The following is a 114518-nucleotide window of genomic DNA, read 5'->3' as shown; positions in this document are numbered from 1 at the left end:
CGCCGCACGACGTGCAGGTCGGCGAGCGTGGTGAGGCAGTCCGCGGCCATGGTCAGGTCGGCCTCGGCGAGCATCGACCGGACGACGTGCTCGACACCCTCCTGGCCGCCGATCGACAGGCCGTAGACGTACGGGCGCCCGATACCGGCCAGGGTCGCGCCGAGGCCGACGGCGCGCAGGACGTCGACGCCGTCACGGATGCCGCTGTCGAAGGTGGTCGGCAGCCCGGTCTCGAGCACGCCCTCGAGGTGGCCGATCGCGGGCAGCCCGCCGTTCGCCTGCCGGCCGCCGTGGTTGGAGCAGGCGATCGCGTCGACGCCCTCGGCGGCCGCCCGGCGGGCGTCCTCGGCGTGGCAGATGCCCTTGAGGATGATCGGCAGGTCGGTGGTCCTGCGGATCCGGGCCACGTCGTCCCAGGAGAAGGTGGGCTTGCTGAACAGCGACGACCACACGATCCCGGCGTGCAGCGGCGGCGGGTTCTCCACCCCGCAGAGCTCGATGAACCGGGGGTCGCTGAGGTAGTTGGCGAGGCACCGTCCGCGCAGGAACGGGATGTAGCCGTTGCGGAGATCGCGGGGGCGCCAGCCGAGGCTGCCGGTGTCCAGGGTGATGGTCAGCGCGTCGAACCCGGCCTTGTCGGCGCGGCGCACCAGGCTGTCGGTGAGCTGATCGTCCTTGGTCGGGTACAGCTGGAACGCCGCGAAGGAGTCGCCGCGCGCGTCCGCGACCTCCTCGAGCGTCGCCTCGGCGAGGGTGGAGTACATCGCGGCCACGCCGAGGGCGTCGGCGGCGCGAGCCACGGCGAGATCGCCGCCCTCGTGCACCAGTCCGTTCACGCCGACGGGGCAGAGCACGACGGGGGCCTCGAGCTCTGCGCCGAGGAAGGTCGTCGAGAGGTCGCGCACGCTGCGGTCGCGGAGCATCCGCGGGACGAAGCCGTAGCGCCGCAACTCGGTGACGTTGACGTCCTGCGTGGTCTCGTCACCGGCGCCGCCGCGCACGTAGTCGAAGGTGGCGGGGTCGAGGACCTGCTGCGCGCGGGCCTCGAGGTCGTCGAAGGTGTAGGGGAAGCGGCGGTGCTTCGCGAGCAGCCCCTCCGCGTAGATGCCGTCCTGGAAGCTGCCGAAGTCCGCCATGGAGGGACCGTAGCAGTGCCGGTCAGGGCGCGGTCAGGAAGTCCAGGGCGTCGACGGTGGCCTTCGGCTCCTGCACGTGGTAGCCGTGCCGCATGCCCGGGTAGACGCGCAGCCGCGCACCGTCGATCCCGTCCCGCAGGATCGTTGCGTTCTCGGCCAGGCACATCCGGTCCTCGGCGCCGTGCAGGATCAGCGTGGGCGCCTCGATCCACGGGAGGGCCTTCGCGGCGTCGTGGTCGGTGCTGGCCGCGAAGTGGGCGCGCTGCGCGGGCAGCGACCGGGGCCGGGCGAGGATCGCCTCGGCGGCCTCGGGATGTCCGTCGAGCCAGTCGGGGGTGAAGAACAGCTCGAGCAGGGCGCGCCGGTCGGAGCGGACCAGGATGCGGAGCACCTCGCTGGGACGCGCCACCCCGTGGGCGTCGCCGACGGTGGTGGCGCCGAGGATCAGCCGGCGCACCCGGTCGGGGTGGTCCGCGGCGAGCCACTGCCCCGCCCGGCCGCCCATGGAGAAGCCGTAGACGTCCACCCGGTCGCCGATCGCGCCGGCGGCCCGGGCCGCGTCGAGCACCGCGAGAGCGTCCTCCGCGCAGTCCCGGGTACTCCAGCGGCGCGGGAACGCGTCGTCGCTGTCGCCGATGCCACGGTGGTCGAAGGTGACGACCGGCCCGGCGGCCCGGAACTCGTCGACCACCGGATCCCACGACGATCCCGCGAGCGCCTGACCCGCGAACAGGAGCACTCCGGGCCCCGTCGCGCCCGGCGCCGCGGGGCGGACGGTGTAGGCGAGCCGGGCACCGTCGGACAGGGTGGCGTGAGGCATGCGGCCAAGACTAGGACGTCACATCGCAGCGACGCCGCTCACGGTGCCGCCCCGCGATCGCCTAGAATCACATCCCATGTCTGTTCACATCTTCTACGGTTCCTCGACCGGCACCGCCGAGGGCGCCGCGAACGCCATGTTCGACGTGTTCGCCAAGGCCGGCTCCGTCGAGCTGCACGACATGATGGACGGCGAGATCGACGCGCTGGATCCCGCGGACTTCCACGTGTTCTCGTGCGCCACCTACGGCGAGGGCGAGCTGCCCGCCGGTTCGACCGAGTTCTTCGAGGAGCTGCTCGAGGCCGCTCCCGACCTCACGGGCCTGCGCTTCGCCGTGTTCGGCCTGGGCGACACGATCTACGTCGACACCTACAACGCCGGTGGCAAGACCATCGTCAAGCACCTGACCGGCCTGGGCGCCACCCAGGTGGGCGACCGCTTCGAGCACGACAACTCCGGCACCGACGACGTGGACGAGAAGGCCGTCGAGTGGGCCGAGGAGATCGTCGGCCAGATCTGAGCCACCCCTGACAGTCGAACGCCGCCGCGGAGAAATCCGCGGCGGCGTTCTTTCGTCGGTCCCTGCTACCGGGGCACGGTCAGGGTCGGCGGGGTCGTGTTCACGCCGGCGCACGCCTCACAGACGGACGCCGGGATCACACCCCGCCGCTGCAGCCACCCGAACACGATGCAGCCCAGGCACAGACCGAGCGCCGACTCGAGCAGCGCGGCGACGACCAGCAGGCCGAGCACGATCTGCGCCGCGAGGTGGTTCCCGGTGAGGAAGAGCACCAGCGCCACCGTCGAGAAGACGAGGCCGATGGTCTGCGCGAACCGCTTCGGCGGGCCGGGCACGAGCTTGGCCGGGCCGAGGCGCGGGGCGATGACGTGCACGGAGAGCCGGCCGAACGGCGAGTACCGGGGTCCGCCCGCGACGCGCAGCGCGAAGCCGACGGCCAGCGCGGCGTACAGCCACCACTGTCCGGCGACGATCGTGACCACCGCGAGGACGACGACGAGGGCCGCGGTCGCACGGGCCGCGTACTCGTTGACGGGGTTCGGGAAGGAGAAGAGACCACTCACGCCGCCGAGATTATCGCCGGACCGGGGCGCCGCCCAGAGTTGCGCTCGCGATGATTCTCATCCGCCGGCCAGCCGCAGGAGCAGCGGGATGGAGCCGCGCAGCTGTGCGGCCTCGTCCGCGGTGAGGTGCTTGCCGCCGGTGTCCACGAGCCACGCGTCCTGCACGGCGTCACGGGCGTGGAGCACGGCGCGCCCGCGATCGGTGAGGGCGACGGGCCGCCGTCGGCCGTCGGAACCGTCGGCGTCGCCCTGCAGGAAGCCCCGCCGCCGCAGGTCCGTGATCGCGGCGGACACGTTCGAGCGCTTCATGTCCAGGCGGTCGCCGATCGCCGTCGGGAAGGCCTCGGGCCCCAGCGCCTCGACGGTGGCGAGGACGAACAGCTCGGAGCCGCGCAGCCCCGCGGCGGGCAGCCGCCGGAGTCGTTCCTCCAGCAGGCCCACCGCGAGGCGCAGGGCCTCGGCGTCGCCGGGCTTCACGGCGCGCTACTCGTCGTCGACGGTGCCCGCCACCGACTCGGCCGGTTCGACCGGTGCCGGCGCCGCGCCGTCGAGCAGCTTCGAGAGGTCGATCCCCTGCGCGCGCAGGGCCGCGACGATCGACGCGATGGACTGCGCGGAGAGGCCGAGCAGTCCCCCGGTGGCGTCGCTGCTCCCGCCGCCGATGATGTTGATGCTGTCGATCGCGGCCGTGGCCTCCGACTGGGCGCGGACGGAGCCCTCGATCGTGGCCAGGACCTGCGGCACGAGCAGCAGTCGGGCGGCGTCCGCGTTGTACTGGTTGAACGCCTCGGCCTGGGCCTGCTTGCCCGCGGCGTCGGCGCGCAGCTCGGCCTCGAGCGCTTCGGCCGCGGACTTGCGGGCCGTCGCCTTCGACTCGCCCTCGAGCCGGATCGACTCGGCGTGCACCTCGGCCTGCGCGAGCTTGCCGGCCGCGTCGGCGCGCAGCTCGGCCTCGACGGCGGCCGCGGCCGACTTGCGGGCGTCGGCGGCGGACTCGCCGTCGAGCCGGGTCGAGTTGGCGCGGGCCTCGGCGGTGAGGATCGCGGACTGGCGCTCGCCCTCGGCCCGGGTGATCGCGGCCTGGCGCTGCGCCTCGGCGGGCGCGATGACATCGGCCTCGAGCGCGGCCTCGGCCTGCGCGCGACGCTTGCGCTCCACCTCGGTGCGGGCCTCGATGCGGGCCGCCTCGGCCTCCTCGAGCGCGATGCCGACGTTCTTCTCCGCCTTGGCCTTCGCGAGCGGACCGGCCTGGTCGGCCTCGGCGTTCTGCGCCTCGGTCTGGGCGCGCAGCTGGGCGATGCGCACGTCCCGGCTCTGCTGGGCCTCCGCGATCGCGGTCTCCGCCTCGGTCTGCGCGATCTCCCCGGCCCGGCGGGCGTCGGCGGAGCGGATCAGCGAGTCGCGCTCGGCCTCGGCCTTGCCGATGTCGGCGTCGCGCTTGACCTCGGCGATCCGCTTCTGGCCGAGCGACTCGAGGTAACCGTTGCGGTCCTCGATGCCGGCGATCTTGAGGATGTCGACCTCCATGCCGATGCGGGCGAGGTCGCCGCCGGCCTCCTCCACCACGCCGCGCGCCAGGGCCTCACGGTTGCTGTTGAGGTGCTCGACGGTCATCGTGGCCGCGATGCCACGCAGGCTGCCGGCCAGGATCTCGTTGATCTGGTTCTCCAGCTCCGCCATGTTCGCGGTGAGGAAGCGCTGCGCGGCGGTGCGCGTCATCTCATCGGTGGTGCCGATGCGGACGAGGCCCACGGCCTGCAGTTCGACGGGCACACCGTCGATGCTCCGGGCGTTGCTGAGCGCGATGCGCACCTCGAACGGGCGCAGGGGCATGTAGTCCACGCGCTCGAGTCCGGGCATCTTGAACCGCGCCCCGCCGCGGACGACCTTCATCTCCCCGCGGCCGGTGAAGATGGCCACCTGGTCCGGCGGGGACTTGATGTAGTTGTGGAAGAAGATCCACATCGCCAGCAGGATCACTATCACCGCGGCACCGGCCGCGATCAGAGCCATGATCATGACGTTCCCTCCCTGTTTCGTTCTACGTTCGTTCGTGCGACGTGCCGGCGAGCGGCGACGCGTCAGTCCTGCGTGTTGAGCGGCTGCACCACGAGCCGGTCACCGTCGACATCGACGATGAGCACCGATTCGCCCGGCCGCGCGGACGCCCCCGGGTCGACGAGAACCGCGTTCGTGACGGCGCGCACGGACTCCGAGTCCAGGTAGCGCACCTGTCCCCAGCCGCCCGCGGGGATCTCCATGCTGAGCTCGCCGATGGTGCCGATCGCCGCGCGGAGCCCGGCCACGGTGCCGGTCTGGGAGCGGCGCATGGCCCGGAGCACGAGCATCAGCACACCGTAGGCGACGATGCCCGAGGCTGCGGCGACGATCACCACGGCGGCCAACGGCACCGAGGTTCCGGCGGACAACGGCCAACCGACGACGCCGAACACCCCGACGGCCGCCGCGAGGGCGGGAGCGCTGAGCCACGGCAGGCCGGCATCGGCGTGCGGGCCCCCGATATCGGCACCGCCGATGTCGATGTGCCCCAGGACGATCGACGCGACGAGGACGAGCACGCCCACCACGGCACAGACTGCGAAAACGGTAACCACGGGCGCCTCCTCTGCGCTCGGATCTCCTGATTGCAGTATAGCGAACAATGCGTACAAGGTGTGCGCCACGGAAATCTGTTTCCATCTTATTAGTTGTGGTCATACAATCCTTGTATGCCTACAAGCATTCCGCACCTCGGGCCGCGGCGACGAGCACTGATCCTCGTCGCGTGCAGCCTCAGCCTGCTCATCTCGTCGATGGACGCGACCATCGTCAACGTCGCGCTCCCCGCGATCGGCCGCGACATGACCGCGTCCGTCACCCACCTGCAATGGGTGGTCGACATCTACACGCTCACGCTCGCGAGCCTGCTGGTCCTGTCCGGTGCCACGGCGGACCGGTTCGGTCGCCGACGGATCTTCCGCCTCGGGCTCACGGTGTTCGCCGTGGGATCGCTGCTGTGCAGCCTCGCGCCCACCGTCGAGATCCTGATCGCGGCCCGCGGGATCCAGGCGGTCGGCGGCTCGATGCTGTCGCCGGTCGCCCTCTCGATCGTCACGGCCGTCTTCACCGAGCCCGGCGAGCGCGCCCGCGCGATCGGCCTGTGGGGCGCGGTCGTCGGTGTCTCGACGGCGGTCGGGCCACTGGTGGGCGGCGTGCTCATCGACGCACTCGGATGGCAGTCGGTGTTCTGGGTGAACCTCCCGATCTGCGCCGTGGCGATCGCCCTCACCTACGCGGTGGTGCCCGAGTCCAAGGCCGCGACGCCGCGCAGCATCGATCCACTCGGTCAGCTGCTGGCCATCGCGGTCATGTTCACCGCGGTGTTCGGGCTCATCGAACGCGAGCCGCTGGTCCTGCTCCTGACCGCCGTCGCGCTCGCCGGCTTCATCGCCCACGAACGGCGGCATCCGTCGCCGTTCATCGACCTGCGCTTCTTCCGCAGCATCCCGTTCTCGGCGGCCACGCTCACCGCGGTCTGCGCGTTCGCGGGCTTCGGCGCGTTCCTCTTCACGATGTCGCTGTACCTGCAGAACACCCGCCACTTCTCCGCCGTGCAGACCGGGCTGATGTTCCTGCCCATGGCACTGTGCGTGTTCGTCGCCTCCCCCGTGTCCGGGCGCCTCGTCGCCCGGTTCGGCCCGCGCCCCTCGCTGCTCGGTGCGGGCGTATTGATGACCTGCGCGACGGTCGCGCTGACCGCGGTCGGGCCGACGACCTCCCTGCTGTACCTGGGCATCGTCTTCGCCGTCTTCGGCACGGGCTTCGGGCTCGTCAACGCGCCGATCACCAACTCCGCCGTGAGCGGCATGCCGCTCGATCGCGCCGGAGCCGCGGCCGCCGTGGCCAGCACCAGCCGCCAGCTCGGCGTCAGCCTCGGGGTGGCGATGTCGGGGCTGCTCGCAGGGGCGTCGCTGTGGTGGGCGGCCGCGGGATTCGCGGCGATCGTGGTGATCCTCGCACTGGTGTCCACCGGCGCCCGCGCCGAGCGCTCCCGCGAGCGGATCGCTCCCCTGCTCGCGCCGAAGGAGGCCGCGGATGTCCACTGAGAGCCCCGACGAGGTCTGGAGCCTCCTCGTCCACGCCGTCATCGACAGCCGCTCGGACTGGCGGCGCGCCGTCACGGAGCGCACCGGTCTGCCCTTCAGTCGGCTGCGGGTGCTCAAGCGGCTGCACCGCTACGGGCCGCTCACCCTCAAGGAACTCGCCGCGCTCGCCGACATGGACGCCCCGGCAGCCACCGTCGCCGTCAACGATCTCCAGGCGCGCGGGCACGTCGAGCGGACCGTCTCCGCCGAGGACCGGCGCGCGAAGGTCGTCACCATCACCGACACCGGGCGCGCCGTCGTCGATCAGATGTCGGCGGTCGAGGACCCGGCTCCGCCCGCGATCCGGTCGCTAGCTCCCGGGGAGCTCGCGCGGCTGGCCGAGCTCGCGCGGGCGCTGGCCGGATAGCTCGTCGACGACCTCGTGCGCCACGTCGAGGGGCTCCTCGGCTCGCGCCACGGGATCGCCCACGCGCGCGTCGACCGTCACGACGGGACCCGCGGCACCGTCGGCCGACGGTGCCACCGCGCTCTGCTCGACGGTCCCGACGGTGACCTTCCGGGTGCGCCGCATCGAGAAGGTCACCTCCTCGACCTCCTCGTAGGACTGCTGGACCGTCCGCGTCTGCTGCGCCCCGGGCAGCACGCGGGCCACGAAGGGCGGCACGAGCGGGCGCACGAACCCGGCGATGGTGCGCGCGGCATCGTCGAGCACCGGCGGCACGAACGGGTTCGGCGTGCGCGCGACCTCCCGCTGGGGGACCGCGGGCGCGGCCGCCTCCGTGGCGGGGGCGGGCACGGGCAGGTTCGTCTCGTCGGGCACGGTCGCCTCCTGGGCGGGCTCGGGATCGTCAGTGGCGCTGGTGATCACGGGGATCGGGCCGGTGGGCGTCTCGTCCGCGACGGGCTGGTCCGGCAGGAGCGCGGCGAGGCTCGCCGCCTCCGCGGCGGCGGCGATCGGGAGGAAGTCGTCCTCCGGTGCGCGGCTCGTCGTCACGGGGCCCGACGGTGCCTCCCGCACGTACCGGCGGGCCGTCACGGCCACGGGCTCGAAGCCCGCCGCCTCCAGCGCCGCAGCGTTGTGTGCGACTCCGCCGGGGACCCCGAGAGCCGGCAGCACCTGCGTCGGCTGATCCTGTGCCAGCGCGAGTTCGACCCGCCGCTCCTGGTGGCCGCGGTCGATCGCGAGTTGCGCCGCGGCGGCGAGGCGCTCGCTCTCGAGTTCCTGCCGGTGCCGGATGTCGCGGGTGGTGTCGCCGCGCCACAGCCGCAGGAGCAGCGGTACCAGTGCCAGCACGGCGCACACGAGGTCGATCGCGATCCGCAGGGCCGCCGCGGACAGCGAGTGGGTCGTCACGCCGTTCAGCGCGACCCACCGGGCACCGATCCCGTCGTCTTCGTCGGCGACCGCGGCGTCCCGCGCGGACTGCGCGTCGGACCGCGCGCGCTCGACCCGCGCGTCGAGGGCCGGCGACCGGGCCGCACGGGCGGCGGTCGCCCGGTCGAGATCGGTCTGCGCGGCTGCGAGCCGCTGGTTGGCGGTGCGGGTCTCGGGCCCCTGTCCGGGCACGCCGGTGATCGACGTCTGCGGGCAGGCGGGCCCCGGCCGGTACTCGCAGCGGGCCACGACGAGCGCCTGGTCGCGCCGGGTGGACGCCTCCGTGACGGCGGTGTCGAGCGCGGCCCGATCGGCGCGCGCGGCGTCGAGGTCGGCCTGCGCAGCACGGACGGCGGGCTCGGCGGATGCTGCGGACACGGCGTCGGCCCGCAACCGGTCCTCGATCGCACCGTTCAGTGCGAGCATCGAGACCGTCTCGCCCATGACCAGCCCGATCAGGACCGCCACGAGGAACCGGCTGGGCAGCGCGGCGCGGCGGCCGGGGGCGGCCAGCACGAGGCAGATCGCGCCGCCGACCAGCGCCGCGAGAACCGCGAGGACCAGGACCGTCGACATGCCGCCTCCTTCGCCGCGATAGAACTCCGCCGATCTTCTCTCAGAAACCATCGCAGCCCGGAGCCGCTCACGCCCAATCGTGTGGCCGCTTTCACAGCGCGAAGTACCTGGACGATCCGAGTACTTCTACGCATCCGCGGACGCGCGGCGCGCGGCAGGCTGATGTCCATGACCAGTACAGCAACGGCCCCGAAGCCCACCGCCGCCTTCTTCATCCAGTCCGCCATCGCCTTCGGCGTCTCGGCGGGTTCCCTGCTCGTGGGCGCCTTCTACCTGCCCGTGGACCCGTGGCAGCGCGGCTTCCTGATCGTGGGCGCCCTCTTCCTCATCACCAGCACGTTCAACCTCGCCAAGGTCATCCGCGATCAGCAGGAGGCGAACAGCATCCGCGTGCGGGTGGACGAGGCCCGGCTCGACAAGCTCATGGCGGAGCACGATCCGCTGCGCAGCGTGGGCTGAACATTCCCTTTCTAGACCGCATGGTCTATGTTTAGACCATGCGGTCTAGAGATACGTTCACGTCCGAGCAGCGCCGTGCCCAACTCGTCGACGCGGCGATCGCCGTCATCGCCGAGCACGGTTACCCGGCGGCGTCCGTCGCCAAGATCGCCGACCGTGTCGGGATCGCGAAATCCGTGGCGCTGTACCACTTCCGAACGAAGGACGAGTTGGTCGCGGCCGTCACCGTCGTGGTCTTCGCGGCGGCCGCGGAATACATCGTCCCCGCCCTCGCCGCGGCGGAGACCGCCGCCGGCAAGCTCGCCGCGTACATCCGCAGCAACGCCGCCTTCCTCGCCGAGCACCGCGCCGAGACCGTCGCCCTCCGCGAGATCGCCACCGGCTACCGGTCCGCCGAGGGCCGCCGGTTCGACGAGGCCGTCACTGAGGACACGGCGGCGAACCCGCCGGAGGGCGATCTCGCGCTGCTCGACCCCGCCGCGATCTTCGCCCTCGGCATCGAGACCGGGGAGTTCCGTGCCGACCTCGACCCCGTCCGCGCCGGCTCCGCCCTACGGGGCGCCCTCGACGGTGCCGCGACCGACCTGGCCCGGCTCACCGCGATCGGCGTCACGTACGACCCGATCGCGTACGGCGAGACGCTCGTCGAGATCTTCACCCGCGGAGTGCTCGCATGAGGACCGCGATCCTGGCCTTCGGCACCCGCGGGGACGTCGTTCCGCTCACGGGCCTCGCCCGGCGCCTGCAGTCCGACGGGGCCGAGGTCGTCCTCGCCGCGCAGGCACCGTATCGCGACGAGGTCGTCGGCGCGGGCGTCGCCTACGCGCCGCTACCCAAGGACACCCGGGCCGAGACCCTCGCCTCCCCCGCCGCCCAGGCCCTCGTCGACGGCGCGCGGCCACGGCCGTCGAAGGAGGCGCTCGAGGACATGCGCGAGGGACTGCGCGGTGTCGGCCAGGCGATGGCCGCAGCCGCCGACGGTGCCGACCTACTCCTGCTCGAGGGCCCCGTCGGGGCTCTGCTCGGCCGGCACGTCGCCGCGGCGCTGGGTGTTCCGAGTGCCGGCGTGATATTCCAGCCCGCCTCCCCCACCGGCGATTTCAGCCCGCCGGCGCTCGGCGTGCGCTCGTACGGGCGGCTCGGGAACCGGTTCGTCTGGTGGGCGGGCGGTTTCGCGGAGCGCGTCTACGCGCCGGCTGCCCGCGAAACCCGCACGCGCCGAACGCGCCCGGGCCTGGCCCGTGGTGTACCCCTTCAGCGAGCACGTCCTTCCCCGGCCCGCCGACTGGGCCCCGCACCTGCGCGTCACCGGCTACCTTCGCCCGGAACCCGTGGGAACGCTCGGGCCGGACCTCGAGGACTTCCTGTCCGACGGTCCGCCGCCCGCCGCCGTGACGCTCGGCAGCACCGCGACGGCGAACGGCGCCGCCCTGTCGTCGATCATCGCTGAGGCGACCGCGGCAGCCGACGTGCGGGCCGTCGTGCAGCGCGGCTGGGCCGGGCTCGAGCCGGAGGGCGAGCACGTCTTCGTCGTCGACGAGGTGCCGCACGCCCTGCTGTTCCCGCGGTGCGCGGCCGTCGTCCACCACTGCGGCGCCGGTACCACCGCCGCGGCGCTGCACGCAGGGGCACCGTCGGTTCCCGTGCCCGGGATCATGGACCAGCCCTTCTGGGCGCGGCGCCTGCACCTGTTAGGGGCGGCCACCGCACCGCTCCCCCGGCACGCGCTCACCGTCGACGATCTGACCGCCGCGCTGCGCACCGTCGGCGAGCACCGGGTCGCGGCCGCGGGCCTCGGCGAGAAGCTCCGCGCCGAGGACGGTGCCGGGCGCGCCGCCGCGGCGATCACCGACCTGTTCCACCGAAGGCCCAGTCCCGCCTCCTCACCCCCTTCTTCATCACCGTGAGCCTCGTGGAGGCCGCCTACTTCATCAACCTCGCGTTCATGGCGCTGTTCGTCTTCGCGACGCCCGCCTACACCGGCTGACCGTCCAGACGCCGGACCGATCTCCTGCGGGCAAGGACGAACCGTGCGACGTTCGACGCATGAGTGACGACATGATCCACGACGAGATCGTCGGGGACGGGATCGATCGGCCGGAAGACTTCGCGGCGGCCTTGCAGAATGGGGAACGGGGTGAATGCGCATGACAGGGACGATCCTCGTGACCGGAGCCACCGGCACGGTCGGGCGACGGGTCGTCGAGCAGCTAATTCGCGCGGGTGCACAGGTGCGGGCGACCAGCCGCAGCACCTCGAATCCGTTGCCCGGCACCGGGACGATCCTCGCTGCGGCACCTGCGGACGACCTGCTCGCCGGATGCATCGCGGCCTTCGTGGTGACCCCCGCCCTCGGGCCGGCGCCCGCCGAGCGGCTCCGGGAACTCGTCGGCGCGGCGAACGAGGGCACCGTCGAGCGGGTGGTGCTCCTCTCGACCGCATCAGCGAGCGATCCGCTGAGTCCCACCGGAGCGCATCACCGCGTCCTCGAGGAGACCGCGGCGGAGTTCGCGGGAGCCTTGCATCTTCTGCGGCCGGTACCTTTCGCGCTCAACACGATCCACTGGTGGAGTCCCACGATCCGCGCCGCCGGGTTCGCCGAGGGACCGTACATCGACGTCCCGATGACGCCGATCGATGAGGTCGATGTCGCCGACGTCGCGGCGCGGCTCCTGCTGTCCCGCGACGAGCCGTCCGGGATCGTCGACCTCACGGGCCCGCAGACGCTGAGTTCGCGTGCCCAGATCGGCGTCCTCGCACGGCTCCTCGGCACGCCCATCGCCGTACGCGAGATCACGCCCGAGGACGTGCACAGCCGCCTCAGCGCGGTCGGGATTCCGTCTGCGGCGGTGGAATCACTGCTCCGCTCGTTCAGCCTGGCCGCGGAGCGGCCGGTCAGGGTCTCAGGGGCGGTCGAGCGGATCACCGGCAGGCCGGCGCACACCTACGAACAGTGGGCGGAACGCAACCTCGATGCGTTCCGATGGCCGATGATGGAGGAATGACCGCCACCATGCGCGCACAGCGCTTCCATGCCGATAGCCGGACGATCACCGTCGAGGACGTACCCGTTCCCGAGCCCGGTCCCGGCGAGGTGCTGGTGAAGGTCGCGTTCTGCGGCATCTGCCATTCCGACCTCAGCCTCATCAACGGCACGTTCCCGGCGATGCTCCCGGAGGTCACTCAGGGCCACGAGGCGTCGGGGACCATCGCGAAGCTGGGGCCCGGGGTGACCGGTTGGTCCGAGGGCGACCGCGTGATCGTCGCCGCAGGCCGGCCGTGCACGACCTGCCCGAACTGCCGGCGCGGGAACTTCGCCGACTGCACACAGGTCAAGATCATGGCGTTCGCCTACGACGGTGCCTGGGCGGAGTACACCGTCGCCCAGGCGGCGGGCCTGACGCGGGTCCCGGACAACGTCCCCCTCGAACAGGCGGCGATCCTCGCCGACGCAGTGTCCACTCCCTACGGCGCCGTCGTCCGGACCGGGAAGGTCGGTATCGGCGAGTCCGTCGGCGTGTGGGGTCTGGGCGGGGTCGGTACGCACGTCGTGCAGCTGGCGCGCCTCGTCGGGGCGGCACCGATTGTCGCTGTGGACATCAACCCCGAGGTGCTCGAGCGCGCCCTCGAGCTCGGCGCCGACCACGCCTTCGACTCGCGCGACGAGCAGCTCGGCGCGAAGATCGCCGAGGTCACCGGCGGCCGGGGCCTCGACGTCGCGTTCGACGCCGTGGGCCTCAAGGCGACCTTCGAACAGGCGCTGAGCCACCTCACCGTCGGCGGGCGCCTGATCTCCGTCGGGATGAGCGACCAGGAGCCGACCGTCGGGTCGACGACGATGCTGGGGCTGACCAAGAAGCAGGTGCTCGGTCACCTCGGCTACAAGAACGTCGACATCGAGACCCTCGCGACGCTCGTCTCGCTCGGCCGGCTCGACCTGTCCCGGTCGATCAGCGGGATCGTGCCGCTGGAGGACATCGCGAAGGGCATTGATCAGCTCGAACGCCACGAGGGCAACCCGATCAGGCTGCTCGTGCAGCCGTGACGCCGCTCCCCGCGCGCGGCTACAGCGCCGCCGCGAGGTCCGCGCGGAGCGCATCCAGCGCGGGAGTGGCGCGCGGCGTCATGGCCCGCCAGGCGTCGAGGATGCGCAGGCTCTGCTCGGCGTGCCGGACGAAGTGGTTGCCGGCGAATTTGGGGAGGTCGAAGGGCACCGTCCGGTCCAGCTGCCGGAGCACGGCCCGCACCACGATCGGCGGCGGCGCGAACATCGGCAGCCCGATGTCGGCGCGCATCGCCTCGGCCATCGCGCGACCCGGACGCCGCAGCCGGCGCACGAACGTGGGCCAGTCGCCGCCGACGACCGCCAGCTCGGCCGCGTAGGGCACCATCAGCACGCCGACGGCGTCGGCGGCCTTCGCCGGCGTCCGGCCGACCACCTTCGGATAGTCCGCGGCGAGCCGACGCGGCAGGTCCGGCGCACCGTCGACCGCGACGGCGGCGAATGCCGGGGCGAGCGGCGGCACCCAGTACTCCGCCCGCGTCTCGGTGCCGCGGCTGGTCGCGAACGAGAGCAGCCCGGGCGCGAGCGTCGCCACCTCGGCGCCGGGGAACATCCGCTGCGCGATCGCGGCATCGCCGATCACCGGGCTGGTCACCGCCACCGTGCGCGGCTCCGCGGCCACCAACGCAGCCACGACGTCCGGCGAAAGCTCGCCCGGCGCGGCGGTCAGCAGAAGCAGGTCGACGGTGCCGGGCTCCACCTGCGCGTACAGCAGCACCGGCACGTGGGTGACGGCACCGTCCGGCGCGACGGCCGTGAGGATCACCCCATCGCGCCGCGAGGCCGCCCGGACCTCGGCGCCGGTCCCGGCGAGCAGGGCGCCACCGGCGGCGGCGACCGCCCCGGCACCCTGGATGAGCACGCGCCTGCGTTCGGTCATGCCCCACCCTCGCCCCGGAGGCCGCTCGCGCGCAACACCTGTCGCTGCACGCCGGCGCGGAGCGCGTCCTCCCCGCCGAGCAGCCGGACCTTGCGCCGGGCGCGGGTGATGGCGGTGTAGAGCAGCTCGCGGGTGAGCAACCGCGAATCGGCCGGCGGGATCACCACGGACACCGCGTCGTACTGGCTGCCCTGGCTGCGGTGGATCGTCATGGCGTAGACCGTGCGGACCGCGACCAGTTGGTTCGGGTACAGCAGCGCCACGTCGGAGCCGCGCGCGAACGCGGCCCGCAGGTCCGCCGGGTCGCCGTCGTGGGCGATCACCACGCCGACGTCGCCGTTGTAGACCTTGGTGTCGTAGTCGTTCGCGGTCACGAGCAGAGGTTGTCCGGCGTACCAGCCGGCCCCTCCGCTGCGCGCGCCCGCCCACTCCTCGGCCAGCTGCGCCCACCGCGTGACGCCGGACGGACCCTCCGAGTGCGCGCAGAGGACCCGGTGCTGCTGCACCCCGGTGGCCGCGTCCGCCGCGAGCCCCTGCTGTGCGGCGGCGACGGTGGCGGCGCTCGCCGCCCGCACGTCGGCGCGCAAGCCCTCGACGTCGTCCGGCTCGCACCACTCGATCGCGCCGTCGCCACCGTCGCGAGCCAGCTCGATCACCCGGTCGGCGTCGCCGCGCCGGACCGCGTCGGCGAGTTCGCCGAGCGCGCCGGTGAACCGGCGGCCGCGGCGGAGCCGGACCACGCCCCGGCGCGCCTCGCGCAGCTCAGCCTCGTCGAGGCCCTCCTCGTCGCCGCCCGTACGCGCCCGCTCGTCGGCCAGCAGCGCCTCCAGCTCCGGCGACGGTGCCGTGGTCACCCCGCGCGCCACCAGGTCGCCGAGGACGGCGCCGGCGTCGACCGACGCCAGCTGGTCGGGGTCGCCCACCAGGATGAGCCTGGCCTCGGGCCGCAGCGCCTCCAGCAATCGACACATGATGGTCAGCGAGACCATCGAGGTCTCGTCGACGACCACCACGTCGTAGGGCAGGTGATTGCTCGCGTCGTGCCGGAACCGGCTGGCGTTGCCCGGTTTGAAGCCGAGCATGCGATGGATCGTCTGCGCCGGGATCTCCCGCGGCAGGCCCAGCGCGGCGCCCTGGGTGCGGACCTCGCCGGCGAGCTGCGCGGCCGCCCGCCCCGTGGGTGCGGCGAGCCCGACCCGCAGGTCCGGGCCGTGCTGGTCGAAGAGCAGCGCGAGGATCCGCGCCACCGTGTAGGTCTTGCCCGTGCCGGGCCCGCCGGCGAGCACCGTCGTCTGACCGAGCACCGACGCGGCGGCCGCGAGCCGCTGCCGATCCGGGCCCGGCTCGGGGAACCGCTCTCGCAGTCCCTCGCGCAGACGCGCGACGTCCACGCCCGGCGCGGCACCGCCGCGGGCATCGAGGACCGCGCGCACCGTCTCCTCCTGGCGGTGGTACCGGTCCAGGTAGAGGAGCTCGTCGCGCACCAGCCGCAGCGGCCGCAGCGGGCCGGCCGCGCCGCCCACCACGAGTGGGCTGCGGCGCAGCGCATCGCGGACAGCTGCGGACTCCGGCCACGGCAGGGCGTCCACGTCGACCTCGCCGTCACCGTCGACCGCGACGTCCCGCAGGCGGGAGAGCTCGAGGCACACCGAACCGAGCCGCACGGCGCGCGTGGCGAGCGCGGCGGCCAGCAGCACCGACTCGTCCGTCTCGCCGCCGAGGCGGCCGAGCGCGGCGGCGACGTGCACGTCGGCCGGGCCCAGGACGCCCGCGTCGGCGAAGGTCCGCAGCAGGCTCTTCTCGACGGTGGTCATGAGGCGCCTCCCGCCAGTGCGTCGGAGACCGCGGCGACGAGCGCCGCGGGCGGGTGCCACTCGAAGACACCCGCGCCGGGCGGGGTATCGGGACCGATCATCGCGCGCACGAAGTGGTACTGCACGACCCCGAGGTGCGTCTGCGGCCGGTACCCGGGGACCCGCCACTGCAGGAACCGATGCAGCGCAACGGAGTACAGCAGGGCTTGCAGCACGTAGTGCGACGAGATCATCTCGCGGGCCATCGCCTCGGGGGTGTAGTCGGCGGTGGTGAGATCGCCCCGCGCGAGCCGGTTGGTCTTGTAGTCGACCACCGTGTACCGGACGGCGCCGTCGCGGCCCGTGACCCGCAGCACCGAGTCGATGCTGCCGGTGAGATAGCCGCGCAGCGCGGCGCCCGGCACCTCGCGCAGCCGCTCCGCGTAGGGCGCCAGCGGATCGTCGGGGGGCACGTGCTCGTCGAGGAGATCCGCTATCTGCCCCAGCGTGGCCGCCGCGCCGCCGTCCGCGCCCAGCGGGAGCTCGAAGTCGAGCTCGGCGAGGTGGTCCGCCGGCGCGACCCCGGCGAGGGTCAGCCCCGCCAAGTCTCCGGATCCCAGCGGCGTGCGCAGCACCGCGACCAGCGCCGTCGCCAGCTCCGCGGGATCGTCGGGCACCGCGCCGAACTCGGCCGCCTCGCGGCACCGCGTGAGCACCTCGGCCTCCAGATCGGGGGCGCCCGTGTCGACGTGCTCGAGGATCTCGTGCACGAGGGTGCCGAACACGGCACCGCCCGACAGCCCGTTCATCAACGACGACGGTGCGGCGCCCGCGCCGGCCGCCACGGCGGCCTCGGTCATGGGCTCGTCCAGGGGCTCGTCGGCGATGCCGGGCTCGTCCGGCTCGCTGCCGGTGTCCGGGGCGGCCTCCGCGGGGCCGTGCGCGGCATCCGCGGTGAGCGCCGAGTAGCTCGTGCGCCGCCAGGTCGGGTCGATCCGGCGCTCGGCACGGCCGAGCACCAGCTCCGGGAAGCCGGCGAAGGGCGGCCGCCACTGCGGGGGCTTGGGGGCGGACAGGTCCACGGCCTCGATCGACACCGCCGCCTCGACGGGCGCCGCCCATTCCCGCAACCGCGCGCCGGTCTCGTCGTCGTTCGGGATGGGCGCCTGCTCCGCCGGCACTCGGCCCCCACCCACCTCGGAGAACAGCAGCCGGTGCAGCGGTGAGCCCTTCGTGGTGGTGCTCGGTGCCCACCAGAGGACCAACCTCGACTGCGCCCGCGTGGCGCCCACGTACAGCAGGCGCAGCTCCTCGGCCGCCTCCTCCTCGCGCGAGACCCCGAGCCGCTGGCCGTAGCCCGGCGCGTCCTTGCCGCCCACATCGACCAGCCGCTCCCCCGCGTCGTGGAAGGTGAAGGTGTCACGATCGCCGAAGCCGCCGAAGGAGTCCCACGCGAAGGGCAGGTACACCACGGGGAACTGCAGGCCCTTGCTGGCGTGGACCGTCATGAGCTGCACGGCCTCGGTGTCGGTCGCGAGGCGACGCGCGGGATCGGCGGTGCCGCCGCGGCCCGGGTCGGCGATCCGCTCTGCCAGCCAGCGGGTCGCGGCGCCCAGTCCGAGGCCCTGGGTGACGGTGGCGTGCTGCACCAGCTCCGCGACGTGCCGCAGGTCGGTGAGCGTGCGCTCGCCGCCGATCCGGCCGAGCATCCGCTCGTCGAACCGCGAGCGCGTGGCGAGCGCGTCGAACATCGCCGCGAAGCCCGAGCGGGCGAAGATCCCCGCGAGCGTCCGCAGGCGGCCGCTGATCTCGGAGACCAGCTCGTCGCCGCGCTCGTCGAGGTCGCGGGCCGTGAACTCGAACAGGGGCGTGAGCGCGGCCAGGCGGGCCCGGTCGCCGCGGCCGGGGTTCTCCAGGGCCTGCAGTAGCCGCAGCCAGTCGACGGCGGCCGCGGTGGTGAACACGCTGGCGCCGCCCGCGGCGACCGCCGCGACGCCGAGGCCCTGCAGCAGCACCTGCAGCTCGGCGATGTGCTCGTTCTTGCGCACCAGCACGGCGATGTCGCGCGGCTGCAGCACCCGGGGCCCGGCGTCGTCACCGTCGTCGTAGCGCTCCTCGGCGACCAGGGTCCGGACGATGTCGGCGGCGACATCGCGCAGTACCGCCGCGCGGACGCCGGGCACGCGCGGGATCCCGTACTGGGTCTTGGGTCCCACCCCGGTCGACCCGAGGTACCGGAGCCGCAGCGGCGGACCGTCGAGCCGGGACTCCGGGTGGTGCGCGCTGACCCGGCCCACCACGATCTGCGAATCCCCCAGCGCGACATCGCCGTACAGGTGCTGCAGCGCGTCGACGAGCGGGCCGTCGGAACGGCGGTTCACATCCAGCGCCTGATGCGTGGTGGCGGCCTTCGACGCCTCGAGGTAGCTGTAGACCTCCGCACCGCGGAAGGCGTAGATGGCCTGCTTCGGGTCACCCACGAGCACGAGCGTGCGGCTGCCGTGGAAGGCGGCGTGCAGGATGTCCCACTGGACGGGGTCGGTGTCCTGGAACTCGTCGACGAGCACCACCGAGTACGCCTCCCGCAGCCGCGCGCACGCCCGCTCCCCGTGATTCGGGTCGGTCAGCGCGTCGCGGAGCAGTCCTTGCAGGTCGTCGAAGTCGCGGAGCCTGCCGGCCCGTTTACGGCGCTCGACCTCCTGTCGTACCGCGGCGGCGTACTGGACGCGCAACGCGACATCGGAGCCCTCGGCGGCGTCGCGCGGCGTGATCGCCGCGCGGGGGTTCGCGACGACGGTGCGCGCGAACTGGAGCGCGATCGGCAGCGGAAAGGGCGGCCGCGGCCGCCCCGCGAACATCGCCAGATAGGCGTCCTCCGCGACCTCCTGGACGAGATCGCCGATGTCCTCGACGAACGTGACCCCGGGCTCCAGGTCGCCCGCGAGGCCGAGCGCGTCGAGCATCCGCTGGCAGAAGCCGTGGGTGGTGGTGATGGTGGCCGCGTCGAAGTCGGACAGGGCCGCGACCAGCCTGCGGTGCCGCAGCGCGACCTCGTCCGGGTCCCCGGCGGCGAGGTGCCGGATCAGCTCGTCGTCGGCGGTGCGGGCGGACTCCGGGGCGCGCAGGGCGCGTTCGGCGGAGAGCAGCCGCGCACGGGCGCGTTCCCGCAGTTCCTGGGTGGCGGCCCGGGAGAAGGTGATGAGCAGCATCTCCCCCAGCTCGGCGACGCCCTCGGCGACGTACCGAGTGAGCAGCCCGACGATCGCGTAGGTCTTGCCGGTGCCGGCGCTCGCCTCGAGCACGGTGGTGGCGCCGCCGGTGGGCAGCGGTCCGGTGAGCTCGAACGGGGTCACCCCGAGCACCGATTCACGGGCTGTCATGACAGCTCCTCGTGCGTCAGCATCGGCACCCACAGCCGCGCGGCGAGCGCGCCGAACCGCGTTCCCGCACGGGAGAACTCCGCCTCGGTGCCCTCCGGCGGGCCGAGCGCGTCGTCGAAGGCGGACTCGCCCAGCGCGTACCGGATGGATCGATCCGTCCCGTCGCCGAACTTCCCGTCGAACTCGGCGCGGGCGGCCTCCAGCGAGATCTTCGTGCTCTTGCCGCCGAGCGCGGTCGCGATGTACGCCGGCGAGGACTTCGGGAACAGCGGCAGTGGCTCGGCGAGCCCGCGGTCCCGGAGGTCGACCAACGCACGCAGCTCCGCGATCGGATCCGAGGGGGCCTTGAGCCGCGACGCCGACACGCCCCGGTACCCGCGCCCCAGGATCAGGGCCGAGCGCTCCTCGTACCCCCCGGCGGCGAGCGCGAGCAACGACACCCACGCCGAGACCCGGTGCTTCGCCGCGAGTTTGCTGAACGAGGCGCGCACCACCCCGTCGGGCCGCACGGCCGGGACGGATCCGACCAGCCTGCGCCCGTCCCCCAGGTCCACACCGATGTCGATGGTCGCGGCGGCGCCCACGAGGTGCGGGCCGGCGACGCGGGCGAGGTCGGCGACGTCGGCCGCGACCCGATCGAGGACGGCCGAGCCGAGGGCGAAGGGCGGCAGCGTGCCGCGCCGCATCTCGGCCGCCGCGAACCGCTCGGGCGGCGTGCCCGCCAGTGCGGAGGTGAGCATGCGTTCGCCGATCTCCCACTGCTGCAGGCCGTCCGGCGCGATCGTCAGCGCCTCGGCCAGCTCGTCGTCCTGATCGGGCACGGTGAAGCCGAGCCGCTGCCGCAGGAAGGCCTTGACGGGGTGCTCGCAGAACCGCACCAGCGCATCGAGATCGACGTCCTCAACGGCGGACGCGGCCAGCGGCGCGGCGAGGAAGGGCGGCACCGGCTCCGGTGTCGATGCCGCAGCCCTGGCCCCCGCGTAGGCCGAGGGGTCGTACGAGAAGGGCGCGCCCAGTCCGAACCGGGCCGGGTCGAAGTTGCCGGGATCGAAGGGCTGCAACGGATGCCGGAACTCCAGCCCCGGGATCTCCGCGTCCTCGCCGTCCGCGGCCCCCGCGTCGGCGAGGAGGGCCCGCGCCGCATCGCGGAGCTCGGCGACGGGGACCGCCGGCGGGCGCCGCGTGCCCTTGACCGGATCCGCACCCGTGTAGAAGACCAGCAGCCGATCGGTGGCGCTGGTGACCGCGTCGAGGAAGAGCTCCCGGTCCTCCGCGCGCGGATCCCGCTCGCCGACGCACGGCGTGCGCCCCAGGACGTCATCGCCGGAGTACCGCGTGGACCGCGGGAACACCTCGTCGTCCAGGCCCAGCAGCACCACCACGCGGTGCGGCACCGACCGCATCGGCACCAGTGTGCAGACCGTGAGCTCACCCGTGCGGAAGTTGGCGCGCGTGGGCTTGGCGCCCAGGCGCGAGCCCAGCATGGCGCGCACCTCGGTGAGCGTGAGGTCACGGTCCGAGCCGTCGCGCAGGGCCGCCGTCAGCTCGCGGCCGGCCTGGGTGACCTGCCACGCGTCCGCGGCGGGTACCGCCCCGATCTCGCCGACCAGCCGCTGCAGCGACTCCGCCCAGTCCCGGGCCGGCCGGCGGCCGCGGCTCTCCGCGGTCGCGCGGGTGAGCACGTCGAGGTACTCGGCGAACCGGCCGACGAGGTCGATGTCGGTGGAGTCCACATCGTCCAGCGGCAGGCCCAGGCCCAGCCATTGGCCGTCGGTCTCGTCCGCGACGACGCCCAGCACGATCCGGTCCAGCGCGGTGGCGAGCGTGTTCTGCGGGAAGCCGCGCAGCCCGTAGCGCTCGCGCGCCGCCTCGTCGAGGCCCCAGCGTGCGCCGGACGGACCGGCCCACTCGCGGAGACGCTCGATGTCCGAGTCGCTGAACCGGAATCGGCGCCGCACCGGCTCGGTGGCGGCCAGGTCGAGCACCTCGGCGACGGTCGCGCGACCGTCGGCGAGCTCGAGGACCGTGACCAGCGCGTCGAGCAGAGGGTTGGTGAACCGCAGCGCCCGGTCCGCCAGGCGCACCCGGAGCCGCTGAGCCGGGTGCATCGCCTCCCCCGCCGGGCCGGGACCGCCGGAGTCCACCACGGCCTGGCCGAATGCGGAGCGGATGAGCGGCGCGTAGGTCTCGATGTCCGGGCAGGTGACGAGGACCTCGCGCGGCTGCAGTGTCGGATCGTCCTCGAACAGCCGGACCAGCCGCTCCCGGAGCACCTCGATCATCCGTGCCGGACCGTGGCACGCGTGGAACTCGATCGAGCCGTCCGCGGTGAGTCCCGCGGCGAGCGGTGCATCGTCGGCGATACCCGACTGCACGCTGCCGAGGAGGGTGGCGGGACGGGCCGGCGTCGGATGGTGCACATCGGCGCCCGCGAGGGGCGCGACGCGCGCCTGCAGCTCCCGCGCCTCCCGCCCGAGGGACGCGAGCAGCGGATTCGTCGCGGTCGGGCCGCCGACGGTACGGGGCACGGGCCCGGCGGGCGGGGCGGCATCCTCGGACAGCTCCGCCCAGAGCGCCGGGCTCGGGTGCGGGAGCCACAGGTGCACCTCGCGTCCCGCGGCGAGCGCCGCGAGGACGGCCGCCTGGTCGGCGGGGAGGCGAGTGGGGCCGTAGACCGACAACCGCTCCGGCAGGTCGACGATGTCGGGCTCCGCCCGCAGCCGCGCGCACGCGACGTCGAGCCGCTCGGCGGGGCTGGGGACCCCGGCGAGACCGCGGACGCGGCGGACGAGCTCGGCCTGCCAGCGCAGATCCTCGGGCAACGCCCCGCCGACGCCGTCGGTGTCGCGGCCGGCCGCCCAGTCCACCAGCATGCCGGGCCGGTTCGCGCCGTAGGAGCGCAGCAGACCCGCGAGCAGCTCCGCGGTGGGGTACCGCCGCCGGGGACGGTGCCCGGGCTGCGCGGCCCAGCCCCCGGGACGGACCACCCCGAGGTGCCGGGCCAGGACCGACCCGGCCGGCTCGAAGGCCATCTCGTCGATCGCCGCGAGCACGAGCCACACGAGCCGCTCCCCGCGCCACGGGTCGTCGTCGGGCGCGATGCCCGAGGCCGCGGCCACCGACTCGGCGACCAGCGCGGCGGGCGTGGGGAACTCGATGTTCGCGGCGATGCCCAGCCGGGACGCGATGCCCTGGACTATCCAGCGCTCCACGCCGCGCGCCGGGACGGCGATCAGTTCCGGGCGGAACGGGTCGGCTGCGGGCACCGCGAGCACGTCCGCCAGCGCGTCCACGAGGACGTCGCCACGTTCGGAACGGTGCACGGTGAGCATGTGCGCAGTTCTAACACGAGCGTCCGACAAGTCGGACGACCGGCTGCGATCGGGGCATCTGACGCATGGCGCGCCGCTACTGCGCCGGCTGCCACTTCGCGATCAGTGCCTCCGCGTCCACCGACTCGGCCGGGCTGCGACGCAGGACCGCATCGAGCACGAGACCGTCCAGCGAGGCTGCCACACAGGCAGCGTCGTCGCGGGCCATTCCACGGCTCACGAGGACACTCACCAGCCGATCTCGAGCGCCGACAAGCTCGCGCGCCAGTTCCTCGTCATGGAACGAAGCGACGATCAGCTCGTACCTGGCTCTGGTCCACCCTGATTCGACACCCAGCCACCGCGTGATCTGCTGGTGTGGAGTCTCGTTCTCTGCGGGCTGATCGACGCTCAGGAGGTGGCGCACCATCGCGAAGATGAGGCCGCGCTGATTCGAGAAGTGGTGCCTCGCGGTCCCGTGGGGCACGCCGGCGGCATCCTCGACCCTGCGCATCGACCACCCTGTGAACCCACACTCGCCGAGCAGGTCCAGACCGGCGATCAACAACACCTCGCGCGACGAGTTCTCCACATGGAGAGGCTATCGTGCTACCTTCCTCTCCATGTGGAGAGTGACGGTGAATCGACGATGGTGATCTTCTTCGACGTCTTGTTCGGCCTCTGCGTCGTGGCCACACTGTGGTTCGCCGGCTACGCCGTGTACCGCGTCCTCAAGGACGACTCACCACGGAAGTAGACGCCGCAAACGCCTTCGACGCTTCGGTAACCGTCCTCGACGCCCGCGCGAACTCTCGGGATCAGACCGCCCGGGTCAACGCCGCAGGTAGCTCGGCCAGGGACCGAATCGCGGGCGGCTCGCCGCCGACGCCTGTGCCGGTCCTGTCGAGCCACAGCGCCCGCAGCCCCGCGTCCCGCGCGGCGGCCACGTCGTTCGCGTAGCTGTCACCCACGGCGATGCAGTCCTCGGGCGCCGCACCCGCGAGCTCGCACGCGTGCAGGAACACCGCGGGGTCGGGTTTGCCGATCCCCAGGGTGTCGGTGGTGACGACGTGCGGGAATCGATCGGATACGCCCAGTACCTGGAGCTTCATCCGGGTGGCGGCCGTCGACGAGTTCGTGAGGAGCACCACGGTGATCCCCCACCGCTCCGCGGCCTGCACCGCCGGCATCGCGTCCGGGAAGAGCCGCTGCGCCGCCGCGAACGCCGGATCGAAACCGCTGCAGTACCGGCGGTAGCGCCGTGGCTCCCACAGCAGCCCGAGGTCCTGCGCCGCGGCCTCGATCCGGGCCTTGCGCATCTCGTGGAACCGCAGTTCCCCGGCGGTGTACCGGTCGAAGATGCCGCGCGGGTCGCTGAGGAAATGCTCCGCGAAGGCCTCTCGCGCCGCGGCGCCCGACTCGGGCCACACCTCCAGCGCGGCGGCACGGGCAGCCGCACGCATCGCCGCGGACGTGTCGACCAGCGTGTCGTCGACGTCGAGGATCAGGGCGTCGCACGGGCGCGGACCGTCCATGCCCGCACGCTGCCGCAGCCGGGCGAGCGTGTCGGAACCCCAGCTCAGGCCGCCGCGGACTGCGGCACCGACCAGGTCCGTGAGCTCCACGCGCTCGTCCTCTCCGTCGCCCTCGCTCCGCCTACTACTCGGCGAACATCCGCTGGAACCGCTGCAGCGATTCCTCGATGTCTCCCTTGAGTGCCCGCGCCACCGTCGCCCCGATCGGCCCGAACAGGGGCGCGCCGCCGAGGTCGGCGCGCAGGGCCACCGTCGACCCAGCGCCGGACGGCGCGATGCTCACGGTGAGCTTGTACTTCGTACCCGCCACGCCCTTGCCGTCGAGCACCAGCCGCCGCGGCGGGTCGTACTCGGTGATGACCCACTCGACGCGGTTGCGGAAGTTCTTCGCCTTGAGCACGCAGGCGATGCGCGCCCCCTGCGCGAGCTCGGGCAGCGGGCCGCGCCAGCCGTCGTGCAGGGTCACCCACTGCGGGAGCGTCTCGAGGTCCGCAGCCTTCTCCCACGCCGTGTCCGGGGGAAGCGGAATCTCGATCCGGCTCTCGACCTTCGCCACACTCACTCCTTCAGCCGCAGATGTTGAATCCGAACTTAGCGCGTGTGCGGTCGCACCCCACGACGAGCGTAGATTTCACGCGTGTCCGCCACCGCCGCCTCGATCCTGCTCGCCCTCGTCGCCGCCTTCCTGTTCGCGTGCGGATCCGCCGCCCAGCAGGTCGAGGCGGCCGGGGTCCACGAGGACGCATCGCTCATCGCGGAGCTGATCCGCCGGCCCCGCTGGTGGCTGGGCCTCGTGGGCGACCTCGGCGGCTACGCCTTCCAGGCCTGGGCGCTGGCGCTGGGCCCGGTGCTGGTGGTGCAGCCGCTCATCGTGGCGGCGCTGCTGTTCGCGCTGCCGATCTCGGCGCTGCTCAACCACACCCGGGTCACGGTCCGGGAATGGACGTGGGCCGCAGTCCTCGCGGTGGCGCTGGCGGCGTTCCTCGTCGCGGGCCGCCCCACCGACGGCGTCCCCGACGCCCCGGGCGCCACGTGGCTGCCCGCGCTCGTCGTGGTGGGAGTCGTCGCGGTGGCCACGACGGGGGTCGGGCTGGTCCGAACGCTGCCCGGGTCGGCGCGGGCTCTGTCCTTCGGCGTCGCCGCCGGCGCGCTGTTCGGCGTCGCGACGGTGCTCACCAAGCCGGTGCTCACGTCCTACGAGCACGCGGAGTTCCTCGCGAACACCGTCCGGCTGCTCACCGACTGGCGGCTCTACGTGCTGGTGCTGTGCGGGATCGGCGCGATGTACCTGCAGCAGCGGGCCTTCCAGCCCGCGCCGATCTCGGCGTCGCTGCCCGCGATCACCCTCGCCGAGCCGGTCTGCGCCGCCGTCCTCGGCGCGGTCGTGCTGCAGGAGTCCGTCACGCTCACGGGCTGGCACGGCATCGCGGTGATCGCGTCCGGGGTCGTCGGGGCCGTCGCCGCGGCCCGCCTGGCCCGACGGTGACCGCCCGTCCGGCCCGGGACGACGGCGTACCGTCGGGCGGTATGACGGACCTGGAGGCACTGGCGCGGGCCCCGTTCACCTACCCCGAGGTGGGGGCGACGCGGGGCACCCCGCCCGGCGACGCGCACGCCTTCCGCGCGGAACGCATCGTGGGCCACGGTCCCGAGGACTTCGCCGGGGTGCAGGAGTCGATCCTCGCCTACGGCATGCAGCGCGGAGCCGGGCTGCGGGTCCGGGCGAGCACGCCGCGCGCCGAGGCGGACACCGTCATGGTGATGACCACGCCGCTGTTCGGCCCCATCCGCATCCCCTGCCGCGTGATCTACGTCGTCGACGAGCCCGGCCGGGCCGGCTTCGCCTACGGCACGCTGCCGGGGCACCCCGAGAGCGGCGAGGAGCTCTTCTCCGTCGAACTGCGGCCCGACGGTGCCGTGGTCGCCGTCGTGAGCGCATTCTCCCGCCCCGGGCGTTGGTACACCCGGCTGGGCGCGCCCGTCGGCCGCCTCCTGCAGGCGGTCATGACGCGCCGCTACCTCGCGGCGATGGTCCGGCCGGAACGCACCGGGTAACGCGGCGGCTACACGCTCTCGCGGCGCCGGCGGAAGGGCACGGGCTCGCCGAGGAGCTCCTCGAGCTGCGCGCGCAGCGCGTCCGGGATCGGGGCGGGGCGGCCGGACGCGGCACCGTCGACCACGACCATGGACGCCTCCGACAACGCGGCGGTCTCGCCGTCCGCACCGAGCACCTCGTAGCCGATGTCGAAGCCCGACCCGCCGATCCTGGTGACGCGCATGAGGATCCGCACGGGCTCCTGCGAGTACAGCAGCGGGCGGACGTAGTCGATCTCCTGGTGCGCGACGAACATCGTGACCCGACCCGAGTCCGGTCCGGAGCCGAATCGCATCATGAACCGGATGCGCGCCTCCTCCAGCAGTCGCAGCATCGACACGTTGTTGATGTGCTGCAACGCATCCATGTCCGACCACCGCATCGGGACCAGTACCTCGTGATTGTTCATGGGGCTATTGTCGACCACGACCCACTGAACCCCTGTCACCGGGAGACGCGATGCGCGCCACACGACTTCTGACCGCCGCGGTGCTCGCCGCGAGCCTCGCCGCCTGCTCGACATCGGGCGACGGCGCCTCCTCTCCCTCGTCCGCCGCGGCCGGGTCGGGCGGCACCGTGATCGTCTACGCCGCAGCCAGCCTGCAGGTCACCTTCGAGAAGCTGGGCTCCGAGTTCGGCGCGAAGCACCCCGGGACCACGGTCAAGTTCTCCTTCGGCGGCTCGTCGGGGCTGCTCGCGCAGCTCACGCAGGGCGCGCCCGCCGATGTCTTCGCCACGGCCGACACCCCCACCATGGACAAGGCCAAGACGGCGTCGCTGGTCACCGACCCGCAGCCCTTCGCCACCAACGTCCTCACCATCGCCACCGCCCCCGGCAACCCGAAGCGCATCACCGCGCTCGCCGACCTCGCCAAGCCCGACGTCAGCGTCGTGGTGTGCGCGCAGCCCGTGCCGTGCGGCACGGCCACCGCCAAGGTGACCAAGGCCGCCGACGTGACCCTGCATCCCGTCAGCGAGGAGGACTCCGTCTCGAGCGTGCTCGCCAAGGTCCGGCACGGCCAGGCCGACGCGGGCCTGGTCTACAAGACGGACGTCAAGGGGACCAACGGCGCCGTCGGGTCCGTCGACTTCCCGCAGGCCGACGGTGCCGTCAACGTCTATCCGATCGCGCCGCTGACGGCCGCCAAGAACACCGCGGGCGCGAAGGAGTTCGTCGAGTTCGTCCGTGGCCCCGAGGGCCGGGCGGCCCTGACGGCGGCCGGCTTCGGGGCGCCCAGCTGAACCGGCCCGCTCGCTCCGCCCCCGGCGCCGACAGGGCGTTCCCCCGCTGGATCGTCGTCCCCGCCGCGCTCGGCGCGGCTTTCGTCCTCGTGCCCCTGATCGGCATCGTGGCGAAGGTCGACTGGCCGCGGTTCGGGGACCTCGTCACCTCGGAGGATTCCCGGACCGCGCTGGTCCTGTCCCTGCAGACCTCGTTCGCGGCGACGCTGCTGTGCATCGTGCTGGGCGTCCCGCTCGGGGTGATCCTCGCGCGCAGCCGATCCCGGTTCGTCGGGGTCCTGCGACCGCTGGTGCTGCTGCCGCTGGTGCTGCCCCCGGTGGTCGGCGGCATCGCGCTGCTCTACGCCTTCGGCCGGCGGGGCCTGGTGGGCCAGTACGGCGGGATCGGCGGGCACATCGCATTCACGACGGTGGCCGTGGTCCTGGCGCAGGCCTTCGTCGCACTGCCGTTCCTCGTGCTCGCCGTGGAGGGCGCGCTGCGCACCCTCGGCACGGACTACGAGCGGACCGCCGCGACCCTGGGCGCCTCGCCGTCGATCGTGCTGCGCCGCATCACCCTCCCCCTGGTGCTGCCGTCCATCGCCTCCGGCGTGGTGCTGACCTTCGCGCGGGCGCTCGGCGAGTTCGGCGCGACCCTCACCTTCGCCGGCTCGCTCGCGGGCACCACCCGCACGCTGCCGCTCGAGATCTACCTGCGCAACGAGACCGATCCGCAGGCGGCGGTGGCGCTGTCGCTGGTCCTGCTGGCCGCAGCCGCGGTGATCGTCTCGGCGGTGTACGGGGTGCGCGCATGGCGGACGTGACCCCTGGCCTGCACCTCGACGTCGAGGTGCGCGAGCGCGGCGTCGACGCCCGGTTCACGGTGCCCGACGGCGAGACCCTCGCCCTCCTCGGCCCCAACGGGACCGGGAAGTCGACCGTCGCCGACGCCGTGGCGGGGCTGGTCCGGCCGGACTCCGGCCGCGTCGTCGTCGCCGGGGAGACCGTCTTCGGCGGTGCCGGGCGGTGGGTTCCGGCGCACCGTCGGAAAGTGGCGCTGCTGGGCCAGACCGCACGACTGTTCCCGCACCTGCGTGTGCACGCCAACGTGGCCTTCGCGCCGCGCAGCGCGGGCGCGGACCGCCGGGCCGCGGCGGCCGCGGCGGACCACTGGCTCGAGGCCGTCGGCGCGGCGCACCTGCGGGACCGGCGCCCGCACGAGCTCAGCGGCGGCCAGGCGCAGCGGGTCGCGCTCGCCCGTGCCCTCGCGGCCGAGCCGAAGGTCCTCCTGCTCGACGAGCCCCTCTCCGCGCTCGACGTGGGCGCCCGGGCGGAGGTCCGGTCGGTTCTGCGCTCCCTGCTCGAGGGGCGCACCTGTGTGCTCATCACCCACGATGCGGCCGATGTCGTGGCCCTCGCCGACCAGGCGGCCGTGCTCGAGGACGGCCGCATCGCCGATCAGCGTCCCGCCGCCGATCTCCTGCTCTCCCCCGCGACGCCGTTCGCCGCCCGGCTGGCGGGGATGAACCTGCTGCCGGACGGCGACGGGGCGTGGGTGTTCGGGCCGGCGGACCTCGACCTCATCGCCACGAACGACGACGGTACCGGACTGTCCGGCACCGTCGTCGAGGTGAGTGTGGCGGGCGGGCGCTGCCGGGTGACCAGCAGCGTCGCCCCCGCGGGGGCGGACGGCACCGTCGACCTGGTGGCCGAGCTACCGGCCGAGCGGCACCGGGAGATTCATCCCGGTGCCCCCGTCCGGTTGGTGCCGGATCTGACCCGCGCGCACCGGGTGACTACTGCTCGTCGTCCGGATCGGCCGACTCGGTGACCGTGTCGGCCGCCGCCGGGGGCGTGCGGTCCACGCCGGCGAGGAGCAGGTAGACCTGCTTGATCGCGTCGCCGAGGATGGTGTCGACCGCGGCGGTCTGCTCGGGATCACCGGTGCGGGCGACCCGCCGCGTGACCTCGTGCAGCTCGCGCAGCGTTTCGCGGAGATGGCCGCGCTCGGCCGAGCCGCCGTCGAAGCCCGCGAACGGATCCGGCGCATCCGCGAGTGCGGTCTCGATGTACTCGCGGCCGGTGGTGGTGAGCGTGGCGACCTTGCGGCCGTTCTCGCGCTCGATGGTGATCAGCCCCTCGTCCTCGAGCTGGCTGAGCGTCGGATAGATGGCGCCGGGGCTGGGCTTCCAGGCCCCCGCCGTGCGCTCCTCGATGGAGGAGACGATCTGGTAGCCGTGCATCGGCTCGGTCTCCAGGAGCCGGAGCACTGCGATCCGGACGTCGCCGCGCTGGACGCCGCGGCGACCGCGGCCCCGCCCGCGACCGCGGTGACCTCCGGGGCCGCCCGGGCCGAACGGTCCGGGCCCACCGGGCCCGAAACCGGGGCCGCCGGGTCCGAAGGCCTCGGGACCGAAACCCGGCCCGCCCGGGCCGAATCCACGGCCACGCCCGCGGCCGCGGCCCTCTCCACGACCCTCTCCGGGGCCGCACTCGGACGGGAAGCCGCTGTTGCGGAATCGCGCATCGAAGCGCTCATCGTGAGTGTGCCTACGCATGGTGGCACTCCTTTCGGTAGGGGGCCACATGTTTCGCGACCCGATGCGTTCACGATATATCGCGATAGTTCGATTGGCAACCCCTCAACGGAAGAAGCCCCCGCCCGGTATCCGGGCGGAGGCTTCTGACGTGGTGCGACGGTGCCGGTCAGGCCTTCGTCGAGGCGATCCGGGCGACGACCGCATCGGCGAACTTCACCGCACCATTCTCGACGCGCTCGAGGTGCAGGTCGGGCTGGACGACCTGGACCTCGAGGATCAGCGGGTCACCCTCCGGGGTACGGACGAGATCGACGCGCACGTACAGCGGCGGGTTGGCGGGGTCGATGGGCTTGAGCGCGGCGTCGGCGATCTCGCGCTCGGCCGCCGTCGGCTCGACATCGGACAGCACCTCGACGGGGCGCCCCTCGGCCGGCTCCGCGTTCACCTCGGCGGCCAGGTCACGACCGAAGGCGTGGCTGTACTCGCCGCCGATGTAGACCAGCGAGACGCTGCCGACCTCGCCGACGTACGGGAAGACCATGACCGACGTACCCGCCGCCTTGATCTCCTCGAGCTTCGCGCGGCTCGCGGCGCCGTCCTCCGGGCCGAACCGGAAGGCCTCGGCGAGGCCGCCACTGATCGTGGGCCGGACGACGTGGTCGACACCGAGGTAGTCGTGATCGAGCGTGGCGTCGTGCACGGTGATGAACTGCGCGGGAACCATCGGCAGACCCTCGGACGCGTAGTCGGCGAGGTAACGCTTATCGGCGTACCAGCGGACGAGCGGCTCGGGATTGAGCACGAGCGACTGCGCCGCGGCGCGCCAGGCCCAGCCGAGGAAGTCGTCGTAGCGCTGCGCGTAGTCCCACACACCCGTGATCACGACGGCGTCGAACTGCTCCCAGTCGACGCTCGAGTCGGTCCACACGGCGGCCTCGGCCTCATGGCCTGCAGCGCGCAGGGCGGCGAGGATCTCCTGGCCGCGGTCGTCGAGGTCCGGCTGCGCCGCGGAGGTGGCTAGAGCGATTCGGTACGTCACGCCGGACAGTATGGCAGCCATCGGCGTTCCGCCGTCGCGACACCCGCGGGAACTGCGCCTCCCGCGGGGCCCGAGCGGATACGCTGTGCACCGTGAGGGGTGATTTGCAGGCGCACATCGAGACGGCTCGTCTCCACCTCGCCCCTGCCGCCGGCACCCCCGGCTCCGCCGTCTTCGACGGCCGGTTCCACATCGTCGACCGGCACACCCGCCGCACGCTCGGCCGCATCGCGCTGCGCGCCTCCCGGCACAGCAGCGCGCGCGGCCTGGAGTTGAGCTACTCGGTGGCGGAGGCGCACCGTCGACGGGGGTTCTGCGCCGAGGCGGCGCACGCCCTGGTGGACCACGCCTTCGCGCGCGGCCTCACCGGTCGCGTCTACGCCTCCACGGCATGGTCGAACCTCGCGTCACGGCGCGTGCTCGCCGGGCTGGGGATGTCCCAACTGGACATCGCGATGCTCGACTGGGAGTCGCTGCAGGGCGAGGTCGACCTCGGCGACGAGGGCGATGCGGACCTCACGCCGTACGCACGGGTCGAGTACGAGATCCATCGTGCGGACTGGCTGGAGCGACGGGCCGCCCGGACTCGTCCGGATCGCGACGCTCGCCCCGCTTGACGGCGATCACGCCGGCGACGATCGCCACGGCGCCCACGATCTGCAGGGGCGTGAGCGCCTCCCCCAGCATCAGCCAGGCCACCACGCCGGACGCGATGACCTCGGAGAACCCGAGGAAGGACGCGAGCGTCGGGCCGACCAGGTTGATCGCGACGATGCCGGCGACGTACGCCAGGCCCGTGGCGACCGCGCCGATGACGACGGCGGGCACCCACCACGGCGTCGTGCCGAGGCCGCCCAGGACCACGGGTTGGGTCGAGATCCGCACCGGAGTGAGTCCGGCCAGCGAGGTCAGCGACAGCACGACCGCACCCACGAGCAGGCCGCCGGCCGCGAGGGCGAGTTGGTCCACGGCGGGCTTCGCACCGTCCGCGCCCTCGACCTCGAGGTCGTCGGCACGAGTACCGTCCTCGGCCAGAAGGAAGTACGCCGCGAGGCCCACCAGCGACACGAACGCCCAGGCCAGGCCGATCGGCGAGACGACCGCACCGCCCGATGCCGCACCCACGACCGCGATCAACCCCGCGACCGCCAGGGCCGCACCGAGAGCGGTGCGCACCGTCGGGCGCTTCCCGAACCGGGCCCACAGGTACAACAGCACCAGTAGCGGTGCGGAGAACTCGATGAGCAGGGCGACCGTCACCGACATGTGCGCGATCGCGTTGAAGTACGCGAGCTGCACGCCGAGCACCGCGAGCAGGCCGTACGCGAGGACCGTGAAGGGCGCGTGCCGCAGCGTGGCGAGCCGCGCGCGGGCGAAGATCAGCATCGGGACCAGCGTGACGATCGCCGCGATCCAGATGCGCACGAGCACCACGCCGGCCGGGCTCCAACCGGCGGCGAGCAGCGGCTTGCCGAATGGGCCGGACATCGCGAACGCGAAGCCCGACACCAGTGCAATAGCGATACCCCGACCCATGCGTCACCTCCGTGTTCGAGCCATCAGTAAGGAGTCAAATGAAGTACGCTAGTGACAGTAGCGGCACCGGCCGTAAGGAGTCAAATGAAATTCGCACATGACACCGAGCCCTCGTTGATCATGGCCGCCGACCTCGTGAACACCGACTACGGACAGGAGGAAAGGCTCGGCACCGCCACGGCGCTGAAGGAGTACCTGCGGCAGCACGAGTTCACCGGCTGGAGCTCCGCGGAGACGAAGGACCTGGCACCCATCCACGAGCTGCGCGCCGAGCTGGCGGACGCGTGGGCCGCCGGCCACCCCGACGAGGTCGCCCGGCTGGTCAACGAGATGCTGGCCGCCACGCCGCAGCAACCGCGCCTCACCCGGCACGGCGCCTGGGACTGGCACCTGCACTTCACCCCCGACGACGCCCCGCTCCCGGTCCGGATGCGCGCCGAGTTCGCGATGGCCCTCGTCGACCTGGTCCGCAGCGGCAGCGTGGACCGCCTCAAGACCTGCGCGGCCGACGACTGTGACAGAGTTCTCGTCGACCTGTCGAAGAACCGTTCCCGGCGCTTCTGCACCGAGGGGAACTGCGGGAACCGGACGCACGTGGCCGCCTATCGGGAGCGCCGCGCCACGGGTTCGGGCGGGCGTCGCGACGAGAGTTGAGCAGGGGACTACGGTAGGACTGCACATGCCGGGGACCCCGGCTACGACGCGATACCAGGAGCAACGAGAGTAATGAGCGACGGAACGCACCGCCACAGGGTGGTCGTCATCGGTTCGGGCTTCGGCGGCCTGTTCGGCACCCGGGCCCTCAAGCGCGCGGACGTCGACGTGACGATGATCGCGAAGACCACTCACCACCTGTTCCAGCCGCTGCTCTACCAGGTCGCGACCGGCATCCTCTCCGAGGGTGAGATCGCTCCCGCGACCCGGATGATCCTGCGCAAGCAGCGCAACGCCGAGGTGCTGCTGGGCGAGGTCTCCGACATCGACCTCGAGAACCGCACCGTCACGAGCCACCTGCTCGAGCGCGAGACGATCACCCCGTTCGACAGCCTCATCGTCGCGGCGGGCGCCGACCAGTCCTACTTCGGCAACGACCAGTTCGCCGAGTTCGCGCCGGGCATGAAGACCATCGACGACGCGCTCGAGCTGCGCGGCCGCATCCTCGGCGCCTTCGAGCAGGCCGAACTGTCCAACGACCACGAGGAGCGCATGCGCCTGCTCACCTTCGTGGTGATCGGCGCCGGCCCCACCGGGGTCGAGCTGGCCGGGCAGATCGCGGAGATGTCGGACAACACGCTCAAGGGGGCGTTCCGCAACATCGACCCCACCGAGGCGCGCGTGATCCTGCTGGACGCCGCGCCGGCCGTGCTCCCCCCGATGGGCGAGAAGCTCGGCACCATGGCGGCCAAGCGGCTCGAGAAGATGGGCGTCGAGATCCAGCTCAACGCGATGGTCGTCGACGTCGACGCGGACGGCCTCGTCGTCAAGGAGAAGGACGGCACCCAGCGGCGCATCGAGGCGCAGTGCAAGGTGTGGTCGGCCGGCGTCGCCGCGAGCAAGCTGGGCAAGGTCCTCGCGGACCAGTCCGGCGCCGAGACCGACCGCGCGGGCCGCGTCAAGGTCCTGCCGGACCTCACGATCCCCGGCAACCCGAATGTCTTCGTCGTCGGCGACATGATGCTGGTCGACGGTGTGCCGGGCATGGCGCAGGGCGCCATCCAGGGCGCTACCTACGCGGCCAAGGCGATCGAAGCCGGCCTCAAGGGCCAGACCCCGGCCGAGCGCAAGCCCTTCAAGTACTTCGACAAGGGCTCGATGGCCACCGTCTCGCGCGCGAGCGCCGTGGCGAAGGTCGGCAAGCTCGAGTTCGGTGGCTTCCTCGCCTGGCTCGGCTGGCTCGCGCTCCACCTCTGGTACATCGTCGGCTACCAGAACCGCGTCATCACGCTGACCTCGTGGGCCATCACCTTCCTGACCAACAAGCGCGGCCAGATGACGATCACCGAGCAGCAGGTGTACGCGCGCACGGCGCTCGACGCGCTGCAGACCGGTGCCAAGCCGGCGATCCCGCCGGTGCACACCAGCTCGCCCACCAAGGCGCTCCCGAAGTCCGCACCCAAGGCGGACATCCAGGTGGAGGCCCCGGGCGCACCGTCGGCCGAGGCCGAGAAGGCCGAGAAGGCCGGCTGACACCGGCCCCGCACAGGATGAACGAGCGCGCTCCCGATCGGGAGCGCGCTCGTCCCGTTTCCGGCGACTCGATCGATATCGACGCTACACTGCATCGATGGCACAGTATTCGACATCGCCGTGGTCGCGGCTCTGCCGAACGGCGCTCGTCGCCCTCCTCGCGGCCACCTGCCTCGTCTCCGCACCGACCGCGTCCGCGTGCGCGTGCGGCGCACCGGCGATGCCCGACGGGGTGGACGCCACCGCCACGCAGGAGATCGCGCTGGTGAGCGGAGACGGCCGGACCGAAACCATCGAGATGCGCCTCGCGCTTCAGTCCGCCGGCGACCGCGGCGCGTTGGTCGTACCGACGCCCGCCCCGGCCACCGTCAGCGGCGGCACGGCGGAGACGTTCACCGAGCTGGGGTGGATCACCAAACCCCGCGTCGACACGCGGCGCAGGCTGTTCGGCTTCCCGAACCTCATCCCGCTCATGGGGGCCGGTAACCCCGGCGCCCCCGAGGTGCTCGGCCGGGTCCGGATAGGCCCGATCGAGGCGGTGACGCTCCGCGGCGGCGACGCCCCGGGGCTGCAGCGCTGGCTCTCCGACAACGGCTTCGCGCTGCGCGCCGAGGTTGCGGCCACCCTGACCGGATACGTGGCCGACGGATGGTCCTTCGTGGCACTGCGCCTCGTCGGCGACGACCTGCGCGGCGGGCTCAAGCCGGTCCGGCTCACCTTCCCGAGCACCGAGCTCGTCTACCCCATGCGCATGTCCCGGGCGGCCCGCCAGAGCCAGCGCGTCACCGTCTACGCGTTGGGGCACCACAGAGTGGAGCGCACCGACGCCGACCGCGGCCGCCAGGATACGACGCTCGAGTTCGCCGGCCGGATCGGAGCTGCGACCCATGACCCGCGTCTGACGGAGCTGTCCGCCGGCGTGGGCGACTACCTCACCCGGATCACCACCGAAGCGGCCCCCGAGTCCATCACCACCGACTTCCGCTTCAGCCGGGCGGCCACCGACGAGCCCTACCAGCGCGTGGACGTCGAATACGTCGCGGACGGCCGGACCGCCCTCACCACGATGCTCACGGCGGTCGGCGCCCTGGCGGGCATCGCGTTCCTGGTCGGCGGAGCGGCCGTGATCGATCGTCGTCGACGAGCCCGGGGCTAGCGAGCCGCAACTCCGGCGCAAGCGCACGGTCCTACGGTGCTCGAAGAGATTCCGACTCCCAGGAGGCACCGTGCCCGACTCCACAGCTCCCGTCTCGCACGACGCGGCGGTCCGCAGCATGCGCAAGGCCGCCGGTGTGGGCAAGCCCGTGCAACTGGTCTCGATCCTCGCCGGGATCGTCGCCGTCGTGACGCTCCTGTTCGCGCTCGACGAGGGCGGCCCGGGCGCGTGGTCGCTCGCGGTGATCGCTGCGGCGGTCTGCGTCGCCGCAGGTTTCGGCTCCCGCACCCTGCTGGCGCGGGCCCGCTACCACGTCACGGTCTCCTACGCGCCGCTGCGGCTGGCTGCGAAGCTCGTCGCGGGCACCGTCGTGTTCGCGGGTGCCGCGTACCTGCTGGACAAGGCCGGCCTCGGCGTCGCCGCCCGGCCGCTGTTCATCGCCGGGATGGTGGCAGTGATCGGCCAGCACGTGGCGTCCGCCACGCTGTTCCAGGCGTCCGCCGAGGACGTGCGGGTGCGCCGCTCGGTCGTCCCGTGGGGGAACGTCGACGCGTTCGTGGTCGCCGAGCGCGGCGACACCGTCGAGATCGGTGTCCGAACGCGTGCCGACGCGCCCGCGGACGCGATGCCGACCAAGGACGGGGAGGTCCTGGCCGACCTGCCCTACCGCGTCATCCTGCCCGCATCGGCGTTCGACTGGTCCGCGCTGCACTGGGCCGCGAACCAGTCGGGCCGCTCGGACATCGCGCTGGTACGACGGGATGCCGCGGGCGACACGGTGGCCGCGTGGTCCAACCGCTAGCTGCTACGCCTCGATGTTCTGCAGCCGGACCTGCCCGCGCGCGACGGCCTTGCCGTCCTCGGAGTCGATCTCGACGAGCCACAGCTGCTGCCGGCGGCCCCGGTGGATGGGGGTGCTGCGAATCGACAGCACGCCGCTGGAGAGGGCGCGGAGGAAGTCGGTGTTGTTGTTCACGCCGACGACGTGACCGCTGCCGCCGAGCCAGATCACGCCCGACACGCTGGCGACCGACTCCACGATCGCGCAGTACACGCCGCCGTGGGTGATTCCGAAGGGCTGGTGCAGCTCGGGGCGCAGGGTGAGCGTCGCCCGGACGCCGTCGGGCGTGAGCGCGGTGTACTCGAGGCCGAGGAGCGAGTCGAAGCCGGCTGTGCCCTGGGCCTGGATCCCGTCGATGACCTGCTGCTGTCCGGGGGTCGGTTGCGTCATGAACCCACCCTAGGGCGACGCACCGCCGTGTCGATCTCCGGGCCGGATTCCGGGAAGACCCCGATGCGGGACGGGCCCGGCGGACGGCATCGTGGAGTCATGACCGAGAACACGCCCTTCACCCAGTCCCCCTACACCCCGGCACCTCAGAAGCGCTTCGCCCGCGACTTGCAGAACAACTGGATCGGCGGCGTGTGCGCCGGCATCGCCCGCTACTTCGGGATCGACGCCACCCTCGTGCGCGTGCTGTTCGTGGTGTCCTGCCTCCTGCCGGGTCCGCAGTTCCTGCTCTACCTGCTGCTCTGGCTCGTGATGCCGAAGGACTGACCGCCCCGCGGAGCGATCGCCGCTGAAAACGAGAGCGGCGGGCCCGGGGCTCAGCCATCCCCGGACCCGCCTTGGCACAGACCGGGCGGATTACTGCAGCCCTCAGTTCGCGAACCGGTCCGATGTGGATCTCGTGTCGCTCTCGGCGACGTGACTCACTCTAGGACAGCCTCCCCTAACTTAGCAAGCCCTCATTGATGTGGCGTGGATTACGACAGCCTGTCGTAGCGGCGTGGACCATCCCGGGTAGAATCGGAGCAATGGCGGCATTGGGAGATCTCGAGCGCGCGGTCATGGACCACCTGTGGGCGTCCACCGAACCGCAAACCGTGCGACAGGTGCACGAATCGCTCTCCGCTGACCGTGAACTCGCGTACACGACCGTGATGACGGTGCTGCAGCGGTTGGCGAAGAAGAAGTTGGTCACGCAGATCCGCACCGATCGGGCGCATCGTTACGCCGCGACCTTCGGCCGCGAGGAACTCGTCGCGGACCTCATGTTCGACGCACTCGCGCAGGCGGAGAGCTCCCGCGAGGCGGCTCTCGTCCACTTCGTCGAGCGCGTCGGTGCCGACGAGGCCGAGGCGCTGCGCCGCGCGCTCGCCAAGCTGGAGGCCGGGGTCGACCCCGCCGCCGAGCGTCCCACGCGGTCGTCCTGAACCAGTAGGCTCAAGCCCATGGCGGCCCTGATCTTCGGAGTGCTGGCCCTGCTGCTCGCGGGACCGGTTCCTACCTGGCTCTCCGGGGCCGCCTGGCCGATCCGCGCCCCTCGCGCCGCCCTCGTGCTCTGGCAGGCCATCGCGCTCGCCGCCGTGCTCTCGGCGTTCAGTGCGGGTCTGGTCATCGCGAGCCGCCTCCTCGTCCCCGGTGCCGACGGCCGCCCCACCACCAACCCCATCGACGAGATCCGCCAGCTCGGGGTCGTGCCGTGGACGGTGTCGGTCATCGCCTTCGCGTTCACCCTGGTCATCGGCGCGCGCCTGATCACCTCCACCGTCCGGCTCGCCGTCCGCACGCGGTGGCGCCGGGCCCGGCACCGCACCGTCGTCGACATCCTGTCCCAGGCGGTCGACGGTGACCACCCCGTCTCCGCCGCGGACCTGCGGGTGCTCGGCGTCGACGAGCCGCTCGCCTACTGTCTGCCCGGGCTGCGGCATCGCGTGGTGCTCAGTGTCGGCACGCTCACCCAGCTCAGCCACGAGGAGTTGACCGCGGTGCTGGCGCACGAGCGCGCCCACCTGCGCTCCCGGCACGACCTGGTGCTCGAGGCCTTCACCGCGGTGCACCACGCGTTCCCGCGCCTGGTCCGCTCCTCGGCGGCGCTGGACTCCGTCAAGCTGCTGGTCGAGCTCCTCGCCGACGACGAGGCCGTCGCGGCCGCGGGTCCGCTCCCCCTGGCCAACGCGCTGGTCACCTGCGCGAAGAGCCCCGCCCCGCGCGGCGCTCTCGCGGTCGGGTCGACGGGTACCGTCGTGCGGGTCGAGCGGCTGTCGATGCCCCCGGCGAGCACGATGTTCAACGGCGCGGTCTACCTGCTCGCGGGCCTGATCCTGGTGGTGCCCACGGTGGCCGTCGCCGTCCCGTGGCTCACCGAGCTCTACCGGCTTCTCATGCACTGATCCCGGCCGTGAGCCGCGCCACGGCGTCGTCGAGTAGGATGACCACACGTGCAGTTCCTTCCTGATAGCCGCCCGCAGTACGACCTGACCTACGACGACGTCTTCCTCGTCCCGAACCGGTCGGACGTGACCTCCCGGTTCGACGTGGATCTCGCCTCGGTCGACGGCACGGGCACCACCGTTCCACTCGTCGTCGCGAACATGACGGCGGTCGCCGGTCGCCGGATGGCGGAGACGGTGGCCCGGCGGGGCGGCATCGTCGTCCTCCCCCAGGACCTTCCGCTGCAGGCTGCGGCCGACACGATCTCCTACGTCAAGAGCCGCGACCTCGTCGCCGACACCCCGCTCACCCTCACCGCCGAGGACTCCGTGAGCGACGCGGCCGCGCTGCTGCCCAAGCGCGCGCACGGCGCGGTCGTCGTCATCGACGGCGAGAACCGCCCGATCGGCCTCGTCACCACCGCCGCGTGCGAGGGCGTCGACCGGTTCGCGCGCCTGCGCGACGTGATGTCCACGTCCTTCGTCTGCGCCGCCGCGGGTACCGCGCCCGAGGCGATCTTCGACCTGCTGGCCAAGGACCACTCCGACCTGGCCGTCCTCGTCGACGGCGACGACCGCCTGCACGGCGTCCTCACCCGCACGGGCACCGTCCGGGCGGGCATCTACAGCCCCGCCGTCGACGGTGCCGGCAAGCTCCGCATCGCCGCCGCCGTCGGCATCAACGGTGACGTGGCCGCCAAGGCCCGCGCACTCGCCGAGGCCGGCGCCGACGTGCTGGTCGTCGACACCGCGCACGGCCACCAGGCCAAGATGTTCGACGCCCTCGAGGCCGTCGCGGCGCTCGACCTCGGACTGCCGCTGGCCGCGGGCAACGTGGTCGCCGCGGCCGGCGCCCGTGACCTGGTCAACGCCGGCGCGACGATCGTCAAGGTCGGCGTGGGCCCCGGCGCGATGTGCACCACCCGCATGATGACCGGCGTCGGGCGGCCGCAGTTCAGCGCCGTCCTCGACTGCGCCGCTGCGGCTCGCGAGCTGGGCGCGCACGTCTGGGCCGACGGCGGCGTGCGGCACCCCCGCGATGTCGCGCTCGCACTCGCCGCCGGCGCGTCGAACGTCATGGTCGGGTCGTGGTTCGCGGGCACCTACGAGTCCCCCGGCGACATGAAGTACGCGACCGACGGTTCCGCGTACAAGGAGAGCTTCGGCATGGCGTCCAAGCGCGCCGTCGCCGCCCGTACCGCCGGCGAGGGCGCCTTCGACCGCGCCCGCAAGTCGCTGTTCGAGGAGGGCATCTCCAGCTCGCGCATCCGCGTCGACCCGGAGGCCCCGAGCGTCGAGGACCTGCTGGACCGCATCACGTCGGGCGTGCGCAGCTCGTTCACCTACGCGGGCGCCCGGTCCGTCCCGGAGTTCCACGCGAAGGCCACCGTCGGTGTGCAGAGCGCGGCCGGGTTCGCCGAGGGTCGGCCCCTGCCCGGCGGTTGGTGAGCGCCTGCCGGCCGCGCCGGTAGGATGCTCCTCAACATCTCCTCGCAATCCTGGGAAGGAACATGACGGTCCGAAGACCGCGCAAGCGCCGACGACGAGCCACCGCGACTCCGGGGTGCTCCGATGGCTAGCGCCCTGATCACCGTCGGCGCCATCGTCGGCTTCCTCGCCCTGACCCTGGGCACGGCGCTGTTCGTCGCGGCCGAGTTCTCGCTCACGGCGCTCGAGAAGTCGACCGTCGACGCCGACGTCCGTGAGCGCGGCGACCGCCGTTCCAAGCAGGTGCAGGGCGCCCACCGGACCCTGACCTTCCAGCTGTCGGGCGCCCAGCTCGGCATCACGATCACCACGCTGGTCACCGGTTACCTCGCGGAGCCGGTGCTCTCGAAGCTCCTGCGCCCCGCGCTGGAGTGGACCGGCGCCCCCGAGGCCGTGGTCGCCGCCCTGACCCTGGTGCTGGCGCTGGTCCTCGCGACCTCACTGTCGATGGTGCTGGGCGAGCTGGCACCGAAGAACCTCGCCATCGCCCGCCCGCTGCAGACCGCGCGCTGGAGCGCCGGCCCGCAGGCCGCGTTCTCCGCGGTCTTCCGCTGGGCGATCACCTTCCTCAACTCGTCGGCGAACGGGCTGGTCCGCCGGCTCGGCATCGAGCCCGCGGAGGAGCTGAGCTCGGCCCGATCCGCGCAGGAACTCAGTGCGCTGGTGCGCAATTCGGCGGCGTCGGGCGCGATCGACGAGATGACCGCGGAGCTCGTGGGCCGGTCCCTCGAGTTCGGCGAGCTCACCGCGGAGGACCTCATGACGCCGCGTCAGCGAGTCGACTCCCTGGAGGCCGACGCCACCGTCGCCGATCTCGTGGCCCTGTCGATCGAATCGGGCCGCTCCCGGTTCCCCGTGGTCCGGGGCGACCTGGACGACACCGTCGGGCTCGTGCACGTCAAGCAGGCGCTGACGGTGCCCGCGGACCGCCGCTCGACGGTGCCCGTCGCCACGATCGCGACCACGCCGCCCGTCGTGCCCGCGACGCTCGACGGCGACGCGCTGATGGAGCAGTTGCGGGCGAACGGCCTGCAGATGGCGCTCGTCGTCGACGAGTACGGCGGCACCGCCGGCATCGTGACCGTCGAGGACCTCATCGAGGAGATCGTCGGCGACGTCCGCGACGAACACGACGCGAACGAGCCCGTCGACGTGCAACGCACCGACAGCGGCTTCCTGTGCTCGGGCCTGTTGCGCATCGACGAGGTGGAGCGCGACACCGACTACCACGCGCCCGACGGCGACTACGACACCCTCGGCGGTCTGGTGATGTTCCTCCTCGGACGCATCCCGGCCGTGGGCGATGTCGTCGAGCTCCCCCAGCACCCCTCGCTGCTCGAGGACGACGGTGCCGCCACCGCACCGGTGTGGACGGCGCGCGTCGCGCGGATGGACGGCCGCCGCGTCGACCTGGTGGAGCTGAGCCATGACTGACGTTCTGTACATCTTCCTGACGGTGTTGCTGCTCGCCGCCAACGCCTTCTTCGTCGGCTCCGAATTCGCGCTCATCGCGGCCCGCAAGGACCGCCTCGAGACGCTGGTCGAGCAGGGTCGAGGCTCGGCGCGCGCCGTGATCAGGGCCTCGGAGCGGCTCTCGCTCATGCTGGCGGCGTGCCAGCTGGGCATCACGATCTGCTCGATCCTGCTGGGTAAGGTCGGCGAGCCGGCCATCGCCCGGATGCTCGAGGTCCCGCTCGGGTGGGCGCACGTGCCCCACGCGCTGCTGCACCCGATCTCGTTCGCGGTGTCGATGTCGCTGGTCGTGGTCATGCACATCCTGCTCGGCGAGATGGTGCCCAAGAACATCGCACTCGCGGGCCCCGAGGCCGCGGCCATGCTGCTGGTGCCGCCGCTGCTGTGGTTCGTCCGGATCGCCCGCCCCCTCATCGCCCTGTACAACTGGCTCGCGATGCTGGTGCTCCGGGCGCTGGGCGTGCAGCCCCGCGACGAGCTCGAGGGCACCGTGTCCGCCGGCGAGCTGCCCGAGCTCATCGCAGAATCGCACGACGAGGGCCTCATCGACGCCGAGGAGCGCGTCCGGCTCACCCGCGCACTGCAGACCTCGCGCCGGACCGTCGCCGACGTCGCGATCCCGCTGACCGAGATCCGCGGACTGCAGGCCGTACAGGGCACGAGCGGCACGTGGGGACCCACGCTCGGGGACATCGAGTCCGCCGTCGCGGAGACCGGCTACTCCCGCTACCCCGTGCGCAGCCGCGACGGCGCGTTCACCGGGTACCTGCACGTCAAGGACGTGCTGCCGGACATCATGGACGCCGCCGTCGGACCGGACACGGTGATCGGCGCGGGTCGCATCCGCCCGCTCCCCGTGGTCGACGGTGCGCTGTCGCTGGACCAGGCGACCTCGCACCTGCGTCGCCTCGGTGGGCACCTGGCCGCCGTCTCCGACGACCACGGCCGGACCATCGGCATCGTCGCCCTGGAGGACGTGGTGGAAGAGTTCGTCGGCACCGTCCGGGACGGGACGCACCGGGTGTGAACAGCGCGGTTGTCCTGACCGACGCGCAGTGGCAGGCGCGGGCGGAGGCCCACCGCGCTCGACTGGAGCCCTTCGTGGACGCGCACCGGCGGCGAGCCGCCCGCGGCGAGAAGCACCCCGTCTGGGACTTCCTGTTCACCTACTACGGGCACCGCCCCGCGCACCTGCTGCGCTGGCATCCCGGCATCGGAACGGAACTCGACGGGCCGCTCGCCGCTGAAGAATTCGGCGGACTCCGGGGCTACGAGGTCTCCGGGACGCTCGTGACGCAGGATCCGGCCGTGCTCGCCAAGCGCGCCGGCACCGCGGAGTACATGGCGCGACTGCTCGAGGCCACCGCCTCCCGCGCGCCGGTCTTCGGCTGCTTCGGGCTGCACGAGTGGGCGATGGTCTTCCGCGAGGCAGACCAGGCGCGGCACCCGGTGCCGCTGCGCCTCGGGCCGGCGGGCACCGACGAGGTGGTGCGCGCGGGGAGCCTGCGGTGCACCCACTACGACGCGTTCCGGTTCTTCACCCCCGACGCCGCACCGCGGAACCTCGTCGAGCTCTCCCGTGAGACGCAGGTCGCGAGCGAGCAGCCCGGCTGCCTGCACGCGGGCATGGACCTCTACAAGTGGGCCTTCAAACTGGCGCCGGGGGCACCGTCGGACCTGGTGGCGGACGCCTTCGACCTGGCCCGCGACGCCCGGGAACTGGACATGCGCGCCAGCCCCTACGACCTCGCGGAGCACGGCTTCTCCCCCATCGCGATCGAGACGCCCGAGGGGCGGCGCGAGTACGTGCGGCAGCAGGTCGCGCTCGCCGAGCGAGCCGCCCCGATCCGCGAGCGCCTGCTCGCGGTGGTCCGCGCGTGGCCCGCCGCCGTGGGCGACTGACCGTCCCCGGATACGACGGGGCCCGGCGGACTCCCCCCGAAGTCCGCCGGGCCCCGTGCACCCGCTGTTCCGGCCTAGGTGGCCGGCTTCTCGATCTTGACGTCCTTACCGAACTCGGTGAGGTTCAGGGTGATCGGGAGCTCCTTGAGCTTGACCTCCATGCGCGTCACGTTCGGCTTGGGCATCGGGTTCGCGGAGGCGTCGAAGACGATCCACAGCGTGATGGGCAGCGCGGTGCCCGCATTGCCGCGCTGGGCGATGTCGGTGATCTGCGGCAGCAGCGGGTCGAGGATCTTGGTGTCGACGGTGCCCGAGACCTTCACGGTCTTGACGCCGTTGACGGTGTCCTTGCCCTCGACCTTCGGGTTCTGCAGCGAGTCGAGGATCGTCGCGAGCCCCTTCTCCTGATCCAGGATGACGGCGGGGTCGTAGACACCCTTCTCGCCCGTCTTACCCATGGGCTGGTACTTCGCGCCACCGAGGTTCGCGTAGAGCACACCGTCGATGACGACGAACTTCGTCTGGACGTAGCTCTCCTTGACGCGGACGTTCGCCTCACCCTGCGCGGCGACGCGCTTGGTGTCCTTGAACGAGATGATGTCGCCGGTGACGCTGGTGACGGGCAGTCCCTGGATGCCCTTGTCGACGGCGAGCGTCAGGTGCTCGGAGTAGGTCTCGCGCGTGGCGAGGGCCGCGTCCTTGACGATCTGGACGGTCGGCAGGCCGTTCGCGTCCACCGACGGTGCCGCGGACGGGGCGCCGGAGGCCCCGCTCTGCGTCGCCGCGGCGGTGGTGGTGCCGCCCGACGTGGTGTCGTCGGTCTTCTTGTCCGCGCAACCGGTGAGTACCAGCGCACCGGCGGCGAGCAGCGCGAGGGCCGTGCGCGATGCCGTGAACTTCATGGGTTCCCCCCTTTGAAATCTGACCGGGCGACATCGCGCCCGGCGTGAATGAAAAGCGGAAGTCCCGCCTCACGGAAGAAGTATGCATGAATTCGGGACCCGATCGAAGCTTTCGCGCGCCCCGCTTCCCGGCGAACCGGACAGTGGATGGTAGCGGCAAGCCCGCCTTCAGCGATCCATTAGCGTACCTGGAGATGGTGTACGGGACCGGGAAACCGGTACTGGCTCAGGAGGCAACGACAAGTGTCCACCAATATCGATCCGCCGGCGGAGCACGCCGACCGCACGAGCGACGATCCCGGCCCCCGCGATCTCACCCGCGGAACGAACCCCGGGCGCGGCGGCGGCGCAGGTCGCGACGGCGCTTCGGCGACCGAAGAGCGCGATCCGGGCCGGCGGCCGGCGGGACCGCGGGGCCGGGATTTCGTCGGCGACGAGGATCCCGGCGGGCCCGGCGACCCCGGGCCGCGCGACCTCGGCCGCATGCCCGGCCCCGGCGGTGGCCCGCAGCTGTCGAACGTGTGGGTCTACAAGGGCCGCGCGTACGACCTGACGGAATGGATCAACAAGCATCCCGGCGGGGAATTCTTCATCGGCCGTTCCAAGAATCGCGACATCACGTCGATCATCGGGTCGTATCACGCCAATCCCGAGAAGATCGAGAAGATGCTGCAGCGGTTCGCGCTCGATCGCGACGCCGAGGTCGTGGACGTGCACCCGAAGAACAACGCCCCCGCATTCCTGTTCAAAGACGGCTTCGACAGCTGGCGGGATACGCCGCGCTACCGGTTCGACGATCCGAAGGACCTGCTGCACGCGGTGAAGGCGCGCCTGCGGGACCCGGCGATGAAGGCGCGCGTGAAGCGCATGGACCGCTGGTTCAACATCACCGCCGCGGTCCTGGCCGTCGCCTACGTGGCCGTCATCGCGGCCCGGCTCAGCGTGCCGGCCTGGATGCCGATCTGGCTGTTCGTGCTGCTCATGGTGATGCTGCGGAGCTCGCTCGCCGGGTTCGGCCACTACGCGATCCACCGCGCACAGAAGGGTGCGACGAAGGTCCTGGTCAACGCGTTCGACATCAACTACGTCGCGCTGTCCTTCGTCACCGCCGACGGGCACGCTCTGCTGCACCACCCGCACACGCAGAGCGAGGTGGACATCAAGAAGAACGTGTTCACCATGATGATGGACATTCCGCGCTGGTACCGGATACCCATCCACACGCTGCACAAGTTCGGCCACACCGCCACGGGCATGACGATGCGGCTCTTCGAGATCGTCAAGCTCACCCGGCAGGTCGGCGTGGCGGACATGTACGGCTCGCTGCGCGGCGCATTGCCGCACTTCATCGGCGCCTTCGCGATGCGCGCACTGCTCATCGGCGAGTTCCTGCTGTTCCTGTTCCTGGGCGACATCTGGGCGTGGGTCGCGCAGTTCGTCGCCGTGCTGTGGGTCAGCACCTTCCTGGTGGTCGCGAGCCACGACTTCGAGACCGACGTCGACGACCTGCCCGAGGTCGAGACCGAGGACTGGGCGGTCAACCAGCTCAACCAGGCCTACGACCTCAAGATCTCGGGCAACCGGTACGTGGACTGCTTCCTCTCGGCCGGGCTGTCCAGCCACCGCGTCCACCACGTACTGCCCTACCAGCGCAGCGGCTACGCGAACATCGCCACCGAGGAGCTCATGGCCGAGGAGGCGGAGAAGTTCGGCGTCGAGTGGCTCCCCCGCCGCAGCTTCTTCTTCGACCGCCTGCCCGACCAGGTCAACACCTTCCTGGGCCAGAAGTCGCGCCCCGCCCAGGAGCAGGGCCAGGGCTTCTTCAAGGAGCACTTCTCGCCGCAGGCCCTCAAGACCTCGGGTTCGTACGTCGTCGCGGGCTTCACCGGTATCGGCACCGTCTGATCCGGCTCCCCCCCGCCGCCCCACATCTTCCAGCCCCAAAGGAGATCACCATGAACACGCAGGAACAGCGCATCGCCGCCCCGGAACTCCCGGGGACCAGTGTCTGGCGCGGCGCCCCGCCGGCGCCGCCCACCTCGGTCGCGGTGATCGAGTCCCTCGCGACGGGCTCTCCCTCGCAGACCTACGACCAGGCCGAGTCCGCGGACCGCGTCGCGTCCCGGTTCGACGACCCGCGGCAGGCGGAGCGCATCCGCCGCGTGTACGCGAAGACGCAGGTCGCCGAGCGGCACCTCGCGATCGACCCGCTGACGCCGGAGTTCGCCGAGTTCAGCGCGCGCCCCGACACGATCCGCGAGCGGATGGACCTGTTCTTCGAGCACGCCGCGCCGCTCGCGATCGACACCGCCCGCCGCGCCCTGGGCACCGTCGACCCGGCGGACGTCGGCCAACTGGTGTTCGTCACGAGCACCGGCTTCCTCGCCCCCGGCGTCGACGTCGCCGTGATCCGCGCGCTCGGCCTGTCCCCGGGTACGAGCCGCGTGGTCATCAACTTCATGGGCTGCGCCGCGGCGATGAACGCGCTGCGCGTCTCCACCGACTACGTCCGCGCGCACCCCGACCGCAAGTCGCTGATGATCTGCCTCGAGCTCAGCTCGGTCAACGCCGTCTTCTCCGGCGACCCCAACGACGTGGTGATCTCCAGTCTCTTCGCCGACGGCTGCGGCGCAGCGCTGATCGGCGCGAGCGAGGTCGGGCATCCGCTGCCCGCCGGGAACATCGTCGTGCGCGACACCTTCAGCCACCTGCTCGACGGTGCCGAGGACGGGATCGTGCTCGGGGTCAACGCGGACGGCATCACCTGCGAGCTGGCGGAGTCGCTGCCCCAGTACATCGTCGACGGGGTCGCCCCGGTGATCGACGGGGTGCTGCAGCGCAACGGCCTCGCCCGGGAGGCCGTCGCGCACTGGGCGATCCACCCGGGCGGCCCGAAGATCATCGAGTCCGCCGCGACCGCCCTGGGCCTGCCCGACGAGGCCTCGCGCCTGAGCTGGGACGTGCTCGCCGGCCACGGGAACATGCTCAGCGTTTCGCTGTTGTTCGTCCTGGAGCGCCTGCTCGCGCAGGTGTCGTCCGACGGTGCCGACGGCGCACCGTCGACGGGCATGGCCTTCTCCTTCGCGCCGGGCGTGACCGTGGAGGGTTTCCTGTTCGACGTCGTGACCACGGGCGAATGAGCGCGCCGTGAAGCTCCTGAAATTCCTCATCTCGATCTCCCCGGCGGCGATCGCCGCGGCGGTGGCCGCGGGCCTCGTCGCCGGCGCGGCCAACGCCTACCTGTTGACCCTCATCAACGGGCTGGTCGCCCCGGGACCGATGCCGACGGTGACGGTCACCCAGTTCGTGGTGACCGCCGTCGTCGTGGTGGTCGCGGGCGTGGCCTCGCAGCTGATCCTGCTGCACCTGGCGCAGGCCGCCGTCTACCGGCTGCGGGCGCGGCTCTCGCAGCGCGTGCTCGCGGCCCCGCTCGAGCACATCGAACGGCTCGGCGATCACCGCCTGCTGGCGACGCTCACCGAGGACGTGCGGTCACTGTCGATGGCCGTGTCCGGCATCCCCGGGCTGTGCATCGACCTCGCGACGATCATCGGCGCGCTCACCTACCTGGCCACCGTGTCGGGCGCCCTGTTCGCGGTGTCCGTCGCGGGCACGCTCATCGGCATCGCGTGCGTGGAGACGGTGCTGCGCAGGGTCCGGGAGACCTATCGCCGGGCCCGCGAGCTCGACGACGCCCTCATCGGCTCGTTCCAGGAGGTCACGCACGGGATCAAGGAGCTCAAGCTGCACCGCGGCCGCCGCGCCGACTTCCTCGACCACAAGCTGCTGGGCACCGCCGAGGACCTGCGCGGCAAGCACGTCGCCGCCGGCACGCGCTTCGCCGGCGGCCAGGCGCTCGGTCAGGTGCTGCAGCTGGGCACCATGGTGCTGATCCTGTTCGTGCTCGCCCGGGCGCTGGAGCTGCCGCGGGAGACGATGATCGGCTACGTGCTGGTCACGACCTTCCTGTCGATGCCGATGCAGAGTCTCATGCACCGGATCCCCGACCTGCTCCGCGGTGACGTCGCGCTGGCCAAGATCCGTGGCCTCGACCTGTCCCTGGAGACCGCGCGCGACGAGTCGGCCCTCCCGTACGACGACCGCCCGCTGTCGGACGGCACCGTCGAACTGCGGGGCGTGGGCTACGAGTACCTGCCCGAGCCCCCACCGGGTCATGGCCCTCCGGGCCGGCCCGGGCCGGGCGGGCCCGGCGGTCCGCCTCCCCACCCGGGCCCCGGCCTCCCGCCGGGACCGCCGCCCGGCGTCCCGCACGGCTTCCGCCTCGGCCCCATCGACCTGACGCTGCGCCCCGGCGAGGTGACCTTCGTGGTCGGCGGCAATGGCAGCGGCAAATCGACGCTCGCCAAGCTGCTGTCGGGGCTGTACGCGCCACGGATCGGCGAGCTCCGGATCGGCGGCGAGGTGGTCGGTCCGCAGAACACCGAGTGGTTCCGGCAGCACACCACCGCGGTCTTCTCCGACTTCCACCTGTTCGACGACTACCTGGGCCTCGCCGCGGACGATCTGGACGACCGCGTCCGCGGGCTGCTGCACGACCTGGAACTGGCGCACGCCGTGACCGTGCAGGACGGGAAGCTCTCGACGCTCGCGCTGTCGACGGGGCAGCGCAAGCGGCTCGCGCTGCTGACCGCGCTGCTCGAGGACCGGCCGGTGTACCTGTTCGACGAATGGGCCGCGGATCAGGACCCCCGGTTCCGCGCCGTGTTCTACGACCGGATCATCGGCGACCTGAGGGCGCGAGGGAAGACGGTGGTCGTGATCACCCACGACGACCGCTACTTCGACCGGGCGGATCAGCTGGTCAAACTGGACTTCGGCCAGGTGGTCCCGGCGTCGGCGGCGATCTCGCGCGGAGTAACCTGATGAGCACGTAATCACGTGCTACGAAGGGGTTGAAGTACTTCATGGTTGACACCGCCCGGACATCCGTCGCAGGCCTCGAGGTCGCAACGGTTCTCTACGATTTCATCAACAACGAGGCGCTTCCGGGCACGGGCGTCGACCAGGCGGCCTTCTGGGACGGTGCGGCGAAGGTCATCGGCGATCTGGTTCCGAAGAACCGGGCGCTGCTCGCCAAGCGCGACGAACTGCAGGCGAAGATCGACGAGTTCCACGCCGCCGCGCCGGGTGAGGTCGACTTCCCGAAGTACAAGCAGTTCCTCACCGACATCGGCTACCTCGTGCCGGTCCCCGAGGACCGCGAGATCACCACGGCGAACGTGGACACCGAGATCACCTCCACCGCCGGCCCGCAGCTCGTGGTGCCGATCCTCAACGCCCGCTTCGCGATCAACGCCGCGAACGCCCGCTGGGGCTCGCTGTACGACGCGCTCTACGGCACCGACGCCATCTCCGAGGCCGACGGCGCGGAGAAGACGAAGGGCTACAACAAGGTCCGCGGCGACAAGGTCATCGCCTTCGCGAAGGACTTCCTCGACCAGGCCGTGCCGCTCGAGTCGGGCTCCTGGACCGCCGTCACCTCGCTCTCCGTCGCCGACGGTGCCCTGGTCCTGAACGACGGTGCCCTCGCGCTCGCGGACCCGACGGTGTTCGCCGGCTACACCGGCGACGCCGCGGCGCCCACCGGCGTGCTGCTGCGCCACAACGGCCTGCACCTGGAGATCCAGGTCGACGCGTCGTCGCCGATCGGGCAGACCGACCCGGCCGGTATCAAGGACGTCCTCGTCGAGTCCGCGGTCACCACGATCATGGACTTCGAGGACTCGGTCGCGGCCGTCGACGCGGACGACAAGGTCGTCGGGTACCGCAACTGGCTGGGCCTGAACAAGGGCGATCTCGCCGAAGAGGTCAGCAAGGGCGGCAAGACCTTCACGCGCACCCTGAACCCGGACCGGAAGTACACCGCCGCCGACGGCTCCGAGCTGGTGCTGCACGGCCGCTCGCTGCTGTTCGTGCGCAACGTCGGCCACCTGATGACCACCGACGCGATCCTGCTGGACGGCAAGGAGATCGGCGAGGGCATCCTCGACGGCATCGTCACCTCGCTCATCGCGATCCACGGCCTGTCCGGCGAGATCCGCAACTCCCGCACCGGCTCGGTGTACATCGTCAAGCCGAAGATGCACGGCCCCGAGGAGGTGGCCTTCGCCGCGGAGATCTTCAGCCGCGTCGAGCAGATCCTGGGCCTGCCCGCGCTCACGCTCAAGGTCGGGATCATGGACGAGGAGCGCCGTACCTCGGTGAACCTCAAGGCCGCGATCGCCGCCGCCAACGACCGCCTGGTGTTCATCAACACCGGCTTCCTCGACCGCACCGGCGACGAGATCCACACGTCCATGGTCGCGGGCCCCATCGTCCGCAAGGGCCAGCTCAAAGCGCAGACCTGGTACCCCGCGTACGAGGACAGCAACGTCGACATCGGCCTGCACGCGGGCCTGCAGCACAAGGCGCAGGTCGGCAAGGGCATGTGGGCCATGCCCGACCTGATGGCCGCGATGCTCGAGCAGAAGATCGCGCAGCCCAAGGCCGGCGCCACCACCGCGTGGGTGCCCTCGCCCACCGCCGCCACGCTGCACGCCCTGCACTACCACCTGGTGGACGTGTTCGAGGTGCAGAACGAGATCGCCAAGCGCGACCCGGCGTCCGTGGACGACATCCTCACCATCCCGCTCGCGAAGAATGCGAACTGGTCGGAGGAGGAGAAGCGCGAGGAGCTCGACGAGAGCGCGCAGTCGATCCTCGGCTACGTGGTCCGCTGGATCGACGCGGGCGTCGGCTGCTCGAAGGTGCCGGACATTCACGACGTCGCCCTCATGGAGGACCGCGCCACGCTGCGCATCTCCTCGCAACTGCTCGCGAACTGGCTGCGCCACGGCGTGGTCACCGAGGCCGAGGTCGTCGACGCGCTCAAGCGCATGGCGCCGGTCGTCGACCAGCAGAACGCGGGCGATCCGACCTACCGCCCGCTGGCCCCCGACTTCGACACCAACATCGCCTTCCAGGCGGCGAAGGATCTGGTCCTGCTGGGCGGCACGCAGCCGAACGGCTACACCGAGCCGATCCTGCACGCGCGTCGCCGCGAGTTCAAGGCCGCGAACAGCTGAGCACGGAGCATTCCGGCACCGGGCCGGTCGTGATCGAAGCCGATCGCGACCGGCCCGGCGCGTTCACGGTGCTGCTCGACGGGACGCCGCAGAGCTACATCGACACCGGCGACCCGACGAACCTCGTCTTCGAGTACGTCCGGCGGATCGGGCACGTCGCGGACCTGGTGCGGCCCTCCGGTGAGCCGATCACCGCCGTGCACCTCGGCGGAGGGGGTTTCACGCTCCCCCGCTACATCGCCGCGACACGGCCCGGCTCGCGGCAGCAGGTACTCGAGATCGACCGCGCGCTGATCGACGCCGTGCGCGCCGCTGCGCCTCTGCCCAAGCGCGAGCAGATCAAGATCCGCTGCGCCGACGCCGCGCTCGCCGCGACGGTCCTGCCCCCGGGCATGCTCGGCACCGTCGACCTGCTGGTCCTGGACGTCTTCGCCGGGGCCCGCACCCCGGCAGCACTCACCACCAGGGAGTTCTTCGCGTCCCTGACACCCCTGCTCGCGCCCGGCGGCACCGTCGCGATCAACATCGCCGACGGTCCGCCCCTCCCCTTCGCCCGGTCCGTGGCGGCGACGGTGGCGGGGGTGTTCGGCGAGGTCGCGATCGCCGCCGAGCCCGGCGTGCTCAAGGGGCGCCGGTTCGGCAACCTGGTTCTCGTGACCGGGCGGGTGCCGGACGGACTGGCGCGTCGCCTGGCCGGCGACCCGTTCCCGGGCTCGCTCGTCAGCGGCGCCGAGACGACCCGGTTCGCGGGCGGCGCGAAGCCCTTCACCAGCGCGAACGCACAGGAGTCCCCGATGCCGCCGCGCGGCGTCTTCGGGTAGGTTGCTCTCGATGGGATCACATCGTTCTGGAGGAGGCTCCCGCGGCATCGCGCGCTGGTTGATCGCGGCGGTCGTCGCGGTCGTCGTCGTGGCCGCGATCGCCGGGGCGATGGTCTGGCTGTCCGGTCGTTCGGAGCAGGAGGGCCGCAACGCCGCGTCCACCTGCGTGCGCGGTGACCTGCCCGTGCACGTCGCCGCCGCGCCCGCGCTGGTCGAGTCTCTGCGCCGCGTGGCTGACGCCTTCAACGACTCCGGGAAGGTGTCGGCCGACTACTGCGCGAAGATCGACGTCGTCGGGGTCGACTCACCCGTCGCCCTCGCCGCGCTGTCCGGCACGTGGGACCCGAAGCTGGGGGCGGCACCGTCGGTGTGGATCCCGGAGAGCACGGTCTGGACGGCCCGCCTCGCGGCGGCCAAGCCGGCTGAGGTGTCGGGGCAGCCGACGTCGATCGCGTCGTCGCCGGTGGTCCTCGCGGTGCGGGACTCGGCACGCCCTGCCTTCGCCGACGTGCGCTGGCTCGACCTCCCGGGCAAGCAGCGCGACCTGCGGGTCGCGCTGCCCACCGAGGCCGATTCGGACGGCACTTATCTCGCGGCCCAGTCCGTGGCCGCGGCGGTGGGCCGCACGGGTGGCGCCGCGCTGTCCGACGATGCCGCCACAAGCCCGGTGGTGACCGGGTCGCTGTCGCGGTGGGCCGCGGACGCCCCGAAGTCCACCAGTGCGGTCGCCGCGCTCGAGGCGCTGACCAAGCCCGGCGACGGGATCCGCGCCGTGCCCGTCACGGAGCAGCAGCTCGCCGCCTTCGCTCGCGGTCGGGGCGAGGCCGCGCCCGTCGCCGTGTACCCGACCGGCCCGACGGCGTCGGCCACCTACCCGGCCGCGGTACTCGACCGCGAGGACACCACCGACGCGCACGACCGCGCGGCCGCGGACTTCGTCGCCTATCTGACCGAGGGCGATCACGCGAAGCCCCTCGCGGAGGCCGGCTTCCGCGTGCCCGGACAGCCCACCCCGGCGAAGACCGCAGCGGTCGCGTTCGGCACCGTCGAGCCCCTCGCCTCCGCATCGAACGCCGCGACGATCGCCCTCGCCGACGCCCTGACCCGCAAGTAGCGGCGTGCCCCGCGCGATCGCCTCAGCCCGCCTCCGCGGGCAGTGGCGGGTCTTGGTCGACACCGGTACCGACGGGACGGTCGTCTACCGCGTGTCGCGCGACGGCAGCTGCGGGCTCGACGTCGCGAGCAGTGAGCACGGCTTCCGCCTGGCGTATCGGGATCGCATCTGGACGGCCGAAGACTTCGAGATCCGGTCGAAGCCGGCCGGCGACAACGTCCGCCGGGTGTGGACCTTACGCAGCGATGCGTTCGCGGGTAGCGCGTCGGAGCGCGGCACGGGTCGCTCGGCCCTCCGACAAGTGGGCGCGGCCTTCTCGGCGATCCCGTTCCACCTCCTGCACGCGACCAGGATCGATCTGACCGACGACGCCGGCGCGGTGGTCGCCCGGATACGGTCGCGGCGGGTCCTGCCGATCGGTTTCGTCCTCGAATCCGATGATCCACGGCTCGATACCCGTACCCTCGCGGCGATCGTGGTGGTCGTGGGTGCGGACTCGATGGTCGGCTGAGGAATGCCCGGTCGGGCGGCGAACGGTCCGATCGAACCATTCGATGCCGGCTGCCCGGATCGGTCGCATCCGGAATCTCCGCCCTATTTCGCCCGACGTGTACCAATCCGACCGCACCATCACGCCGCAGCGCGACCGATGTCGCTACCGTGAACGAGGACACAGGCGCAGGGCGTCGCGGTGAAACAGGCGGCGAGGACGGTCCGCGGAAGAATCCATCGGAAGGTTGCATCATGGCACTTCTCGACAAGATCAAAGAACTTCTCGGCAAGAACCCCGATCAGGTCAACAAGGTGATCGACAAGGCAGGCAGCGCGGCGAAGGGCAAGTTCGCCGGGCACGACGCCCAGATCGACATGGCCACGAACAAGATCAAGGACGTCGCCGGCGGCAGCACGCCGCCCGCAGGCGGCGAGCCGACGCCCGGCACCCCGCCGCCGAATCCCTCGTAGAACTGAGCCGTGCAGAGCCGCCACCACAGCTGGAACCCGCGGAACCGAGCGCCCGTCCCGAGACATCGGGGCGGGCGCTTCTCGATGTCGTCCGTTCAGATGATTCCCGATCGTTGGCCGGGGCGACGGAGGCACCGTGCCTACGCTCAGGAACATGACGAATCCCGGTTGGTACGACGACGGTGCGGGCACCCAGCGATGGTGGGACGGCCAACGGTGGACCGAGAAGACCCAGCAGCCCCCGCAACAGCGTGGGCTCAGCGGGATGGTGAACCGGATCGAAGCCGAGGCGAACGCCGGCGCGCAGCCCCGTCCGGCGCAGAACGGCATGAGCTACGTCGTCCTGCAGGTGGTGCTCAAGGAGAAGTTCCTGGGTACCGGGTCCGGCAACCTCACCGAGCTCGAAGGCGCGATCAATCGTCAGGCGGCACTCGGTTACCGACTGCACACGATCACGACCTCGTCGTCCGGCAGCAAGGGCTTCGCCGGCGGAGACCGGATCCAGGCGACGATGGTCTTCGAGAAACTGCCCTGAGCCCGGTCGCCCGGCAAGCCCAGTCCTCCGACCACCGCGAGTGCGGTCGGTTTCCTACGGATTCCGTGGGAGACCGACCACATCGGGAGTCGAGTACTTTCCATTGAGATGTTCGGCCCCGTCGGTGAAGAAGGTCGCAATGCCGATGTCTCCGAGATGCCCTGCGAGGATGAACGGAACGGCGAACGGTGACCGCTCGTCCCTGATCCAGATGAGCCGCGATCGATCGAGAACATCGCCATCGACGAGCCCGCAGTAGAGGTCGTACTCGATCAGGATTTCCGGCTCGTCCGCGTCCGTGTGACCGATCTCGGCAGCGGCTCGGTCCACGAGTCCGTCCAGGTCGGACCTCCACGCCGTCGGGCCGGCCATTGCGAGCTCGGTCCACGCCGGGCCGGCACCCGGCAGGTCCGCGACGAGCTCCGCGGCGGTCGTCCCCACATCGCGGGACGGGATCTCGTGCCTGCGATACGCGGCGATCATGCGACGCGCACGTACCGTCGGATCGGCGAAATGGCGATCCACCCCCTCGTCCAGTGCCACCCCGTGCGCACCATCGAAGTACCCCTCGATCGTGGCGCGCGTGACGCTCATCGTCGCGGGAGGGTTCGAGACCCGCGGAAGCCCGAGTCCCTCCCCGGGCGCGAGGAGTTCCACCGTGGCCAAGCGGACCATCGGGTCCGTGCTGGACAGGGCCGCGTACACCAACCGTTCGACGGCATCCGCCCGTTCCTGCTCCGGGCTCGGCGCGTACCCGAGCTCGTGGGCCGCGCGGTCGACGACTCCGCCCAGCCCGGTCCCGCCGTCGTGTGCGGCGAGCTCGGCCCAGGCGGGCACACCGTCGGGCAGGAGGTGCGCGAGATCGGCGGCGAGGCCCGGGACGGACTCCGCCGGAATCACGCCCCGACGGTACGCCGCCACCACGTAACGAGCGCGCGCCTCGGGTTCGGCGAAGTGACGGTGCACGTCCGGTACGAACGCCACCGGCGCGATCGACCTCCGCACGGCGGCGAGCCGCTCTGGCAGTACGCGCACGGGCCCCGGGTGCCGTCGCCGCCGGAGGGCCGCGACGATGTCCGGCACGAACACGATAGGAGCCACACCGACCCCGGAGACAGCGGCGTCGACGAACGTCGGCGCCTCGGGCCACCATGCTTCGCTGAAGGTGATGACTGCGACCGTCCACAGGCCGGTGATGGCGACGCCGAGCGCCCAATCGGTCCATCGAGTGCGCCCGGGATACCGCCGGTTCAGGCGTGTCGTCACCGGGATCAGGACCGTGAACACCACGGCGAATCCGACCGCGAGTCCGCCGACGTGCGTCATGCGGAAACCGCTGGCCGGCACCGTGCTGTGAGCATGGCGCTGCCGTGTTCGCGGAAATCGCGGTCCACGGCGGGATCCCACCGCTTGTCGCCGCTGGACAGGAAGGGCGCGGTGAGCCACGGGATCGTTGCGGCGAACTCCGGACTGTCCATCCGCCAGCCCTTGATCGCGGTGGCGTAGTGGATCAACCGCGACGAGTCCACGTAATCGCCGGAGTCGAGCGCGCGGAACACCCAGTACGCGATCACGTCCGATGCCGTCTCCGGCGTCGGCGGATGCGCCTCGGTGATGCCCGCCAGCTGGTCCTGGAACGCCGCGCTCGTGAAATGTGCGCGTGCGGGCGCGGGGATCGCGGCGCGCGCCGCGCGGCGGCCGGCGGCGTCGTCGCGCCGCCACCGGCGCATGCGGAAGTAGCTCAACGGCACCATGATCCCCATGGCGACCACGACGACCAGCATGTTGCAGGCCGCGTGGCCGAAGGGCGTCGTCTGCGGATCGACGGCGAACACGACCACGAGACTCACGACCATCCCGGCTCCGTATCCGCCAACGACGTCGAGGGGCTTGAACTGCAGGCGTTCGCCCCGCTTCCACCAGGCGAAGGCTCCGCACACGAGCAGCGCCGGGACGATGACGACCAGCGTTCCCGCGAGGTAGGAGTCCCACCATCCTGATCGATCCATGATCATGAGTTTAGATCAACAAACACTCGCTGCAACGGCATTGCACGCCTGACCGCCGTCTCTCGGATTCCGTCCGGGCCGGACAGCACGTCCGATGTGGACGGAATCGGAGAGGGCGACAATCGTCGACCCCCTCCGTTCGGACGCGCAGAACCGCCCGACCCGTCGGCCTGCCGCGCTCGCAGCCGGCGGCACGGCGCGCCGAACGCGGGTACCTACTCCGCGAACGCCTCGATCGGCGGGCAGGAGCAGACGAGGTTGCGGTCGCCGTACACACCGTCGATGCGGCGGACGGACGGCCACACCTTGGCGCGCGCGCCACCGGACGGCAGGCCCTGCGGGTACACCGCGACCTCCCGCGAGTACGGGTGGTCCCACTCGGTCACGAGGCACTCCGCGGTGTGCGGGGCGCCGCGCAGCGGGTTGTCGTCCACCGGCCACTCCCCCGACGCGACCCGCGAGATCTCCGCGCGGATCGCGATCATCGCGTCGCAGAACTCGTCGATCTCGCCGAGCGACTCGCTCTCCGTCGGCTCGACCATGAGCGTTCCCGCGACGGGGAAGCTCATCGTCGGGGCGTGGAAACCGTAATCCGCGAGGCGCTTCGCGACATCGTCGATGGAGACGCCGGTCTCCTTCGTGATGCCCCGCACGTCGAGGATGCACTCGTGCGCCACCCGGCCGTTCTCGCCCGTGTACAGCACGGGGAACGAGTCGTTGAGCCGCGCGGCGATGTAGTTCGCCGAGGCGATCGCGGTCAGCGTCGCGCTCCGCAGCCCGGACGCGCCCATCATCCGGATGTACGCCCACGTGATCGGGAGGATCGAGGCGCTGCCGTAGGGCGCGGCAGAGATCGTCGGGCCGGAGCCCAGCGAGGGCTCGAGCGGGTGCCCGGGCAGGAAGGGCGCGAGGTGGCTGCGGACGCCGATCGGGCCGACGCCGGGGCCGCCGCCGCCGTGCGGGATGCAGAAGGTCTTGTGCAGGTTCAGGTGCGAGACGTCGCCGCCGAACTTGCCCGGCCGGGCCAGCCCGACCAGCGCGTTCATGTTGGCACCGTCGACGTAGACCTGACCGCCGGCCTCGTGCACGGCCGCGCAGATCTCCCGCACCTCGTGCTCGTACACGCCGTGCGTGGACGGGTAGGTGATCATGATCGCGGCCAGCTCGTCGGCGTGCTTGGCGATCTTCTCCTTGAGGTCCGCGGTGTCGACGTCGCCCGTGTCGCGCGACGCGACGACCACCACGCGCAGCCCCGCCATCACGGCCGACGCCGCGTTCGTCCCGTGCGCGGACGACGGGATCAGGCAGACGGTGCGGTGTGCGTCGCCGCGCGAGAGGTGGTAGTTGCGGATCGCCAGCAGGCCCGCGTATTCGCCCTGCGAGCCGGCGTTCGGCTGCAGCGAGACGTTGTCGTAGCCGGTGATCGCGACGAGCCACTCCTCGAGCTGCGCGATGAGCGCGCGGATGCCCTCGGTGTCCGCGGCGGGCGCGAACGGGTGCAGCCGCGAGAACTCCGGCCAGGTGATGGATTCCATCTCGGCGGTGGCGTTGAGCTTCATGGTGCAGGAGCCCAGCGGGATCATCGAGCGGTCCAGCGCGATGTCCTTGTCGGACAGCTTGCGCAGGTAGCGCAGCATCGCCGTCTCGGTGCGGTAGGCATGGAACGCCGGGTGCGTCAGGTACTCGGAGGTGCGGTTCTCGATGTCCGACGGTGCGCCGTCGACCGGCTGCACGTCGAAGGCCGCGATCACGGCGGCCACATCGGCCTCGGTCGAGGTCTCGTCGAAGGCGACGGAGACGTGGTCGTCGTCGACGCGCCACAGGTTGTAGCCGGCGGCCTTGGCAGCGGCGAGCACGTCGTCGGCGCGGCCGGGCACGTTCACGAGCACGGTGTCGAAGAAGTCCGCGTGGACCACGGCCGAGCCCAGCGCTGCGGCCAGCGCCGAGGCACGACCGTGCACCCGCAGCGCGATGGCCTTCAGCCCGTCTGGGCCGTGGTACGAGGCGTACATCGCCGCGAGGACGGCGAGCAGCACCTGCGCGGTACAGATGTTGGACGTGGCCTTCTCGCGGCGGATGTGCTGCTCACGGGTCTGCAGGGCCAGGCGGTAGGCGAGGTTGCCGTCGGCGTCGACGGACACACCGACGAGCCGGCCGGGGATCTGGCGGGCGTGCTTCTCGTGGACGGCGAGGTACCCGGCGTGCGGGCCGCCGAAGCCCAGCGGCACGCCGAAGCGCTGCGTGGTGCCGAAGCAGGCGTCGGCGCCCTGCTCGCCGGGCGGCGTCAGCAGAGTCATGGCCAGCAGGTCGGCACCGACGGCGACCAGCGCGTCGCGCTCGTGGGCGGCGTCGATCAGGGCCTTCACGTCGGGGATGCGGCCGGAGGCGCCGGGGGTCTGCAGGATGACGCCGAAGAACTCGCCCTCGGGCAGGCCCGCCGACAGGTCCGCCGACACGACCTCGATGCCCAGCGGCTCCGCGCGGGTGGAGATCACCGCGAGCGTCTGTGGGAAGACGTCCAGGTCCACGATGAGCCGCGGGCTCTTCGACTTGCCGGCGCGGCGCAGCAGCGTCATGGCCTCGGCGGCGGCGGTGGCCTCGTCGAGCATGGAGCTGTTGGCGATCTCCATGCCGGTGAGGTCGGAGACCATGGTCTGGAAGTTGAGCAGCGCCTCGAGGCGGCCCTGGCTGATCTCGGGCTGGTACGGCGTGTAGGCGGTGTACCAGGCCGGGTTCTCGATGATGTTGCGCAGCAGCACCGGCGGGGTCAGCGTGTCGTAGTAGCCGAGGCCGATCATGGTGCGGTCCACGGTGTTGCGGTCCGCGAGCGCGCGCAGCTCGGCGAGTGTCTCGTGCTCGTCGATCGCGGCGGGCAGTGCACCGAGGCCGTTGTCGCCCTCCGGGTCGAGAATCGCCGACGGGACGGCGGCGCGGGCCAGGTCGTCGAGGCTGTCGACACCGATGACGCGCAGGATCTGCTCGAGCTCGCCCGCGTCGGGGCCGATGTGGCGCGCGGGGAAGTTGCTCGCGGACGAGTTCTCGGACACTGGGGACCTCCGGGGCGGTGTGCCCTCTCCCTCAGTCGCCGGCGGCTCCAGAGGCGCCCAACCCGCGTGGTCCTGGTGCCTGAGAGATTGACGGAGAGGTGCTGCTCCTTCGGCGCCCGTGGACCCCGTGCTCGACGGTGCCCGCTGGGCTCTCCCACGCGGTGTTGCGGCGCACGCCGATTCTAACCCATTTCAGCAAGACGCCCGTACGGTGACTCACCCCGGCAGTCGGGACTCGACCACCTCGACCGCGCGGGTCAATCCGCCCAGCTCAGCGAGTTCGTGCGCGAGTTCCCGGGCGCGGGGCGACAGGGCCAGCGCAGCGTCGCACGCCTCGCCCAGCGACCCGCCGGACAGCTCCTCCGGCGCGGGTACTCCGATCCCCGCGGCGGCGAGCATCGTCGCGTTCTCGAACTGGTCGGCCGCCTGCGGCGCGGTCACGACCGGCGTGCCCGTCAGCATCGCCTCGCTCGACCCACCCATGCCCGCGTGGGTGAGGAAGATGTCGGTCTCCTGCAGGACGGCCACCTGGTCGATCCACGGGTGCACCTCGACGTTCGGCGGCACCGCACCGTCGGAGGCGGTCACCGTCGACGGGTCCGTACGTCCGCCGACCTGCAGGATCACCCGCCAGTCGGGCCGCAGGGCCGCCAGGTCGCACGCCGCGCGGTAGGTCTCGGGTTGATCCGTGAAGGCGGAGCCGAAGGAGACCAGGAGCGTCGTCGGGCGGTCCGCGCCGCCCGACGGTGCCGCCCGCACGTCCGGCAGTCGACGCGCGGGACCGGTGAAGGTGTAGACCCGACGGTCCACGCGGTCGGCGTTCGGCTGCATCGAGGGCGCGATGAGGACGAGGGAGCGTTCCGGGCGTCCCAGGAAGTGCAGCGAGTCCTCGTCGATCCCGTGGCGCGCGAGCAGCGCGTCCTGCCGCTCGAGCATCGCGACGCCGCGCGGGTCGGTCCGGAGCATCGCGTGGAAGTCCGCCATGTCCTCGTCGTAGCCCTCCCACGCCACGTACGTCGGTGAGACCTGGAGCGTCGGGATCCCCCACGTGCGGGCCAGGACGACGCCCATCGCACCGGCGATGTCGTAGAGGATCAGATCGGGACGGTCGTCCTCGTACAGGGCGAACCACTGGGGCAGCTGGTTCTCGTACTCGTCGGCGAAGACGGTGAGCTGATCGATCACGTCACCGGAGAAGGCCTCGCCGTCCTGCGCGGAGGCCGCTTCGCCGAGGGCCGGGATGACCGAGCGGTAGACCTTGAGTTCCGCGCCCGCGGCCTCGATCGCGGCCCGCATCGACTCGTCGTTGGCACAGGTGACGCGATGGCCCCGCCGGACGAGCTCGGCGAGTACGTCGAGCGCCGGAAGCACATGCCCGGGAGCGGGAATCGAGAACATCGCGATGTGGGCCATATCGCCCAAACTAGGCGACGGACCGATGGCCCGTCGACCGGATTTCCGGGAACTACCCGGTGGCGCGGGCGCGGTTGCGGCGGCGCGATGCCAGCTCGTCCTCGGGGGCCGCCTCGGCGGCCACGCCGTCGGCACGCTCACCCGGGAAGTCGGCGATGGTGCCGGTGAGCTCGCGCATGGCGCCGGAGACCGCGATGCCGAACACGCCCTGGCCGTGCTGCAGCAGATCCACGACCTCCTCGGCGCTCGTGCACTCGTACACGGTGGTGCCGTCGGAGAAGAGGGTGATCCGGGCCAGGTCCTCGACGCCGCGCTGGCGGAGGTGATCGACGGCGACGCGGATGTTCTGCAGGGAGATGCCGGTGTCGAGGAGACGCTTGACGATCTTGAGGACCAGGACGTCCTTGAAGGAGTACAGGCGCTGCGTGCCCGAGCCGCCCGCACTGCGGATGGAGGGCACGACCAGCGAGGTACGGGCCCAGTAGTCCAGCTGGCGGTAGGTGATGCCGGCGATCTGGCAGGCGCTGGGACCGCGGTAGCCGAGAAGCTCATCGGGGATGGTGTCGTTGGGGAACAGGCCGGGCGCGATGTCGTCCAGCGAGCCCTGGGTGCCCACGGCGGAATCCGCCTGCGGCGCGTTCTGCCCGGTGCCGTCCTGATCGGTCACTGCCGTCTCCCTCATGAGGTCCGTGCGCACTCCTGAGAGTACGCCTGCCGCGTGCAGGCCGTCGGTGTAATTCCCTCGGTGCCATTCGCGGTGTTCGGCGTGAACGCTATGGCGCGAAGGGCGCCGAATCAACGCGACACACCCACAACCTCAAGTTGAACTTTAGGTCGAGACCGAATCGTGACCAAGCCGGTCAGGACTCCCCCGGCGCCTTGAAGTCGTCCGCGGAGATCGAATCGAGGAACTCCTTGAACGCCTCGACCTCCTGGTCGGCCGGCGCCTCCTCCTCGGATTCGCCTGTCTCCGAGGCGGTCTCCTCATCGGGCAGCAGGAGCCCCGCCTCGGCGAGCACCTCCTCCTCGGCGAAGATCGGCACCTCGAGACGGACCGCCATGGCGACGGAATCCGACGGCCGGGCGGAGACGGTCTGGTCACCGTCGAGCACGAGGTCCGCGAAGAATGTGCCCTCCTGGAGGCCCGTGATGCGCACCTCGGTGACGGAACGTCCCAGGGTCTCGAGCAGGTCGACGATGAGATCGTGCGTCAGCGGGCGCCGCGGTTCGACGCCCTGCAGCTTGATCGCGATCGCCGTGGCCTCACCCTGCCCGATCCAGATGGGCAAGTACCGGGGGCCGGAGACCTCACGCAGGAGCAGCACCGGATCGTTCTGCGGCGGGTCCATCCGGATGCCCGCGACGGTCATCTCGATCATGCTGTCAGCTTACCGGCGCACCGGTCGTCAGCGGACGGCGTCCTTGACCGCGGCCTTGACCAACTGCGTGTGGAAGGTGACCGACAGTGCGGCCAGCTCGCGCACCAGCTCGGCGGCGCGTTCCGCCGCCCCCGCATCGCCGCCCCGGGCGATCGGGTTGGCGATCTGCGCGATGAGGCCCGCCTCGCGGTCGGCGGAGGTCTTGAAGGCGCGCAGATGCCGTGCCTCGAGCCCGTACTCGGCGAGGGCCTTGGCGGCCTGCACGAGCGCGACCGCGTCCTCGTCGAAGAACCCGGCCTTGCCGGAGGTGAGGAGCGCGGAGCGCTCCAGCTCACGGAGGAAGGCCTCGTCGGCGCCGGACCGCGCGAGCAGGTCGGCGCGGCTGATCCGGGTCTGCCGGCGCGCGGAGAAGTCGGTGGCGGGGGCCGTCTTCGACGACACCGCCGCGAGCACGCGGGGCGCACGCGGAGCGGGACCGTCGACGGCCTCGCCCCGATCGTGCGCGTCCAGCTGCTCCTTGATGATCTTCAGCGGCAGGTAGTAGTCGCGCTGCGCCGTGAGCACGTACTTGAGCCGCTCGCAGTCCTTCGGCGAGAACCGCCGGTACCCCGACGGAGACCGGTCCGGCGTGACCAGCCCCTCCGACTCGAGGAATCGGATCTTGGAGATGGTCACGTCCGGGAACTCGTCACGAAGACGTTCGAGGACCGCCCCGATCGACATTGCGCTCGGGGCGGTTTCCTGACGTGGTGCCGTCACAGAGTTCAGCCGGCCGCCGGGACGAAGAACACCAGACGGAACTTGCCGATCTGGACCTCGTCGCCGTTCGCCAGGGGCGAGGCGTCCACCGGCTCGCGGTTGACGTACGTGCCGTTGAGGCTGCCCACGTCGACGACGGTGAAGCCGCCCTCGACGGAACGGAACTCCGCATGGCGGCGCGACACGGTCACGTCGTCCAGGAAGATGTCGCTGTCGGGGTGGCGACCGGCCGAGGTGGTCTCCTGGTCCAGCAGGAAGCGGGAACCCGCGTTCGGGCCGCGCTTGACCACGAGCAGCGCCGCGCCGGCCGGGAGGTTCTCGAGGCCCGAGACGGGCGCATCGCTCTCGGGGCCGCCGTTCGCGTCCATCTCGCGGATGATGTCGGCGCGGAACACCGAAGTGGTCTCAACGGGGGCCGAGTCGTTGCCCTGGTCGTTCTCGCTCACATCGCTCCTTCGTCAGTGATTACTGCACAGGTCTTGTCGTGCACGGAACCTGGTGGACCTACCGTCCACGGTACCGCGCCCGGCGCCCGAAAGGCGGCCGGATTCATCGGCTCTAAAGCCGCTCTAAGGAAAAACGTCGGTCGCGGGACAACCGTCCCGCGGGTGTGTCAGGCCTCGGCCGTGAGCGCCTTGTAGGCGTCCGCGTCGAGCAGCTCGCCGAGCGCGGCCTCGAGGTCCTCGGGGGACGCGGCCTCGATCTCGACGATCCAACCCTCGCCGTACGGATCCGAGTTGATCAGGTCCGGGCTGGAGTCGAGCTCGCCGTTGATCGCGACGACGGTGCCGGCCAGCGGCGCGTAGATGTCGGAGACGCTCTTGGTCGACTCCACCTCGGCGAACGAGTCACCCGAGGCGACCTCCGCGTCGTCCTCCGGCAGCTGCACGAACACCACATCACCCAGCTGATCCTGCGCGAAGTCGGTGATCCCGATCCGCACCACGGTGTCGCTCTTCTTCAACAGCCACTCGTGATCGGGGGTGTACAGCAGTTCTCCGGGAAAGCTGGCACTCAACGTGAGAATCCTTTCGCGAGGGCGGCGCGGGCTGCGCAGCGTTTACAACTTAGTGGGCGAGCGTGGGATCGAGCAACACACCCCGGCTACCTGGCTTGGGGCGGCAGCCGTTTCACCACCAGCACCGTCTGCCACCAGTAGAGCACCAGGGTCCACCAGTACATGCCCAGCCCCCAGATCAGGAACGCCCAACCGAGCGGGTGCATGACGGCGCCGAGCCGGTTGTCGAAGGTACCCGCCAACAGCATCGGCAGCGCGTACATCAGCGCCATCGTGGCGGCCTTGCCCAGGTAGAGAGTGGGCAGCGCGGTCAGGCCCCGACTGCGCAGCAGCGGAACGGTTCCTGCCAGGATCACCTCTCTGCCGATCACCAGCCCGATCACCCACCAGGGCAGGATCTCCCGCACGCCGAAGGCGATGGGGATCGCGATCATGTACATCCGGTCGGCGGCGGGATCGAGCAGCTCGCCGAGCCGCGTCTGCTGGTTCAGCAGCCGCGCCAGCTTGCCGTCGAGCCAGTCGGTGAATCCCGACACCATGAGCACGACCAACGCCCACGCGTCGCTGTGCTGCACCAGCAGCAGCCACAGGAACAGCGGCACGCCCAGCAGGCGCAGCAGACTGAGCGCGTTGGGGACGTTGAAGGGGCTGCTCGCGCTCCCCCGGTCCGACGGTGCGCCCTCGCCCCCGGGTTCGGTGCTCCCGGACGTGTTCACGTGCGGCTCAGATCATCCCGAACATGTTCGCCATGCCCTTCGTGGCGAACGGGTTGTCGTGGACCATGTAGGTCCAGGTGAGCGTGTTCCGGTCCAGATCGGCGCCGACGAGATCCATGCCGTCGGCGGTGATCCCGGCCTCCCGCAGCGTCTCCCGGGCGCGGCCCAGGGCCTCGTCGGGCAGCTTGCGGAACTCCTCGATCACGAGCCGATGGAACTCGTCGAGCGGCGACTGCCGACCCAGCGCGCGCAGGTGGATCGTGGTCTGGACCTCGGAGACGAAGGCCAGGTGCTCGGCCCACGTGCGATCGAGGTGGAACAGGAAGGACTCGCGGGCGGCCTGCTCGAGCACCTCGTCGGACACCCCGGCCTCGCGCAGTTCCTCGAGCCGCTCCGGCTCCAGCTCCGCGAAATCGGCCAGCGGGCGATCGGTGGTCAGCAGGGTGTGGCGGCGGGCCATCACGAGGTCGCGCTGCTGGTTGACCAGCTGGTTGTACCGCCAGGTGTTGGCATGCGTCTCCAGCATCCCGCCCTCGGCGACCCGCTGCGCCGAGTCGAGCATGTCGGCGGCCTTGCCGCGGGGGAACTCCCCGGTGTCCGGGTCGGCGCCACCGGGGGAACGCTTGAGCGGCAGGTGCCGCTCGACGATCGGGTCCTCGACGGACGCGAAGATCACCGAGGTGCCCGGATCGCCCTGCCGGCCGGCGCGTCCGCGCAGCTGCTGGTCCAGGCGCTCGGTGTCGTGCAGGCCGGTGCCGACGACGGCGAGGCCGCCCAGCTCCGCGACCTCGTCGTGCTCGGCGCTCTCGTCGCCCGCGTCGTGGCCGCCGAGCTTGATGTCGGTACCGCGCCCCGCCATCTGGGTGGACACGGTCACGGCGCCCTTGGTACCGGCGTCGGCGATGATCCGGGCCTCGTCGGCGTCGTTCTTGGCGTTGAGCACCGTCGCGATGACGCCCGAGATCTTGAGCATGTGCGCGAGCTCCTCGGACTCGGCCACGTCGTGCGTACCGATGAGCACCGGCTGTCCGGTCTCATGCACCTCACGGACGTAGTCGACGATGCCCGCGACCTTGTTGCCCTTGTTGTCGAAGACGCGCATCGGCTGATCCACGCGCACGTTCGGCGTGTTCGGCGGAATCTGCGAGACGCCCAGATCGTAGAACTGGCGCAGCTGCTCACCCGCGGCGATCGCGGTGCCGGTCATGCCGCACACCAGCGCATAGCGCTGCAGCAGCGCCTGCACGGTGATCGTGTCGATCACCTCGCCGGAGTCGGTCTGCGAGAGCCCCTCCTTCGCCTCGACCGCGGCCTGCAGACCGTCGGGCCAACGCTGCAGCTCGGCGACACGGCCGCGCGAGGAGTTGATGAGCTTCACCTGGCCGTCGCGCACGATGTAGTGCACATCGCGCTCGACGAGGGAGTAGGCGTGCAGCGCGATGTTCACCTGCGGGAGGGTCGACGCCACGTGCGCGTCGGAGTAGAGGTCGATGCCGCCCAGCTCCGCCTCGACCAGCTGCGCCCCCTCCTCTGTGAGGAAGGCCGACTTGCCGTCCGAGTCGATCTCGTAGTGCTTGCCCTGACGCAGCCGCGCCACGACCTCCATGATCGCGGCCTGCGGCACATCGCCCTTCACCGAACCGGCCAGGACCAGCGGGATGAGCGCCTCGTCCACGAGTACGGAGTCCGCCTCATCGACGATCGCCACGTCCGGCTTCGGCGAGAGGAGGTCCTCGGCGCGGGTCGCGAGCTGATCACGCAGCACGTCGAAGCCGATCTCGTTGACCGAGCCGTAGACGACGTCCTTCGCGTAGGCCTCGCGCCGCTCGGCACGGGTGGACGATTCCGCCACATAGCCGACCGTGACGTCGAGCAGGTCGAAGAAGGGCTTCATCCACTCCGCGTCGCGCCGAGCGAGGTAGTCGTTCGGGGAGATGACGTGGACGCTGCGACCGGCGAGCGCCATGCCGGCGGCCGCGACGGCGCCGGCGAGGGTCTTGCCCTCACCGGTCGCCATCTCGATCACGTCGCCCTCGAGGAGCCGGTCGGCGCCCTGCAGCTGGACGTCGAAGGGCCGCAGGCCGAGGGCACGGTCGGCCCCCTCCCGCGCGATCGCGATGAACTTCGCGCGGTCCTCGGACTTCTCGTTGTAGACGTCCAGCGCGAGGGCGGCGTCCGGGAACTCCTCGTCGGACAGGCCCTGCGCCCACTCGTCGAAGTCCGCGGACCGCTCGATCAACGCGACGGACCGGGACTGGTTCCGCGTGCTCTGCGCGCCGAGCACCTTCCACACCTTGCTGCTGAACCTGCCCACGTGACCTCCGCACTCGACGCTCGACCGCTTGCGCAGTCGAGACTACCGGTGCCGGTCCGTCCGGTTCAGAGCGCCGCGAAGTACGCAGTGGAGAACGCCACCGATCCGAGGGACACGCGGTACATGTCGCGGTTCACGTTCTGCAGGGTGTCGCCGGGGCTGTGGTAGTTCGGGTCGTAGATCTGCCCGACGGTGCCGCCCCACTGCCGCTGCTGGTCCTCGGTCTTCTTGCCGTCGGCGCCGGTGTCCATGCCGCCGGACGCGATACCGACCTCCTTGAAGGGCCCGTAGTCCGAGCGACCGTCGAAGGCCGAGGCCTCGACGTGGACGTTCCGCCACGCGAAGTAGTTCCGGAAGACCTGCTCGATGACGCCGGAGCCGGCCGGGCCCGCGCCGCCCTCGAGCTTGGAGGAACCGTCACCGTCGAAGGTGAAGTACCCGCCGTTGGGCGAGCCGAGCATGTCGAAGTTGAGGTAGCGCTTGATCTTCGACGACTCCTCCGCGCTCAGCGAGGTCACGTAGTGCTCCGAGCCGACGAGGCCCTCCTCCTCCGCGCCCCACAGGGCGAAGCGGACCTTGTTCTTGACGTCGGCGTTCACCCCGAGCTTGACGGCGGTCTCGAGCACGGCGGCCGAGCCGGAGCCGTTGTCGTTGATGCCGGGCCCCTCGGTGACGCCGTCGAGGTGCGCACCGACCATCTGGACGTTGGCGTCGTCGCCCTTCGCGGTCTCCGCGAGGATGTTCCAGGTCCTGGCCTTCTCCGTCTTCGCGTCGACCGTGAGCACCAGGTCCTGCCCGTCGGTGACCACCGCGTTCTGCGCCACCCCCACGACGGGGATGGAGGCGCCGTCGTCCAGGCCGAGCGTGCCGCCCTTCCAGTCCCCGTCGGCGTTGTTCGTGATGATGAGGGCCTTGGCGCCCTTGGCCGCCGCGGCCTTGTACTTCTCGCCGAACTGGCACTTCCCGCGCTGCACCACCGCGATGGACCCCGGCGTGACCTTCTGCAGGTCCTCCGCGGTGCACCCGAGGTTGCCGGTGACGACGGCCTTGGCGGTGAGGGTGCCCTCCGTGCCGCCCGAGTACTGCAGCGCCGCGGCCTTCACCGGCGCGCCCGCGGACTGCAGCTCGACCTTGGTGGCGTTCCAGCTGGCCTGCGTGAACTCCTGCCGGACCGGGTTGTAGCCGGCGTCCCGGAGCACCTTCTCGGCGTACTCGACGCTCTGTTCGTAGCCGGGCGTGCCCAGCGCGCGGTTGCCGCCGTTGCGGTTCGCGATGTCCTGGAAGGCCTCCAGGTGCTTGACCGCACCGTCGAGGCTCACGGCGTCCGCGAGGACCTTGGCCTTCTCCGTGGCGCCGGCGTCGTCGGCCGCACCCGCGGGGGCGGGCCGGGCGGAGCTCTCGGCACCCGCCGACGACGAGGACGCCCCCGGCGTGCTGGACGATGCGGCATCGTCGCCGGAGGTACCGCAGCCCGCCGCGACGAGACTCACGGCGGCCAGTGCGGACACGACCCGGACAGTGGTGGATTTCCTTCGCCTCTGCAACATGACCCCATTAGACACACATGGGAGGAGGATTGCGGGGTGAACACGCACACTTACCCGGTCGAGGTCGAGTGGTCGGCGCCGGGCGGCACCGACGACTACCGCACCTATCCGCGCGAGCACCTGCTCAGCTCCGCGGCCGCGCAGTCGATCACCGCGTCCGCCGACCCGCACTTCCTCGGGGACCCGTCGCTGTGGAACCCGGAGCAGTTGCTCGTGGCGGCGGCGGCGAACTGCCACATGCTCTCCTACCTCGCACTGTGCGCGCTCCGGGGCGTCACGGTGCTCGAGTACACCGATACCGCGGTCGGCACGATGATCGAGAACTCCGGCGCCGGAGGCCGTTTCACCGAGATCCTGCTCTCCCCTCGCGTCGTGCTGGCGCCCGGCGCCGATGCGGACCTGGCGCTCGCGCTGCACCACGACGCGGGCGAGCAGTGCTACATCGCCGCCAGCCTGAGCTGCCCCGTGACCCACTCCCCGCAGATCATGACCGCGTAGCGATACCGTCCCGGTATGGCCGAGAGACGATCCACTGCCGCCGACACCGCCGACGCGGAACTCGCGCGCCGCCTCGCCGCCGCAGGGATCGCCGTCGAGACCTCGGCGCTGCGCCGCGCGCAGTACGCGTACGACGCCTCGAACTACCGGGTCGAACCCGTCGCGGTGGCGTTCCCGCGCACCGCCGACGACGTGGTCGCCGCGGTCCGCGTGTGCGCGGAGCTCCGGGTCCCCGTCATCGGGCGCGGCGGCGGAACGTCGATGGCGGGCAACGCGATCGGCCCCGGTCTCGTGCTCGACTTCTCCCGGCACATGAACCGGATCCACACGATCGACGGGGCGTCCGGCAGCGCCGACGTCGACCCCGGCGTCGTGCTCTCCGTCCTGACGCGCACCGTCGAAGAGCGGACCGCGGGGGCGATGACCTTCGCCCCGGACCCCTCGTCGCGGACCCGGGCGACGGTGGGCGGCGCGGCCGGCAACGACGCCTGCGGCAATCACTCCGTGCGGTACGGGCGGATGTCCGATCACGTGCTCGAGCTCGACCTGGTCACCGCCGACGGTGCGCGGCTCACCGCCTGCCCCGGCGGACTGCGCGCGACCGACCCCACGGACGTGGACGCAGCGCGCCGCGCCGAGGAGCTGAACCAACGACTCCGGGACCTCGCGGCCGAGAACCTCGCCCGGTTCCGGCTGGAGCTGAGCACGATTCCCCGCCAGGTGTCCGGGTACCACCTCGACCACCTGCTGCCGGAGCGCGGCTTCGACGTCGCGCGCGCCCTGGTCGGCTCGGAGGGCACCTGTGCGATCGTCGTCCGCGCGCGGGTGCGCCTCGTGCCGCGACCGGCGAGCGCGCTCCTGGTGTGCCTGGGCTACCGGGACGTCGTGGAGGCGGCGCGCGACATCGAGACGATCCTCGCCTTCTCCCCCGCCGCGGTGGAGGGCGTCGACGACGCCATCGTCACCACGATGCGCGCCCGCCGCGGCGCCGACTCCGTGGCGGCTCTGCCCGAGGGCGCCGCCTGGCTGTACGTGGATCTCGACGGTGACGCCCCGGACACCGTCGCCGAGCGGGCGCAGGAACTGCTGGCGGAGTTGCGCGCCGCCGGGCGACTGGTGGACGGCCGCACGGTGCCCGACCCGGCCGAGCGGGCATCGCTGTGGCGGGTCCGGGAGGAGGGCGCCGGGCTGTCCTCGCGCCTCGCGTCCGGGCAGGAGTCGTGGCCGGGGTGGGAGGACTCCGCGGTGGCCCCCGAGCGGCTCGCCGACTACCTCGCCGACTTCCGCGATCTGCTCGCCGAGCACGGCCTCGACGGCGTGATGTACGGGCACTTCGGCGCGGGGTGCATGCACATCCGCATCACCTACGACCTCCGCACGGAGGAGGGCCGGGCGGTGTTTCGCCGGTTCACCGCAGCCGCGGCGGAACTCGTGGTGCGGCACGGCGGTTCGCTGTCCGGCGAGCACGGCGACGGTCGCGCGCGGTCCGAGTTCCTCCCGGTCATGTACTCGCCGGCGATGCTCGCGGCGTTCACCGCCTTCCGCCGGATCTTCGACCCCACCGGCCTCCTCAACCCCTCGTCGATCACCGATCCGGCGCCGATCGACGCGGACCTCGCACTCGCCGGCGTACCGGAACGCAACTGGCCCACCCGATTCGCGCTGCCCGACCCGTGGGTGGCGAGCCTGCAGCGGTGCATCGGCGTCGGCACGTGCCGCTCGGACGTCGGCGGGGTGATGTGCCCCAGCTACCGGGCCACCGGCGACGAGACCGACTCCACCCGCGGGCGCGCGCGGGTGTTGCAGGAGATGGTGCGCGGCGCACCGTCGGTCGATCGGGGCTGGCGGTCGGAGGAGGCGCGCGAGGCCCTGGACCTGTGCCTGTCCTGCAAGGCGTGCTCGACGGACTGCCCGACGGGCGTGGACATGGCGACCTACAAGTCGGAGTTCCTCTCCCACTACTACGAGGGCAAGCTGCGGCCGCTCTCGCACTATTCGATGGGGCGGCTTCCGTTGTGGCTGAGGTTCACGGGATGGCTTGCGCCCGTGGTCAACGCGTCGCTGCGCACTCCCCTGGCCGGGGTCGCCCGGCGGCTCGGCGGCGTCGCCCCGGACCGGGCGCTGCCCCGGTTCGCCTCCCGCCGGGAGTGGCGGCGCGCGGTGCGGGATGCGCTCTCCGCCCGGCCCGTACCGCCCGACGGTCCGCGCGTGGTCCTGTTCGCCGACACCTTCACCCGGGGCCTGCGTCCCGGGGCCGCGGGCGCGACTGCGCGGCTCCTGGCCGGCGCGGGCCGGCGTGTGGACTGCACGGCCGACGCGTGCTGCGGCCTGACCTGGATCTCCACCGGCCAGCTGGATACCGCGCGCACGCTCCTGCGCCGCGCGGTGGACGCGCTCGACGACGGCACCGACGACCCGATCGTGGTCGTCGAGCCCAGTTGTGCCGCCGCGCTGCGCAAGGACCTGCCGGAGCTCGTTCCCACCGACCGGGCCCGCCGGGTCGCGGCACGCGTGCACACCGTCGCCACGTACACCGACGCGATGCTGCGCGCCGGATGGCGCCCCGCGCCCGCGGTGCCGCTGCCGGACGAGGTGGTGCTGCAGACGCACTGCCACGAGTACGCCCTCTTCGGCGCCGGTGCCCATCGCCGGGTGCTCGCCGCCGCGGGCACGACACCGCGCGACGCGACCGGATGCTGCGGCGTCGCAGGCAACTTCGGGTTCGAACGCGAGCATTTCACCGTCAGCATGCAGGTGGCGGAGCAGGCGCTCGCTCCGGCTCTGCGGGTCGCGCCCGACGGTGCCGCCGTCGTCACCGACGGCTTCTCCTGCGCCATGCAGGTGACGCAGCTCGGACTGTCGGGTCCGGGCTCGCACCTCGCGGAACTGCTCGATCCGGGCCCGCCCGCGGTCAGGTCGCGTCGAGGTGCTCGAGGATCAGCGTCGTGATCGCCTCGGGCGCCTGCTCGGGCGCCCAGTGCGAGACGTCCTCGAGCATCTCGAACCGGTACGGACCGGTGCAGTGCTCGCGCGTCCCGAAGGCCGCGACATCGCCGAACGCCGCGTCCTCGGTGGACCAGACGTAGAGCGCGGGGGTCTCGACGGTGCCGATCGCCGCGGGCGGGCGCCCGGCCCGGTACCAGTTGAGCGCGGCCGTCATCGCGCCCGGTTCCTGGAGGCGCTGCACGTACTCGTCGACGGCGTCGCGGGGCACGTCGCGCCCGAACACCTGCCGGAGCGCGCGGGCGTCGTCGGCGAGCATGGCCTTCTCGGTCGCGGGCGTGGTGCGCCACTCGGTCATGTACCGCGACCGGTTCGCCTGGTCCTCGTCGGTCCGCATGGCCGCCGCCAGGGCGGCCGGGTGCGGCGTGGAGACGACGGTGAGCGACCGCAGCCGGTCCGGATGCTCGGCCGCGGTCCACCAGGCCACGGCGCCGCCCCAGTCGTGGCCCACCAGGTCGAACCGTGCCCAGCCCAGCGCGTCGGCGATCGCGATCACGTCCTCGATGAGCGAGGTGATGCCGTACTCCGCGGGACGCTCGGGCCGCACATCCGGCGAGTAGCCGCGCTGATCGGGCGCGACGGCGCGGAATCCGCGCTCCCCCAACACCGCCACCGAGAAGCGCCATTCGATCGACGCCTCGGGGAATCCGTGCAGCAGGAGCACGGGTCGGCCGTCCTCGGGCCCGGCGGCGATGGCGTCGAAGGAGCCCGCGGCGGTGGGGATGCTCAGATGTTCGGTCACGGATCTCACGCTAGGCCACGCGCGTGTCGGTGGGTCGTGCGACAGTGACGCCATGACCGAACTCAGCACCCTGTCCCCCGCCGAGCGGCACCGCGCCGCGGCCGCCACCTTCGCCGGCGTCGCCGCGGCGATCACCGACTGGGACGCGCAGACCCCCGTCCCCGAGTGGAAGGCGCGCGAGGTGGTCGGCCACCTCGTCGAGTGGCTTCCCGGCTTCCTGGGCATGACCGGGGTGGAGCTGCCGGGCGCCCCGTCCGACGCGGCCGAGCCCGCCGCGGCGTTCGGTCAGCTGACGGAGGCGGTGCAGGCCCTGCTCGACGCACCGGACGCCTCGCGGATCGTGTCCACGCAGATGTTCGGCGACAAGCCGGTGGACGGGCTGATCGACCAGTTCTACACCGCGGACGTGTTCATGCACACGTGGGACCTGGCCCGCTCCAACGGGATCACCCCCGACCTGGACCCCGTGTTCGCGAGGACCCTGCACGGCGGCCTCGAGGCGATGGGCCCGATGCTGCAGCAGTCGGGTCAGTTCGGCGCACCGATCCCGGTACCGGACGGCACCGACGAGGTGACCGCCCTCATGGCCTTCATCGGCCGGGCCCCGGACTTCGGCGCGTGATCAGCGCGCCTGGATCTGCAGGCCGGACACCATCGTGCTCCGGGCGGCACGGTACGCGGGTGCGTCGCCGCGCGAGGTCATCAGCGTCAGGGTCACCGTGTGCACGCCCCCGCTGGAGGGGACGCCGACCGCGACGAGGGTCGCGGGGTGCGGCTTCGGCTCCGCACTGCTGGTGAAGTCGTAATCGACAGTGGCGCTGGGGAAACCGCACACCGTGCCGGTGCGTACCGACTTCGTCCCGAAGGAGGACCGGATCGCCCCGACCTCACGGTCGACCGCCGCCTTCGCGTTCGCGCTGTCGCTCTTGTCGACGGTGACGACGGCGACGGGCGCGAACTCATCAGCGATGAGCGAACGGTTGACGAGCGCGAGCCGAACGGCGCGGCCGGCGGTGTCGAAGCGCTCCCACCCGGCGGGCTTGGGCAGCTGAACGATCGGCTCCGTCGCCGCGCGGGAGGGCACGGTGACGAGCTGCGCGGTGCTCGCCGCACAGCCCGGCGCCGCCGAGGCCGCAGGAGCGAGCAGCGTGCCGGCCGTCGCGCTCACCGTGAGCGCGAGGCCCACCGCACCGGCGATCGTCGCGGTCTTGAAGCGAGCATTCAGATCAGTCATATACGGACGGTAACACCCCGCTTTGCGATGATCAATATCGCTCGTTCGGCGCCGGTCGCCGGGCAGCGATCACCTCAGCGCGGCGTGCAGATCACGACGGGAATGTCGCGATCGGTGCGCTTCTGGTAGCCCTCGTAACCGCTGTAGGCCTTGACGATCTGCGGCCACAGGGCCGCCTTCTCCTCCGCGGTGGCCGCCCTCGCCGTCCACGGCGTGGTCACCTCGTCGACGGTGATCTCGACATCGGGGTTCGCGGCGAGGTTCTTGAACCAGTCGGGGTTGTCGGAGTGCCCGCCCTTGGACGCCACGACGACCACGCGGTCCGGCCCGTAGATCGGAGCCGTGAGCATCGTCGAGCGACGCTGCCCGGACGTGCGGCCGATCGTGTGCAGCTCCAGCGTCTGCATGCCCAGCACGCGCTTCGGGAACCGCCCGCCGGTGACGGCGAGCAGTGCGCGGTGCCCGTTCTCCAGTCCCCACGCGCCCATCTCTGTGACCTTGTCGGAAAGACTCATGCGCACATCATGCCGGTAGACGTTCGCCGGCACGATGTGCGGTCCGAGCCGAGCCGGTCATAACGGCCAGGAGACCCCCTGGGGCACGACGATCACGGGGACCTCGGCGTTGCGCACGATCTTCATCCCGTGCGAGCCGAGGAAGACCCTCGCGATCGGGCCGAGGCCGCTCGAACCGACCATGAGCAGGTCCCCGTCGCGCCACCCGATGTCGTCGATGGCGGCCGCCCAGGACTCCCCGATGCCGATCGCGACCTCCTCCAGCGCGGGGCGCGCAGCGAGATCCTCGATCTCGTCGAGGATCTCGGAGGCGTGCGTGCGGATGCGTGAGGCCCACTCACTGAGCACCGGGTCCTCCGCCGCGCCACCCGCGCGGGAGAGGATGCCGATCTCGGAGTCCGGGCGCACGGCGAAGGACGCGAGCCGGAGGCTGCCCCCTGCGCGGGCCGCCACGGGCGCCGCTCCGAGCACCAGGTCCCGGGCCGCCGCCGATCCGCCGTAGGCGGCCGTCAGCCGGGTGATCCGGGATGCCAGACGCCCCCGATAGCCGACCGGCGCGATCGCGACGGGGACCGAGCTCGCACGCAGCAGAGCCTCGGACACCCCGCCGAGCGCGATCCGGCCGTGCTCGCCCCGCCCGGCCGATCCCAGCACGAGGCACGCGGGCTGCTCCGACTCGGCCAGCTCGAGCAACCCCCGGCGCGAGGAGGCCGCCTCGTGCACGAGGTACCGTGCCTGCACGTGGTCGCCGAGCACGCTCGCCGCGTGGTCGAGCACGACCTTCGCGGCCTCGCGGTTGTGTTCGCGCCACTCGTGATCGACGTTGCCGCGCAGGGGCGGCCACGCCGAGGCGATGACGGTCGCGACGATCAGATCCGTGTCGAGGGAGGTCGCGAGCTGCGCTGCGAGCGCCAGCCCCGATGCGGAGCGGCGTCCGGTGTCCACGCCGACCAGAAGACTCATAGCTCGTCGTCCTTCTCGATCCGGATGGCCGTCGTGAGCGGCACATCTGGCCCCGGTTCGGCGTTGCCGGGCTCCAGCGCCGATCGCCGCCTCCCGTACAGGAAGTAGAAGGTCAGGAACGCGGCGCCCCAGACCAGGAAGACCACGATCGTGATCGGGCGGAGCTGGCTGATGATCCAGAGACAGCCCAGGATCGACAGGATCGGCGTGAGCGGGTAGAGCGGCACCGTGAAGCCGCGCTCCAGGTTCGGCTCACGCCGGCGCAGCAGGATGAGGCCGATGGAGACCACGAGGAAGGCCGCCAGCGTGCCGATGCTGGTCATCTCGGCGAGGAAGTTGATGGGGATCACGCCGGCGAGCACGGCGACGACGCCCGCCACGATCAGCGTGTTGTGCACGGGCGTACGGGTGCGCTCGTTGACCCTGGCGAAGACCTTCGGGATCATGCCGTCGCGCGACATCGCGAACAGGATGCGGGTCTGGCCGTAGAGAGTGACCAGGGTGACGCTGAAGATCGAGATCACCGCGCCGATCGCGAGCACGGTCGCGGGCCAGGACGCACCCACCACCTGCTCGAGGATCGCGGAGAGCCCCGCCTCCTGCCCGTCGAACTTCTCGGGCGACTGCGCCCCGATGGCGACCAGCGCGACGCCGACGTAGAGAGTGATCACGACGGCCAGCGCCAGCAGAATCGCCAACGGCAGGTTGCGCTTCGGGTTCTTCGCCTCCTCGCCCGCCGTCGACACCGCGTCGAGGCCGATGAAGGAGAAGAAGATGACGCCGGCTCCGGCCGCGATGCCGCTGATCCCGTACGGCGCGAAGTTCGCGAAGTGATCGGAGTTCCATCCGGTGATGCCGACCGCGATGAAGAACAGCAGCACGGCGAGCTTGATGCACACCATGATCGCGTTCGTGACCACGGACTCCTTGGTTCCGCGGACGAGCAGCACCGCGCACAGCGCGATCAGCACCACCGCCGGGAGATTGACGACGCCACCCTCCTCCGGCGCGTTGACCAGCGCGTGCGGCAGTTGCACGGAGAACAGATTGCCCAGGAGCTCGTTCAGGTACTGCGACCAGCCGACGGCGACCGCGCCCGCGGACACGGCGTACTCCAGCAGCAGGCAGGCACCCACGAGCATGGCCGTGCCCTCGCCCATCGTCACGTAGGCGTAGGAGTAGGTCGAACCCGACACCGGCACGGCGCCGGCCAGCTCGGCGTAACAGAGCGCGGTCAGACCCGCGACGGCGCCGGCGATCACGAACGACCAGACCACCGCGGGGCCGGCCAGGGGCACGGCCTCGGACATGATGAAGAAGATTCCGGTGCCGATCGTGCAGCTGATGCCGATCGCCATGAGCGGGAAGAGCCCGATGGTCCGCTGCAGCGGCGAGCCGCCGCCATCGGGTGCGATCGGCTTGCGCCGCAAGATTTGCTGGGTGATGGTTGTCAATGTGCTACCCGTTCTTCAGTGGGCGACGGCCTGCGGCGTATCGCCTGGGGACTGCAACCGGACCGGTGATCCGGCACGCTCTTCGCGTCGTCGGGTGCACACAAGCTACCCCCGGACGCGGTGTTCTCAGGACGGAATCACCTCCGTCGTTCCCGACGGTGCCCGGTCCGCCCCTTCGACCACGACGCGGACGCCGTCCACCGCGCCGTCGACCGCGCCGCGGACGTAGCCGCCGGGCATCGCCGCGATGCCGCGGAGAAAGGAGATCGTCTCGGCCGTGAGGACCTCGCCGGGGAGGACGTTCGGGATGCCGGGCGGGTAGGCGGCCAACGAGTCCGCGGACACGCGGCCGGCGGCCTCGGCGGCGGACACGATCTCGGTGTGGGCGAAGGCCGCGTCGCGCGGCCGCATCACCGCGTCGCCCGGCTTGGGCAGTGCGACGGGGCCGCCCTGCTCGCGCGCGGCGAGGTCGCCGACCGGCCGCAGCGCCTGCAGAGCCGCCACGAACCGAGCCGTGTCCGGGGTCGTGCCCGGTCCGACGAAGACCACGATGCACGAGCCGGTGGAGATCTCCGTCATGATGCCGTAGCTCCGAAGGAGCTCCTCCCGGACCGCGTGCCCGTCGAGCCCCGCCGCGCCCACGTCGATCGAGACGCGCAGCGGGTCGTGGCCGACGATGTCCGGGAAGGCGCCGAAGCCGTCGCTGACGATCGGGAAGCGACCGGTGGCCCGGACCGCCGATCGGAGCTCCTCCGCCGCGGCGAGCGATGCGGAGATCCGCTCGTGGCCGTCCTCGAGTGTGGCGCGGGCGAGGTCCAGCGACGCCAGCAGCAACGAGCTGGCACTCGTGGACTGGGTGAACATGAACGCTCGGTCGATCAGCGGATCGAGTTCGTCCGCGAACTCCCCGTCGCCGAGGTGGAGCATCGCCGACTGGGTGAGGCTGCCGCCCATCTTGTGCGTCGACGACACGACGAGGTCGGCGCCGAGCGCCAGCGGGTTGGCCGGCAGGTCGGGGTGGAAGCCGAAGTGCGCCGCCCAGGCCGCGTCCACCACGAGCGGGACGCCGGCCTCGTGACACACCGCCGCTATACCCTCGACGTCCGCGACGGCGCCGAAGTAGCTGGGGCTGATGATGTACGCGGCCTTCGCATCCCCGGCACGCAGCGCCTCTTGCACACTCTCCGGGGTGACGCCGTGGTTGATGCCGTGCTGCTCGTCGATCGTCGGATGGACGAACCGGGGATCGAGCCCGCCGAGGATGATGCCGTCGAAGAAGCTGGAGTGCGCGCTGCGTTGCGCCACCACCACGCCGTCGGGAGTGCGGAAGGCGGAGAGCGCGAGGGCCGCCATGCGGTTGGCCTCGGACGCGCCGTTCGTGAGGAACCAGGTCCGTCGGGCACCCCAGGCGCGGGCCGCGGCCGCCCGCGCCGCCTCGAGCGGGTTCGTCTCGCCCTTGTCGATGCCGTCGAGGAGGGGCTCGATGTCGCGGCGCAGCACATCGGCGCCGAAGTACTCGACGAGCAGGGGCGCCGCAGCGGGATCGGCGCTGTGGCCCGGGACGTTGAGCCGCTGGAGGTCGCGCTCGGCGAACCGGCGGACCGCGTCGGCATACGGAGTGGTCGAGGTCATACGTCGATACTGGTAGTGACCCCTATCATACGGAATAGAGACATTTCTTCATTGCTCAAGACTGGATATGGAGCCACCATGCTCGATCTCCGACAACTCCGCGCTCTACGCGCGGTCGCGGAGCACGGATCCGTGCTCCGCGCTGCGGCCGCGCTGCAGTGGAGCCAGCCCACTGTGACTCATCACCTGCGCGCCCTCGGCCGCCTCCTGAACGCCGAGGTCGTCACGAGCGGAACCGACGGGACGCGGCTCACCGCGGTCGGCGCGGCGATGCTCCCGCATGCGATCGCCATCCTCGACCGGTCCGACCGTGCGGTTCAGGAGGTGAGCGAGCTGATCGCCACCGACCGCCGCCGCATCGCGATCGGCGTCTTCCCGTCCGCGGGCGCCCGCCTGCTCCCCCGGGTGGTGCGCGCGCTGCAGGGAGCGGGTTACGAGCCCGCCGTGATGGAGGCCGAGCTCGATCCGCTCCTGGACGCCGTCGTCGCCCTCCGGCTGGACGCGGCGATCGTGTACGCCTCGCCCGTACACCCGACGAGCCTGCCTCACGGTTTCCTGATGACCCCGGTTCTGAGCGAACGACTCTCGGTGATCGCGCCCTCCGCGCACCCCCTCGCCGGCCGCAGCGGAGTCCGACTCGAAGAGCTCGCCCAGGAGAATTGGGTCGCGGGCGCAGCAGCCACCGACCCCGTGGATGCCGCACTGGCCCGCGCCGCGGCGGCGGCGGGGTTCGAGCCCCGGATCGCCATCCGCAGCGACGACTACGCCGTGGTCGCGGCCTACGTCGCCGCCGGATTCGGCGTCGCTCTGGTGCCGGAACTCGCGCTTCCGGGCCACCTCGATGAGATTTCGGCGATCGATCTGGAGGACAACACCTTCGAGCGCCGGATCTTCCTGGTCACCGCGCCGTCGGTCAGCTCCTCGGCCCGTTCGGCCCTGGAGGGGGCGCTGCGGGGGCAAGCGTCCGGCGTTCGACGTGACCGGCGCTACTGACAACACAATTGGCCGGAACGTCCCTCGTCACGAGCGCGCCCGCAGCCACGACGGACCCCTCACCGATCCGCACCCCCGGCACCACCGTCGCGTTCGCGCCGATCCAGACGTTCGGCCCGATGTCGATCGGTGCGGTCGTGATCCCGTCGAACCTGCCGGTGGGGTCGACGGGGTGTCCCGCAGTCGTCAGCGTGACGCCGGGGCCGATCATGGTGCGGTCGCCGATGCGGATGCCGCCGATGTCGTAGAACGAGCAGTTCTGGTTCACGAAGACGCGCTCGCCGAACTCCAGTCCGAGCCCGTGGTCGCAGTAGAACGGCGGGTACACGGTGAGCGTCGCGGGCGCGGGACGCCCGAGTATCCGACTGAGCAACTCCCGCCGCGCCTCGAGGTCGCCGTGCCGGAGGCGATTGAGCTCGGAGGTGAGCTCCATGACCACCTGCGTCCGCTCGGTGACCGCCCGCGACGCGGGCGTGCCCCGGCGAATCAGACCCTTCTCACGCATCGGACTCCCCTCCTCGTCGCCACCCTCCGGCGAATCATCATGCCTGCCGCCGACGATGAGCTGCACCGCCCGTCAGCCCCGGCGAGACGTGCGGCGCAGGGCGATCGAGTGGTCGTAGTACTCGTCGGTCATGGGCAGGTACGGTATCGGGTTCTCGGTCCCGACGGTGCCGAGCCGTTCCGCCAGATCTTCGCCGAGCCGCCGGACACCGCCGGCGTCGATGCCGTGCACGTTCGTGACCAGGTGCGGCTCCAGGGCTTCCATACCCGAGTACCAGAAGGTGCCGTGCAGCAGCGGCCAAAGGACGTCCTCGACGTCGCCACTGATCCCACGCGGCGAGATCGAGCCGGGCCTGTCGCCGGCGGTGACGACGGCTAGAGCACGGCGCCCGGCGAGGCCGCCGTCACCGTACTTGCGGTTCCGTCCCGTGGTCGGATCGGGCACGTCGTAGGCGAATCCGCGCTCGAAGACCCGGTCGATCCATCCCTTGAGCATCGCCGGCGGGCCGTACCACCAGAGCGGGAACTGCAGCACGACCAGGTCGGCGGAGACAAGCCGCCGCTGAGCGGAGCAGACGTCGGCACCACCCTCCTCGACCAGGATCGGATCGAACCGCTCGGCGTAGAGGTCCGCGACGTCGACGGTCCAGCCGTCCCGCCGCAGCCGCTCGACGCCGGCATCCCGCAGTGCCGCGTTCAGCGACCCCGCCCGCGGATGCGCGTAGACCCAGTGTGCGTGCTTGTGCGCGTCATCGCCCATGTCCGAAGCAACCATGCGGATCGCCGACCGATTCCATCCACCTCGGGAACGCAAGAAGTCCCGAGACATCGTGTGTCTCGGGACTTCTCGGTCGGGCTGACAGGATTTGAACCTGCGACCACTTGACCCCCAGTCAAGTGCGCTACCAAGCTGCGCCACAGCCCGTGGCCCGCTCTTGCGTGCTGTCAGAGAGTACCCCATGCGTCACTCGGACAAGAAATCGCCAGCACCGCGCCCCCGACGGCCGGTGAATCCGCGCTACAGTCGACCGCATGAGGCGTGGACTACTCGTGCTGGCGGCCGTCGTGGGGTCGGTCGCCGTCGCGACGCCCGCTCTCGCCGAACCGGCGGTCGACGCGGATCGGTACCGCACCGACGGCGGCGACTACGCCTTCGTCTACCGCTACGACGGCGGCAAGCGCATGTGCACCGTCTCCGCCGATCCCACCACCGTGCGGTGCGGAATCTCCGCCCCCGCAGGCACCCGGATCACCGTCAAGGGGCGCAGTGTGCGACCCGAGGCCATCGAGATCACCGCCCGCGGCTGGCGCTATCTGGACCGGATGACCTCACAGGATCGCCCCCGCATGTTGCCCGAGGGTGCACGCCTGTCGGTGCACGGCGCGTCCTGCACCTCGATCCGCGACGGCGGCCTCGAGTGCTCCATCGACTCCGTCGGCTTCAAGCAGGACGACGGCCGGTTCTCGACGCAGGGCACGAAGACGGGCTAAACCACCAGCTTCGCGCGCAGCCGCTCGATGACGCCGCCGTCCAGCCCCAGGCCGTCGCGCACGTAGCCGTCGAACCCGCCGTACCGCGCGTCCGCCTCGGCGAAGGCCGCCTCGAGAGCCTCGGGGAACACACCTGCCAGCACCCGCGCCGCCTCGCCCACCGCCGCGCCGCGCTCCGCGGTGGCGCCCGCGGCGATCTTCTCGATCGTCGCCGCCGAGTACTCGTTCGTGAGCAGGTAGTCGGCCATCACGTCGTCCGCCGACACCCCGACCAGGCGCTGCGCGATCGCCGCGGCCCATCCCGTCCGGTCCTTTCCCGCGCTGCAGTGGAAGACCTGCGCGCCGGGATCCTCCGCGATCGCCCGCACCAGGCCGGAGAACTGCTCGCGGGCGTTGTCCTCGGTGACGAACATCCGATAGACGTCGGTGAGCATGCCTCGGGCACCGTCGGCGTCCTTGAGCGACTTCGGGTCCAGGGCACCGAGCTCGACCTCGTCGCCGATCACGTTGAACCGGACGTACCGCGCACCGTCGGGCACCACGTCGGGCTTCGGCGTGACCTCGACCGTCATCCGCAGGTCGAACACGCCCGTCAGGCCCGCCGCCGCGAGCCGCTCGGCATCGATCGACGCGGCGTCGAGGGCGTTGGAGCGATAGAGCACCCCGCGCCGCATGCGCCCACCCTCGGCCGCGTATCCGTCCGGCCCTGCCACATCGCGGAAATTGTCCACGCACCGAGCGTAATCGACCGCGCCGGCCGACCCGTCAGCGCCGCTCGTGGGGGATCTTCTCCCCCGCCGTCACAGCGAAGGGCAGACGGTTCGCGGCGGGCGGCAACGGGCAGGTCGCGAAGTCGATGAACGCGCATGGCAGGTTCACCGCGCGATTCAGATCGACGGTCACGGGTCCGCCCTCGACGAGTGCGCGGGCGTCCAGCGGGACCGACACGCTGCGGTTCGCGGCGTAGGTCGACACCCCCGAGGTCTCGTCGGTGAACAACACCTGCAGCCCGCCCGCCTTGCCGTTGAAGGCGATCAGGCGGTGCTCGGCCCCGTCGCGCTCGACCACGATCTCGCCCGGGGTGAGGTAGACGTGCTCGAGCCCCTCGGCGACCGCCCCGACGGTGACCGACCGCGGCGCGGCGTAGGGCTCGAACCGTCCGGTCAGTACCCACGCGGGGTCCGGCGCGAACGCGGGCACCCCGCGGAAGTCGCGCACCGTCGAGGCGCTCGGGTCGTGCACGCGGATCAGGTACCCGTGGCCGCGGTGCACCACCTCGATCTCGACGTCGCCGGCGGCGACGAGCTCACCGGCGGCGACAGGGCCCGATTCGAATCGGCGGGTGCCCTGGACCGCGATGTCGTCGCCGGGCTCGGCGGTCACGTACGCGGCAACCCCGTCGTGGTGCCATCGGCCCGGGATCCCGTCGAACTGCTCCGGTTCCGAGCCGAGTCGTTCGAGCCGTGTGATCGACAGCCAGCCGTTCGGCGCCGCGAGCTCGCGCTCGCGCTGCTCATGCCAGTCGTTCCAGGCTTCGGTGTACTCCGGTGTCGCGGTAGCGGCGGTCATCGTTGCTCCTCGGATCGTTGAACTTCCCCTGGGTCCAACTCTCGTGGCCGACGCCTCCATCGCATTGCACGCACCCTGCGCGAAGATCTGGCGTCCGGACGCCCCGCGGCATCCGCAGCGCGAGCGCGATGAGCGCATCGACCGGCACCTCGACCGGCACCTCGACGCGGGCGGCGAGCCGGGCACCGTCGGCCCCGCGGACCAGCAGTTGGCGCATCCGCGCGCCGGCGAGCCGGGCCCCGGGCCATGCGACGTCGGCGAGCTCGGCGTGCGCGGGGACGGCACCGTCGATCTCGCACAGGACGACCGGGCCCGAGCGCACCAGGCGCGCGATCCGCACGACCACCACGGGGTGGCCCGACGGTCCGCCGCCCGCCAGCAGGGTCGCCGGGGTGCCGGCTATGAGCACCTCGTCGCCGTCCATCGCGGTGCCGTCGGGCCAGATCGTGGGGTCGAAGGACCGGGCGATGCCGGCGCGGGCGAGTGAGGGCAGAACCTCCATCAGAGTCACGCCTACCGGTCTACGCGGGCCGCGGCACGGGCGGAAGGTCCGGCGCCGTCAAGGTCGCGCTAAGAGTTCACACGCCCTCGTCGGCGCACGGCAGGACGCCCGCCTTGACCGCGGCCTTGACTGCGGCGTAGTCCTTCTCGTTCTGGTCGGCGTAGGCGCCCGCGAACCGCGCGACGGCCTCGTCGAACTCCGTGGACTTGCCGAGGTACGCCGAGGCCGCCGCCGCGCCGGGCGACTGCGCATGAGCCCGGGCGAGCACCACCGCGCACGCCCGGCCGTACTGCGCGAACTGGTCGACGGTGAGCAGCTCCGGCGCGATCGACCCCTTCATGTCGCGGAACTGGCGCCAGTAGAAGTCGTAGCCGCTGATCGTCGGCGTGTAGCCGAGGAAGGAGTCGGACTGGGCCTGGAGCGTCTGCTGCCCGGCGACGACGCGCCAGGCCTGGGCCCCGCTCGACGGTGCCCGGGGCGGCATCACCGCGGGCCCGAGCTTGCCGTAGGTCTGCAGGACCGACTGACTCGCCTCCTTGACCTGGAGGAACAGGCTCTCGGTGGTGCCGTCCGGGTTGTCCCGGCCGAGGAGAACGATGAAGCAGCGGGTGCCGACGCTGCCCACGCCGACCACCCGCAGCGCCCAGTCGAGCACCCGGAACTGGCCGAGTAGCGCGGCGGCGTCCGGACGCAGGGTATCGAGGTAGCGGCCGAACACGCCGTCGAAGCCCTCGACGAGCTTGGCCGGAGCGGGGACCAGCGTGGGAGGGTCGGCGACGATGTGCGGCTCGCCGTCCTCCCGGGTGGCCGTGATCTTCTCCACCATGCGGGCCGAGGTGCGCTTACGGGCCTTCTTCGCCGTCTGCTCGATGAGTTCCTTGAGGGGCTTGTCGCCCGCCGCTCGGGCGGTGAGTTCGTCGACGTCGACCGACGCGTAGTAGCGGTCGAGCGCGGTCATCGCCGTCATCCGGGTGAGCGTCGCACGGTAGGCGCCGACGGCGCCCACGACCGCGTCGTGTCCCTGCGCCTCGGTCTGCCCGTTGTCGCGCGCCGAGATCATGACGCTGCCCGCGAGGCGCTTGACGTCCCACTCCCACGGTGCGTTGCCCGCCTCGTCGAAGTCGTTGACGTCGAACAGTTGCCTCCGCTCCGGCGAGGCGAACAGGCCGAAGTTGGCGATGTGCGCATCGCCGCAGCTCATCACGGTGACCCCGGTGTTCGGCTGATCGGAGAGGTCGTGCGCCATGAGCGCGGCGCCGCCGCGGTAGAAGGCGAAGGGCGAGTGCAGCATCCGCGCGATCCGCACCGGGACCAGTTCCTGGATCCGCGTGCTGTTCTGCTCCCTGATGATCGCGACCGGATCGCGACCGTCCGGGGTGAACACCGCCTGCGACGCTCGGGAGACCGTCTTGCGCAGATCCTTGCCACTCGCAGCACGTGCCGTCATGGTCAACGATCGTAGTCGCGCGACGCCCCGTCGAGGGTGTGGTCCGCGCCGTCGGCGCACCGTCGAATTAGGACACCCTAAGAATCGGGGCGTACGGTGGAGACGTGACTAATACTGAAACCGATAACCGCACCGCACCCTCCCGCCGCCAGCGCCCCGTCCACGAGCTGACGGTCGTGCGCACCGAACCCATCGGGCGTCACCTCGTCCGCGTGACCGCGGAGGGCGAGTCCCTCGCGACCTTCGGCGACCCGGACCTGCCCGGCCTGGCCGCCACCGACTCCTACGTCAAGCTCCAGTTCGGCGACGCCACCCGCACGTACACCGTCCGCTCCTTCGACCGCGCCGCGCGGCGGATCGCGATCGACTTCGTGGTGCACGGCGACGAGGGGCTGGCCGGGCCGTGGGCGCAGCGCGCGCAGCCCGGCGACACGATGCGCCTAATGGGACCCGGCGGCGCCTACTCCCCCGACCACGGCGCCGCCTGGCACCTGCTCACCGGCGACCTGTCGGCCGTGCCGGCGATCACCACCGCGCTGGAGGCCCTGCCGGGCGACGCCCGCGGCGCGGCGATCATCGAGGTCGAGACCGACGACGACCGCGTCGATCTGCGCCCGCCCGCGGGCGTGGACGTGCGATGGGCGGTCAATCCGGACGTGACCGACACCGAGTTCCTGGCGCGGCAGATCGCCGTCGCACACTGGCCGGCGGACCGGACGAGCGCGCAGGTCTTCGCGCACGGCGAGCGCGAGTCGATCAAGGCGATCCGCAAGGTCCTGCGTGAGCTGGAGGTGCCGCGTGAGCGGATCTCCATCTCGGGCTACTGGGCCCGCGGCCGCGCAGAGGACGCCTTCCAGGCGGAGAAGCGCCAGCCCATCGGCCAGATCGACTGATCCGCGGGCTACCCTGGCTCGGTGCCGAGCCCGATGCATCATCTGTCATCCGCGATATCCACCCCGCGTCGCCGGGTCGCCGCAGCGGCGGCCCTCCTCGTGGCCGCGACGGTCATCGGACTGCTACTGAACACCTGGCACGGGTTCCTCGACCTGCTCGTCTACCGGCTCGGCGCGCGCACCTGGCTGGACGGCGGCGCGCTGTACGGGCAGCTGCCGCCCATCGGCGACATCGCACTCCCGTTCACCTACCCGCCGCTCGCCGCGATCGCCTTCGCCCCGCTCGCGATGCTCCCGGAGGGAGCCGCCGGGGCGGTGATGTTCGCGCTGTCGCTGGGTGCGATCGGACTCACGCTGTGGCTGGTCCTCGCCCGGGTGCGGCCCTCGATGGACCGGGGCACCCGGTTCGCGATCGTGCTCGCCTGCACGGCACTGGCCGAGTACCTGGAACCCGTCCGGCAGACCCTCGGTTTCGGTCAGGTCAACGCACTGCTCATGGCAGCGATCGCGGCCGACGTACTGGCCCGGAACCCGCGCTGGCCGCGTGGACTGCTGATCGGCATCGCGATCTCCATCAAGCTGACCCCGGCGGGCTTCCTGCTCCTGTTCCTGTTGCACCGCGACTGGCGCGCCCTCGCGACCAGCATCGCCGGGGCCGCCGGTTCGGTCGCGCTGGCGTGGGCCGTGATGCCCGACGAGTCGCGCCAGTACTGGTTCCACACTCTCAAGGAGACGAGCCGGATCGGACCGCCGTACTTCGCCGGCAACCAGTCGATCAAGGGCCTGGTGTTCCGCCTCGGATTCGACAAGGGGATCTCGACCGCGCTGTGGCTGGCACTGTCGCTGGTCGCCGTGGCGCTGGCCGCCGTGTGGATGCGCCGCCTGCTCGCCGACGGCGCGCTCCCGGTCGCCCTGATGGTCAACGCCGCCGCGGTGCTGCTGATCTCGCCGGTGAGCTGGTCGCACCACTGGGTCTGGGTGGCACCGGCACTACTCCTCGGCGTCCTCGCCATCGCCGACGATGCGCGTGGTGCCGCGTTCCGCCGGACGGTCGCGTTCGCGACGGTGCTGTTCTACATCGGGCCGCACTGGCTGCTGCCGAGCCGCTCCGACCGCGAGTTGGCGTGGGCGTGGTGGCAGCAGATCATCGGCAGCTCGTACGTGCTGTTCACCGTCGCCGTCCTCGCCGCCGGCGTGTGGAGTGTGCGCCGTCACACCGACGACACACAGGTGACAGTCAGCACAAATGCACCTCGTGGAGCGGGGATTTCAGACAACACCGGATAATTTGTCTATTCGTGGATCTCAATCCGGTGCCGGGCTTCTCCCCGTCCTCCGCCCAGCTCCGGCGACGCGGCGTCGCGTTCATGGCGTGCGTCGCTCTCATCGCGCTCGCGGTGTGGGGCGTGCAAGCCCTCCGCCCGCAGGACGTGTTCACCTTCACCCTCCGCACGCCGACGGTGGCCGCCGGAATCACCGAGGGCGCGAAGGTCCGCATCCAGGGCGTCGAGGTCGGCACCGTCGCCTCCATCGCCGCGCTCGGCAACGCGCAGCAGGGCGTCACCCTGCGGCTCGACGGGCCTCAGGGCCGCAGCCTGACCAACAACGTCGAGGCGGCCTTCTCGGCCGGCAACCTGTTCGGCGTCTCCGAGGTGATCCTCACCCCGCACGACGGCGGCGGCGCCCTGCGCGACGGCGCCGAGCTGGCCCCGACCAGGCAGATCAAGGACAGCACCGTCTCGAACATGATCGCCACGATCGGCGATGTCAACAACGACGCGCTGCGACCGCGGATGAGCCAGGTCCTGATGAACGTCGACGCGTCCTCGAAGGCGATGCTGCCGCTGCTCACCGCGCTGGGAAGCGTGGCGCAGGCGATGCAGGACACGCAGCGGCTCTCGACCGCGACGACCTTCCCCACCGTGGTGGCATCGATCAAGGCCGCGGACCCCGCCATCGGCGCGATGATCCCCGCGTTCCGCTCGGCGCTCGATTTCAAGCCGCTGCACAACGGCGACTCGAAGCGCGTCATCGCGATGCTCGACCAGATCAACAACAAGCAGTACGGCTTCAGCGCCGCACTCGAGGCGATTCTCACCCCCGACGCCATCGAGGGCCTCAAAACCGCCTCGCCGATGCTGGTGAGCCTGATGCAGCCGATCCTGGCGGCGTTCCCGGGCGGCAGCGCCACCGGCGTGGGCATCCAGCTGTCGCAGCTCATGGACAACGTCCGCAAGGCGATGCCGAACACCCCGAACGGGCCCGTGCTCAACCTGCGCCTGTCCGTGGACTACCCGGCGATCGCCGCTGTGCTCCCTCCCGGCACCGACTTCCCACCCGCGGCCGCCAAGCCCGCATCGCCCAAGCCCGCCGCACCGGCGAAGCCCGCCACCCCGTCGACGCCGGCCTCCGCCACTCCCCGCTAACCCGGGGCACCGCCGACCGTCGCCGCCTCTCCCCGCTGCGACGGCGGCGTTCCGTCGGCGGCTGCGCTCCGGCGCCGGCGGGCTGCGGCCGGTGATGAGCTGCACTCGGTGACCGCTGATGGTCGCGGTTCAGCGGCGGGCCACCGTCGTCCCCCACGTGGCGCCGTCGTCCCCCGCGCGACACCACCCCGCGGCTCTGACGTTCGCTCCCCCATCAGACGCCGCGCTTCTCGTGTGGGTTCAACCGTCCCCCACGCGACACCGTCGTCCCCCACGCGGCGCCGACTCCCCCACCTGACGCCACCGCGGTTCCGACACTTGTTTCAAACAGTTGACACATTGCAGAGCTTCATGATCAACTCCTTGTATCAAACACACGACACAAGGAGTCAAAATGCGTCGCTCCCTGATCGCCGCCGCAGCGGTGGCCGTCGCAGGCCTCGGCATCACCGCGTGCGGGACAGGCACAACGGTGACGAAGTACCCAGTCTCCGGCACTCTCGTGGCACTTCCACAATGTGCTGGTGACGACTTCATCGTCTTCAACGACGGCGTCGGACCAGCGATCAAGCGCGCCGGCCAGAGCCTTGCCGAACTCGCACGACCGGTGAATTTCAGCGGGGCGTTCAGCGCCGAGGAGTCAGCCACCGGACGGCTCGGCCTCACCATCGAGATGTGCGGCCCAGGCGCAGACCAGGATGCGACCCGCGATGGAGCCTCCACGCTGGCACGTACCTTCGCCCGTACCGAGGGACTGAAGGACAAGTTGGGCAGCCTACTCATCATCAACAGCGACAAGGGAATCCGGATCGTCGCGTCCCCTTTCGATGCGCAACGCTTCGGATCGGACGCCCCGCTCACCGACCTACGCGCACTGTGGCGCGACAGCCCCAAGGAGAACTGACGTGCTCACACTCATCTTCCTGCTTCCTCTCATCCCGCTCGCTGTGCTCGCGGTGATCGCCCGACTGATCTACGTCCTGGTCACGACCGACACAACGGCTCCACGCACCCCCGAAGCGCGCCGCGCATCCCGCTCCGTGGCGGTCGCTCTCGGCGTATCGAGCGCGCTGGCGATCGCAGCAGCAACCGCGCTCATCGCGACCGACGAGCTCGGCCGCGGCCTGCTCCTCGCCTTCCCCGTGGCGCTGTTCGTGCTGCAGGTCGGGCTCGCCGTCGCGACGGCGATCATCGGTTCCGCAGTCAGATCACGGGGGACGGCCCGTGCGGCGTCGCTCACGACCCGCCGCGTCAGCGACACCGCGCCCCGCAAGCTCCTCACCGCGACACTGGTCGGCGCCGTCATCGCTCTCACCTTCGCCGGGATCGGCTGCGCGGTCGCCTCGGACGACGATGCCGGGCGCTCCCGTGCCTTCAGCTCGCCCGGCGAGTACGGCGGCGTCGAGATCACGACTCCGTTCACCGGCGCCTACTACGCGGTTCCCGTGATGATCGTCGTGCTGGCCTCGACCGCCCTCGCGATCGCGACCATTGTCGGCGCGCGCCGATGGGGTGCTCTCGATCAAGCAGAGCTCGACATCATGCTCCGTGTCGGCGTCAGCACCCGCACGATCGCGGCGACCGCGGTGTCCAGCGGCATCCTGCTCGTCGTTCTCGGTTGGTCGCTCATGGTCGCCGCACTGCAGGTCGCGCATTCGACTGCGGATTCAACGTTGTGGACCATCGGGCAATACGCATTCCCCGCCGGCGCCGCATTCGGCTTCGCACTCGGAGTCTGGGGGTTCCTCGCCTTCCTCGTTCCCAACCGGCCCCGCAAGACCGGAGCGTCCGCTGCTGCCCTCCGGGAAGTCCGAGCATGACCGGACCCGCGATCGTGGTGCGCGCGGACGATCCGCTGCCCCCGTACGAGCAGATCCGTCGGCAGATCGCCGGGGTGATCGCGTCGGGCGGCCTCAAGCCCGGGGACAGGCTCCCTCCGCTCCGGCAGCTGGCGCGCGATCTGGACGTGGCGGTGGGCACCGTCGGGCGGGCGTACCGCGACCTGGAGGCGCAGGGGTGGGTGGAGTCCCGGCGCGGGCGCGGGACACATGTGCTCACGCCGCCCACGGCCACCGTCGCGCCGCCGACGGAGTCTCTGGAGCGCCTGGCCCGGGACTACCTCGCCGCCGCGATGGAGCTGGGCTTCACGCAGCAACAGGCGATCGACGCGGTGCACCGCTGACCGGCCTGTCCGAATCGGCCAGAATCCGAGTGCGAGCGGAAAGGCTGCTCACGCCAACGCGCGGTCGCGGGCCGGCCGGACCCGCGTGAGCAGCAACAGCCCCAGTGCCAGCACCACGATGATCCCGCCGATGCCGGCGCGATCGGTGCCGAACGCCCACACGAAAAGGCCGAACAGTGCCGGGCCGAGGAACGACGCGGCGCGCCCCGTGGTCTGGTAGAGCCCGAACATCTGCCCCTCCCGCCCGGGCACCGTCATCCGCGCCAGCATCGAGCGGGCGGAGGACTGCGCCGGGCCCACGAACACCGTGAGCATCAGTCCGAAGATCCAGAACATCGCCTCACCGCGGACGAACAGCAGCACCGTCCCCGCGAACAGCATTCCGACGAGACACGTCACGATCACCGGCTTCGGGCCGATCCGGTCGTCGAACCGCCCGGCGATCACCGCGCCCAGCGCGGCCACCACGTTCGCCGCCACACCGAACAACAACACCGTCGACTCGCTCATCCCGTACACGGAATGCGCCAGCACCGCGCCGAAGGTGAAGGTCGCAGCGAGACCGTCGCGGAACACCGCCGACGAGACCAGGAACCACACGACGTTGCGGTCCTCGCGCCACAGCGATCCGATGGTCGCGAACAGCTCTCGGTACGCGCCCACGATCCCCCGACGGTGCGCCGTCCCGTCGGGCGGGAGCTCGGGGACCACGAACAGCACCGGCAGCGCGCACACGCCGAACCAGACCGCCGCGAACACCGCCACCAACCGGATGTTCAGCCCACCCTCGGTGGGAACGTCGAGGAAGCCCCGCGTCGGGCCGTCACCGGCGATGAAGCCGAAGTTGCACAGCAGCAGCAGGACGATGCCGCCGAAGTACCCGCAGGCCCAGCCGATTCCGGACACGCGCCCGATGGTCTCGGGGGTCGAGACCTGCCGCAGCATCGCGTAGTAGGGCACGTTCGCCAGCTCGAAGGCGACGGTACCGACGGCCAGCAGCAACAGGCCGAGCCAGAGGTACTGGTACTCGTCGCGCACGAAGAAGCAGCCCGCGGTGCACACCGTGACCACGGCGCTCCACACCGCGAGCGAGAACCTCCGCCGTCCTGCGGCATCCGACCGACCGCCGAGCACCGGCGCGAGCACCGCCACGACGAGGCCGGCCGCGGCCATCGCCCACGACAACCAGCTGGTCGCGCTGATCGACCCCGGCAGGTCCTTCCCGACGGCGCCGGTGAGGTACACGGTGAAGATGAACGTGGTCATCACCGCGTTGAACGCGGCGCTTCCCCAATCCCAGGTGCACCACGCCACGACCTGGCGGCGCGGAACCGTACCCGGCACCGTCGGACCCGCCGCACCGGCGGCCGGAGAGCTCACGCTACTTCTTCGCGCGCTTCTCGCGGACCCGGACGTTCACCCGCACCGGCGAACCGTCGAAACCGAACTCCTCGCGGAGGCGACGCTCGAGGAAGCGGCGGTATCCCGCCTCGAGGAAGCCCGAGCTGAACAGCACGAAGGTCGGCGGGCGGGTGGCGGCCTGCGTCGCGAACAGCACCTTGGGCAGCTTGCCGCCGCGCAGGGGCGGCGGGGTCGCGGCCATGACCTCGCGCAGCCAGTTGTTCAGGCGGCCCGTCGGGATGCGCTTGTCCCACGACTCCAGCGAGGTCTCGATCGCCGGGACCAGCTTCTGCAGAGCGCGGCCGGTCTGCGCGGAGATGTTCACGCGCAGCGCCCACGGGATCTGCACGAGCTCCCGGTCGATCTCCTTCTCCAGCTGGTAGCGCCGGTCCTCGTCGACGAGGTCCCACTTGTTGTAGGCGATCACCAGCGCGCGGCCGGACTCGATCACCATCGACAGCACCCGCAGGTCCTGCTCGGTGATCGGCTGCGAGGCGTCGATGAGCACGATCGCGACCTCGGCGGCCTCGATCGCGCCCTTGGTGCGCAGCGACGCGTAGAACTCGTGGCCGCTGGCCTGGTTGACCTTCTTGCGCAGGCCCGCGGTGTCGATGACCTTCCACGTCTTGCCGCCGAGCTCGACGAGCGAGTCCACGGGGTCGACGGTGGTGCCCGCGACGTTGTCGACGACCGAGCGGTTCTCGCCCGTGAGCTTGTTGAGCAGCGAGCTCTTGCCCACGTTCGGCTTGCCGATCAACGCGATGCGGCGCGGTCCGGTGCCGCCGGTGCCCTCGCGGGGCGTCTCGGGCAGGGCCTCCAGGATCACGTCGAGCAGGTCACCGGTGCCGCGGCCGTGCGCCGCGGAGATCGTGTGCGGCTCACCGAGACCCATGGACCACAGCGACGCGGCCTCGGCCTCGGTGCGCTGATCGTCGACCTTGTTCGCCGCGAGGATGACGGGGGTCTTCGACCGGCGCAGCACGCGGGCGACGGCCTCGTCGGTCGCGGTGGCGCCGACGGTGGCGTCCACGACCACGACCACCGCGTCTGCGGTGCGCATGGCGACCTCGGCCTGCTGGGCGATCGACTGCTGCATGCCCTTGGCGTCGGGCTCCCACCCGCCGGTGTCCTGCACGAGGAACCGGCGGCCGGCCCAGTTGGCCTCGTAACTGATCCGGTCGCGGGTGACGCCGGGGATGTCCTCGACCACCGCCTCGCGGCGGCCCAGGATGCGGTTGACCAGTGTCGACTTGCCGACGTTCGGGCGGCCCACGATCGCGACCGTCGGCAGCTTCGCCGCGGCCTCGGCGGCCTCCGCCTCGAGATCGGCGAAATCGCCCTCGTAGTCGGCGAAGTCGCCCTCGTCGTCCCAGGTGCCGTCCGCGGCATCCGAGCCGGCGTACTCGAACTCGTTGTCACTCATCGCGTGACCTCCTTGTCGCGGGAGGCCGCCAGTGCGCGCTCGGCCAACTCGGCCACCGCCGCGACGGTCTCCTCCAGGTTCATGTCCGACGAGTCCAGTTCGATCGCGTCCTCGGCCGGCCGCAGGGGCGAGACCTTCCGCGTCGAGTCCAGACCGTCGCGGCGCTGCACCGAGGCCAGCACGGTCTCGTAGTCGCTGGGCAGGCCCAGCTCGGTGTTCTGCGCGTGGCGGCGCTGCGCCCGCGCCTCCGCGGATGCGGTCAGGTAGATCTTCACCGGTGCATCGGGGAACACGACGGTGCCGATGTCCCGGCCCTCCACCACGATCGGCGTCTCGTCGTCGGCCGCGATCGCGCGCTGGTAGTCCACCAGCTGCTCCCGCACCTCGGGGACGGCGGAGACGGCGGAGACCGCCGCGGTCACGTCGTCCTCGCGGATCCGGCGGGTCACCGAGATCTCGTCGAGCTCGACCTGCTCGGCCAGCGGGTCGCAGCCCATCGCCAGCGGCAGGTCGGCGGTGCCGGCGGCGATGGCCGCCGGATCGGCCAGATCGAGCTCCTGGTCCAGGGCCCACACGGTCGCGGCGCGGTACATCGCGCCGGTGTCCAGGTACCGCGCGCCGAGGTTCTCGGCGATACGGCGGGCCACCGTCGACTTACCCGTCCCGGACGGGCCGTCCATGGCGATCACGAGGGTCACAGTCCCACCGCCTTGTACAGGGAGCCGACCTCGTCGCGCCCCAGGACACGCAGCGTGCCCGGGCGCTGGTCACCCAGTGCCACGGAGCCCACGTGCGTGCGGACGAGCCGCTCGACGGGGTGCCCCACCTCGGCGAGCAGCCGCCGGACGATGTGCTTGCGGCCCTCGTGCAGCACGATGCGCACCATCGACCGGCCCTCGGACGCCTCGAGCACGGAGAACTTGTCGGCCTTCACGGGGCCGTCCTCGAGCTCGATGCCGCTCCGCAGCTTGCTCCCGAGGCTGCGCGGCACCTCGCCGTGCACCCACGCGAGGTAGGTCTTGGGCACCTCGTACGACGGGTGCATGAGGCGGTGCGCCAGCTCTCCGTCGTTGGTGACCAGCAGCAGGCCCTCGGTATCGGCGTCGAGCCGGCCGACGTGGAAGAGGCGCTGCCCCGCGGCGACGCGTTCGGCGACGATGTCGCCCACGCAGGGGCGGCCCATGTCGTCGCTCATCGTCGACTGCCAGCCGCGCGGCTTGTTGAGCACGAGGTGCACGAGGTTCTCATTCACCAGCACGCGCACCCCGTCGACGCGGACGACCGCGACGTTCGGGTCCACGCGACGCCCCTGTTCGATGACGATCTCGCCGTCGACCTCGACGCGACCGTCGGCGATCATGTCCTCGGCCACGCGCCGCGAGGCGACGCCGGCCTGCGCGAGCACCTTCTGCAGGCGGATCTGCTCACCCGGGCCCGCAAGCGCGGTCCCCTGGTCCGACGGTGCGAAATCCGTCGGGTCCGGCGCGGGGACGTTCTGCGTGCGTGCGGGTTTCGCGTTGGAGAGGCGGGGTACGCCACCCTGGCGCCCGGCCTGCCTCTGGGTCTTCTTGGCACCCTGTTTCGGTGCGTTGGTTCGGTTTCTGTCCGGTGTGCCATCACGGCGAGCGGGTCTGTTCATGATCCCTCCATGATCGCAGGTCGCGGCCGAAATCGGTATTCGTCAGCGCGGCGCGGTGCGCGCCTCGCTCAGCGGGCGGTTGCGGCGCCCCATGAACAGCAGCGTCGCAGCCACGGAGGTGAGCACGATGGTCCACACCAGACCAGCCCTCGGTGGGAAGAACAGCGGGTCGCCGCCCTCCTTCCCGCCGGTCAGGTCGTCGAGACCGCTCAGCATCATCGCGGGGAAGATCCAGAGCAGGATCGACAGCACGGCGGCGAGCCCGAACAGGCCGCTCGCGATCGCACGGCCGCGGGCGGCGAAGGTCGGCCGCACCGACGCGACGACCACCAGGATCAGCGCGACGACCGCGAGCCCGGCCGTGGCGTATCCCCACGGGAGCACGCCGTCGGTGCTCGCACCGATGCCGTGATCGCCGGTGTCCACGGTCCGGCCGGTGCCCGTGAACCCGACCGGCACACCCACCCGGCCGACGGTGAGCCCGAACCACGGCACCGTCGCGGCCCAGACGGTGAACCCGGCCACGAGCGCGGTGAGGACGAGCGGCCACCAGCGGCGGACCGTCGGACCTGCGGCGCCGAGCGGGAAGGCCTCCCGGAGGACGACGGAGAGATCAGGCATCGGGATCGAATCCGATCACGTCGGCGCTCTTGCGGCCGAGTCTCGCGAACCTGGGCTCCTCGTCGAGCGTGGAGCTGAGGTCCTCGATCACGTCGACCTCGGGCAGCAGGGGCGCGAGCGGCGGCAGCTCGTCGAGCGAGGTCAGACCGAGCCGCTCGAGGAACATCTCGGTGGTCGCGTAGGTCGTGGCGCCGGCGATCGCTCCGGCCTCGGTGATGAGGCCGCGGGCCGCGAGGGTGCGCATGACGCCGTCGACGTTGACGCCTCGCACCGCGCCGACCTGGGAGCGGGTCACGGGTTGCTTGTAGGCGATGACCGCGAGGGTCTCCAGCGCCGCGCGGGTGAGCTTGGAGCGCACGCCGTCGAGCAGCAGGCGCTCGACGTAGGGCGCGTACTCCGCCCGGCTGTAGAGGCGCCAGCCCTCCGCTGACTCGCGCAGTTCCAGCCCGGAACGGCGCTCGGCGAGCTCGCCGGCCCACGTGCGCAGGTCGGCGGTGATCCGTTCCTCCGGCTCCTCCAGCGCGGCGCCCAGTTGCTCCGCGGTCGCGGGGGCGTCCACCACCAGCAGGAGCGCTTCGAGCGCGGACCGCAGCTCGTCGGGTTCCATGCCCTCGACCAGGGCGAAGTCCTCGGCCTGCTCGCTCATTCGTCCTCCTCGGGTGTCTCGTCGTATTCGTCGACGGTGCCACCGACCACCGTGCCATCGTTCTCGCCGGACCAGCGGACCTTCAGGTCGCCGAGGGCCTCGGGCTGGTCGAACAGCACCGCCCGCTCGCGGTACAGCTCGAGCAGCGCGAGGAACCGGGCGATGACGGCGATGCCCGAGTCGCAATCGGCGACGAGCTCCGCGAAGCCCGACCAGTGGTCCGGCCGCTCCCGCAGCCGCGCCGCGATGAGCTTGGCCTGCTCGGGAACGGAGACCTTCGGCACGTGCAGGTGCCCTAGGCCCACCGTCGGCTTCACCTTGGGCGTGAACGCCGACGCCGCGACCAGCGCGAACTGCTCCGGCGTGACGCCCAGTCGGACCGGGGGCACGAGCTCCTCGAACCGGGGTTCCAGGCCCACGGCCCGGGGATACCGACGGTTCGCCTTCGCCTCCAGCTGGGCCATCAGCTCGGCGACCTGCTTGTACGCGCGGTACTGCAGCAGCCGCGCGAACAGCAGATCGCGCGCCTCGAGCAGAGCCAGGTCCTCCGCGTCCTCCACCTCGCCGGACGGCAGCAGACGAGCGGCCTTCAGGTCGAGCAGCGTCGCCGCGACGACGAGGAACTCGGTGGTCTGGTCCAGGTCCGCGTCCGCGCCGAGCTGCTTCGTGTACGCGATGAACTCGTCCGTGACCACGTGCAGCGCCACCTCGGTGACATCCAAGCGGTGCCCACCGATCAGCTGCAGCAGCAGGTCGAACGGTCCCTCGAAGTTCGCGAGCTTCACCGTGAAGCCCGACGGTGCCTCCGGCTCCCCGTCCGCCTGGGCGGCACCGTCGGGGACGGGTCCGGGGGCGTCGGGCGCGGCCGGCCCGGGCACCTGGTCCACAGTGCCGGCGAGGGCCTCGATCGGCTCGGCGTCGACCGGCTGCGTATCGGTGGGACTCACTTCTCCTGCGCGATCACCTCGCGCGCGAGGGCGCGATAGGCGTTGGCGCCGGACGACTTCGGCGCCCAGGAGGTGATCGGCTCCCCCGCGACGGAGGTCTCCGGGAAGCGGACGGTGCGCGAGATCACCGAGTGGTACACCGCGTCGCCGAACACCTCGACGACGCGCGCCATCACGTCGCGCGAGTGCAGCGTCCGGGAATCGAACATCGTGACCACGATCCCCGCCATGCCCAGCCGCGGGTTCAGGCGATCCTTCACCTTGTCGACGGTGTCGGTGAGCAGAGCCAGGCCACGCAACGCGAAGTACTCGCACTCCATCGGAATGAGCACCTGATCGGCGCAGGCCAGCGCGTTCACCGTGAGCAGGCCGAGAGACGGCTGACAGTCGATGAGGATGTAGTCGTAGCGATCCAGCACCGGGTAGAGCGCCCGGCCGAGCGTCTGCTCGCGACCCACCTCGTTGACCAGCTGGATCTCGGCAGCGGAGAGGTCGATGTTCGACGGCAGCAGGTCGAGGCCGTCGACCCGGGTGCGCAGCAGCACGTCGTCGGCGGAGACACGCGACTCCATGAGCAGGTTGTGCACCGTGAGCTCCAGCTCGTGGTGCGCGACGCCGAGGCCCGCGGACAGCGCCCCCTGCGGGTCGAGGTCGACGAGCAGCACCCGCCGGCCGTACGCCGCGAGCGAGGCGCCGAGGTTGATCGTGGTCGTGGTCTTGCCGACGCCGCCCTTCTGGTTGCACACCGCGATGACGCGCGCGGGGCCGTGGCTCGTCTTCGGCGTGGGCTCCGGGAACTCGACGTGCGGCCGACCTGTGGCGTCCAGACCGTCCTCGGCCGTGGGCTTCGGTGCGTGGTGATGATCCAGCTCCCCCAGGTCCAGGCCCGGGTTCTCCGCGTCGGGCGCTGCCGCCACTAGCCCACCTCCTTCGTGCTTCCCCACCACCCTAATGCGCGTGTCGAAATGCGTGCCGCATCGGCACGCGGGTCATCCGCGCAGCTGCGTCGGTCCGGTCGGATCGAATGTCCCGTTCCCCGGGTTCGACAGTGCGCTCGGGCTCGATTCCCGACGGTGCTGCAGCCAGTCGATCAGCCACCCCAGTAGGCCGACAAGTACAAGCGGCAGTGTGAAGACCAGAACGAACCACACCGCGAGCCACGAACCGAAGGACAGCCCGATCGAGCGGTCCAAGACGGTCATTGCCGCGAAACCACCGACGAACAACAGTGGCGTCGCCAGAAGCGACCACGCCCACCGGCCGCCTCGTCGCCGCGCCACTCCCCAGGCAGTCGGGGCCAAGAGCGCAGCGACGACCGCAATGACGTTGCTCGGCAGACTTACCTGAAGCGCCCAGCCGATCCCAAGGAGCACGAACATCGAAGCAGCGATGTACCGCCGGCCGAGACTCAGTCCTGTGGACCCCACGTATCCCGCCACCCCAAGGCACGCGAACGCCGAGGCCACGAAGAACCACGTGGACTGCGTCCACGCAAGCTGCCTTCCGATCCCCAAGATCAGCGCAGCGACCATGATCACTGCGGCACTGACCAACCAGCTCCCGCGAGCAGGAGGCACCGTCGGGCGTGGGATGGGCGGTGGCGAGGGCACCACCCCGGCGGGCGGCGCCATCAGCGGAGCGAACCCGGCACTCGCGTGCGGGGCGTGCAGGGTGACGTCGGAGTGACCCGATAACAGGGCCGACTGCAGGGCGGCGGCGAACTCGCGGCTCGACGCGAACCTGTGCGTCGGATCTTTCGCCAGGCCCCGGCCGAGCACAGCGTCGACCTCCGATGAGAAGCCCGGACGGCGAGTCGCGAGCGACGGCACCGGCGATCCGAGGTGGCCGGTGATCACCTTCACCGCGTTGGAGTCCGCGAACGGCGGGGTGCCCGCGAGCAGGTGATACGCGGTCGCGGCCAGCGAATACTGATCCGACCGGGTGTCCACGGTCTCGCCCTGCAACTGTTCCGGCGACGCGTAGTTCAGCGTCCCGACAGTCATCCCCGTCCCGGTGAGGTCCGAGGCCTCCGCACCCATCCGGGCAATCCCGAAATCGGTGAGCATCACATGCCCCGCCTCGCTGACCAGGATGTTCGCCGGCTTCACATCCCGGTGCACCAGCCCGCGAGCACCGGCGAAGTCCAGCGCGTCGGCCACCGTCGAGATGATCCGCGCGACCTCCGGCACCGGAATCGGCCCCGCCGCAGCGAGTTTCCCGACATCCCTGCCATCGATGAGCTGCATGCTGATCCACAGCCGACCGTCGTCCTCGCCCTGGTCGTAGACCTGCACGATCGCCGGATGCGACAGCCCCGCCGCCAACTCCGCCTCGCGATGGAACCTCGCCTGGAACTGCTCATCCCCGCTGACCTGCGCGCCCAGTACCTTGATCGCATCCGAGCGTGGCAACCGCGGATGCCGCCCGACGTACACCTCACCCATACCGCCGGCACCGAGCGTCCGCTCGATGACATATCCCGCGAACGTCGTCCCCGGTTCGATCACAGCAACCTCCCCCGTTGTGTGGTGAAACCCTAGCGCGCATTTCGGGTGCGGATGGCCTGCCGCACCCGGAGCGCCCAGTCGCACCCGGCGTGCCGGGTGCGGTCGCGCGAAACGGGTGCGGATGGGTTCCCGCACCCGTTCTGCCCGCTCGCACAGTGGCTCGAACAGTGCGCGAGCGATGACCACGACCGGGGGTATGCACGAATCGCATAGCCTCAGCACATCACCGCAGGTCAGAGGAGATGCGTCGGACGCATCACTCCGCGATCGATCCCACCTCGCCCGCGCCCGCCCCGCACCCGCCCCGCGGCCGGCCCACGCCCGCCCCGCGGCAGCCCGCGCCCGCCCCGGCGTTCAGCCGAGCGCCCGCGGGTGCGCGGAGACGTACACCTCGCGCAGCGCCTGCACCGTCACCAGCGTGTACACCTGCGTCGTCGTCACCGAAGCGTGACCGAGAAGCTCCTGCACCACGCGCACGTCGGCGCCGCCCTCCAGCAGATGCGTGGCGAACGAGTGGCGCAGGGTGTGCGGGGAGACGTGCACCGTCGACGTATCGATCCCCGCCCGCTCCGCCGCCGCGGACAGCACCTGCCACGCCGACTGCCGCGAGAGTCGCCCGCCGCGCACGTTGAGGAACAGCGCGGGATTCGAGCGCTTCACCAGCGACGGCCGCCCCCGCACCAGGTAGGCGTCCAGCGCGGCCAGGGCCGGCCGGCCGATCGGCACCACCCGCTGCTTGCCGCCCTTGCCGAGCAGCACCACGGACCGGGATTCCGCGTCGATGTCGTCGACGTCGAGCGCCGTGACCTCGGAGATCCGCGCCCCGCACGAGTACAGCAGCTCCAGCATCGCCCGGTCCCGCAACCTCGACGGGGTGTCGGACTCGGCGTCGCCGCCCGCCGCCTCGAGCAGCGCGATCACCTGCTCCACCGGGAGCGCCTTCGGCAGCCGCTTCGCAGGCGCGGGCGGCCGCACCTCGCGGGCCACGTCGGCCGCGGCCATGCCCTCGGCGGCCGCGAACCGATGCAGCCCCCGCACGGCGATCAGCGACCGGGCGGCCGAACTCGCCGCCAGCGGCGGATGGTCCGCGGAACCGGAGCGCAGCGCCACGAGGAACCCGCTGACCTGCGCCTCGGTCACCGCACCGAGGTCGTCGACATTGAGCCCGAACAGGTACTCGCGGTACCGCTCGAGATCCCGGCGGTAGCTGCTGAGCGTGTTCGCGGCGGCGCCGCGCTCGACGGTGAGGTGGTCGACGTACGCGCGCAGCTGGCCCTCCAACGGACCGGCGAGCAGCGCGTCCGCCACCGCTACGCCTCGCCCTCCACGGGCCGGCCCTTGCGGGCCGCGAGGGCCGTCGGGCGTCCGGGCCAGGGCGCGTCGGAGCAGCGCAGCGGCGTGTCGTCGTCCGTGACCATGGTGGCGGCCAGGATCGCGCTCACCGACGTGGAGTTGACGATCTCACCGGACAGCACCATCCGGACGGCGTCGGGCATGGCGATCCACTCGACCGTCATGTCGAGCTCCTCGTCCTCCTGCTCGGCCATCTCGCAGTACCGCAGATCGGTGGCGAGATAGACGCGCACCATCTCGTCGGTGAACCCGGGCGACGGCGCGAGGTCGACGAGGACGTGCCACTCGCGGGCGCCGAGCCCCGTCTCCTCCGCCAGCTCGCGCTGCGCGGCGCAGACGGGCTCCTCCTCGCCGGTGTGGTCGAGTAGGCCCGCGGGGATCTCCAGCATCCGCCGACCCATGGGGTGGCGGTACTGGTTGACCATGGCGATGGCGCCGTCGGCGTTCATGGCGACGACGGCCACGGCACCGTCGTGCTCCACGACGTCACGCATGGCAATGCCACCGCCCGGCATCGTCACCTCGTCCCGGCGGACCGCGAAGATCGGCCCCTCGTAGACGGTGTCGCTGCTGAGCGCCCGGAAATCGTGCGTCTGCACGGAACCGAGCGATTCGAGCTGCTCAGTCATCTGCGTGGTCATCCTCCGACGGTACCTCTTCCGCCGCGGTGCGGACGCCGACCGGCAGTTCGAGCTCGGACCGGTACTTCAGAGCCGCACCGACGAAGGCCGCGAACAGCGGATGCGGCCTGGTCGGACGCGACTTCAGTTCAGGATGCGCCTGCGTCCCGACGAGGAACGGGTGCACGTCCTTCGGGTACTCGACGAACTCGACGAGGTGCCCGTCGGGCGAGACGCCGGAGAACGTCAGGCCCGACTCGGCGACCTTGTCGCGGTAAGCGTTGTTGACCTCGAAGCGATGACGGTGCCGCTCCGAGACCTCGGTCGAACCGTAGGCCTGAGCCACGATCGAGCCGCGCTCGAGCGTCGCCGGGTAGGCACCGAGGCGCATGGTGCCGCCGAGGTCGGCCTCGCCGGCGACGGCCTGCTCCTGGTCGGCCATCGTCGAGATGACCGGGTACTGCGTGTCGTCGTCGAACTCGGTGGAGCTGGCACCGTCGAGGCCCACCGACCGGGCGGCCTCGATGACGATGCACTGCAGGCCCAGGCACAGGCCGAGCAGCGGCACGCCGCGCTTGCGGGCGTAGCGGATGGCGCCGAGCTTGCCCTCGATCCCGCGGATGCCGAAGCCGCCGGGGATGAGGATGCCGTCCATGTCGCGCAGCGCCGCGGACGCGCCGGCCTCGGTCTCGCAGTCGTCGGAGGGCACCCAGGAGATCTGGACCTTCGCCCAGTTGGCGAAGCCGCCGGCGCGCAGCGCCTCGGTCACCGACAGGTAGGCGTCGGGCAGGTCGATGTACTTGCCGACCAGCGCGATGTTGACGGTCTCGCGGGGCTCGTGGACCCGCTTGAGCAGATCGCCCCACACGGACCAGTCGACGTCCCGGAACGGCAGGCCCAGCTTGCGCACGACGTAGGCGTCGAGCTGGTTGCGGTGCAGCACCTTCGGCACGTCGTAGATCGAGCCCGCGTCGGGGCAGGAGATGACGCCGTCGATGTCGACGTCGCACATCAGCGCGATCTTGTTGCGCTGTCCCTCGGGCACGTCGCGGTCACAGCGCAGGATCAGCGCGTCGGGCGTGATGCCGATGCTGCGCAGCGCCGCGACGGAGTGCTGGGTGGGCTTGGTCTTGAGCTCGCCGGACGCGGCGAGGTACGGCACCAGCGACACGTGCAGGAAGAAGACGTTGTCGCGGCCGACGTCGTGCCGCACCTGGCGCGCGGCCTCGAGGAAGGGCTGCGACTCGATGTCGCCGACGGTGCCGCCGATCTCGGTGATCACGACATCGGGGACGATGCCCTCGGCGTCGGGGGCCTGCATCGCGAGGATGCGGGCCTTGATCTCGTCGGTGATGTGCGGGATGACCTGGACCGTGTCGCCCAGGTACTCGCCGCGGCGCTCCTTGGCGATCACCGTCGAGTACACCTGGCCGGTGGTGACGTTCGCGATGCCGGAGAGGTTCCGGTCGAGGAACCGTTCGTAGTGGCCCACATCGAGGTCCGTCTCGGCACCGTCCTCGGTGACGAAGACCTCACCGTGCTGGAACGGGTTCATGGTGCCCGGATCGACATTGAGGTAGGGATCGAGCTTCTGCATGGTCACACGCAGACCACGTGCGGTGAGGAGCTGTCCCAGACTGGAGGCCGTCAGGCCCTTACCCAGCGAGGACGCAACGCCCCCGGAGACGAAAATGTGCTTGGTGGCGACACGCGCGCCAACGCGAGGAGAGGGCAACGAGACTCCCGTATTCGAGCGGATGGACCTGCTTCATCTACGGGACTCCAATCTATCACCTGCCGTCAGCGAACACCCGATCCGTAGGCGCGGACATCGCCGCGCGTCGCCTGCACGAGCGCGAGCACCGTCGACACCTGCCCGACGACGGTGTCGGCGTCGTCGACGGTGGCGAGCCGCGAGCTCAGTTCCTTGTCCTGGCGCACGACCACGATCGGGCCCGCACCCTGCGACGATCCGGTCCGGCCGGCGAGCACAGCACCGTCGCCGTGCCGGGACAGCCCGGCGGCGAGCCGCCCGATGCCCTGCCCCTGCCCGGCCCGATCGCCGGGCACCGTTCCGCCCGTGACGATCACCACGGCGCGCGCGCCGGGCACCGTCGGGCCGGAGAAGTCGACGAATCCGGCCTGCTTGAGGGCGGCCAGCGCGTCGGCCCGCCCGTTCGACGGGGGCCGGACGCTCCCCTGCGACAGCAGCACGGCGCCCAGTAGATCGCCGGCGCGGGCGCGGGGGTCGACGAGGGAGGCGTCGACGGTGACGCCGTTCGGGGCCGCGTTGTCGACGACGCCCCGGAGCCGCTCGGCCTTGTCCTCGGCGTAGAGGTCGTCGGTCAGCTTCAGGGTGCCGGCGACGGTGCCGCCGGCCTGCGTGATCCGACGGGTGATCTGCGCCAGATCCCCGGCGTCGGCCGCGGGTGCGGTCACGAGCAGGACCGGGATGCCGTTCAGCCCCCGTCCCAGAGCCGACGGTGCCGCGGCGTCCGCGAAGGAGTCGGCCGCGCGGGCTCGGTCGGTGAGCTCCGTGTTCTGCCGCTCGAGACCCTCGACCTGCGCGCGCAGGTCCTTGAGGTCACCGTCAGTGGTGAACCGGGCGAGGACTCCCCCGCCCAGCGCGACGCCGACGGCGAAGGCCAGCAGCACCGCCGCCCAGACCAGGGCCGGGCGGCGAGCGCCGGGCGAACGGAGTCGGCGCGACGGGCCCGGCACCTAGAGGGCCCGGAACTGGCCCTGGACCCAGAGCGCGAAACGGTTCCACTGGTCGATGACCCACTGCAGCAGGTCGTGGCCCTGGTTGGAGACCAGCACCGCGACGACCACGGCGACCAGCGCGGCGAGGATGAACAGCGCGATCGCGCCGCCGTGCCCGCGGCTGCGGTAGAGGGTCGCGACGGCCTTGCCGTCGACGAGCTTGGTGCCCACCTTGAGGCGGGTGAGGAAGGTCGACGGGTTCGACTCGCGTCGGCCGGCGTCGAAGAACTCCTCCAGCGATGCGGAGTGACCGACGGAGACGATGAGCGACGCGCCGTGGTGGTCGGCGATGATCAGCGCGAGGTCGGCCGCGGAGCAGGTGGCCGGGAAGGTCATCGCGCCGATGCCGAGGTCCTGGATCCGCTCGAGGCCGGGCGCGTGGCCGTCGGGCGCGGCGGGCAGCACGACCTGCGCGCCGGAGCGCAGCGTGTTCGTGGTGATCATCTCGGGGTCGCCGACGATGAGGTCCGGCCGGTAGCCGGCCTTGACGAGGGCGTCGGCGCCGCGGTTCACGCCGATCAGCACCGGCGCGTACTCCTTGATGAAGGGCTTGAGGCGCTTGAGGTCCTCGACGTGGTCGGCGCCGTCGGAGACGACCAGCACGTGACGGTCGCTGAGGTTGACCTCGACGTCGGGGATGCCGACGCCGTCGATGAGCAGCGGCGACTCGACGCGGATGAACTCGACCGTGTTGCCGGCGAAGGCCTCGAGGTGATCGACCACGCCGGAGCGCGCCGCGAGCATCCGCGAGGTGACGTCCGTGTCGGTGAGCTCCTCGCCCTCGGCCAGCTCGCGCTCGCCCGCGTACACGCGGCCCTCGTGCACGCGGACCTTGGCGCCGTCCTTGATGCGGGAGAACACCTCCTTGCCGGCGTCGTCGACCAGCTCGATCCCGGCGGCGGCCAGCACCTCGGGTCCGAGGTTCGGGTACCGACCGGAGATGAACGGCGACGCGTTGACCACCGCCGCGACCCCGGCTTCGACCATGAGATCGGCGGTGGTGCGGTCGAGGTCCAGCTCGTCGCACACCACGATGTCGCCGCGGCCGATCCGGCCGAGCAGACGCGTGGTGTCCTTGTCGACCCGGGCGGTGCCGGTGACGCCGGGCAGGTTCGACGTGTTGCGGGACAGCAGGCCAGTGAGCTTCATGTCGCACATATTGCCCCGTGAGTCACAGAAGTCACGGGAGGCGCGCCGACAACACACGAAACTTGAATCACACGGGTGTCACTCCGTCGCGTGCGCCCCGCGATCCCAGGGACCGCGGAGTTGGTCGGGCCGTCACCGGTCTCCGGCGTGTTCTCCGCTCTGCGCGACCTTGTCCGAGTCCGCCGCCTCGAGCAGCTCCTCCGCGTGCGCGCGACCCGTATCGGAATCGCCCAGCCCGGCGAGCATCCGGGCCAGCTCGGCGATCCGCTCGTCGCGCGACAGCGCGGTCAGGGTGGACGTGACGGATCCCTTGCCCGTCTGCTTCCCGACGGTCAGGTGCGTGTCCGCGAAGGCGGCGACCTGCGGCAGGTGGGTCACGACGATCACCTGGTGCCGCTGCGCGAGTGCCGCGAGCCGGCGGCCGATCTCGACCGCGGCCTTGCCGCCGACGCCGGCGTCGACCTCGTCGAAGACCATGGTCAGGCCCTGCTCGGTGGCCGCGAGCACGACCTCGAGGGCCAGCATGACGCGGGAGAGCTCGCCGCCCGACGCGGACTTGCCGATCGGCAGCGGGTTCGCGCCGTCGTGCGCGACGAGCCGGAACTCGACGACGTCCGTGCCGTGCGCACCCGCGCGGCGCGGCGCACCGTCGACCACGACGCCGGTGCCGTCGGCCTCGGGCGAGAGCGCGTCGGGCGCCACGTCGACGGTGATCGACGCGCCGCCCATGGCGAGCTTGCGCAGCTCGCCGGTGACCTTCTTGCCGAGCGACCCCGCGGCCTTGACGCGGGCCGCGGTGAGCGCGACCGCCGCCTCCGCGAGTGAGGACTCGAGCGCGGTGACGCGGGTCTGCAGCGCCGCCAGGCCTTCCGCGGACGTGTCGATCCCCTCGAGCCGCTCGCGGGCCTGGTCGGCCCAGGCGATGACGCCGTCGATGTCGGGCGCGTACTTGCGGGTCAGGGTCTTGAGCTCGGACTGGCGCAGCAGCAGCGACTCGAGCTCCGACGGGTCGCTGGGCAGGTCGGAGAGGTACCCGCCGAGCTCGGTGGCCACGTCGCCGGCGACGGTCGCGGCCTCCTCCACGCGCTCGGCGAGCGCGCGGAGCGCGGCGTCGTCGGACCCCGACAGCGCCGCGCGGACGGTGCCGAGCAGGTCGAGCACCGACCCGGCGCCCTCGCCGTCGGCGCCGTACCCGGCGCCCGTCAGCGCGGCGTACGAGGTGTCCGCGGCCTCGCGGAGGCTGTCCAGATCGGACAGCCGCTTGATCTTCTCGACGGTGTCCACGTCCTCGCCGGGGACCGGCTCGACACCGTCGATCTCGGCGAGCGACGCGGTGAGATGGTCCTGCTCCAGCGCGAGCTCCCGGGATCGGGTGGTCCGGTCGGCGAGCTCGGCGCGCGCGGCGAGCCACTCCTCGCGCACCCCCTGGTACTTCCGCAGCGCCTTGCCCGCGGGCGCGCCCGCGAAGGCGTCGAGCAGGTCGCGCTGTCGCTCGGGGCGCAGCAGCCGCAGCTGGTCGTTCTGGCCGTGCACGGTCAGCAGGGGCCCGGCGAACTCGGACAGTGTCCCCACCGGGACGCTCCGGCCGCCGAGGTACGCACGGGATCTGCCGTCGGCCGCGACGCTGCGCACCGCGATCACGGCGTCGTCGTCGAGCTCGCCCCCGGCACCGTCGACGACCTCCCGCACGGCGCCGGCGGAGCTGGCCCCGGACAGGGAGAAGCGCCCCTCGACCACGGCCTTGTCGGCCCCGGCGCGGATGCGGCCGGGGTCGGCGCGCGCTCCGGCCAGCAGGTGCAGGCTGGTGACCACCATGGTCTTGCCGGCACCGGTCTCGCCCGTCAGCACCGTCAGTCCCGACGCGAACTCCGCGGCCGCCTGCTCGATGACGCCGAGCGAGTTGATCCGGATCTCCTCGAGCACGTCCCTATCCCCCGATTCCGGCGTCGTGCCGACGCCCCGTGCCGTCAGTGCCCTCGCGGCGGCCGCGCCAGCCGCTGATCGGCAGTTGGAATTTCGTCACCAGGCGGTCCGTGAACGGACCCGCCCCCAGCTTGATGAACCGCACCGGCTCCGCGCCGCGACGGATCTCGATGCGCCCGCGCTCGGGAATCTCCAGCGTGCGGCGTCCGTCGCAGAAGGCGATCGCCTCCGACCGGCTGCCCTCGACCTCGACGGCGACGGTGGACCGTGGGCTCGTGACCATGGGCCGCGCGAACAGGGCGTGCGCGTTGCTCGGCACGATGAGCAGGGCCTCCAGGTCGGGCCACATCACGGGGCCGCCCGCGGAGAAGGCGTAGGCCGTGGATCCCGTGGGGGTCGCCACGAGCAGCCCGTCGCAGGCGAAGCGCGAGACGGGGCGCCCGTCGACCTCAGTGACCAGTTCCAGAAGGCCCTGCCGCGAACGGTTCTCGACGGAGACCTCGTTGAGCGCCCAGCCCTGCGTGACCAGTTCGTCGCCGTCGTGGATCGCGATGTCCAGCGTCATCCGGGGGTGCACGGTGTACCGGCGGTGCAGGAGGTCGTCGATGGTCTCCGGCACGGTGTCGAGCTCGGACTCGGCGAGGAAGCCGACGTGGCCCAGGTTGATGCCGATGATGGGGACGTCCGCGCGGCGCGCGAGCTCGGCGCCCCGGAGGAATCCGCCGTCGCCGCCGAGCACGACCACGACCTCGCAGCCGACCGCGGCGTCGTCCGCGGCCTCCTGCACGTCACTCTCGAGCTTCATGCGCACGCCGGCCGCATCCAGGCGGCGGCGGATGTCATCGACGGTGCGGTCCACGTCGTGGCGCAACGTGTGCACCACCACCAGGAACGTGCGGTCGCTCATTGCGGTCCCTCCGTCACTGCCGTCTCGATCATCTCGTCCAGGTCGTTGGAAAGCAGAGTGGGGGCGGCCTCGTCGCTTTCGCGCCGCAGGTGCAGGAAGTACTCAACGTTGCCGGACGGTCCGGGCAACGGGCTGAAGGTGACGGCTCGCGTGGCCAGTCCGGACGCCGCTGCGGCCTCTGCGACGCCGCGGACGGCGCTCGCACGGAGCTGCGGATCCCGCACTACCCCACCGGTTCCCAGGTTCCCCTTGCCCACCTCGAACTGCGGCTTGACCATGGGCAGCAGGTCGCCCCCGACGGCGGTGCAGCGCGCGAGTGCGGGCAGTACCAGGCCGAGCGAGATGAACGACAGGTCGCCTACCACGAGGTCGACGGGGCCGCCCACCTGCTCGGGCTCGAGGAACCGGACGTTGGTGCGGTCGAGGACGGTGACCCGCGCGTCGTCGCGGAGCCGCCACACGAGCTCGCCGTAGCCGACGTCGACGGCGTAGACGCGTTCCGCGCCGCGGTGCAGGAGCACGTCGGTGAAGCCGCCGGTCGACGCGCCGGCGTCGAGGCACCGTCGGCCCTCGACCGGGATGTCGGGGAAGGCGGCGAGCGCCCCGAGGAGCTTGTGCGCCCCGCGCGAGGCCCATTCGATCTCGCCGGCGACGGCGGTCACGTGCACCGGGTCGGCGGGGTCGATCTGGTTCGCGGCCTTGCGGGCGACCTGCTTGTTGACGGTGACGCGACCGGCCTCGATCAGCTCGCGGGCGTGCTCGCGGGACCGGGCCATGCCGCGGCGGACCAGCTCGGCGTCGAGCCGTACTCTGCGCGCCATCGCGTCAGGCCCGATCCACGGTGTCCAGGGCGTCGACCAGTAGGTGGTGTGCCTGTTCGAACAGCGCGGCCTGCCGCCCGAGGGTCGCCAGTTCGCCGACACCCGCGACCGCTCCGGGGTCGACGACCGGGGCCGCGTCGAGTTCGTCGACGCGGTGCATGAGGTCCTCGACGGCGATGCGCACATCGGCGGGCTCGTCCCCGCGAAACACAGCTGCGTCCACGGTCACCACGCTATCGGATGACCAGACGCAGCCCCGCGCGGCGCTCCTCCGGAAGCTCCCGCGCCGCCGCGACCGCGGGGTACGCGGACTGCGCGGGATCGGCACCGGGAGCGCCGGTCAGGATCAGTTCGTCGCCCTCGACGGTGGCGGTCCACCCGGCACGCGGCCCGGGCACGGATTCCGCGCGCGGAGCGCGGAGCCCCGCGAGGGTAGCGGCCAGGTAGGTGGGCTGGTGCACGTCCGGCGCGGCGACGACGTCCGCCACGCCGTTCACGCCGGTGAGCACGAGGTAGGTGTCGACGCCGAGCGCGTTGCCGCCCTCGATGTCGGTGTCGAGGCGGTCGCCGACGACGAGCGGCGTCCGTGCGCCGGTCGCCTCGACGGCGTCCGTGAGGATGCGCGTGCCGGGCTTGCCCGCGACCTGCGGGGCGCGGTCGGTGGCGTTCATGACGGCGGCGACCATCGAGCCGTTGCCCACGAGGAGTCCGCGTTCGGTGGGGAGCGTCGCGTCGGTGTTGGTGGCGACCCAGACCGCGCCGGCGCGGATCGCCAGCGCCGCCTCGGACAGCAGCGCCCATCCCGTCTCCGGGTTGTGCCCCTGGATCACGGCGCGCGCCTCCTCAGCGCGGTCCACCAGGATCAGGCCACGCGCCGTGACCTCCTCGCGAAGCGCCTGCGCACCCACGACGAGCACGGGCGTGCCCGCGGGGACCAGGAACGCGAGCAGACCCGCGCCCGCCTGGGCGCTGGTCACGACGGCATCGTCGGGGGCCTGGAAGCCCAGGTCCCGCAGGTGCTGTGCCACGTCCGACGGTGCGCGGCTGGCATTGTTGGTCACGTAGGTGACCGGTAGGCCTTCGAGCGCCTCCGCGGCGCCGGGGATCGCCACGGCCCCCGCGTAGACGGTGCCGTCGAGGTCGACGAGCAGGCGGTCGTACGCGGAGACCAGACCGGCGGTCATTCGCGCGCGTCGTCGGTGCTGTCGGCGGCCTCGAGGTCAGCGGCGTCGTCCGCGGTCCCGACGTTCTCCGCAGCTTCGATGATCTCGTCGGTCTCGATGTTCTCGTCGGTCTCAGCGAAATCGTGGGGATCCTCGGAGGACAGCTCGGCGACCCGCTCCTCGGCGTCGGTGAACTCATCCTCGTCGGCGGCCGCCGCGTTCAGGAACCAGGTCAACGCGTCGGCACGACGATCCGCGTTGAGCAGAGCGTCGGCGTAGGCGTAGAACAGGCGGGCGGCGTGGAAGCCGCGCCGGGACGGGTCGAGGTCCTCGGCCTGCAGGGTCACGACGGCCTTGTCGTAGTCCCCCATGTCCATCCGCGCGCCGGCCTCGACGATCCGCAGCTCGGTCCGGTCGTCGCCCGTGAGCGTGGCCGCCTCATCACCGCGCGCCGTCTCGATGGCCTTCTCGGGACGGCCGAGGCCGCGCTCGCTGTCGGCGATCATCGGCAGCAGGTTGAGCGTCCCGCCCATCCGCTTGGCCGCTCGCAGCTCGCTGAGCGCCTCGGACCACTCGCCGTTCATGTAGGCCGCGATGCCGCAGGCCTCACGGACCGCCGCGATCCGGCCCGCACGCTCCCTTGCCGCCCGCGCGTGTGCCAACGCCGCGGCAGGATCGGAATCGAGCAGACGGCCGGCCATCACGAGGTGCGAGGACACGAGCTGTGCGTTGTTCTTGTCGAGGCTGAGCATGTCACGGCGGATCGCCGGATCGAGCTCCCTCGGATCGACGTCGTTCGGGATCGACGGCTCGCCCGCGCGTGTCCGGGGCCGCTCGGACCGCTGGTCGTCGCGCTGGAAGCCGCCGCCCGGGCGACCGCCCTGGCCACCGGGGCGCGAGCCGTTGCGGGGGCCCGATCCGCCCGAGCGCCGGTCGCCGCCGAAGCTCCGACCGCCGCGGGAGTCTCCACCGCGGGAGTCACCCCCACGGTTGCCACCGAACTCACGGCGCTCGCCGCCACGGGAATCACCACTACGGTTCGCGCCGAAGCTGCGCCGATCGCCACCGCGGGAGCCTCCACCACGGTTGCCACCGAACTCACGACGGTCACCACCACGGGAATCACCACTACGGTTCGCGCCGAAGCTGCGCCGATCGCCACCGCGGGAGTCTCCACCACGGTTGCCGCCGAACTCACGACGGTCACCACCACGGGAGTCTCCACCACGGTTGCCGCCGAACTCACGACGCTCGCCGCCACGGGAATCACCGCCGCGGTTCCCACCGAAGTCGCGACGCTCACCACCGCGCGAGTCACCGCCGCGGTTGCCACCGAAGTCACGGCCTCCACGCGAGTCGCCGCTCCGGTTGTCGCGGCGGTCGCCGCCACGGGAGTCCCCGCCTCGGCCCTGGTACCCGCCGCGCTGGCCGCCCGAACGCTCGCCGCTTGCGCGACGGTCATCGTTCGAGCCACGGCCGGCGCCCCGATCGTTGCTCCGCCCGGTGCCACGTGACGAATCTCCGCCGTTGCCTCGGTCCGCCCGATCGGCGGGATTGGTGAATCCGGCACGCTGCCGGCGGTCGCCGTTCGAATCGGCCACGGTGCACCCACTTCCCGTCGCCTCCGCGGCGACTCACGCTATTACTGTACTTGGACATGACGAAGGCCCCTGGGGAGTGGAACACTCACTGAGCGTTCGACACGATCCCCAAGGGCCTTCATCCTGTATCTAATTTTAGTCCGGCGGTGTCCTACTCTCCCACACCCTCACGAGTGCAGTACCATCGGCGCTGAAGGGCTTAGCTTCCGGGTTCGGAATGGAGCCGGGCGTTTCCCCTTCGCTATGGCCGCCGTAACACTGCGAAACAACACATGTGTTGTCTCAGACATTGCATAGTGGACGCGAACCAACCCTCACGGGCCGGATTTCTGTGAATTGTTACACGCATAATCTTCTGTGAGCCATCAGTGCTCGTTTTGGCGAATGTTATGTGTGTGGTAAGTCCTCGACCGATTAGTACCAGTCACCTGCACGCATTACTGCGCTTCCAGTTCTGGCCTATCAACCCCATAGTCTGTAGGGGGTCTTACCCACTCAAGGTGGTGAGAATCCTAATCTTGGAACAGGCTTCCCGCTTAGATGCTTTCAGCGGTTATCCCTTCCGAACGTAGCCAACCAGCCGTGCTCCTGGTGGAACAACTGGCACACCAGAGGTTCGTCCGTCCCGGTCCTCTCGTACTAGGGACAGCCTTCCTCAAGATTCTAACGCGCGCGGCGGATAGAGACCGAACTGTCTCACGACGTTCTAAACCCAGCTCGCGTGCCGCTTTAATGGGCGAACAGCCCAACCCTTGGGACCTACTCCAGCCCCAGGATGCGACGAGCCGACATCGAGGTGCCAAACCATCCCGTCGATATGGACTCTTGGGGAAGATCAGCCTGTTATCCCCGGGGTACCTTTTATCCGTTGAGCGACACCGCTTCCACTTGCCGGTGCCGGATCACTAGTCCCGACTTTCGTCCCTGCTCGACCTGTCAGTCTCACAGTCAAGCTCCCTTGTGCACTTGCACTCAACACCTGATTGCCAACCAG

General features: G+C 71.4%; 112 protein-coding genes, 1 tRNA gene, 2 rRNA genes, 1 pseudogene and 1 riboswitch (1 of these 117 running past the window's edge). Of the genes and pseudogenes, 49 read left to right on the top strand and 67 right to left on the bottom strand.

Features of this window, described 5'->3' with window-relative positions; all coding sequences use genetic code 11:
• Both AXK61_RS16135 and AXK61_RS16130 read right to left on the bottom strand, forming a co-directional pair.
• Nucleotides 1-1136 carry the 5' portion of an alpha-hydroxy-acid oxidizing protein gene (locus AXK61_RS16135; protein WP_068746338.1) on the bottom strand. 4 nt of this gene lie to the left of the window's left edge, so only the first 1136 of its 1140 coding nucleotides appear in the window; it begins with the start codon at nt 1134-1136; its stop codon lies beyond the left edge, outside the window.
• 22 nt (nt 1137-1158) lie between these two features.
• Nucleotides 1159-1956, bottom strand: a complete 798-nt coding sequence (locus AXK61_RS16130) for an alpha/beta fold hydrolase (protein ID WP_068746337.1) — start codon at nt 1954-1956, stop codon at nt 1159-1161.
• 76 nt (nt 1957-2032) lie between these two features.
• Here AXK61_RS16130 and AXK61_RS16125 point away from each other — a divergent pair, with 76 nt between their 5' ends.
• Nucleotides 2033-2476 carry a flavodoxin domain-containing protein gene (locus AXK61_RS16125; protein ID WP_068569768.1) on the top strand — a complete coding sequence of 148 codons (444 nt, stop codon included), beginning with the start codon at nt 2033-2035 and terminating at the stop codon, nt 2474-2476.
• A 65-nt stretch (nt 2477-2541) separates the two neighbouring features.
• On the opposite strand, the gene AXK61_RS16120 is transcribed toward AXK61_RS16125, so the two are convergent.
• The 4 genes from AXK61_RS16120 to AXK61_RS16105 form a co-directional block, all read right to left on the bottom strand.
• Entirely contained in the window at nt 2542-3039 is a 498-nt protein-coding gene (locus AXK61_RS16120; protein WP_068569769.1) for a DUF4395 domain-containing protein, read from the bottom strand.
• Nucleotides 3040-3096: 57 nt separating this feature from the next.
• The gene (locus AXK61_RS16115; protein WP_068746336.1) at nt 3097-3516 is read right to left on the bottom strand and encodes a MarR family winged helix-turn-helix transcriptional regulator; all 420 of its coding nucleotides are present in this window, start codon (nt 3514-3516) and stop codon (nt 3097-3099) included.
• A gap of 6 nt (nt 3517-3522) precedes the next feature.
• Nucleotides 3523-5058 carry a flotillin family protein gene (locus AXK61_RS16110; protein ID WP_068569771.1) on the bottom strand — a complete coding sequence of 512 codons (1536 nt, stop codon included), beginning with the start codon at nt 5056-5058 and terminating at the stop codon, nt 3523-3525.
• 62 nt (nt 5059-5120) lie between these two features.
• Entirely contained in the window at nt 5121-5654 is a 534-nt protein-coding gene (locus tag AXK61_RS16105; RefSeq protein ID WP_197466830.1) for an NfeD family protein, read from the bottom strand.
• Nucleotides 5655-5768: 114 nt separating this feature from the next.
• On the opposite strand from AXK61_RS16105, the gene AXK61_RS16100 reads away from it, so the two are divergent.
• A complete protein-coding gene (locus tag AXK61_RS16100; RefSeq protein WP_068746334.1) occupies nt 5769-7145 on the top strand; it encodes an MFS transporter in 1377 nt (458 codons plus the stop codon).
• On the top strand, nt 7135-7551 hold the full coding sequence (locus AXK61_RS16095) for a MarR family winged helix-turn-helix transcriptional regulator (RefSeq protein WP_068746333.1): 417 nt from the start codon (nt 7135-7137) through the stop codon (nt 7549-7551). Before AXK61_RS16100 ends, AXK61_RS16095 begins: the two co-directional genes overlap by 11 nt.
• On the opposite strand, the gene AXK61_RS16090 is transcribed toward AXK61_RS16095, so the two are convergent.
• Nucleotides 7495-9096, bottom strand: coding sequence for a DUF4407 domain-containing protein (locus AXK61_RS16090; RefSeq protein ID WP_068746332.1), 1602 nt, complete (start codon nt 9094-9096; stop codon nt 7495-7497). The two genes, AXK61_RS16095 and AXK61_RS16090, sit on opposite strands and share 57 nt — an antisense overlap.
• Nucleotides 9097-9264: 168 nt before the next feature.
• Between AXK61_RS16090 and AXK61_RS16085 the strand changes: the two genes are divergently transcribed.
• The 7 genes and pseudogenes from AXK61_RS16085 (at nt 9265) to AXK61_RS16060 (ending at nt 13600) form a co-directional block, all read left to right on the top strand.
• Nucleotides 9265-9555: a YiaA/YiaB family inner membrane protein gene (locus AXK61_RS16085; protein WP_068746331.1), complete on the top strand. Its 291-nt coding sequence runs from the start codon at nt 9265-9267 to the stop codon at nt 9553-9555.
• A 38-nt stretch (nt 9556-9593) separates the two neighbouring features.
• Nucleotides 9594-10232 (top strand): TetR/AcrR family transcriptional regulator, encoded by a 639-nt coding sequence (locus AXK61_RS16080; protein ID WP_068746330.1) that lies wholly within the window; start codon nt 9594-9596, stop codon nt 10230-10232.
• Entirely contained in the window at nt 10229-11005 is a 777-nt protein-coding gene (locus AXK61_RS26070) for a glycosyltransferase (RefSeq protein ID WP_414930005.1), read from the top strand. The genes AXK61_RS16080 and AXK61_RS26070 overlap by 4 nt, the downstream gene beginning before the upstream one ends.
• Nucleotides 10887-11462 (top strand): glycosyltransferase, encoded by a 576-nt coding sequence (locus AXK61_RS25455; protein WP_414930004.1) that lies wholly within the window; start codon nt 10887-10889, stop codon nt 11460-11462. Before AXK61_RS26070 ends, AXK61_RS25455 begins: the two co-directional genes overlap by 119 nt.
• Nucleotides 11417-11542 (top strand): annotated as a pseudogene (locus AXK61_RS16070) (ATP synthase subunit c family protein); the annotation flags it as partial. The gene AXK61_RS25455 and the pseudogene AXK61_RS16070, both read left to right, overlap by 46 nt.
• A 160-nt stretch (nt 11543-11702) precedes the next feature.
• Complete coding sequence (locus tag AXK61_RS16065) at nt 11703-12560, top strand: NAD(P)H-binding protein (RefSeq protein WP_197466829.1); 858 nt, start codon at nt 11703-11705, stop codon at nt 12558-12560.
• The gene (locus tag AXK61_RS16060) at nt 12557-13600 is read left to right on the top strand and encodes a zinc-binding dehydrogenase (protein WP_068746328.1); all 1044 of its coding nucleotides are present in this window, start codon (nt 12557-12559) and stop codon (nt 13598-13600) included. The genes AXK61_RS16065 and AXK61_RS16060 overlap by 4 nt, the downstream gene beginning before the upstream one ends.
• Before the next feature lie 19 nt (nt 13601-13619).
• Here the strand turns inward: AXK61_RS16060 and AXK61_RS16055 are convergent, their stop codons facing one another.
• The 5 genes from AXK61_RS16055 to AXK61_RS16035 all read right to left on the bottom strand — a co-directional run bounded on the left by AXK61_RS16055 (nt 13620) and on the right by AXK61_RS16035 (nt 23574).
• Nucleotides 13620-14498 (bottom strand): hypothetical protein, encoded by an 879-nt coding sequence (locus AXK61_RS16055; RefSeq protein WP_156485697.1) that lies wholly within the window; start codon nt 14496-14498, stop codon nt 13620-13622.
• A complete protein-coding gene (gene recD / locus AXK61_RS16050; RefSeq protein WP_068746326.1) occupies nt 14495-16312 on the bottom strand; it encodes an exodeoxyribonuclease V subunit alpha in 1818 nt (605 codons plus the stop codon). The genes AXK61_RS16055 and recD overlap by 4 nt, the downstream gene beginning before the upstream one ends.
• Nucleotides 16309-19671, bottom strand: coding sequence for a UvrD-helicase domain-containing protein (locus AXK61_RS16045; RefSeq protein ID WP_068746325.1), 3363 nt, complete (start codon nt 19669-19671; stop codon nt 16309-16311). Before AXK61_RS16045 ends, recD begins: the two co-directional genes overlap by 4 nt.
• Nucleotides 19668-23003, bottom strand: a complete 3336-nt coding sequence (gene recC, locus AXK61_RS16040) for an exodeoxyribonuclease V subunit gamma (RefSeq protein WP_068569785.1) — start codon at nt 23001-23003, stop codon at nt 19668-19670. The genes AXK61_RS16045 and recC overlap by 4 nt, the downstream gene beginning before the upstream one ends.
• Before the next feature lie 76 nt (nt 23004-23079).
• Entirely contained in the window at nt 23080-23574 is a 495-nt protein-coding gene (locus tag AXK61_RS16035; protein ID WP_231855574.1) for a TetR/AcrR family transcriptional regulator, read from the bottom strand.
• A 33-nt stretch (nt 23575-23607) separates the two neighbouring features.
• On the opposite strand from AXK61_RS16035, the gene AXK61_RS25915 reads away from it, so the two are divergent.
• Nucleotides 23608-23739 (top strand): hypothetical protein, encoded by a 132-nt coding sequence (locus tag AXK61_RS25915; protein ID WP_269451173.1) that lies wholly within the window; start codon nt 23608-23610, stop codon nt 23737-23739.
• A gap of 61 nt (nt 23740-23800) precedes the next feature.
• Here AXK61_RS25915 and AXK61_RS16030 read toward each other — a convergent pair whose 3' ends face one another.
• Both AXK61_RS16030 and AXK61_RS16025 read right to left on the bottom strand, forming a co-directional pair.
• Nucleotides 23801-24607: an HAD family hydrolase gene (locus tag AXK61_RS16030; RefSeq protein ID WP_082789381.1), complete on the bottom strand. Its 807-nt coding sequence runs from the start codon at nt 24605-24607 to the stop codon at nt 23801-23803.
• A gap of 34 nt (nt 24608-24641) precedes the next feature.
• Nucleotides 24642-25073 (bottom strand): type II toxin-antitoxin system Rv0910 family toxin, encoded by a 432-nt coding sequence (locus AXK61_RS16025; RefSeq protein ID WP_068569787.1) that lies wholly within the window; start codon nt 25071-25073, stop codon nt 24642-24644.
• An 81-nt stretch (nt 25074-25154) separates the two neighbouring features.
• On the opposite strand from AXK61_RS16025, the gene AXK61_RS16020 reads away from it, so the two are divergent.
• A complete protein-coding gene (locus tag AXK61_RS16020) occupies nt 25155-26003 on the top strand; it encodes a DMT family transporter (RefSeq protein ID WP_068569788.1) in 849 nt (282 codons plus the stop codon).
• Between the two features lie 41 nt (nt 26004-26044).
• Nucleotides 26045-26572 (top strand): DUF1990 family protein, encoded by a 528-nt coding sequence (locus AXK61_RS16015; protein WP_082777774.1) that lies wholly within the window; start codon nt 26045-26047, stop codon nt 26570-26572.
• 8 nt (nt 26573-26580) lie between these two features.
• Here AXK61_RS16015 and AXK61_RS16010 read toward each other — a convergent pair whose 3' ends face one another.
• The gene (locus AXK61_RS16010) at nt 26581-27021 is read right to left on the bottom strand and encodes an acyl-CoA thioesterase (protein ID WP_068569789.1); all 441 of its coding nucleotides are present in this window, start codon (nt 27019-27021) and stop codon (nt 26581-26583) included.
• Nucleotides 27022-27071: 50 nt separating this feature from the next.
• On the opposite strand from AXK61_RS16010, the gene modA reads away from it, so the two are divergent.
• The 3 genes from modA to AXK61_RS15995 are packed head-to-tail and all read left to right on the top strand — an operon-like array spanning nt 27072 to nt 29664.
• A complete protein-coding gene (gene modA, locus AXK61_RS16005; RefSeq protein WP_068569790.1) occupies nt 27072-27854 on the top strand; it encodes a molybdate ABC transporter substrate-binding protein in 783 nt (260 codons plus the stop codon).
• Nucleotides 27851-28657, top strand: a complete 807-nt coding sequence (locus AXK61_RS16000; protein ID WP_068569956.1) for an ABC transporter permease — start codon at nt 27851-27853, stop codon at nt 28655-28657. The genes modA and AXK61_RS16000 overlap by 4 nt, the downstream gene beginning before the upstream one ends.
• Nucleotides 28645-29664: a sulfate/molybdate ABC transporter ATP-binding protein gene (locus tag AXK61_RS15995; protein WP_068746324.1), complete on the top strand. Its 1020-nt coding sequence runs from the start codon at nt 28645-28647 to the stop codon at nt 29662-29664. The genes AXK61_RS16000 and AXK61_RS15995 overlap by 13 nt, the downstream gene beginning before the upstream one ends.
• On the opposite strand, the gene AXK61_RS15990 is transcribed toward AXK61_RS15995, so the two are convergent.
• Nucleotides 29630-30391 (bottom strand): PadR family transcriptional regulator, encoded by a 762-nt coding sequence (locus tag AXK61_RS15990; RefSeq protein WP_082789380.1) that lies wholly within the window; start codon nt 30389-30391, stop codon nt 29630-29632. The genes AXK61_RS15995 and AXK61_RS15990 overlap by 35 nt on opposite strands.
• A gap of 148 nt (nt 30392-30539) precedes the next feature.
• Nucleotides 30540-31412, bottom strand: a complete 873-nt coding sequence (locus AXK61_RS15985) for a hypothetical protein (protein ID WP_156485695.1) — start codon at nt 31410-31412, stop codon at nt 30540-30542.
• Between the two features lie 92 nt (nt 31413-31504).
• Between AXK61_RS15985 and AXK61_RS15980 the strand changes: the two genes are divergently transcribed.
• On the top strand, nt 31505-32029 hold the full coding sequence (locus tag AXK61_RS15980; protein WP_175399921.1) for a GNAT family N-acetyltransferase: 525 nt from the start codon (nt 31505-31507) through the stop codon (nt 32027-32029).
• Here AXK61_RS15980 and AXK61_RS15975 read toward each other — a convergent pair.
• Nucleotides 31929-32948, bottom strand: coding sequence for an EamA family transporter (locus tag AXK61_RS15975; RefSeq protein ID WP_082777777.1), 1020 nt, complete (start codon nt 32946-32948; stop codon nt 31929-31931). The genes AXK61_RS15980 and AXK61_RS15975 overlap by 101 nt on opposite strands.
• An 84-nt stretch (nt 32949-33032) precedes the next feature.
• On the opposite strand from AXK61_RS15975, the gene AXK61_RS15970 reads away from it, so the two are divergent.
• From AXK61_RS15970 to AXK61_RS15955, 4 genes are all read left to right on the top strand, one after another.
• A complete protein-coding gene (locus AXK61_RS15970) occupies nt 33033-33602 on the top strand; it encodes a CGNR zinc finger domain-containing protein (RefSeq protein ID WP_068746321.1) in 570 nt (189 codons plus the stop codon).
• Between the two features lie 72 nt (nt 33603-33674).
• Nucleotides 33675-35135: an NAD(P)/FAD-dependent oxidoreductase gene (locus AXK61_RS15965; RefSeq protein WP_068746320.1), complete on the top strand. Its 1461-nt coding sequence runs from the start codon at nt 33675-33677 to the stop codon at nt 35133-35135.
• A gap of 97 nt (nt 35136-35232) precedes the next feature.
• On the top strand, nt 35233-36291 hold the full coding sequence (locus AXK61_RS15960) for a DUF2330 domain-containing protein (protein ID WP_068746319.1): 1059 nt from the start codon (nt 35233-35235) through the stop codon (nt 36289-36291).
• Nucleotides 36292-36361: 70 nt separating this feature from the next.
• Nucleotides 36362-37093, top strand: a complete 732-nt coding sequence (locus tag AXK61_RS15955; RefSeq protein ID WP_068746318.1) for a hypothetical protein — start codon at nt 36362-36364, stop codon at nt 37091-37093.
• A 3-nt stretch (nt 37094-37096) separates the two neighbouring features.
• Here AXK61_RS15955 and AXK61_RS15950 read toward each other — a convergent pair whose 3' ends face one another.
• Entirely contained in the window at nt 37097-37522 is a 426-nt protein-coding gene (locus tag AXK61_RS15950; protein WP_082777778.1) for a PaaI family thioesterase, read from the bottom strand.
• Nucleotides 37523-37621: 99 nt separating this feature from the next.
• Between AXK61_RS15950 and AXK61_RS15945 the strand changes: the two genes are divergently transcribed.
• The 7 genes from AXK61_RS15945 (at nt 37622) to AXK61_RS15915 (ending at nt 44370) form a co-directional block, all read left to right on the top strand.
• Nucleotides 37622-37849 (top strand): PspC domain-containing protein, encoded by a 228-nt coding sequence (locus AXK61_RS15945; RefSeq protein WP_068569799.1) that lies wholly within the window; start codon nt 37622-37624, stop codon nt 37847-37849.
• A gap of 260 nt (nt 37850-38109) precedes the next feature.
• Entirely contained in the window at nt 38110-38508 is a 399-nt protein-coding gene (locus AXK61_RS15940) for a BlaI/MecI/CopY family transcriptional regulator (RefSeq protein WP_068746317.1), read from the top strand.
• Nucleotides 38509-38526: 18 nt separating this feature from the next.
• A complete protein-coding gene (locus AXK61_RS15935; RefSeq protein WP_068746316.1) occupies nt 38527-39468 on the top strand; it encodes a M56 family metallopeptidase in 942 nt (313 codons plus the stop codon).
• Between the two features lie 48 nt (nt 39469-39516).
• Entirely contained in the window at nt 39517-40956 is a 1440-nt protein-coding gene (gene guaB1, locus AXK61_RS15930; protein ID WP_068746315.1) for a GMP reductase, read from the top strand.
• Nucleotides 40957-41079: 123 nt separating this feature from the next.
• Nucleotides 41080-42429 (top strand): hemolysin family protein, encoded by a 1350-nt coding sequence (locus AXK61_RS15925; RefSeq protein WP_068746314.1) that lies wholly within the window; start codon nt 41080-41082, stop codon nt 42427-42429.
• Entirely contained in the window at nt 42422-43495 is a 1074-nt protein-coding gene (locus AXK61_RS15920; RefSeq protein ID WP_068746313.1) for a hemolysin family protein, read from the top strand. The genes AXK61_RS15925 and AXK61_RS15920 overlap by 8 nt, the downstream gene beginning before the upstream one ends.
• The gene (locus AXK61_RS15915; RefSeq protein WP_068746312.1) at nt 43492-44370 is read left to right on the top strand and encodes a 3-methyladenine DNA glycosylase; all 879 of its coding nucleotides are present in this window, start codon (nt 43492-43494) and stop codon (nt 44368-44370) included. Before AXK61_RS15920 ends, AXK61_RS15915 begins: the two co-directional genes overlap by 4 nt.
• A 74-nt stretch (nt 44371-44444) precedes the next feature.
• Here the strand turns inward: AXK61_RS15915 and AXK61_RS15910 are convergent, their stop codons facing one another.
• Nucleotides 44445-45272, bottom strand: coding sequence for an LppX_LprAFG lipoprotein (locus tag AXK61_RS15910; protein WP_068746311.1), 828 nt, complete (start codon nt 45270-45272; stop codon nt 44445-44447).
• A 483-nt stretch (nt 45273-45755) separates the two neighbouring features.
• Between AXK61_RS15910 and AXK61_RS15905 the strand changes: the two genes are divergently transcribed.
• The 9 genes from AXK61_RS15905 to AXK61_RS24465 all read left to right on the top strand — a co-directional run bounded on the left by AXK61_RS15905 (nt 45756) and on the right by AXK61_RS24465 (nt 55790).
• On the top strand, nt 45756-47177 hold the full coding sequence (locus AXK61_RS15905) for a fatty acid desaturase (protein ID WP_068746349.1): 1422 nt from the start codon (nt 45756-45758) through the stop codon (nt 47175-47177).
• Between the two features lie 50 nt (nt 47178-47227).
• Entirely contained in the window at nt 47228-48412 is a 1185-nt protein-coding gene (locus AXK61_RS15900; RefSeq protein WP_082789379.1) for a type III polyketide synthase, read from the top strand.
• Nucleotides 48413-48419: 7 nt separating this feature from the next.
• Nucleotides 48420-50156, top strand: coding sequence for an ATP-binding cassette domain-containing protein (locus tag AXK61_RS15895; RefSeq protein ID WP_068746310.1), 1737 nt, complete (start codon nt 48420-48422; stop codon nt 50154-50156).
• A 41-nt stretch (nt 50157-50197) separates the two neighbouring features.
• Nucleotides 50198-52357: a malate synthase G gene (locus AXK61_RS15890; protein WP_068746346.1), complete on the top strand. Its 2160-nt coding sequence runs from the start codon at nt 50198-50200 to the stop codon at nt 52355-52357.
• Between the two features lie 29 nt (nt 52358-52386).
• The gene (locus tag AXK61_RS15885; protein WP_231855573.1) at nt 52387-53178 is read left to right on the top strand and encodes a spermidine synthase; all 792 of its coding nucleotides are present in this window, start codon (nt 52387-52389) and stop codon (nt 53176-53178) included.
• Nucleotides 53179-53188: 10 nt separating this feature from the next.
• Nucleotides 53189-54292 (top strand): type 2 periplasmic-binding domain-containing protein, encoded by a 1104-nt coding sequence (locus tag AXK61_RS15880; protein WP_082777782.1) that lies wholly within the window; start codon nt 53189-53191, stop codon nt 54290-54292.
• Nucleotides 54293-54344: 52 nt separating this feature from the next.
• Nucleotides 54345-54803, top strand: a complete 459-nt coding sequence (locus tag AXK61_RS15875; RefSeq protein ID WP_156485694.1) for a hypothetical protein — start codon at nt 54345-54347, stop codon at nt 54801-54803.
• Between the two features lie 233 nt (nt 54804-55036).
• Complete coding sequence (locus AXK61_RS15870) at nt 55037-55255, top strand: antitoxin (protein WP_068569962.1); 219 nt, start codon at nt 55037-55039, stop codon at nt 55253-55255.
• Nucleotides 55256-55409: 154 nt separating this feature from the next.
• Nucleotides 55410-55790 carry a DUF2510 domain-containing protein gene (locus AXK61_RS24465; protein ID WP_082777783.1) on the top strand — a complete coding sequence of 127 codons (381 nt, stop codon included), beginning with the start codon at nt 55410-55412 and terminating at the stop codon, nt 55788-55790.
• 54 nt (nt 55791-55844) lie between these two features.
• On the opposite strand, the gene AXK61_RS15860 is transcribed toward AXK61_RS24465, so the two are convergent.
• The 12 genes from AXK61_RS15860 to AXK61_RS15805 form a co-directional block, all read right to left on the bottom strand.
• Complete coding sequence (locus AXK61_RS15860) at nt 55845-57116, bottom strand: hypothetical protein (RefSeq protein ID WP_068569811.1); 1272 nt, start codon at nt 57114-57116, stop codon at nt 55845-55847.
• Nucleotides 57113-57799, bottom strand: a complete 687-nt coding sequence (locus AXK61_RS15855) for a hypothetical protein (protein ID WP_156485693.1) — start codon at nt 57797-57799, stop codon at nt 57113-57115. Before AXK61_RS15855 ends, AXK61_RS15860 begins: the two co-directional genes overlap by 4 nt.
• A 215-nt stretch (nt 57800-58014) precedes the next feature.
• Entirely contained in the window at nt 58015-60846 is a 2832-nt protein-coding gene (gene gcvP, locus AXK61_RS15850) for an aminomethyl-transferring glycine dehydrogenase (protein WP_068569813.1), read from the bottom strand.
• Between the two features lie 57 nt (nt 60847-60903).
• A riboswitch (glycine riboswitch) is annotated at nt 60904-61013 on the bottom strand.
• 49 nt (nt 61014-61062) lie between these two features.
• Complete coding sequence (locus AXK61_RS15845) at nt 61063-62259, bottom strand: macrolide family glycosyltransferase (RefSeq protein WP_068746308.1); 1197 nt, start codon at nt 62257-62259, stop codon at nt 61063-61065.
• A 52-nt stretch (nt 62260-62311) separates the two neighbouring features.
• The gene (locus tag AXK61_RS15840; RefSeq protein WP_082777809.1) at nt 62312-62941 is read right to left on the bottom strand and encodes a MerR family transcriptional regulator; all 630 of its coding nucleotides are present in this window, start codon (nt 62939-62941) and stop codon (nt 62312-62314) included.
• A gap of 178 nt (nt 62942-63119) precedes the next feature.
• A complete protein-coding gene (locus AXK61_RS15835) occupies nt 63120-63638 on the bottom strand; it encodes a bifunctional nuclease family protein (protein WP_068746306.1) in 519 nt (172 codons plus the stop codon).
• Nucleotides 63639-63665: 27 nt separating this feature from the next.
• Nucleotides 63666-64397, bottom strand: a complete 732-nt coding sequence (gene ftsR, locus AXK61_RS15830) for a transcriptional regulator FtsR (RefSeq protein WP_462708821.1) — start codon at nt 64395-64397, stop codon at nt 63666-63668.
• Nucleotides 64398-64402: 5 nt separating this feature from the next.
• Nucleotides 64403-64843, bottom strand: coding sequence for an oxoglutarate dehydrogenase inhibitor Odhl (gene odhI, locus AXK61_RS15825; protein WP_068746302.1), 441 nt, complete (start codon nt 64841-64843; stop codon nt 64403-64405).
• Between the two features lie 167 nt (nt 64844-65010).
• Nucleotides 65011-65415 (bottom strand): glycine cleavage system protein GcvH, encoded by a 405-nt coding sequence (gene gcvH / locus AXK61_RS15820; protein WP_068746299.1) that lies wholly within the window; start codon nt 65413-65415, stop codon nt 65011-65013.
• Nucleotides 65416-65501: 86 nt separating this feature from the next.
• On the bottom strand, nt 65502-66131 hold the full coding sequence (locus AXK61_RS15815) for a CDP-alcohol phosphatidyltransferase family protein (protein WP_068746296.1): 630 nt from the start codon (nt 66129-66131) through the stop codon (nt 65502-65504).
• Between the two features lie 7 nt (nt 66132-66138).
• On the bottom strand, nt 66139-68445 hold the full coding sequence (gene secA2 / locus AXK61_RS15810; RefSeq protein ID WP_068746293.1) for an accessory Sec system translocase SecA2: 2307 nt from the start codon (nt 68443-68445) through the stop codon (nt 66139-66141).
• A gap of 65 nt (nt 68446-68510) precedes the next feature.
• Nucleotides 68511-69953: a M28 family peptidase gene (locus AXK61_RS15805; RefSeq protein WP_068746291.1), complete on the bottom strand. Its 1443-nt coding sequence runs from the start codon at nt 69951-69953 to the stop codon at nt 68511-68513.
• A 75-nt stretch (nt 69954-70028) separates the two neighbouring features.
• Between AXK61_RS15805 and AXK61_RS15800 the strand changes: the two genes are divergently transcribed.
• Together AXK61_RS15800 and AXK61_RS15795 are read left to right on the top strand one after the other, a co-directional pair.
• Nucleotides 70029-70490, top strand: coding sequence for an OsmC family protein (locus tag AXK61_RS15800; protein ID WP_068746288.1), 462 nt, complete (start codon nt 70029-70031; stop codon nt 70488-70490).
• Between the two features lie 15 nt (nt 70491-70505).
• On the top strand, nt 70506-73439 hold the full coding sequence (locus AXK61_RS15795) for an FAD-binding and (Fe-S)-binding domain-containing protein (protein WP_068746286.1): 2934 nt from the start codon (nt 70506-70508) through the stop codon (nt 73437-73439).
• On the opposite strand, the gene AXK61_RS15790 is transcribed toward AXK61_RS15795, so the two are convergent.
• The gene (locus tag AXK61_RS15790; protein ID WP_068746284.1) at nt 73402-74235 is read right to left on the bottom strand and encodes an alpha/beta fold hydrolase; all 834 of its coding nucleotides are present in this window, start codon (nt 74233-74235) and stop codon (nt 73402-73404) included. The genes AXK61_RS15795 and AXK61_RS15790 overlap by 38 nt on opposite strands.
• Before the next feature lie 52 nt (nt 74236-74287).
• Here AXK61_RS15790 and AXK61_RS15785 point away from each other — a divergent pair, with 52 nt between their 5' ends.
• Nucleotides 74288-74857 carry a maleylpyruvate isomerase N-terminal domain-containing protein gene (locus tag AXK61_RS15785; RefSeq protein WP_068746282.1) on the top strand — a complete coding sequence of 190 codons (570 nt, stop codon included), beginning with the start codon at nt 74288-74290 and terminating at the stop codon, nt 74855-74857.
• On the opposite strand, the gene AXK61_RS15780 is transcribed toward AXK61_RS15785, so the two are convergent.
• The 5 genes from AXK61_RS15780 to AXK61_RS15760 form a co-directional block, all read right to left on the bottom strand.
• Nucleotides 74858-75469 (bottom strand): hypothetical protein, encoded by a 612-nt coding sequence (locus tag AXK61_RS15780; RefSeq protein WP_068746279.1) that lies wholly within the window; start codon nt 75467-75469, stop codon nt 74858-74860.
• Nucleotides 75470-75543: 74 nt separating this feature from the next.
• Entirely contained in the window at nt 75544-75984 is a 441-nt protein-coding gene (locus AXK61_RS15775) for a nitroreductase/quinone reductase family protein (protein ID WP_068746277.1), read from the bottom strand.
• A 57-nt stretch (nt 75985-76041) separates the two neighbouring features.
• Entirely contained in the window at nt 76042-76947 is a 906-nt protein-coding gene (locus AXK61_RS15770) for a universal stress protein (protein WP_068746274.1), read from the bottom strand.
• A complete protein-coding gene (locus AXK61_RS15765) occupies nt 76944-78401 on the bottom strand; it encodes an amino acid permease (protein ID WP_068746272.1) in 1458 nt (485 codons plus the stop codon). Before AXK61_RS15765 ends, AXK61_RS15770 begins: the two co-directional genes overlap by 4 nt.
• 126 nt (nt 78402-78527) lie before the next feature.
• On the bottom strand, nt 78528-80033 hold the full coding sequence (locus tag AXK61_RS15760; RefSeq protein ID WP_068746270.1) for an aminotransferase class I/II-fold pyridoxal phosphate-dependent enzyme: 1506 nt from the start codon (nt 80031-80033) through the stop codon (nt 78528-78530).
• Nucleotides 80034-80111: 78 nt separating this feature from the next.
• On the opposite strand from AXK61_RS15760, the gene AXK61_RS15755 reads away from it, so the two are divergent.
• Entirely contained in the window at nt 80112-81026 is a 915-nt protein-coding gene (locus AXK61_RS15755) for a LysR family transcriptional regulator (protein ID WP_068746267.1), read from the top strand.
• Here the strand turns inward: AXK61_RS15755 and AXK61_RS25910 are convergent.
• From AXK61_RS25910 to AXK61_RS15740, 3 genes are all read right to left on the bottom strand, one after another.
• Nucleotides 80947-81531, bottom strand: coding sequence for a sugar O-acetyltransferase (locus tag AXK61_RS25910; RefSeq protein WP_068746345.1), 585 nt, complete (start codon nt 81529-81531; stop codon nt 80947-80949). The genes AXK61_RS15755 and AXK61_RS25910 overlap by 80 nt on opposite strands.
• A 72-nt stretch (nt 81532-81603) precedes the next feature.
• Nucleotides 81604-82305: an NAD(P)H-dependent oxidoreductase gene (locus AXK61_RS15745; protein ID WP_197466827.1), complete on the bottom strand. Its 702-nt coding sequence runs from the start codon at nt 82303-82305 to the stop codon at nt 81604-81606.
• A gap of 76 nt (nt 82306-82381) precedes the next feature.
• Nucleotides 82382-82455 (bottom strand) — tRNA-Pro (locus AXK61_RS15740).
• Nucleotides 82456-82562: 107 nt separating this feature from the next.
• On the opposite strand from AXK61_RS15740, the gene AXK61_RS15735 reads away from it, so the two are divergent.
• Nucleotides 82563-83021: a hypothetical protein gene (locus AXK61_RS15735; protein WP_156485692.1), complete on the top strand. Its 459-nt coding sequence runs from the start codon at nt 82563-82565 to the stop codon at nt 83019-83021.
• Here the strand turns inward: AXK61_RS15735 and AXK61_RS15730 are convergent.
• The 4 genes from AXK61_RS15730 to AXK61_RS15715 all read right to left on the bottom strand — a co-directional run bounded on the left by AXK61_RS15730 (nt 83018) and on the right by AXK61_RS15715 (nt 86539).
• Nucleotides 83018-83752: a tyrosine-protein phosphatase gene (locus AXK61_RS15730; RefSeq protein ID WP_082789376.1), complete on the bottom strand. Its 735-nt coding sequence runs from the start codon at nt 83750-83752 to the stop codon at nt 83018-83020. The two genes, AXK61_RS15735 and AXK61_RS15730, sit on opposite strands and share 4 nt — an antisense overlap.
• A gap of 34 nt (nt 83753-83786) precedes the next feature.
• Nucleotides 83787-84590, bottom strand: a complete 804-nt coding sequence (locus AXK61_RS15725) for a DUF1684 domain-containing protein (protein ID WP_068746261.1) — start codon at nt 84588-84590, stop codon at nt 83787-83789.
• On the bottom strand, nt 84535-85101 hold the full coding sequence (locus tag AXK61_RS15720; protein WP_156485691.1) for a hypothetical protein: 567 nt from the start codon (nt 85099-85101) through the stop codon (nt 84535-84537). The genes AXK61_RS15725 and AXK61_RS15720 overlap by 56 nt, the downstream gene beginning before the upstream one ends.
• A 67-nt stretch (nt 85102-85168) precedes the next feature.
• Entirely contained in the window at nt 85169-86539 is a 1371-nt protein-coding gene (locus tag AXK61_RS15715) for a DUF2252 domain-containing protein (RefSeq protein ID WP_068746256.1), read from the bottom strand.
• Between the two features lie 104 nt (nt 86540-86643).
• On the opposite strand from AXK61_RS15715, the gene AXK61_RS15710 reads away from it, so the two are divergent.
• From AXK61_RS15710 to AXK61_RS15685, 6 genes are all read left to right on the top strand, one after another.
• Nucleotides 86644-87432 (top strand): siderophore-interacting protein, encoded by a 789-nt coding sequence (locus AXK61_RS15710; protein WP_068569834.1) that lies wholly within the window; start codon nt 86644-86646, stop codon nt 87430-87432.
• 21 nt (nt 87433-87453) lie between these two features.
• Nucleotides 87454-88719, top strand: coding sequence for a glycosyltransferase 87 family protein (locus AXK61_RS15705; protein ID WP_231855572.1), 1266 nt, complete (start codon nt 87454-87456; stop codon nt 88717-88719).
• An 11-nt stretch (nt 88720-88730) separates the two neighbouring features.
• Nucleotides 88731-89858: an MlaD family protein gene (locus AXK61_RS15700; protein WP_068746252.1), complete on the top strand. Its 1128-nt coding sequence runs from the start codon at nt 88731-88733 to the stop codon at nt 89856-89858.
• 394 nt (nt 89859-90252) lie between these two features.
• Entirely contained in the window at nt 90253-90762 is a 510-nt protein-coding gene (locus tag AXK61_RS15695) for a hypothetical protein (RefSeq protein ID WP_068746249.1), read from the top strand.
• A gap of 1 nt (nt 90763) precedes the next feature.
• A complete protein-coding gene (locus AXK61_RS15690; protein ID WP_068746247.1) occupies nt 90764-91678 on the top strand; it encodes a hypothetical protein in 915 nt (304 codons plus the stop codon).
• Nucleotides 91675-92040 (top strand): GntR family transcriptional regulator, encoded by a 366-nt coding sequence (locus AXK61_RS15685; RefSeq protein WP_068746244.1) that lies wholly within the window; start codon nt 91675-91677, stop codon nt 92038-92040. Before AXK61_RS15690 ends, AXK61_RS15685 begins: the two co-directional genes overlap by 4 nt.
• 48 nt (nt 92041-92088) lie before the next feature.
• On the opposite strand, the gene AXK61_RS15680 is transcribed toward AXK61_RS15685, so the two are convergent.
• The 20 genes from AXK61_RS15680 to AXK61_RS15585 form a co-directional block, all read right to left on the bottom strand.
• Nucleotides 92089-93420 (bottom strand): MFS transporter, encoded by a 1332-nt coding sequence (locus tag AXK61_RS15680; RefSeq protein ID WP_231855571.1) that lies wholly within the window; start codon nt 93418-93420, stop codon nt 92089-92091.
• A gap of 1 nt (nt 93421) precedes the next feature.
• Nucleotides 93422-94864, bottom strand: a complete 1443-nt coding sequence (gene der, locus AXK61_RS15675; RefSeq protein WP_068746240.1) for a ribosome biogenesis GTPase Der — start codon at nt 94862-94864, stop codon at nt 93422-93424.
• Entirely contained in the window at nt 94861-95544 is a 684-nt protein-coding gene (cmk, locus tag AXK61_RS15670; protein ID WP_068746343.1) for a (d)CMP kinase, read from the bottom strand. Before cmk ends, der begins: the two co-directional genes overlap by 4 nt.
• A gap of 14 nt (nt 95545-95558) precedes the next feature.
• Complete coding sequence (locus AXK61_RS15665) at nt 95559-96503, bottom strand: pseudouridine synthase (protein ID WP_068746238.1); 945 nt, start codon at nt 96501-96503, stop codon at nt 95559-95561.
• 42 nt (nt 96504-96545) lie between these two features.
• Nucleotides 96546-97124 (bottom strand): hypothetical protein, encoded by a 579-nt coding sequence (locus tag AXK61_RS15660; RefSeq protein WP_068746237.1) that lies wholly within the window; start codon nt 97122-97124, stop codon nt 96546-96548.
• Complete coding sequence (gene scpB / locus AXK61_RS15655; RefSeq protein WP_068746235.1) at nt 97117-97770, bottom strand: SMC-Scp complex subunit ScpB; 654 nt, start codon at nt 97768-97770, stop codon at nt 97117-97119. The genes AXK61_RS15660 and scpB overlap by 8 nt, the downstream gene beginning before the upstream one ends.
• Complete coding sequence (locus AXK61_RS15650) at nt 97767-98657, bottom strand: segregation and condensation protein A (RefSeq protein WP_082789386.1); 891 nt, start codon at nt 98655-98657, stop codon at nt 97767-97769. The genes scpB and AXK61_RS15650 overlap by 4 nt, the downstream gene beginning before the upstream one ends.
• Nucleotides 98658-98713: 56 nt before the next feature.
• Nucleotides 98714-99601 (bottom strand): ParA family protein, encoded by an 888-nt coding sequence (locus AXK61_RS15645; RefSeq protein WP_156485699.1) that lies wholly within the window; start codon nt 99599-99601, stop codon nt 98714-98716.
• A gap of 105 nt (nt 99602-99706) precedes the next feature.
• The gene (locus AXK61_RS15640; protein ID WP_231855570.1) at nt 99707-101410 is read right to left on the bottom strand and encodes a serine/threonine-protein kinase; all 1704 of its coding nucleotides are present in this window, start codon (nt 101408-101410) and stop codon (nt 99707-99709) included.
• 168 nt (nt 101411-101578) lie between these two features.
• Entirely contained in the window at nt 101579-102532 is a 954-nt protein-coding gene (locus tag AXK61_RS15635) for a site-specific tyrosine recombinase XerD (RefSeq protein ID WP_068746229.1), read from the bottom strand.
• A gap of 2 nt (nt 102533-102534) precedes the next feature.
• Nucleotides 102535-103218 (bottom strand): NUDIX domain-containing protein, encoded by a 684-nt coding sequence (locus tag AXK61_RS15630; protein ID WP_414930003.1) that lies wholly within the window; start codon nt 103216-103218, stop codon nt 102535-102537.
• Entirely contained in the window at nt 103199-104932 is a 1734-nt protein-coding gene (locus AXK61_RS15625) for a CTP synthase (RefSeq protein ID WP_068746225.1), read from the bottom strand. Before AXK61_RS15625 ends, AXK61_RS15630 begins: the two co-directional genes overlap by 20 nt.
• Before the next feature lie 65 nt (nt 104933-104997).
• Complete coding sequence (locus AXK61_RS15620) at nt 104998-105918, bottom strand: copper transporter (RefSeq protein ID WP_082789375.1); 921 nt, start codon at nt 105916-105918, stop codon at nt 104998-105000.
• Entirely contained in the window at nt 105919-107109 is a 1191-nt protein-coding gene (steA, locus tag AXK61_RS15615; RefSeq protein WP_068746221.1) for a putative cytokinetic ring protein SteA, read from the bottom strand.
• A 132-nt stretch (nt 107110-107241) separates the two neighbouring features.
• Nucleotides 107242-109032 (bottom strand): DNA repair protein RecN, encoded by a 1791-nt coding sequence (gene recN, locus AXK61_RS15610; RefSeq protein WP_068746219.1) that lies wholly within the window; start codon nt 109030-109032, stop codon nt 107242-107244.
• A 4-nt stretch (nt 109033-109036) separates the two neighbouring features.
• The gene (locus tag AXK61_RS15605; RefSeq protein WP_068746216.1) at nt 109037-109939 is read right to left on the bottom strand and encodes an NAD kinase; all 903 of its coding nucleotides are present in this window, start codon (nt 109937-109939) and stop codon (nt 109037-109039) included.
• Nucleotides 109936-110760 carry a TlyA family RNA methyltransferase gene (locus AXK61_RS15600; protein ID WP_068746214.1) on the bottom strand — a complete coding sequence of 275 codons (825 nt, stop codon included), beginning with the start codon at nt 110758-110760 and terminating at the stop codon, nt 109936-109938. The genes AXK61_RS15605 and AXK61_RS15600 overlap by 4 nt, the downstream gene beginning before the upstream one ends.
• Before the next feature lie 4 nt (nt 110761-110764).
• Nucleotides 110765-110983, bottom strand: a complete 219-nt coding sequence (locus AXK61_RS15595; protein ID WP_231855569.1) for a hypothetical protein — start codon at nt 110981-110983, stop codon at nt 110765-110767.
• A gap of 10 nt (nt 110984-110993) precedes the next feature.
• Complete coding sequence (locus tag AXK61_RS15590; RefSeq protein WP_068746212.1) at nt 110994-111944, bottom strand: HAD-IIA family hydrolase; 951 nt, start codon at nt 111942-111944, stop codon at nt 110994-110996.
• Nucleotides 111941-112642, bottom strand: a complete 702-nt coding sequence (locus AXK61_RS15585; RefSeq protein WP_197466826.1) for a hypothetical protein — start codon at nt 112640-112642, stop codon at nt 111941-111943. Before AXK61_RS15585 ends, AXK61_RS15590 begins: the two co-directional genes overlap by 4 nt.
• On the opposite strand from AXK61_RS15585, the gene AXK61_RS26005 reads away from it, so the two are divergent.
• Nucleotides 112631-113437 (top strand): hypothetical protein, encoded by an 807-nt coding sequence (locus AXK61_RS26005; protein WP_068569852.1) that lies wholly within the window; start codon nt 112631-112633, stop codon nt 113435-113437. The two genes, AXK61_RS15585 and AXK61_RS26005, sit on opposite strands and share 12 nt — an antisense overlap.
• A 225-nt stretch (nt 113438-113662) precedes the next feature.
• On the opposite strand, the gene rrf is transcribed toward AXK61_RS26005, so the two are convergent.
• Nucleotides 113663-113779, bottom strand: a 5S ribosomal RNA gene (rrf, locus tag AXK61_RS15580).
• A gap of 139 nt (nt 113780-113918) precedes the next feature.
• Nucleotides 113919-114518, bottom strand: a 23S ribosomal RNA gene (locus AXK61_RS15575); the annotation flags it as partial.

This window comes from Tsukamurella pseudospumae (assembly GCF_001575205.1).
GTDB classification, from domain to species: Bacteria; Actinomycetota; Actinomycetes; order Mycobacteriales; family Mycobacteriaceae; genus Tsukamurella; species Tsukamurella pseudospumae.
Note: the sequence above shows the minus strand (reverse complement) of the source record. Positions and strands in the feature narration are given on the sequence as shown.

Bases quoted from the DNA above. Each gene is read 5' to 3' on its own strand.
- cmk (WP_068746343.1), bottom strand. From the start codon at position 95,544: ATGGACGGCCCGTCCGGGACGGGTAAGTCGACGGTGGCCCGCCGTATC.
- AXK61_RS15785 (WP_068746282.1), top strand. From the start codon at position 74,288: ATGACCGAACTCAGCACCCTGTCCCCCGCCGAGCGGCACCGCGCCGCG.
- AXK61_RS15605 (WP_068746216.1), bottom strand. From the start codon at position 109,939: ATGAGCGACCGCACGTTCCTGGTGGTGGTGCACACGTTGCGCCACGAC.
- AXK61_RS15780 (WP_068746279.1), bottom strand. From the start codon at position 75,469: ATGACTGATCTGAATGCTCGCTTCAAGACCGCGACGATCGCCGGTGCG.
- AXK61_RS16125 (WP_068569768.1), top strand. From the start codon at position 2,033: ATGTCTGTTCACATCTTCTACGGTTCCTCGACCGGCACCGCCGAGGGC.
- AXK61_RS15935 (WP_068746316.1), top strand. From the start codon at position 38,527: ATGGCGGCCCTGATCTTCGGAGTGCTGGCCCTGCTGCTCGCGGGACCG.
- AXK61_RS15900 (WP_082789379.1), top strand. From the start codon at position 47,228: ATGAACACGCAGGAACAGCGCATCGCCGCCCCGGAACTCCCGGGGACC.
- AXK61_RS15965 (WP_068746320.1), top strand. From the start codon at position 33,675: ATGAGCGACGGAACGCACCGCCACAGGGTGGTCGTCATCGGTTCGGGC.
- AXK61_RS16010 (WP_068569789.1), bottom strand. From the start codon at position 27,021: ATGAACAATCACGAGGTACTGGTCCCGATGCGGTGGTCGGACATGGAT.
- AXK61_RS15840 (WP_082777809.1), bottom strand. From the start codon at position 62,941: ATGAGGGAGACGGCAGTGACCGATCAGGACGGCACCGGGCAGAACGCG.
- AXK61_RS16015 (WP_082777774.1), top strand. From the start codon at position 26,045: ATGACGGACCTGGAGGCACTGGCGCGGGCCCCGTTCACCTACCCCGAG.
- AXK61_RS15890 (WP_068746346.1), top strand. From the start codon at position 50,198: ATGGTTGACACCGCCCGGACATCCGTCGCAGGCCTCGAGGTCGCAACG.
- AXK61_RS15770 (WP_068746274.1), bottom strand. From the start codon at position 76,947: ATGAGTCTTCTGGTCGGCGTGGACACCGGACGCCGCTCCGCATCGGGG.
- AXK61_RS15855 (WP_156485693.1), bottom strand. From the start codon at position 57,799: ATGGATCGATCAGGATGGTGGGACTCCTACCTCGCGGGAACGCTGGTC.
- AXK61_RS15735 (WP_156485692.1), top strand. From the start codon at position 82,563: ATGAGGCGTGGACTACTCGTGCTGGCGGCCGTCGTGGGGTCGGTCGCC.
- AXK61_RS15725 (WP_068746261.1), bottom strand. From the start codon at position 84,590: ATGACCGCCGCTACCGCGACACCGGAGTACACCGAAGCCTGGAACGAC.
- AXK61_RS16100 (WP_068746334.1), top strand. From the start codon at position 5,769: ATGCCTACAAGCATTCCGCACCTCGGGCCGCGGCGACGAGCACTGATC.
- AXK61_RS25910 (WP_068746345.1), bottom strand. From the start codon at position 81,531: ATGCGTGAGAAGGGTCTGATTCGCCGGGGCACGCCCGCGTCGCGGGCG.
- AXK61_RS16045 (WP_068746325.1), bottom strand. From the start codon at position 19,671: ATGACAGCCCGTGAATCGGTGCTCGGGGTGACCCCGTTCGAGCTCACC.
- AXK61_RS16095 (WP_068746333.1), top strand. From the start codon at position 7,135: ATGTCCACTGAGAGCCCCGACGAGGTCTGGAGCCTCCTCGTCCACGCC.
- AXK61_RS15910 (WP_068746311.1), bottom strand. From the start codon at position 45,272: ATGAAGTTCACGGCATCGCGCACGGCCCTCGCGCTGCTCGCCGCCGGT.
- AXK61_RS16055 (WP_156485697.1), bottom strand. From the start codon at position 14,498: ATGACCGAACGCAGGCGCGTGCTCATCCAGGGTGCCGGGGCGGTCGCC.
- AXK61_RS15990 (WP_082789380.1), bottom strand. From the start codon at position 30,391: ATGCGTAGGCACACTCACGATGAGCGCTTCGATGCGCGATTCCGCAAC.
- AXK61_RS15975 (WP_082777777.1), bottom strand. From the start codon at position 32,948: ATGGGTCGGGGTATCGCTATTGCACTGGTGTCGGGCTTCGCGTTCGCG.
- AXK61_RS16090 (WP_068746332.1), bottom strand. From the start codon at position 9,096: ATGTCGACGGTCCTGGTCCTCGCGGTTCTCGCGGCGCTGGTCGGCGGC.
- AXK61_RS15745 (WP_197466827.1), bottom strand. From the start codon at position 82,305: ATGGTTGCTTCGGACATGGGCGATGACGCGCACAAGCACGCACACTGG.
- AXK61_RS16060 (WP_068746328.1), top strand. From the start codon at position 12,557: ATGACCGCCACCATGCGCGCACAGCGCTTCCATGCCGATAGCCGGACG.
- AXK61_RS15920 (WP_068746313.1), top strand. From the start codon at position 42,422: ATGACTGACGTTCTGTACATCTTCCTGACGGTGTTGCTGCTCGCCGCC.
- AXK61_RS15660 (WP_068746237.1), bottom strand. From the start codon at position 97,124: ATGCCTGATCTCTCCGTCGTCCTCCGGGAGGCCTTCCCGCTCGGCGCC.
- AXK61_RS16130 (WP_068746337.1), bottom strand. From the start codon at position 1,956: ATGCCTCACGCCACCCTGTCCGACGGTGCCCGGCTCGCCTACACCGTC.
- AXK61_RS15590 (WP_068746212.1), bottom strand. From the start codon at position 111,944: ATGACCGCCGGTCTGGTCTCCGCGTACGACCGCCTGCTCGTCGACCTC.
- AXK61_RS15905 (WP_068746349.1), top strand. From the start codon at position 45,756: ATGCCCGGCCCCGGCGGTGGCCCGCAGCTGTCGAACGTGTGGGTCTAC.
- modA (WP_068569790.1), top strand. From the start codon at position 27,072: ATGCGCGCCACACGACTTCTGACCGCCGCGGTGCTCGCCGCGAGCCTC.
- AXK61_RS15945 (WP_068569799.1), top strand. From the start codon at position 37,622: ATGACCGAGAACACGCCCTTCACCCAGTCCCCCTACACCCCGGCACCT.
- AXK61_RS15665 (WP_068746238.1), bottom strand. From the start codon at position 96,503: ATGAACAGACCCGCTCGCCGTGATGGCACACCGGACAGAAACCGAACC.
- AXK61_RS15775 (WP_068746277.1), bottom strand. From the start codon at position 75,984: ATGAGTCTTTCCGACAAGGTCACAGAGATGGGCGCGTGGGGACTGGAG.
- scpB (WP_068746235.1), bottom strand. From the start codon at position 97,770: ATGAGCGAGCAGGCCGAGGACTTCGCCCTGGTCGAGGGCATGGAACCC.
- AXK61_RS15760 (WP_068746270.1), bottom strand. From the start codon at position 80,033: ATGACCTCGACCACTCCGTATGCCGACGCGGTCCGCCGGTTCGCCGAG.
- AXK61_RS16085 (WP_068746331.1), top strand. From the start codon at position 9,265: ATGACCAGTACAGCAACGGCCCCGAAGCCCACCGCCGCCTTCTTCATC.
- AXK61_RS16080 (WP_068746330.1), top strand. From the start codon at position 9,594: ATGCGGTCTAGAGATACGTTCACGTCCGAGCAGCGCCGTGCCCAACTC.
- AXK61_RS15995 (WP_068746324.1), top strand. From the start codon at position 28,645: ATGGCGGACGTGACCCCTGGCCTGCACCTCGACGTCGAGGTGCGCGAG.
- AXK61_RS15880 (WP_082777782.1), top strand. From the start codon at position 53,189: ATGGGATCACATCGTTCTGGAGGAGGCTCCCGCGGCATCGCGCGCTGG.
- AXK61_RS15960 (WP_068746319.1), top strand. From the start codon at position 35,233: ATGGCACAGTATTCGACATCGCCGTGGTCGCGGCTCTGCCGAACGGCG.
- AXK61_RS15755 (WP_068746267.1), top strand. From the start codon at position 80,112: ATGCTCGATCTCCGACAACTCCGCGCTCTACGCGCGGTCGCGGAGCAC.
- AXK61_RS15925 (WP_068746314.1), top strand. From the start codon at position 41,080: ATGGCTAGCGCCCTGATCACCGTCGGCGCCATCGTCGGCTTCCTCGCC.
- recD (WP_068746326.1), bottom strand. From the start codon at position 16,312: ATGACCACCGTCGAGAAGAGCCTGCTGCGGACCTTCGCCGACGCGGGC.
- AXK61_RS15695 (WP_068746249.1), top strand. From the start codon at position 90,253: ATGCGTCGCTCCCTGATCGCCGCCGCAGCGGTGGCCGTCGCAGGCCTC.
- AXK61_RS16110 (WP_068569771.1), bottom strand. From the start codon at position 5,058: ATGATCATGGCTCTGATCGCGGCCGGTGCCGCGGTGATAGTGATCCTG.
- AXK61_RS15715 (WP_068746256.1), bottom strand. From the start codon at position 86,539: ATGACGGCACGTGCTGCGAGTGGCAAGGATCTGCGCAAGACGGTCTCC.
- AXK61_RS24465 (WP_082777783.1), top strand. From the start codon at position 55,410: ATGACGAATCCCGGTTGGTACGACGACGGTGCGGGCACCCAGCGATGG.
- AXK61_RS15940 (WP_068746317.1), top strand. From the start codon at position 38,110: ATGGCGGCATTGGGAGATCTCGAGCGCGCGGTCATGGACCACCTGTGG.
- AXK61_RS15870 (WP_068569962.1), top strand. From the start codon at position 55,037: ATGGCACTTCTCGACAAGATCAAAGAACTTCTCGGCAAGAACCCCGAT.
- AXK61_RS16065 (WP_197466829.1), top strand. From the start codon at position 11,703: ATGACAGGGACGATCCTCGTGACCGGAGCCACCGGCACGGTCGGGCGA.
- recC (WP_068569785.1), bottom strand. From the start codon at position 23,003: ATGCTCACCGTGCACCGTTCCGAACGTGGCGACGTCCTCGTGGACGCG.
- AXK61_RS15845 (WP_068746308.1), bottom strand. From the start codon at position 62,259: ATGGCCCACATCGCGATGTTCTCGATTCCCGCTCCCGGGCATGTGCTT.
- AXK61_RS26070 (WP_414930005.1), top strand. From the start codon at position 10,229: ATGAGGACCGCGATCCTGGCCTTCGGCACCCGCGGGGACGTCGTTCCG.
- steA (WP_068746221.1), bottom strand. From the start codon at position 107,109: ATGAAGCTCACTGGCCTGCTGTCCCGCAACACGTCGAACCTGCCCGGC.
- AXK61_RS15860 (WP_068569811.1), bottom strand. From the start codon at position 57,116: ATGACGCACGTCGGCGGACTCGCGGTCGGATTCGCCGTGGTGTTCACG.
- der (WP_068746240.1), bottom strand. From the start codon at position 94,864: ATGAGTGACAACGAGTTCGAGTACGCCGGCTCGGATGCCGCGGACGGC.
- AXK61_RS15600 (WP_068746214.1), bottom strand. From the start codon at position 110,760: ATGGCGCGCAGAGTACGGCTCGACGCCGAGCTGGTCCGCCGCGGCATG.
- AXK61_RS15630 (WP_414930003.1), bottom strand. From the start codon at position 103,218: ATGACCACGCAGATGACTGAGCAGCTCGAATCGCTCGGTTCCGTGCAG.
- AXK61_RS15685 (WP_068746244.1), top strand. From the start codon at position 91,675: ATGACCGGACCCGCGATCGTGGTGCGCGCGGACGATCCGCTGCCCCCG.
- AXK61_RS15970 (WP_068746321.1), top strand. From the start codon at position 33,033: ATGAAATTCGCACATGACACCGAGCCCTCGTTGATCATGGCCGCCGAC.
- AXK61_RS15950 (WP_082777778.1), bottom strand. From the start codon at position 37,522: ATGACGCAACCGACCCCCGGACAGCAGCAGGTCATCGACGGGATCCAG.
- AXK61_RS15795 (WP_068746286.1), top strand. From the start codon at position 70,506: ATGGCCGAGAGACGATCCACTGCCGCCGACACCGCCGACGCGGAACTC.
- AXK61_RS15835 (WP_068746306.1), bottom strand. From the start codon at position 63,638: ATGATCGAGATGACCGTCGCGGGCATCCGGATGGACCCGCCGCAGAAC.